The organism is Lacticaseibacillus brantae DSM 23927, from assembly GCF_001436115.1.
GTDB lineage: Bacteria > Bacillota > Bacilli > Lactobacillales > Lactobacillaceae > Lacticaseibacillus > Lacticaseibacillus brantae.
Window position 1 is genome coordinate 575,355 of record NZ_AYZQ01000001.1, and the last position, 115,343, is coordinate 690,697.

123 protein-coding genes, 1 tRNA gene and 1 pseudogene (2 of these 125 cut by a window edge) are annotated in these 115,343 nt (G+C 47.4%); 24 read left to right on the top strand and 101 right to left on the bottom strand.

Annotation, left to right across the window (positions count from 1 at the left end; translation table 11 throughout):
* The 6 genes from mltG to FC34_RS02835 all read right to left on the bottom strand — a co-directional run.
* On the bottom strand, positions 1–917 hold the 5' portion of the coding sequence (gene mltG / locus FC34_RS02810; protein ID WP_057893861.1) for an endolytic transglycosylase MltG. 241 nt of this gene lie to the left of the window's left edge; 917 of the gene's 1,158 nt are visible here — the first part of the coding sequence; the start codon lies at positions 915–917; its stop codon lies beyond the left edge, outside the window.
* Positions 918–999: 82 nt separating this feature from the next.
* Complete coding sequence (gene pheT / locus FC34_RS02815; protein ID WP_057893862.1) at positions 1,000–3,411, bottom strand: phenylalanine--tRNA ligase subunit beta; 2,412 nt, start codon at positions 3,409–3,411, stop codon at positions 1,000–1,002.
* Between the two features lie 6 nt (positions 3,412–3,417).
* Positions 3,418–4,464 (bottom strand): phenylalanine--tRNA ligase subunit alpha, encoded by a 1,047-nt coding sequence (pheS, locus tag FC34_RS02820; protein ID WP_057893863.1) that lies wholly within the window; start codon positions 4,462–4,464, stop codon positions 3,418–3,420.
* Positions 4,465–4,804: 340 nt separating this feature from the next.
* Positions 4,805–5,164, bottom strand: coding sequence for a winged helix-turn-helix transcriptional regulator (locus tag FC34_RS02825; RefSeq protein ID WP_057893864.1), 360 nt, complete (start codon positions 5,162–5,164; stop codon positions 4,805–4,807).
* A 179-nt stretch (positions 5,165–5,343) separates the two neighbouring features.
* A complete protein-coding gene (locus FC34_RS02830; protein WP_057893865.1) occupies positions 5,344–5,841 on the bottom strand; it encodes an HD domain-containing protein in 498 nt (165 codons plus the stop codon).
* Between the two features lie 85 nt (positions 5,842–5,926).
* On the bottom strand, positions 5,927–6,688 hold the full coding sequence (locus FC34_RS02835; RefSeq protein ID WP_057893866.1) for a TrmH family RNA methyltransferase: 762 nt from the start codon (positions 6,686–6,688) through the stop codon (positions 5,927–5,929).
* 108 nt (positions 6,689–6,796) lie between these two features.
* Between FC34_RS02835 and FC34_RS02840 the strand changes: the two genes are divergently transcribed.
* Positions 6,797–7,078 (top strand): acylphosphatase, encoded by a 282-nt coding sequence (locus FC34_RS02840; protein ID WP_083479210.1) that lies wholly within the window; start codon positions 6,797–6,799, stop codon positions 7,076–7,078.
* 86 nt (positions 7,079–7,164) lie between these two features.
* Positions 7,165–8,145 carry a membrane protein insertase YidC gene (gene yidC, locus FC34_RS02845; RefSeq protein ID WP_057893868.1) on the top strand — a complete coding sequence of 327 codons (981 nt, stop codon included), beginning with the start codon at positions 7,165–7,167 and terminating at the stop codon, positions 8,143–8,145.
* 74 nt (positions 8,146–8,219) lie between these two features.
* Here yidC and FC34_RS02850 read toward each other — a convergent pair whose 3' ends face one another.
* From FC34_RS02850 to FC34_RS02905, 12 genes are all read right to left on the bottom strand, one after another.
* The gene (locus tag FC34_RS02850) at positions 8,220–9,782 is read right to left on the bottom strand and encodes a sensor histidine kinase (protein WP_057893869.1); all 1,563 of its coding nucleotides are present in this window, start codon (positions 9,780–9,782) and stop codon (positions 8,220–8,222) included.
* A complete protein-coding gene (locus tag FC34_RS02855; RefSeq protein WP_057893870.1) occupies positions 9,782–10,468 on the bottom strand; it encodes a response regulator transcription factor in 687 nt (228 codons plus the stop codon). Before FC34_RS02855 ends, FC34_RS02850 begins: the two co-directional genes overlap by 1 nt.
* Positions 10,469–10,755: 287 nt before the next feature.
* The gene (gene gndA / locus FC34_RS02860; protein WP_057893871.1) at positions 10,756–12,174 is read right to left on the bottom strand and encodes an NADP-dependent phosphogluconate dehydrogenase; all 1,419 of its coding nucleotides are present in this window, start codon (positions 12,172–12,174) and stop codon (positions 10,756–10,758) included.
* A gap of 160 nt (positions 12,175–12,334) precedes the next feature.
* Positions 12,335–12,886, bottom strand: coding sequence for a YceD family protein (locus FC34_RS02865; protein ID WP_057893872.1), 552 nt, complete (start codon positions 12,884–12,886; stop codon positions 12,335–12,337).
* 2 nt (positions 12,887–12,888) lie between these two features.
* Positions 12,889–14,040: a nucleotidyltransferase gene (locus FC34_RS02870; protein ID WP_057893873.1), complete on the bottom strand. Its 1,152-nt coding sequence runs from the start codon at positions 14,038–14,040 to the stop codon at positions 12,889–12,891.
* Between the two features lies 1 nt (position 14,041).
* Positions 14,042–14,779, bottom strand: coding sequence for a class I SAM-dependent DNA methyltransferase (locus FC34_RS02875; protein WP_057893874.1), 738 nt, complete (start codon positions 14,777–14,779; stop codon positions 14,042–14,044).
* Positions 14,776–15,135 carry a ribosome silencing factor gene (gene rsfS, locus FC34_RS02880; RefSeq protein WP_057893875.1) on the bottom strand — a complete coding sequence of 120 codons (360 nt, stop codon included), beginning with the start codon at positions 15,133–15,135 and terminating at the stop codon, positions 14,776–14,778. Before rsfS ends, FC34_RS02875 begins: the two co-directional genes overlap by 4 nt.
* Before the next feature lie 4 nt (positions 15,136–15,139).
* Complete coding sequence (yqeK, locus tag FC34_RS02885; RefSeq protein ID WP_057893876.1) at positions 15,140–15,733, bottom strand: bis(5'-nucleosyl)-tetraphosphatase (symmetrical) YqeK; 594 nt, start codon at positions 15,731–15,733, stop codon at positions 15,140–15,142.
* Positions 15,726–16,325: a nicotinate-nucleotide adenylyltransferase gene (locus tag FC34_RS02890; protein WP_057894139.1), complete on the bottom strand. Its 600-nt coding sequence runs from the start codon at positions 16,323–16,325 to the stop codon at positions 15,726–15,728. The genes yqeK and FC34_RS02890 overlap by 8 nt, the downstream gene beginning before the upstream one ends.
* Before the next feature lie 57 nt (positions 16,326–16,382).
* Positions 16,383–16,694: a YhbY family RNA-binding protein gene (locus FC34_RS02895; protein ID WP_057893877.1), complete on the bottom strand. Its 312-nt coding sequence runs from the start codon at positions 16,692–16,694 to the stop codon at positions 16,383–16,385.
* A gap of 15 nt (positions 16,695–16,709) precedes the next feature.
* Positions 16,710–17,828, bottom strand: a complete 1,119-nt coding sequence (yqeH, locus tag FC34_RS02900) for a ribosome biogenesis GTPase YqeH (RefSeq protein ID WP_057893878.1) — start codon at positions 17,826–17,828, stop codon at positions 16,710–16,712.
* A complete protein-coding gene (locus tag FC34_RS02905; protein WP_057893879.1) occupies positions 17,809–18,345 on the bottom strand; it encodes a YqeG family HAD IIIA-type phosphatase in 537 nt (178 codons plus the stop codon). Before FC34_RS02905 ends, yqeH begins: the two co-directional genes overlap by 20 nt.
* A gap of 308 nt (positions 18,346–18,653) precedes the next feature.
* Here FC34_RS02905 and FC34_RS02910 point away from each other — a divergent pair, with 308 nt between their 5' ends.
* The 5 genes from FC34_RS02910 to FC34_RS02930 all read left to right on the top strand — a co-directional run bounded on the left by FC34_RS02910 (position 18,654) and on the right by FC34_RS02930 (position 22,835).
* Positions 18,654–19,547, top strand: a complete 894-nt coding sequence (locus FC34_RS02910; protein WP_057893880.1) for a VOC family protein — start codon at positions 18,654–18,656, stop codon at positions 19,545–19,547.
* Positions 19,540–20,523 carry a ring-cleaving dioxygenase gene (locus FC34_RS02915; protein ID WP_057893881.1) on the top strand — a complete coding sequence of 328 codons (984 nt, stop codon included), beginning with the start codon at positions 19,540–19,542 and terminating at the stop codon, positions 20,521–20,523. Before FC34_RS02910 ends, FC34_RS02915 begins: the two co-directional genes overlap by 8 nt.
* A gap of 8 nt (positions 20,524–20,531) precedes the next feature.
* Positions 20,532–21,173 carry an alpha/beta hydrolase gene (locus FC34_RS02920; RefSeq protein WP_057893882.1) on the top strand — a complete coding sequence of 214 codons (642 nt, stop codon included), beginning with the start codon at positions 20,532–20,534 and terminating at the stop codon, positions 21,171–21,173.
* Entirely contained in the window at positions 21,170–22,150 is a 981-nt protein-coding gene (locus FC34_RS02925) for an NADP-dependent oxidoreductase (protein ID WP_057893883.1), read from the top strand. The genes FC34_RS02920 and FC34_RS02925 overlap by 4 nt, the downstream gene beginning before the upstream one ends.
* Positions 22,151–22,256: 106 nt before the next feature.
* Positions 22,257–22,835 (top strand): TMEM175 family protein, encoded by a 579-nt coding sequence (locus FC34_RS02930; protein ID WP_057893884.1) that lies wholly within the window; start codon positions 22,257–22,259, stop codon positions 22,833–22,835.
* 82 nt (positions 22,836–22,917) lie between these two features.
* On the opposite strand, the gene FC34_RS02935 is transcribed toward FC34_RS02930, so the two are convergent.
* The 19 genes from FC34_RS02935 to FC34_RS03025 form a co-directional block, all read right to left on the bottom strand.
* On the bottom strand, positions 22,918–24,021 hold the full coding sequence (locus FC34_RS02935) for an alpha-hydroxy-acid oxidizing protein (RefSeq protein WP_057893885.1): 1,104 nt from the start codon (positions 24,019–24,021) through the stop codon (positions 22,918–22,920).
* Between the two features lie 110 nt (positions 24,022–24,131).
* A complete protein-coding gene (locus FC34_RS02940; RefSeq protein WP_057893886.1) occupies positions 24,132–25,019 on the bottom strand; it encodes an SDR family oxidoreductase in 888 nt (295 codons plus the stop codon).
* Positions 25,020–25,115: 96 nt separating this feature from the next.
* A complete protein-coding gene (gene rplT, locus FC34_RS02945; RefSeq protein ID WP_057893887.1) occupies positions 25,116–25,472 on the bottom strand; it encodes a 50S ribosomal protein L20 in 357 nt (118 codons plus the stop codon).
* Between the two features lie 30 nt (positions 25,473–25,502).
* The gene (gene rpmI / locus FC34_RS02950) at positions 25,503–25,703 is read right to left on the bottom strand and encodes a 50S ribosomal protein L35 (RefSeq protein ID WP_057893888.1); all 201 of its coding nucleotides are present in this window, start codon (positions 25,701–25,703) and stop codon (positions 25,503–25,505) included.
* A 24-nt stretch (positions 25,704–25,727) separates the two neighbouring features.
* A complete protein-coding gene (gene infC / locus FC34_RS02955; RefSeq protein WP_057894140.1) occupies positions 25,728–26,234 on the bottom strand; it encodes a translation initiation factor IF-3 in 507 nt (168 codons plus the stop codon).
* 214 nt (positions 26,235–26,448) lie between these two features.
* On the bottom strand, positions 26,449–26,790 hold the full coding sequence (locus tag FC34_RS02960; protein ID WP_057893889.1) for a hypothetical protein: 342 nt from the start codon (positions 26,788–26,790) through the stop codon (positions 26,449–26,451).
* Between the two features lie 96 nt (positions 26,791–26,886).
* Complete coding sequence (locus tag FC34_RS02965; RefSeq protein WP_057893890.1) at positions 26,887–27,600, bottom strand: sortase domain-containing protein; 714 nt, start codon at positions 27,598–27,600, stop codon at positions 26,887–26,889.
* A gap of 271 nt (positions 27,601–27,871) precedes the next feature.
* The gene (thrS, locus tag FC34_RS02970; protein WP_057893891.1) at positions 27,872–29,848 is read right to left on the bottom strand and encodes a threonine--tRNA ligase; all 1,977 of its coding nucleotides are present in this window, start codon (positions 29,846–29,848) and stop codon (positions 27,872–27,874) included.
* A 298-nt stretch (positions 29,849–30,146) separates the two neighbouring features.
* A complete protein-coding gene (dnaI, locus tag FC34_RS02975; protein ID WP_057893892.1) occupies positions 30,147–31,073 on the bottom strand; it encodes a primosomal protein DnaI in 927 nt (308 codons plus the stop codon).
* A complete protein-coding gene (locus FC34_RS02980) occupies positions 31,057–32,409 on the bottom strand; it encodes a replication initiation and membrane attachment family protein (protein WP_057893893.1) in 1,353 nt (450 codons plus the stop codon). Before FC34_RS02980 ends, dnaI begins: the two co-directional genes overlap by 17 nt.
* 72 nt (positions 32,410–32,481) lie before the next feature.
* Entirely contained in the window at positions 32,482–32,949 is a 468-nt protein-coding gene (gene nrdR / locus FC34_RS02985; protein WP_057893894.1) for a transcriptional regulator NrdR, read from the bottom strand.
* A gap of 31 nt (positions 32,950–32,980) precedes the next feature.
* Positions 32,981–33,580, bottom strand: coding sequence for a dephospho-CoA kinase (gene coaE / locus FC34_RS02990; protein WP_057893895.1), 600 nt, complete (start codon positions 33,578–33,580; stop codon positions 32,981–32,983).
* On the bottom strand, positions 33,577–34,413 hold the full coding sequence (mutM, locus tag FC34_RS02995; protein ID WP_057893896.1) for a bifunctional DNA-formamidopyrimidine glycosylase/DNA-(apurinic or apyrimidinic site) lyase: 837 nt from the start codon (positions 34,411–34,413) through the stop codon (positions 33,577–33,579). Before mutM ends, coaE begins: the two co-directional genes overlap by 4 nt.
* 9 nt (positions 34,414–34,422) lie before the next feature.
* Complete coding sequence (gene polA / locus FC34_RS03000) at positions 34,423–37,065, bottom strand: DNA polymerase I (protein WP_057893897.1); 2,643 nt, start codon at positions 37,063–37,065, stop codon at positions 34,423–34,425.
* A 93-nt stretch (positions 37,066–37,158) separates the two neighbouring features.
* Entirely contained in the window at positions 37,159–37,866 is a 708-nt protein-coding gene (locus tag FC34_RS03005; protein ID WP_057893898.1) for a Bax inhibitor-1/YccA family protein, read from the bottom strand.
* A 57-nt stretch (positions 37,867–37,923) separates the two neighbouring features.
* Complete coding sequence (gene murC / locus FC34_RS03010; protein WP_057893899.1) at positions 37,924–39,252, bottom strand: UDP-N-acetylmuramate--L-alanine ligase; 1,329 nt, start codon at positions 39,250–39,252, stop codon at positions 37,924–37,926.
* Complete coding sequence (locus FC34_RS03015; protein ID WP_057893900.1) at positions 39,249–41,375, bottom strand: DNA translocase FtsK; 2,127 nt, start codon at positions 41,373–41,375, stop codon at positions 39,249–39,251. The genes murC and FC34_RS03015 overlap by 4 nt, the downstream gene beginning before the upstream one ends.
* 132 nt (positions 41,376–41,507) lie before the next feature.
* Positions 41,508–42,152, bottom strand: coding sequence for a YtpR family tRNA-binding protein (ytpR, locus tag FC34_RS03020; protein ID WP_057893901.1), 645 nt, complete (start codon positions 42,150–42,152; stop codon positions 41,508–41,510).
* A gap of 21 nt (positions 42,153–42,173) precedes the next feature.
* Entirely contained in the window at positions 42,174–42,494 is a 321-nt protein-coding gene (locus FC34_RS03025; protein WP_057893902.1) for a thioredoxin family protein, read from the bottom strand.
* 107 nt (positions 42,495–42,601) lie between these two features.
* On the opposite strand from FC34_RS03025, the gene FC34_RS03030 reads away from it, so the two are divergent.
* The gene (locus FC34_RS03030) at positions 42,602–42,910 is read left to right on the top strand and encodes a hypothetical protein (RefSeq protein WP_057893903.1); all 309 of its coding nucleotides are present in this window, start codon (positions 42,602–42,604) and stop codon (positions 42,908–42,910) included.
* Here the strand turns inward: FC34_RS03030 and trmB are convergent.
* The 4 genes from trmB to FC34_RS03050 form a co-directional block, all read right to left on the bottom strand.
* Positions 42,891–43,544, bottom strand: coding sequence for a tRNA (guanosine(46)-N7)-methyltransferase TrmB (trmB, locus tag FC34_RS03035; protein ID WP_057893904.1), 654 nt, complete (start codon positions 43,542–43,544; stop codon positions 42,891–42,893). The two genes, FC34_RS03030 and trmB, sit on opposite strands and share 20 nt — an antisense overlap.
* Positions 43,545–43,618: 74 nt before the next feature.
* A complete protein-coding gene (locus tag FC34_RS03040) occupies positions 43,619–44,374 on the bottom strand; it encodes a phosphotransferase family protein (protein ID WP_057893905.1) in 756 nt (251 codons plus the stop codon).
* A gap of 127 nt (positions 44,375–44,501) precedes the next feature.
* Positions 44,502–45,710: an ABC transporter permease gene (locus tag FC34_RS03045; RefSeq protein ID WP_057893906.1), complete on the bottom strand. Its 1,209-nt coding sequence runs from the start codon at positions 45,708–45,710 to the stop codon at positions 44,502–44,504.
* Between the two features lie 3 nt (positions 45,711–45,713).
* Positions 45,714–46,442 carry an ABC transporter ATP-binding protein gene (locus FC34_RS03050; RefSeq protein ID WP_057893907.1) on the bottom strand — a complete coding sequence of 243 codons (729 nt, stop codon included), beginning with the start codon at positions 46,440–46,442 and terminating at the stop codon, positions 45,714–45,716.
* Positions 46,443–46,528: 86 nt separating this feature from the next.
* Here FC34_RS03050 and FC34_RS03055 point away from each other — a divergent pair, with 86 nt between their 5' ends.
* The 3 genes from FC34_RS03055 to FC34_RS03065 all read left to right on the top strand — a co-directional run bounded on the left by FC34_RS03055 (position 46,529) and on the right by FC34_RS03065 (position 48,300).
* On the top strand, positions 46,529–46,960 hold the full coding sequence (locus tag FC34_RS03055) for an HIT family protein (RefSeq protein ID WP_057893908.1): 432 nt from the start codon (positions 46,529–46,531) through the stop codon (positions 46,958–46,960).
* Positions 46,960–47,295 carry a YtxH domain-containing protein gene (locus tag FC34_RS03060; protein ID WP_235803385.1) on the top strand — a complete coding sequence of 112 codons (336 nt, stop codon included), beginning with the start codon at positions 46,960–46,962 and terminating at the stop codon, positions 47,293–47,295. The genes FC34_RS03055 and FC34_RS03060 overlap by 1 nt, the downstream gene beginning before the upstream one ends.
* A 111-nt stretch (positions 47,296–47,406) precedes the next feature.
* Complete coding sequence (locus FC34_RS03065; RefSeq protein WP_057893910.1) at positions 47,407–48,300, top strand: peptidylprolyl isomerase PrsA; 894 nt, start codon at positions 47,407–47,409, stop codon at positions 48,298–48,300.
* 56 nt (positions 48,301–48,356) lie between these two features.
* Here the strand turns inward: FC34_RS03065 and thiI are convergent, their stop codons facing one another.
* The 3 genes from thiI to ezrA form a co-directional block, all read right to left on the bottom strand.
* A complete protein-coding gene (gene thiI / locus FC34_RS03070; RefSeq protein WP_057893911.1) occupies positions 48,357–49,574 on the bottom strand; it encodes a tRNA uracil 4-sulfurtransferase ThiI in 1,218 nt (405 codons plus the stop codon).
* Entirely contained in the window at positions 49,564–50,742 is a 1,179-nt protein-coding gene (locus FC34_RS03075; protein ID WP_057893912.1) for a cysteine desulfurase family protein, read from the bottom strand. The genes thiI and FC34_RS03075 overlap by 11 nt, the downstream gene beginning before the upstream one ends.
* A gap of 122 nt (positions 50,743–50,864) precedes the next feature.
* A complete protein-coding gene (ezrA, locus tag FC34_RS03080; protein ID WP_057893913.1) occupies positions 50,865–52,571 on the bottom strand; it encodes a septation ring formation regulator EzrA in 1,707 nt (568 codons plus the stop codon).
* Between the two features lie 164 nt (positions 52,572–52,735).
* On the opposite strand from ezrA, the gene FC34_RS03085 reads away from it, so the two are divergent.
* The 3 genes from FC34_RS03085 (at position 52,736) to FC34_RS03095 (ending at position 55,087) form a co-directional block, all read left to right on the top strand.
* Positions 52,736–53,218 (top strand): GAF domain-containing protein, encoded by a 483-nt coding sequence (locus FC34_RS03085; RefSeq protein ID WP_057893914.1) that lies wholly within the window; start codon positions 52,736–52,738, stop codon positions 53,216–53,218.
* A gap of 173 nt (positions 53,219–53,391) precedes the next feature.
* Positions 53,392–54,003: a 30S ribosomal protein S4 gene (gene rpsD, locus FC34_RS03090; RefSeq protein ID WP_057893915.1), complete on the top strand. Its 612-nt coding sequence runs from the start codon at positions 53,392–53,394 to the stop codon at positions 54,001–54,003.
* Positions 54,004–54,199: 196 nt separating this feature from the next.
* The gene (locus FC34_RS03095) at positions 54,200–55,087 is read left to right on the top strand and encodes a TMEM175 family protein (protein ID WP_083479212.1); all 888 of its coding nucleotides are present in this window, start codon (positions 54,200–54,202) and stop codon (positions 55,085–55,087) included.
* A 323-nt stretch (positions 55,088–55,410) separates the two neighbouring features.
* Here the strand turns inward: FC34_RS03095 and FC34_RS09785 are convergent.
* The 7 genes and pseudogenes from FC34_RS09785 to FC34_RS03125 all read right to left on the bottom strand — a co-directional run.
* Positions 55,411–55,500 (bottom strand): annotated as a pseudogene (locus FC34_RS09785) (LysR family transcriptional regulator); the annotation flags it as partial.
* Between the two features lie 94 nt (positions 55,501–55,594).
* The gene (locus tag FC34_RS03100; protein ID WP_057893916.1) at positions 55,595–56,254 is read right to left on the bottom strand and encodes a Crp/Fnr family transcriptional regulator; all 660 of its coding nucleotides are present in this window, start codon (positions 56,252–56,254) and stop codon (positions 55,595–55,597) included.
* 15 nt (positions 56,255–56,269) lie between these two features.
* Positions 56,270–56,812 (bottom strand): ferritin family protein, encoded by a 543-nt coding sequence (locus FC34_RS03105; RefSeq protein ID WP_057893917.1) that lies wholly within the window; start codon positions 56,810–56,812, stop codon positions 56,270–56,272.
* Positions 56,813–56,822: 10 nt separating this feature from the next.
* The gene (locus FC34_RS03110) at positions 56,823–57,050 is read right to left on the bottom strand and encodes a heavy-metal-associated domain-containing protein (protein ID WP_057893918.1); all 228 of its coding nucleotides are present in this window, start codon (positions 57,048–57,050) and stop codon (positions 56,823–56,825) included.
* A 26-nt stretch (positions 57,051–57,076) separates the two neighbouring features.
* Positions 57,077–58,966, bottom strand: coding sequence for a heavy metal translocating P-type ATPase (locus FC34_RS03115; RefSeq protein WP_057893919.1), 1,890 nt, complete (start codon positions 58,964–58,966; stop codon positions 57,077–57,079).
* A gap of 108 nt (positions 58,967–59,074) precedes the next feature.
* Positions 59,075–61,249, bottom strand: a complete 2,175-nt coding sequence (locus FC34_RS03120; protein ID WP_057893920.1) for a Tex family protein — start codon at positions 61,247–61,249, stop codon at positions 59,075–59,077.
* A 28-nt stretch (positions 61,250–61,277) separates the two neighbouring features.
* A complete protein-coding gene (locus tag FC34_RS03125; RefSeq protein ID WP_057893921.1) occupies positions 61,278–61,877 on the bottom strand; it encodes a DUF1054 family protein in 600 nt (199 codons plus the stop codon).
* 43 nt (positions 61,878–61,920) lie between these two features.
* Between FC34_RS03125 and FC34_RS03130 the strand changes: the two genes are divergently transcribed.
* Positions 61,921–62,376: a YueI family protein gene (locus FC34_RS03130; protein WP_057893922.1), complete on the top strand. Its 456-nt coding sequence runs from the start codon at positions 61,921–61,923 to the stop codon at positions 62,374–62,376.
* Positions 62,377–62,415: 39 nt separating this feature from the next.
* Here the strand turns inward: FC34_RS03130 and FC34_RS03135 are convergent, their stop codons facing one another.
* Both FC34_RS03135 and gshAB read right to left on the bottom strand, forming a co-directional pair.
* Positions 62,416–62,772, bottom strand: a complete 357-nt coding sequence (locus tag FC34_RS03135; RefSeq protein ID WP_057893923.1) for a hypothetical protein — start codon at positions 62,770–62,772, stop codon at positions 62,416–62,418.
* Between the two features lie 88 nt (positions 62,773–62,860).
* Entirely contained in the window at positions 62,861–65,146 is a 2,286-nt protein-coding gene (gene gshAB, locus FC34_RS03140) for a bifunctional glutamate--cysteine ligase GshA/glutathione synthetase GshB (RefSeq protein WP_057893924.1), read from the bottom strand.
* A gap of 118 nt (positions 65,147–65,264) precedes the next feature.
* On the opposite strand from gshAB, the gene FC34_RS03145 reads away from it, so the two are divergent.
* The 3 genes from FC34_RS03145 to FC34_RS03155 all read left to right on the top strand — a co-directional run bounded on the left by FC34_RS03145 (position 65,265) and on the right by FC34_RS03155 (position 67,679).
* Entirely contained in the window at positions 65,265–66,539 is a 1,275-nt protein-coding gene (locus FC34_RS03145; protein WP_057893925.1) for a replication-associated recombination protein A, read from the top strand.
* Positions 66,540–66,852: 313 nt separating this feature from the next.
* Positions 66,853–67,125 carry a hypothetical protein gene (locus tag FC34_RS03150; RefSeq protein ID WP_057893926.1) on the top strand — a complete coding sequence of 91 codons (273 nt, stop codon included), beginning with the start codon at positions 66,853–66,855 and terminating at the stop codon, positions 67,123–67,125.
* 62 nt (positions 67,126–67,187) lie between these two features.
* Entirely contained in the window at positions 67,188–67,679 is a 492-nt protein-coding gene (locus FC34_RS03155; protein WP_057894141.1) for a universal stress protein, read from the top strand.
* 105 nt (positions 67,680–67,784) lie between these two features.
* Here the strand turns inward: FC34_RS03155 and FC34_RS03160 are convergent, their stop codons facing one another.
* The 9 genes from FC34_RS03160 to sufC all read right to left on the bottom strand — a co-directional run bounded on the left by FC34_RS03160 (position 67,785) and on the right by sufC (position 75,817).
* Positions 67,785–68,672, bottom strand: a complete 888-nt coding sequence (locus tag FC34_RS03160; RefSeq protein ID WP_057893927.1) for a helix-turn-helix domain-containing protein — start codon at positions 68,670–68,672, stop codon at positions 67,785–67,787.
* Between the two features lie 245 nt (positions 68,673–68,917).
* Entirely contained in the window at positions 68,918–69,574 is a 657-nt protein-coding gene (locus tag FC34_RS03165; RefSeq protein ID WP_057893928.1) for an HAD family hydrolase, read from the bottom strand.
* A complete protein-coding gene (locus tag FC34_RS03170) occupies positions 69,575–70,537 on the bottom strand; it encodes a DUF2785 domain-containing protein (protein ID WP_057893929.1) in 963 nt (320 codons plus the stop codon).
* A 10-nt stretch (positions 70,538–70,547) separates the two neighbouring features.
* Complete coding sequence (locus tag FC34_RS03175) at positions 70,548–70,925, bottom strand: DUF1694 domain-containing protein (protein WP_057893930.1); 378 nt, start codon at positions 70,923–70,925, stop codon at positions 70,548–70,550.
* 133 nt (positions 70,926–71,058) lie between these two features.
* Entirely contained in the window at positions 71,059–72,495 is a 1,437-nt protein-coding gene (sufB, locus tag FC34_RS03180) for a Fe-S cluster assembly protein SufB (protein WP_057893931.1), read from the bottom strand.
* Positions 72,473–72,928, bottom strand: coding sequence for a Fe-S cluster assembly sulfur transfer protein SufU (sufU, locus tag FC34_RS03185; RefSeq protein ID WP_057893932.1), 456 nt, complete (start codon positions 72,926–72,928; stop codon positions 72,473–72,475). The genes sufB and sufU overlap by 23 nt, the downstream gene beginning before the upstream one ends.
* Positions 72,921–74,111 carry an aminotransferase class V-fold PLP-dependent enzyme gene (locus FC34_RS03190; protein WP_057893933.1) on the bottom strand — a complete coding sequence of 397 codons (1,191 nt, stop codon included), beginning with the start codon at positions 74,109–74,111 and terminating at the stop codon, positions 72,921–72,923. Before FC34_RS03190 ends, sufU begins: the two co-directional genes overlap by 8 nt.
* Positions 74,095–75,060 carry a SufD family Fe-S cluster assembly protein gene (locus tag FC34_RS03195; protein ID WP_057893934.1) on the bottom strand — a complete coding sequence of 322 codons (966 nt, stop codon included), beginning with the start codon at positions 75,058–75,060 and terminating at the stop codon, positions 74,095–74,097. Before FC34_RS03195 ends, FC34_RS03190 begins: the two co-directional genes overlap by 17 nt.
* Position 75,061: 1 nt before the next feature.
* On the bottom strand, positions 75,062–75,817 hold the full coding sequence (gene sufC, locus FC34_RS03200; protein ID WP_057893935.1) for a Fe-S cluster assembly ATPase SufC: 756 nt from the start codon (positions 75,815–75,817) through the stop codon (positions 75,062–75,064).
* Positions 75,818–75,974: 157 nt separating this feature from the next.
* Between sufC and FC34_RS03205 the strand changes: the two genes are divergently transcribed.
* On the top strand, positions 75,975–76,679 hold the full coding sequence (locus FC34_RS03205) for a gamma-glutamyl-gamma-aminobutyrate hydrolase family protein (RefSeq protein ID WP_057893936.1): 705 nt from the start codon (positions 75,975–75,977) through the stop codon (positions 76,677–76,679).
* 52 nt (positions 76,680–76,731) lie between these two features.
* Here the strand turns inward: FC34_RS03205 and FC34_RS03210 are convergent, their stop codons facing one another.
* The 24 genes from FC34_RS03210 to FC34_RS03325 all read right to left on the bottom strand — a co-directional run bounded on the left by FC34_RS03210 (position 76,732) and on the right by FC34_RS03325 (position 95,604).
* Entirely contained in the window at positions 76,732–77,418 is a 687-nt protein-coding gene (locus tag FC34_RS03210) for a methionine ABC transporter permease (protein WP_057893937.1), read from the bottom strand.
* Positions 77,415–78,476, bottom strand: coding sequence for a methionine ABC transporter ATP-binding protein (locus tag FC34_RS03215; protein ID WP_057893938.1), 1,062 nt, complete (start codon positions 78,474–78,476; stop codon positions 77,415–77,417). The genes FC34_RS03210 and FC34_RS03215 overlap by 4 nt, the downstream gene beginning before the upstream one ends.
* A 19-nt stretch (positions 78,477–78,495) precedes the next feature.
* Positions 78,496–79,338 (bottom strand): MetQ/NlpA family ABC transporter substrate-binding protein, encoded by an 843-nt coding sequence (locus FC34_RS03220; RefSeq protein WP_057893939.1) that lies wholly within the window; start codon positions 79,336–79,338, stop codon positions 78,496–78,498.
* Between the two features lie 364 nt (positions 79,339–79,702).
* A complete protein-coding gene (locus FC34_RS03225; protein WP_057893940.1) occupies positions 79,703–79,993 on the bottom strand; it encodes a glycine cleavage system H family protein in 291 nt (96 codons plus the stop codon).
* 12 nt (positions 79,994–80,005) lie between these two features.
* Positions 80,006–81,187, bottom strand: a complete 1,182-nt coding sequence (locus FC34_RS03230) for an FtsW/RodA/SpoVE family cell cycle protein (protein WP_057894142.1) — start codon at positions 81,185–81,187, stop codon at positions 80,006–80,008.
* An 85-nt stretch (positions 81,188–81,272) separates the two neighbouring features.
* A complete protein-coding gene (locus tag FC34_RS03235) occupies positions 81,273–81,494 on the bottom strand; it encodes a DUF2969 domain-containing protein (protein ID WP_057893941.1) in 222 nt (73 codons plus the stop codon).
* Positions 81,495–81,503: 9 nt separating this feature from the next.
* Complete coding sequence (gene yidD, locus FC34_RS03240; protein WP_057893942.1) at positions 81,504–81,758, bottom strand: membrane protein insertion efficiency factor YidD; 255 nt, start codon at positions 81,756–81,758, stop codon at positions 81,504–81,506.
* A gap of 12 nt (positions 81,759–81,770) precedes the next feature.
* Complete coding sequence (locus tag FC34_RS03245) at positions 81,771–81,905, bottom strand: DNA-directed RNA polymerase subunit beta (RefSeq protein WP_420805038.1); 135 nt, start codon at positions 81,903–81,905, stop codon at positions 81,771–81,773.
* 47 nt (positions 81,906–81,952) lie between these two features.
* Positions 81,953–82,942 carry a rod shape-determining protein gene (gene mreB / locus FC34_RS03250; RefSeq protein ID WP_057893944.1) on the bottom strand — a complete coding sequence of 330 codons (990 nt, stop codon included), beginning with the start codon at positions 82,940–82,942 and terminating at the stop codon, positions 81,953–81,955.
* A gap of 64 nt (positions 82,943–83,006) precedes the next feature.
* Positions 83,007–83,246 carry a DUF1146 family protein gene (locus FC34_RS03255; protein ID WP_057893945.1) on the bottom strand — a complete coding sequence of 80 codons (240 nt, stop codon included), beginning with the start codon at positions 83,244–83,246 and terminating at the stop codon, positions 83,007–83,009.
* 149 nt (positions 83,247–83,395) lie between these two features.
* Positions 83,396–83,827 carry a F0F1 ATP synthase subunit epsilon gene (locus FC34_RS03260; RefSeq protein ID WP_057893946.1) on the bottom strand — a complete coding sequence of 144 codons (432 nt, stop codon included), beginning with the start codon at positions 83,825–83,827 and terminating at the stop codon, positions 83,396–83,398.
* A gap of 13 nt (positions 83,828–83,840) precedes the next feature.
* The gene (gene atpD / locus FC34_RS03265; protein WP_057893947.1) at positions 83,841–85,313 is read right to left on the bottom strand and encodes a F0F1 ATP synthase subunit beta; all 1,473 of its coding nucleotides are present in this window, start codon (positions 85,311–85,313) and stop codon (positions 83,841–83,843) included.
* 29 nt (positions 85,314–85,342) lie between these two features.
* The gene (locus FC34_RS03270) at positions 85,343–86,263 is read right to left on the bottom strand and encodes a F0F1 ATP synthase subunit gamma (protein ID WP_057893948.1); all 921 of its coding nucleotides are present in this window, start codon (positions 86,261–86,263) and stop codon (positions 85,343–85,345) included.
* An 11-nt stretch (positions 86,264–86,274) separates the two neighbouring features.
* On the bottom strand, positions 86,275–87,813 hold the full coding sequence (atpA, locus tag FC34_RS03275; protein WP_057893949.1) for a F0F1 ATP synthase subunit alpha: 1,539 nt from the start codon (positions 87,811–87,813) through the stop codon (positions 86,275–86,277).
* A 22-nt stretch (positions 87,814–87,835) separates the two neighbouring features.
* On the bottom strand, positions 87,836–88,381 hold the full coding sequence (gene atpH / locus FC34_RS03280; protein ID WP_057893950.1) for an ATP synthase F1 subunit delta: 546 nt from the start codon (positions 88,379–88,381) through the stop codon (positions 87,836–87,838).
* Positions 88,368–88,859: a F0F1 ATP synthase subunit B gene (gene atpF / locus FC34_RS03285; protein WP_057893951.1), complete on the bottom strand. Its 492-nt coding sequence runs from the start codon at positions 88,857–88,859 to the stop codon at positions 88,368–88,370. Before atpF ends, atpH begins: the two co-directional genes overlap by 14 nt.
* A gap of 35 nt (positions 88,860–88,894) precedes the next feature.
* A complete protein-coding gene (gene atpE / locus FC34_RS03290) occupies positions 88,895–89,107 on the bottom strand; it encodes a F0F1 ATP synthase subunit C (RefSeq protein ID WP_057893952.1) in 213 nt (70 codons plus the stop codon).
* 15 nt (positions 89,108–89,122) lie between these two features.
* Positions 89,123–89,842, bottom strand: a complete 720-nt coding sequence (atpB, locus tag FC34_RS03295; RefSeq protein ID WP_057893953.1) for a F0F1 ATP synthase subunit A — start codon at positions 89,840–89,842, stop codon at positions 89,123–89,125.
* A gap of 292 nt (positions 89,843–90,134) precedes the next feature.
* Positions 90,135–90,764: a uracil phosphoribosyltransferase gene (upp, locus tag FC34_RS03300; RefSeq protein ID WP_057893954.1), complete on the bottom strand. Its 630-nt coding sequence runs from the start codon at positions 90,762–90,764 to the stop codon at positions 90,135–90,137.
* Between the two features lie 45 nt (positions 90,765–90,809).
* Positions 90,810–92,045, bottom strand: a complete 1,236-nt coding sequence (glyA, locus tag FC34_RS03305) for a serine hydroxymethyltransferase (protein ID WP_057893955.1) — start codon at positions 92,043–92,045, stop codon at positions 90,810–90,812.
* Between the two features lie 43 nt (positions 92,046–92,088).
* A complete protein-coding gene (locus FC34_RS03310) occupies positions 92,089–93,102 on the bottom strand; it encodes an L-threonylcarbamoyladenylate synthase (protein ID WP_057893956.1) in 1,014 nt (337 codons plus the stop codon).
* The gene (prmC, locus tag FC34_RS03315) at positions 93,102–93,950 is read right to left on the bottom strand and encodes a peptide chain release factor N(5)-glutamine methyltransferase (protein WP_057893957.1); all 849 of its coding nucleotides are present in this window, start codon (positions 93,948–93,950) and stop codon (positions 93,102–93,104) included. The genes FC34_RS03310 and prmC overlap by 1 nt, the downstream gene beginning before the upstream one ends.
* Positions 93,943–95,022 (bottom strand): peptide chain release factor 1, encoded by a 1,080-nt coding sequence (gene prfA / locus FC34_RS03320; protein WP_057893958.1) that lies wholly within the window; start codon positions 95,020–95,022, stop codon positions 93,943–93,945. The genes prmC and prfA overlap by 8 nt, the downstream gene beginning before the upstream one ends.
* Positions 95,023–95,031: 9 nt before the next feature.
* A complete protein-coding gene (locus FC34_RS03325) occupies positions 95,032–95,604 on the bottom strand; it encodes a thymidine kinase (RefSeq protein WP_057893959.1) in 573 nt (190 codons plus the stop codon).
* Positions 95,605–95,781: 177 nt separating this feature from the next.
* Between FC34_RS03325 and FC34_RS03330 the strand changes: the two genes are divergently transcribed.
* Positions 95,782–97,158 (top strand): Mur ligase family protein, encoded by a 1,377-nt coding sequence (locus tag FC34_RS03330; protein ID WP_420805032.1) that lies wholly within the window; start codon positions 95,782–95,784, stop codon positions 97,156–97,158.
* Between the two features lie 37 nt (positions 97,159–97,195).
* On the opposite strand, the gene manA is transcribed toward FC34_RS03330, so the two are convergent.
* The 3 genes from manA to FC34_RS03345 are packed head-to-tail and all read right to left on the bottom strand — an operon-like array spanning position 97,196 to position 100,112.
* On the bottom strand, positions 97,196–98,167 hold the full coding sequence (manA, locus tag FC34_RS03335; protein ID WP_057893961.1) for a mannose-6-phosphate isomerase, class I: 972 nt from the start codon (positions 98,165–98,167) through the stop codon (positions 97,196–97,198).
* A 37-nt stretch (positions 98,168–98,204) separates the two neighbouring features.
* A complete protein-coding gene (locus FC34_RS03340) occupies positions 98,205–99,185 on the bottom strand; it encodes a serine hydrolase domain-containing protein (protein ID WP_057893962.1) in 981 nt (326 codons plus the stop codon).
* A gap of 60 nt (positions 99,186–99,245) precedes the next feature.
* A complete protein-coding gene (locus FC34_RS03345; RefSeq protein ID WP_057893963.1) occupies positions 99,246–100,112 on the bottom strand; it encodes a VOC family protein in 867 nt (288 codons plus the stop codon).
* 120 nt (positions 100,113–100,232) lie between these two features.
* Between FC34_RS03345 and FC34_RS03350 the strand changes: the two genes are divergently transcribed.
* Positions 100,233–100,979 carry a flavodoxin family protein gene (locus FC34_RS03350; protein ID WP_057893964.1) on the top strand — a complete coding sequence of 249 codons (747 nt, stop codon included), beginning with the start codon at positions 100,233–100,235 and terminating at the stop codon, positions 100,977–100,979.
* Positions 100,980–101,015: 36 nt separating this feature from the next.
* Here the strand turns inward: FC34_RS03350 and FC34_RS03355 are convergent, their stop codons facing one another.
* The 9 genes from FC34_RS03355 to FC34_RS03395 all read right to left on the bottom strand — a co-directional run bounded on the left by FC34_RS03355 (position 101,016) and on the right by FC34_RS03395 (position 111,290).
* On the bottom strand, positions 101,016–101,333 hold the full coding sequence (locus FC34_RS03355; protein ID WP_057893965.1) for a hypothetical protein: 318 nt from the start codon (positions 101,331–101,333) through the stop codon (positions 101,016–101,018).
* Complete coding sequence (locus tag FC34_RS03360; RefSeq protein WP_057893966.1) at positions 101,330–101,911, bottom strand: WxL domain-containing protein; 582 nt, start codon at positions 101,909–101,911, stop codon at positions 101,330–101,332. The genes FC34_RS03355 and FC34_RS03360 overlap by 4 nt, the downstream gene beginning before the upstream one ends.
* Before the next feature lie 14 nt (positions 101,912–101,925).
* The gene (locus tag FC34_RS03365; protein ID WP_057893967.1) at positions 101,926–102,921 is read right to left on the bottom strand and encodes a WxLIP family cell surface protein; all 996 of its coding nucleotides are present in this window, start codon (positions 102,919–102,921) and stop codon (positions 101,926–101,928) included.
* 30 nt (positions 102,922–102,951) lie between these two features.
* Complete coding sequence (locus FC34_RS03370) at positions 102,952–103,593, bottom strand: hypothetical protein (RefSeq protein ID WP_057893968.1); 642 nt, start codon at positions 103,591–103,593, stop codon at positions 102,952–102,954.
* A 47-nt stretch (positions 103,594–103,640) separates the two neighbouring features.
* Positions 103,641–105,854, bottom strand: coding sequence for a hypothetical protein (locus FC34_RS03375; RefSeq protein WP_157052210.1), 2,214 nt, complete (start codon positions 105,852–105,854; stop codon positions 103,641–103,643).
* A 307-nt stretch (positions 105,855–106,161) separates the two neighbouring features.
* A complete protein-coding gene (locus FC34_RS03380) occupies positions 106,162–108,075 on the bottom strand; it encodes an ABC transporter ATP-binding protein (protein ID WP_083479216.1) in 1,914 nt (637 codons plus the stop codon).
* Positions 108,075–109,805, bottom strand: coding sequence for an ABC transporter ATP-binding protein (locus FC34_RS03385; RefSeq protein WP_057893970.1), 1,731 nt, complete (start codon positions 109,803–109,805; stop codon positions 108,075–108,077). The genes FC34_RS03380 and FC34_RS03385 overlap by 1 nt, the downstream gene beginning before the upstream one ends.
* Positions 109,798–110,457, bottom strand: coding sequence for a TetR/AcrR family transcriptional regulator (locus FC34_RS03390; RefSeq protein WP_057893971.1), 660 nt, complete (start codon positions 110,455–110,457; stop codon positions 109,798–109,800). Before FC34_RS03390 ends, FC34_RS03385 begins: the two co-directional genes overlap by 8 nt.
* A gap of 167 nt (positions 110,458–110,624) precedes the next feature.
* On the bottom strand, positions 110,625–111,290 hold the full coding sequence (locus FC34_RS03395) for a histidine phosphatase family protein (protein ID WP_057893972.1): 666 nt from the start codon (positions 111,288–111,290) through the stop codon (positions 110,625–110,627).
* Between the two features lie 108 nt (positions 111,291–111,398).
* Here FC34_RS03395 and FC34_RS03400 point away from each other — a divergent pair, with 108 nt between their 5' ends.
* Positions 111,399–111,725, top strand: a complete 327-nt coding sequence (locus FC34_RS03400; RefSeq protein ID WP_057893973.1) for a hypothetical protein — start codon at positions 111,399–111,401, stop codon at positions 111,723–111,725.
* The gene (locus FC34_RS09605) at positions 111,718–111,894 is read left to right on the top strand and encodes a hypothetical protein (protein WP_157052211.1); all 177 of its coding nucleotides are present in this window, start codon (positions 111,718–111,720) and stop codon (positions 111,892–111,894) included. Before FC34_RS03400 ends, FC34_RS09605 begins: the two co-directional genes overlap by 8 nt.
* Positions 111,895–111,929: 35 nt before the next feature.
* Here FC34_RS09605 and FC34_RS03405 read toward each other — a convergent pair whose 3' ends face one another.
* A complete protein-coding gene (locus tag FC34_RS03405) occupies positions 111,930–113,360 on the bottom strand; it encodes a C69 family dipeptidase (protein WP_057893974.1) in 1,431 nt (476 codons plus the stop codon).
* Positions 113,361–113,489: 129 nt separating this feature from the next.
* On the opposite strand from FC34_RS03405, the gene FC34_RS03410 reads away from it, so the two are divergent.
* Positions 113,490–113,560, top strand: a tRNA-Gln gene (locus FC34_RS03410).
* Positions 113,561–113,827: 267 nt separating this feature from the next.
* On the opposite strand, the gene FC34_RS03415 is transcribed toward FC34_RS03410, so the two are convergent.
* Both FC34_RS03415 and FC34_RS03420 read right to left on the bottom strand, forming a co-directional pair.
* Complete coding sequence (locus FC34_RS03415; protein WP_057893975.1) at positions 113,828–114,721, bottom strand: LysR family transcriptional regulator; 894 nt, start codon at positions 114,719–114,721, stop codon at positions 113,828–113,830.
* A 76-nt stretch (positions 114,722–114,797) separates the two neighbouring features.
* Positions 114,798–115,343: the final stretch of a CocE/NonD family hydrolase gene (locus tag FC34_RS03420; RefSeq protein WP_057893976.1), read on the bottom strand. 1,242 nt of this gene lie beyond the right edge of the window; only the last 546 of its 1,788 coding nucleotides appear in the window; the start codon falls outside the window, past its right edge — the gene reads right to left on this strand; the stop codon is at positions 114,798–114,800.

The window sequence follows — 115,343 nt, forward strand, 5'->3', positions numbered from 1 at the left end:
GTCAGATGCGTCTTATGTGTATTCAAAGCGTACATTACGGTAATATCCGATTGAATAGGCATATTGATGGCCAATCGATTGAGAAAGACACCGGCGATGGTTCGCCGTGATTGTTCGGTCACGCCTTCGCGTTCAACCAAGCTGGCCAATGTCATAACTTCCTGAACCGAGTAACCTTGCTTTTTAATACTGCCATAATATGATTGCATCACACTGTCAGTCTTCTCGACCATTGTATCGACAAGTGATTCAAGACTCTCATTCGCAGAAACACCATACGTCGCTGGGAATAAGTAGCCTTCCAGATGGTAGCGCACATCTTTAGCTGCTAGGTCTGAGCTCAGTAACTTAGGGTACTTCTTCTCTAGCTTCTCAAAGTAATCCTTGTCCTTCATCAAAGCCAAGAACTTGGCGCCGGAAATCTTAGGATTCTTCTTGGTCACTTTGTCCAGTGACTTCGCAATATCTGAGATAGTAACCCCTTCTTTAACCAGAACCTGCGTCACAGCGTTGACGCTTCCGGCATCGCCACCTTGGCGCAATTCATTAATGATGTCATCCAAGGTATCTGCCTGGGTAAATTCATAGGTACCGGCTTGGAAGTCGGTGAAGTTGTGGAACTTCACGTAGTAATTAAAAACGGTCGCACTCTTAATCACATGTTTCTTCTCTAAAGCACTGGCAATATCCTTGCTAGTTGAACCAATGGGAATTTTGACACTAATGGAATCTGTCGCTTTTGAATCGACCGGTTGCAGGGCTGAATCCACGTAGCGATAACCCATAAACCCAATGATGACCAACAGCGCCACCATGATGCCCACAATCCAGAGAACAATCTTGTTGACCACTTTCTTCTCACTGGTTCGGCGTGATTTTTTATCATGATCCAAGGAACTTTGCTTTTGACTTGCCAAGACGGCAACCTCCTACTTCATCAAGGAATTCTGTCAACATTATACAAGACCCGGCGTGAAAAAGCGACGTCGGGTCCTGATTTTAACGAATTGTTACATTCAATTCTTCGATAAGATGGGCCAAAACTTGATCAAAAGCAGCGTTCACTTCATCCTCGGTTAAGGTCTGGTCGTCCCGCCGATAGGTTAAGGTGTAGGCCAAACTCTTCTGGTGGTCAGCAATCCCCTTCCCAGCATACACATCAAACAATGTGACAGCCTTCAAGAAAGCACCACCATGGGCTGCAATGACAACTTCAATCTGTGCGTTCGTCACCTGCTTATCAACCAACAAGGCCATATCCCGAGTCACTGATGGGAACTTTGGTGCTGGCTGCGCAATGATTTCGGTTTTATCAGCTGCCATCAATGGTTCCAAGTCCAACTCAAAGATGAAAGTGGCTGGTAACCCCTGGGCTTTCTCAAATGCAGGGTGAAGTCGCCCAACCATCCCAATTTTATCTGTGCCTAGGAAGATGGCTGCTGTTTGACCGGGATGCATATTATCATCACTTGCATCAGCTTCAAAATTAATTGGGCTAACCAAGGAGAAATCAGCCAGTAAGCTCTCGACAATGCCTTTAACCGTGAAGAAATCAACGGCTTGAGCAGGTTGTTGCCAGTCTTTTAATTGCACATTGCCAGTCACTGCCCCGGCAATATATTCCCGTTCATCTGGCCGAACTTGGTCCCCGGTCTTCACAAAGACGCGGCCCTGTTCGTACAGTGCGAGATCAGTTTCTTTGCGGGCTACATTGTACGCGATGGTATCTAAGAGACCAGAAACCAGATTCATCCGCAGCGTCTGGTGGTCAGTGGTCATTGGGAAACTGACCTGTGTCACCAAACTATCATGTAGCATGAATCGGCTGGCCTTCTCAGGACTAGTTAACCCATAGGTAATCGCTTGGGTGAGGCCGGCACCTTCGAGCAATTGGCGACTGCGTTTCAATCGAGCTTGCACCGGTGTTAACGCCCCAAGGGTCAGCGTGGTCGTTGGTAAAGTACTTGGCAGGTCGTCATACCCGTATATGCGAGCAACTTCTTCAACCAAATCGGCTTCAATTGCAATATCCCACCGACGGGATGGAATCGAGACGGTAAACAGTCCATCTTCTTGGCGAGTACCAAAGCCCAGTTGATTGAAAATCTTCTCAACCACTTCCGCGGATAATTCAGTCCCTAGAACATGGTTAATCCGGTCCAGCGTGATATTAATGATGGTATCTTCAGCTTTAATGTTGGTCGGCGCAACCACACCTTGCGCAATATCGCCCGTCCCTAGTTCAGCCACTAATCGAGCCGCTTCATCGAGCGCCTGATTAATACTGCCGACATCGATGCCTTTCTCAAAACGAGAAGAAGCTTGGGAGCGCAAATTGTACTTAAGGGCGGTCTTACGAATATTCACTGGCGCAAAATCTGCGGCTTCTAAAACCACTGTTTGCGAGGACTCAGTAATTTCCGTACTTAACCCACCCATAACGCCGGCCAGGGCGACGGGAATTTTCCCGTTAGTAATGACGATGTCTTGATCATTCAATTCATGGTCGTTGCCATCTAAGGTCGTCAAACTTTCTTTATCAGTGGCGCGACGGACGGTGATTTTGCCTGTGCCCAATTTATCGTAATCAAAGGCATGCATCGGTTGGCCGTAAGCTAACATGATGTAGTTAGTGATATCCACAATATTGTTTGTTGGCCGAATCCCGGCATTCCATAATCGCCGTTGCAACCACAAGGGACTTTCTTTGACCTGCACATTTTGGACCACGCGCAGTTGATAGCTTGGGGCATCCTTTGCATCGGCCACTTCAGCGGTCAATAAATCCGTGATTGGTTGGCCAGATTCTTGAATGGATTCATCGGTGAAATGTGGCACATTCCCATAAGTGGCACCGACTTCCCAGGCTACCCCGCGCATCCCTAAGGCGTCAGCGCGATTCGGCGTGATTTCAAAATCCAAGATGGTATCGTTCATGCCTAAGACTTCTAGCGCATCACTGCCTGGCTTGATAGCTTCATTAAAGACATAAATGCCGTTGGCGTACGCCTTTGGAACGACATTTTCTGGATAACCAATTTCTTGTAAGGCACAAATCATTCCCAGGCTTTCCACGCCGCGGATTTTGCCTTTTTTAATTTTGACGTTATCCGCAATCCGCGCTCCTGGAAGCGCCACGATCACATATTGATCTTTGCCCACGTTGGGCGCGCCACAGATAATCTGACGAGGTTCGTCCTCGCCAACATCAACTTGAGCGATTTGTAAGTGGTCTGAATCCGGATGTGGTTCAAGACTCAACACGTGTCCAACGACGATTTTCTTTAAACCGTCGGCATAACGTTTAATACTTTCAACTTCAATCCCCGTGCGGCTGACCTTGTCAGCTAATTCTGTTGGCGCAACGGGCACGTCGACTAATTCTTGTAACCAAGCATATGAGACATCCATGTGTGTTTAACCCTCCCGTTGAAATTGTGATAAGAAGCGCAAGTCGTTTTGGTAGAAGCTGCGGATATCGTCAATCCCATACTTCAACATCGCGAACCGATCAGGACCTAAACCAAAAGCAAAGCCGCCATAAACATCGGCATCAACGCCCGCAGCCCGTAGCACGTTAGGATGAACCATCCCGGCGCCAAGAACTTCAATCCAGCCAGTATACTTGCAGACTGGGCAGCCGACCCCACCACAACGGAAACAGGTGACATCCACTTCGACGGAAGGCTCTGTAAATGGGAAATAACTGGGGCGTAACCGAATCTCACGGTCGGCACCAAAGACATGGCGCACCATGGCCAATAAAGTGCCCTTCAAGTCGGCCAGGGTAATATGTTTATCTACGACCAAGCCTTCTAACTGGTGAAACTGGTGACTGTGAGTGGCGTCATCAGTATCGCGACGGTAAACCCGGCCGGGACTAATCATCTTCAGAGGACCTTTGCTGAAATCATGCTTTTCAAGCGTCCGCGCCTGCACCGGACTGGTGTGCGTCCGCATCAACAATTCATCATTGATATAGAAGGTATCTTGCATGTCGCGAGCAGGATGATTGGCGGGAATATTCATCATTTCAAAGTTATAATGATCTTCTTCGACTTCTGGCCCAGACACCACTTGATAACCCATCCCCATGAAGAATTCTTCCAAGTCATCCATGATTTGGGTAATGACATGGCTCGTTCCCCGCTGAATAGGCCGACCCGGTAAGGTCACATCAATCGTTTCAGCAGCCAGTTGTTGCTGAATTTGAGCCTGTTCCAATTGTTCCTTACGGCTTTGAATCGCTTCAGTCAAATCATCCCGAATCTTATTGGCAAAGGCCCCAACTTGGGGGCGTTCCTGGGCATCCAAGTCCTTCATGCCCCGTAAGACTTCTGTAATTGGACCTTTTTTACCGAGCAAATTGATGCGCACGTCATTTAATTCGGCCAACGTGCCAATCTGTTGAATGCGATCATGGTTTTGCTTAGCTAACGCTTCTAACTTGGCTTTTAAATCCATCATAATCCTCCTTTTTTTGCATAAAAAAACTCCGTCCCTAAAAAGGGACGAAGTATCGCGGTACCACCCTTGTTCACATCCACTGGTGGACATGCACTCAACAACATAACGGTCGAAACCGGAACCCCCTCAGTGAGACCACCTCAAGAGTCAACTCCGAAAGTGAAAACAAGTCGGTCCACAATGAGCATTTTTCAGTCTAGGAATGCTCTTCCCTGCCTTGCCTAGTGACTTGTGCTTTCATCAACGTTTTTACTTGATTTAATTGTTTCTAGCATAGCAAATTCAGCGCAATAGTCAAGCCAACAAAAAAACGACCCTAAAGTCGTTTTCGTCAAACTTAGTTGCATTCTGCATCAGAAATCCACGCGTCGCCCCAAACGTGAGCGGCATCCATCACTGGACGCAAGCCCTCACCCTTGTCAGTCAAGGCGTATTCGATCAAAGCGGAATCGGTATGTGTTTGGCGGGAAATCAAGCCGCTAGCTTCCAGTTCCTTCAAACGTTCAACCAACACCCGATCAGAGCACTTGGCTACTGACTGGGCAATGTCCTTGAATCGAGAAGCACCATTTTGGAGTAACACTTCAAGAATCAGACCATTCCACTTCTTACCAAGAATCGTAAATGTTTGCTGAAACTTGGGGCATAAATCCAGAGTGGATTCCTGCGTACAATCAGCTGTCACTGCTTCGGCCATTGCTATCACCTCATTGAATTTTAAAAAGCACTTACCTTTTGATAGTGATAAGTATAACTGTTTAACTTAAAAAAACAACCCCTATCCAAATCACACGTTTTCAAACAAAAAAATAGCCGGCACCAGTTATCGTTTCAACTGGTCCAACTATTTTAAATAACGTGATTGCTAATATCAGCTTAGTTTGAGAAATTTAAGTGGAGGCGTTGACGCAACTTATGCCACCAAGGGACGACGACCTCGTCCATTGCGGCATAATCATCAACCAAAGAGACAATGTAACTTTCAGGATACTTTGGTAACCCGATAGTCGCACCCCACATATGTTTAATGATGATGTCCCTCTCCCGTGGGCTTAAGTCAGTGAGCCGCTCCGCATTACGCAATGCAACCCGGGGATGCACATAGGCGTGCGTCCCCAAACTGAATTTGGTTTCCCGCCAATCATAATAGAACAAATCGTGAAGCAAACCCGCCCTTGCTGTGGCACGATAATCCAGGTGCCATTTCTTCGCTAGTTTATAGCTTTGATACGACACACTAATCGAGTGCTCAAGGCGATTTGAGTAGTGATGCTGTGTGTAATTCGCTAATTGTTGGACTTCGGGTTGGTCAAGTAAGTCTTGAACCAGTTGGAGATACTCGGAATCGTTCATCCAATTATTCTTCTCGGACATTCAATAGCTCCTTTTGTGCATTTCAACTCAACACAACAAAAGTATATCAGCATTTTATGAATTCGTATACACCCTTAATAAAAACTTAGGCACCGACCAAATGAAACATGACTACCGCGGCCGCAATGGCAACATTCAGTGATTCAGCTTCACCCTTGATGGGAATGTACAAGTTGGCATCGGTTGCTTCAAGCAAGGCTTGCTGCATCCCGTTACCCTCATTACCAACGATGAGTCCAAATTGAGTTTGGGCATCAACAGATTGATAAGGCACTGCGTCAGGATTTAATTCAGTCCCAAAGACTGGAATATCAGCGGCCTGAAGTCCCTTCACGACATCGGCGAGCTTTGCGGTGACGATATTCAGGTGAAATTGACTGCCCTGCATTGCCCGCAGGACCTTAGGACCGAAAGCGTCAGCAGTACCGTTACCAAAAACCACAGTTTGGACACCCGCAGCATCAGCAGTCCGGACCAAAGTCCCAACATTACCGGGGTCTTGAATCCCATCTAACAGCAAGAATTGTCCTGATAATTTGTTAGGTAGTTTCTGTGCACGTAATGGCATAATGGCAAAAATACCTTGTGGGGTTGGGGTGTCGCTAAGAGATTTGGCTACTTCCGGCGAAATTTCTGTGACTTGATCATAAAAAGGTTTCAAATCGCGCTCATTAATAAACTTCTCGGTCGCATAAATGCGTTTAGGCGTTTGACCTGAGGCCAAGGCTTCTTGCACCAGATGCCAGCCATCCAACAGGTATTCCCCTGTCTGTTTTTGATATTTCTTGGTAGTCAGTTTTTTAGCTTGCTTGATGTGATCGTTCTTTGGTGATTCAATATATTCCATAATTTTCCCCTCTCGTAAACGTCATTTGACGTTTAGCCTGCCCGTAAGTATACCATAGTTCCTGTGTCATTATGCTAAACTAGAGGAAAAGGGTAAGGAGTGATGACTTTGGCAAGAATTGGCACCCGCATAACCGTCAGCGGCCGCGTTCAGGGGGTCGGCTTTCGTTGGATGACGAAGATGGTTGCAGATAAACTCCATATTGCTGGGACGGTTGAGAACTTGGACAATGGTGACGTTTATATAGAAGCGATTGGCGAATCAGACATGTTGGCTCGATTCACCGCTGCGATTAAGGCTAGCCCCACGCCTAGTGGCCGCGTGGACAATTTCACCACCGAACCGCTATCACCACTGCCGAACTGGCATGACTTCCGCGTTGTGGGCTGAGAAATTCAGTCGCAAGACCGGTTGAAACCGGTTAAGCCTTACAGTATAGTTAGAGGCGATACTGATGAGAGGAACTTGTCTACATAATGAAAAAACTCAAAAAGTGGCTCACACTTGCTAGTGTGTCTAGCCTCGCACTCTTTCTAGCGGCCTGTGCCCAAGGGGCCGTTGATAAATCCGGCCATCCTAAGCCGCCAACAGGCTTCTTGTATGGCTCAATGTACAAATACATTGCCCAGCCAATGCAACAATTAATGGAATGGATTTCCTCCTTCTTTGGTGGGACCAATGGTTACGGGTTCGCTATTTTAATCATCACCTTCGTGGTTCGCATGATTCTTTTACCATTGATGCTGAACCAACAACGCAAAATGACCATCTCACAAGAGAAGGCAAAGGTTCTCAAACCACAGTTGGACATTGTCCAAGCCCAGATGAAAAAGGCGGCGACACCAGAAGATCAGATTCAGGTCAACCAGTACATGCAGCGAATCTATAAGGAAAATGGCACCAGTATGATTCCTTCCATGGGTTGCTTAACCCTATTGATTCAGCTCCCAATTTTCTCTGGTCTTTATCAATCGATTGCGTACTCCCCTGACATTTCTGGCAGTAATTTCTTCGGCGTTCACCTTGGGACACCAAATATGATTGTGACGATCATCGCTACCCTCTTGTATGTGGTCCAAAGTTTCATCATGCTCCAAGGGGTCTCGGACGACCAAAAGAAAGCTATGCGAACAACCATGTGGCTGTCCCCTGGGATGACATTTGTGTTCTGTCTGATGTCCCCGGCTGGTCTTGGTTTATACTTCTTGGCTGGTGGTGTGATTGTCTTGATTCAACAAGTCATCGTCACTTACATCATTACGCCAAGTATCCGCAAGCAATTGGATGAAGATATGGTCAAGAATCCGCCAGTAATCGTCGTGGATGAACACACCTTCGATCATATGGGTCAAGCGGCCACTGCCACAACTGACGGTACCGCACCCGCAGCAAACTCAAGTTCACTTGACTCGATCGCTGAAATGAATCGCAAACGCAAAGCAAAACACGATAATTAAATCAAAAAAGCCTGATGACAAATGATTCGTCATCAGGCTTTTTCTATAGTTAGAAACAATTACATGACACTTGGCTAAAGATTGCTGCGGTCCGCGAGTGGTTTCTTCTCCGGCTCGACTTCACTCATTTGACGCAATTGCGTCGCTTGAGCCTGACTAATAGTTGGTAAATCAATGCGGAACACTGAGCCCGAACCAACAGCGGAATCGACCTGGATCGTTCCCTTGTAGCTCTCAACCAATTGTTGCGCAATGGCCAAACCTAATCCGTTGCCACCTTTTTCACGACTACGGGCTTTGTCAACGCGATAAAACCGGTTAAACACCCGCTTGCGATCTTGCGGACTAATCCCCTCGCCAAAATCTTGAACGGCCAGAGCCACGCTATTCATTTCGAGTGAAGCCGTGACATGAATTTCTTTGCGGGTTGTTGAATACTTAACGGCATTGTCCAATAAGATGATCAGAACTTGTTCGAGATGGTTTCGATACATCCGAACATATGTCGGGCCAGTTAATTCATCGTCGATGGTGAACGTGAAATCTGGATGAATCATGATAAAATCATTGGTCACCTGATTAACCGTCTGGTGGACGTCAGAGACAGCATTAGGAAACTGCACATCTACCTGATCCGCCCGCGTTAAATCAAGCATTTCTTGGATTAAACTCTTCATACGGGTTATCTCTTGAAGCGACGCCCGCAATGATTCATCGAGGACCTCCGGATCATCCTTGCCCCAACGATTCAGTAATTGCAGGTGCCCTTCAAGAATTGCGACGGGTGTCCGCAACTCATGCGAAACGTCTTGAACAAAATCACTTTGTTGGTCGATATAATGCTGCATGCGATCTAACATGCCATTAAACTCCACCACTAAGTTAGACAATTCGTCATTGGTCTTCGGGACAGTTATTCGGGCAGAAGATTGCGGCTCTTCATTAACGATATCAATCGTGTCAGTAATGCGCCGAATCGGCTTAAGAAAACGCGATGCCAGGAAATACCCAAGAACCATCGAAATCAACAATGCCATCACTGCAGCGGCATAAATCACAGTGGTGACTTGGCGCATAGTGGCATGAAACGCATTCATCGCATCGGTGACTTGCACATAGCCCACTACACGATCGCTCGTTGTTGAGCGGACGGGTGAACGACCAACAATCCCGTCAAAATCTCCATTAACTTCATCCGTCAACTCCAGGCGAGCTGCTTTTTGGAAGCCAACTGGCAAACTATGCGAAGAGAAGACCACTTCGCCAGCACGATTAAAAACAGTTACCGTGATATCCTGGCGCGCGAGTTTTTGCAGAACAGAATCCGAAAACAGTGAATTGTCTTCGGACTCTTCCGCGGCCGGATTCTGATTGGCGGGTGTCGGATCAAGCCGAGGGACGACCGTAGATACCTGCAAGTCACTTGGAATCGGAGACATTCGCGTGACCACTGCATTGACCGTATCCTTAACGGTGTTGCGCTCTTGCTGAACCAACGTATTACGAGTTGCCCCATAAACCACCCAAGCAAAAATGGCAAAGGTGACAAAAATTCCCACCCCAACCGTTAAAGCCCATTTGATTTTTAAGGAAATTCGGACCCGCCGTTTATCAGTCTTTGTTTGCGCTGTTTGCATTACGAACGCATAACATAACCGGTACCCCGAACAGTTTGGATATAGCTCGGTTCTCCTGGCCGGTCAATCTTATTACGGATATAACGGACATAGACATCAACCACATTTGTCTCGACGTCGGAGTTATAGCCCCACACCTTACTCAGTAAGACATCACGGGCTAAGACAACATTAATATTCTCCATCAAAGTCAACAGTAATTCATATTCCCGCTTGGTTAATTCAATGATGTCATCACCACGACGCACAACCCGATTCTCTTTTTCAATGATGAGATCACGATAAGTAATGGTGGTTTGCTTAGCGGCATTGTGTTCGCCTTCAATATTGATTCGACGCAACAAAGCGCGGAGACGAGCTAACAATTCCTCAATAGCGAACGGCTTAACAATGTAATCATCGGCACCGTGGTCTAAACCGGAGACGCGGTCAATCACAGAATCCCGAGCCGTCATCATGATAATTGGCGTATTCTTAACCTGGCGGACACGCCGACAAACCTCTAAGCCATTCAATTCTGGCAACATTAAGTCTAGCAAAATAGCGTCCCAATCTTCAGCTAAAGCGGCCTCAAGGCCAGTTCGGCCGTTAAAATGCACCGCAGTCTCGTAGCCTTCGTGCTTTAATTCTAATTCCACGAAGCGCGCGAGGTTTTTCTCATCTTCAATAATTAAAATTTTACTCATCTGAGTACCCCTTTTTTCAATTGTCGCCGCCAACTAATTCTCATTATCGGCGGAATCTCAAAGATATTTTCTCATAAATATTCTTGCTTTGTGATTATAGCATAGTTTACCGGCACTGGCTATCTCAGCCAAAGTTAATCTAAGCCACGATTGAATTTTACTATTTAGGTATAGTCCAATTTCAATTTTGCGTCCGAATGACATGCTCGATTCGTATTTGGTCTAGTCCACATGTCATAAAAAAAACTCCGGCCAGCAGTTGCCAGTCGGAGTCATTATTAATTATTTTATTGTTCAGCGTACCATGTGTAATGGAACGTGCCTTCGCGGTCATTGCGTTGATAGGTGTGAGCACCGAAGTAGTCACGTTGTGCTTGAATCAAGTTTGCTGGTAAAGTCTCAGAACGATATGAGTCGTAGTAAGAGATGGCAGCCGCAAAGCCAGGCACTGGAATACCGGCCTTAACAGCCAACCCAACTAAGTCACGAACTGATTCTTGGTAGTTCTTCGCGATATTTTCGAAGTAGTCATCAAGTAATAAGTTCTGCAAGTTTGCATCCTTGTTGTAAGCATCAGTGATGTTTTGCAAGAAGCGGGCCCGGATAATGCAGCCGGCGCGCCAAATCTTAGCCATGTCGCCATACTTGATATCCCAGTTATAGTTGTCTGAAGCAAAGCGCAACTGTTCAAAGCCTTGCGCGTAGCTCATTAACTTACTGAAGTACAACGCCTTCCGAATCATTTCGATGGCGGTCTTTTGATCAACATCAACGGAGCCAACTGGCTTTGGCAAGACTTTGCTTGCGTTAACCCGTTCATCCTTCATCGCACTAATGTAACGTTGATAAACAGATTCGGTAATAACACCTTGTGGCACGCCGAGTTCCAACGCAGATTGAGAACTCCACTTACCAGTACCTTTGTTACCAGCGGCATCAAGAATCAAGTCAACGATTGGCTTGTCGCTACCCAAATCGTCTTTGCGGGTCAAGATGTCAGCCGTAATTTCGATCAAGTATGAATCAAGTTCGCCCTTGTTCCAGTCGGCGAAGATGTCAGCAATTTGGCTAACGTCCAAGCCAAGCATGTTGCGTAACAAGTTGTAACTTTCAGCAATTAATTCCATATCGCCGTATTCAATCCCGTTATGTACCATCTTGACATAATGTCCTGCACCGTTAGGGCCGATATATGTCACACATGGTACGCCATCTTCAGCCTTGGCTGCGATTTGTTCAAGGATTGGTGCGACCAAATCATAAGCTTCCTTTTGGCCACCTGGCATCAATGAAGGACCTTGAAGTGCACCAAGTTCACCACCAGAAACACCCATGCCGATAAAGTTAATCCCAGATTGATCCAAGCGTTCATTACGACGCATGGTATCTTCAAAGAAGGTATTCCCACCATCAATCAAAACATCGCCCTTGTCCAACAAAGGAATCAGTTCTTCAATAACAGCATCTGTACCAGCACCAGCTTGAACCATCATCAGAATCCGACGTGGCTTTTCAAGTGAGTTAACGAAATCTTCAATCGTATATGAAGGGACCAGTTTCTTGTCACCGTGTTCTTTCATAACGTCTTGTGTGCGGCTAGCGGTCCGGTTGAAAATAGCAACGGTGTAACCGCGACTTTCAATGTTAAGGGCAAGATTCTTACCCATGACTGCCATACCAATAACCCCAATTTGTGGTGTATCCATGACATTGCCTCCTAATCGGCTAAGTTTTAACTGCTCAAGCATAGCAGAAACTGGCCATAAAATAAAGCAATTAAACCGCTTTAATAAGGTGTTTTCAGCAAACTTAAGGCATTTTAATGCATGAAAAAAGACCGCCACTTTAAGGCAGTCTTAACCGGGACTATTCAGTGTCATCATCTTTGAATAAATCCTTTAATTTCTCAAATTCAGCATTTGGACGTTCATCAGCTTCATCATGCGTTTGCGCATACTCGTCCTCTGAAATAACGTTCCAGTCTTCACCCGCCGGCATGGTCCCAGTCTGGGCCTCCTCGGGGGTCAGAATCTGCATAGGAATGCTAAGCAGAATGTGGTCTTCAATCGCTGGCACCAAGTCCAAGCGATCGCCTTCTAATTCGATGAGCAGTTCGCCATCTTCGTATTGGTCGGCGTGGGCAGGATCGCCTAAATAGATTTCACTGAAGCTTAAATTAGTCGGTAACGTCACCGGCGTCAAGCTTCGCGTTGAAGGCACAATCATACTTCCATTGAGCGTTGCACTGACAACAAAGTCACCCTTGTCATAAGCAATGTAACCATCAACTTTAATTGGGGTCACATCCATGATTTCTGGATCGCGGGTCATAAGATCCTTCTTTAAATCTAAGGTCTCGTTGAAATGCAACGGTGTGTCCTTGTATTTCATCAGTTCTAGAACTGGCCAATTTAACATTGCTAGTCCTCCTTTCGGTTTGATTCTATCATGATTGGTGGGTGACCGAAATTCTGCGGACCCGATAAAGCCAAAATTTGATCACTGCGGTGTACTAAGGCAAGGCGCCTGGTTGGGGCCACCATCGCTTGGCTCACCCGTGTAACCAACGGCAAAGAAATTGATTTTTTGACTTGGTGTAGATATTCCCGCCCAGTTGACGTAAAGCCTAATACGTGCAAGAACCGGTGAGTTTGAGCCCATTTGACTTCAGTCGTGGTCAGATTCAAAAGCGTATACAACGCCAATCGCCTTAATCGGGCAAAAGTGTAACGCTTTGATTTGACCGCCGTTAAGAAGTCTTCAAACCCAAACGCGGACGCAACTTGTTGAGTGAGGCGATATTCTAAGCCCTCACTCATCGTATAGATGGCCTGCAATTCCTCAATCCGACTCGTCTGCAGCCGATACTTCAGCAATGGATAAAGCCGATTCCACTGCATTTGATTCCGTTGCTTTAGGGCCAGGGCTGTATCGGTTGGCACCCCAACCGCTTCATCGCCATTCCAAACGGCTTGGCGAATGGCAGAAGCGCTCATATAGCCGTCTACAGAATATTCGGCATCATGTGCGACTCCTTGGCGGGCAATTGGAATCAACGTCAACGGTTGGCGCAATCGCGCATTAGCCCGTGCATAGGTCAAGCCTAAAATTGTATTCGAAGCCGTCAGATCGTGATCCGTAATCGTTTGAAAGTACCGATTGACTTGACTGGCATAGGTCTGCGTAAAATCGCGAAATAAATCTGTCTGCGGTGCTTGGGTATCAATCGCTTGGGCTAGCGCCATATAATCCAGCGTTGGATTTTCAGTGCCAAACACCAGCTGGTCAACGCCCAACGCTTCAAGGTGTGCAAAAGCACCCTGAGCAAATTCATCAGCTGCTTGGACTGCATCTGTCACGGGTAATTCGACGACCAAATCAGCCCCGTGGGCCAATGCTAGCTTAGCTCGGTGCCATTTATCTAAGATGGCAGGCTCACCTCGCTGAACGAAATTGCCTGACATCACAACGACCACAACATCCGCCCCAGTCCGTTGCCGGGCTTGTTCGAGGGCATAGACATGCCCGAAATGCAGCGGATTAAATTCCGCAATCAATCCTACCGCCCGCATCCTAAGCCTTCTTTGCATGGAAGAACCATCGGGTACTGTCAGGTGTCACGTCGGTCGTGCCGAAGTTTGCGGTTACCTCAATCGAGGTGAAGCCAGCCGCGGTCAATGCATTCACATATTCCGCCACAGGATAAGTGCGCTCCTTGTGGGTTTCAATTAACGGCTTGTATGCATCTAATTTCTCATCGTAAATAAAGAAGGTGAGATCGTGTTCTGCGCTATGAGGCAGTTCGCCTGCATAACTCGTCCACAAAAAAGCATAGTCTTCGGTTTGATAGTTATACATATAGCCGGGAAAAAGATCATCCATTTGATGCAAGGAATGCGCATCAAACATAAAATCGCCACCTGGGGTTAGCACGGTATTCACCTGTTCAAAGACTGTTTGAACTTCGTCAATGTCGCCCATATAACAAATAGAGTCGTCAAAGCAAGTGACCACGTCGTAGGTTGGCATTTCGGATAAATCACGCATGTCACCCAAAATCATTGGGATGTCTAATTGGGCCGCCTCGAACTTAGGCTCAGCCAAAGCCAGCATGTCCCCGGATAAGTCAAAATCCGTGACCTTGAACCCGGATTGGGCCAATAACACGGCTAAACTACCCGATCCGCCAGCAAGCTCCAACAACGCTTGGTGACTTGGCTTAATGCGCGCAGTCACATAATCACGCCATTGCGCATATAAATCGGCGTCCATTAACGTATCATAGACCTGCGCAAAGGTTTGATAAATCATGCCTCAATCCAACCTTCAACATCAACGAGTGGTGCATCTGACCACAATTTCTCTAAGTTGTAGAATTCGCGGGCTTCTGGCAGGAAGACGTGGACAACGATATCACCATAGTCCATCAGCCACCACTGGGAATTCTTCTCCCCTTCGATCCGGCGAACAGTCACACCAGCTTCATCTAACTTATCTTCAATTTCATCAACAATCGCTTTGGCTTGCCGTTCAGAATTAGCGCTCATCACGACAAAGTAATCAGCCAATAAACTGACTTCGCGCATATCTAACGCCACAATATCTTCAGCCCGCTTATCATCCGCGGCCTTAACGGCAGTTTCTAACATTAATTCACTACTAATCATGGATTCACCTCTTAATTAAAGCATTATATGTGGCCAATGTTTTCGGATAGACCACTTTCCGATTATCAATTAAATACGTGAGTGTGTTGGTTAATTCAATCAGGGTTGCTTCCAGTAAATCATGCTCGGCGGCCTCTCTTGCAGCAATTTCTCCGGGCAAATCCCGCGCCGGTTCAATGAAATCAGCCACAAAGATGATTTGATCTAAGGCCGTCATTGCAGGGTCGCCAGTTGTATGGCGGACAATGGCTTGCAACACTTCTGGATCAGACACACCCAGTTCTCGCTGAATGAACCAAACGCCGACTAATCCGTGCCAAATGCCGCGACCGTAATTCAACAACTCAGGATCAAGGCCCTGAGTTTGAATCAGATTTTGGTAATCTTTCACCGAAATTTGTTTGGCATAGTCGTGCAGTAAACCGGCTAAACCGGCCCGATCGATGTCCACGCCAAAACGCCCAGCTAAAACTCGAGCCGTCGTCTCAACGCGTACGCAATGATTAAATCGCTCATCGTCAAGGCGGTGGTGCATTTTCTCCAAAATTTCAGCGCGCGATAACGGGCTTAACGTTTGTGGATATGCGATTTCAGTCACGATACAACCCCTCCTTGTCGATGTAATCAATCACAGGATCAGGAACGAGATATTTTAAGCTTTGATTTGTCGCCACGCGGTGACGAATATCAGTCGAACTGATTTCAATCAATGGTGAATCAACCCAGAGAATGGGATAAGGCGACGCTGGTTCATACCCGCGGCGCTTGACGCCAACAAAAGTCACCAAATCAATTAACTCATCAATCCGAGACCATTTTGGCAAATAATTCACCATGTCCGCCCCAATAATAAAGAAGTAATCCGTGTCAGGATGCTTGCGCTTGAGTTCTACCATGGTGTCGTAAGTGTAACTCACACCGCCACGTTTAACTTCGAGCAATTCTAAGCCAAACAATGGATTACCCTGAATTGCCGCCTGAATCATCGTGATACGATGTTCGGGCGCAATGGCCCGTTTCAAATCGCGGTGCGGCGGTTTATTATCCGGCATGAAGAGAACTTTTTCAAGCCCAAGTTGGGAACCAACTTGTTCAGCCATAATCAGGTGGCCGTTGTGGATGGGATTAAACGTCCCCCCAAATAAGCCAACCTGTTTACGATGATCTATGCCTAAAATTTGTTCCTTCATTTCGACTGATATCACTGGTCGTGTCAATGTCGCCACTTGGCTCACAAAGCTCACCTCTTACAATTTTGCAATCTCATTAGAAATTCGACGATTATCTCGGTCGTTGGCCTGCTTATAGACCAGAACGGTCCGGCCAATTGTCTGAGCTACTTCTAAGCCGGGAATCTCTTGACTGAGATAAGCCCCGACGGTCTTCGGTGTTTCTTCAGAAGCTTGGAGTAAGCTGATTTTAATCAGTTCGCGACTTTCAATCGCATCGGCCACACCACTGACAAAAGTGGGGGTTAACCCATTCTTGCCTAAATTAATTAAAGGTTTCATGGTCATCCCAAGACTTCTTAAATAGCGTTTTTGTTTTCCAGTTAACATATTTATCCTTTCAACTTAAACCAGCGCTGGTCGAATCAAGACATCGACACCCTTAGGCGCATAACCAGCGACAGTTTGGCCTGCTGGAACTGTAATCCAACCCAGACCGGCAAAAACCAAATCAGACTTCTGTTTAGGCGTGAATTCAAAGCGCGCCAGGTCTGGGAAATCAGCTACTTCTTCAGGCCGAGGTGGATTCAAAATATCACCGCGGTGCTTCGCATAGAAAGCATCTGCATTCTCAAGCTTGGTCCGATGAATTAAGAGTTGATTGTCCGCGTATACAGTAAACCCACTCTTTTGGCCTTGAATAAAGTCAAAGCGCGCCAACCCGGCCAAGAACAAGGTCTGTCCAGGATTGAGTTGATACACCTTAGGCCGAATCACCTTCGTTGGTGAAACAAGTTGTAAGTCCTTGGCCCCTAAGAAATGTGCCATTTGGTGGCGATGAATGATCCCTGGTGTGTCAATCAAGGATTGCCCGTCATCCAAGGGAATCTCAATTCGATCCAACGTGGTTCCGGGGAAGCGGGAGGTCGTGATTAAATCACTTACCCCAGTCAACTGTTTAATCACTCGGTTAATCAGCGTCGACTTCCCAGTATTTGTCACACCAACGACAAAGACATCGCGGTGTTCCCGATACTTCTCAATTGTGGCTAACAAGTCATCCACAGCGGTACCCTTCTTGGCACTAGTCAAGATTGTTTCAACCGGACGCAACCCCTGGGCGTGAGCTTGTTGCGTCAACCAGCTAGTGAGCTTTTTGCGGTTGAGAGATGACGGCAATACATCAGCCTTGTTCCCGACTAGGATGACAGGGTTATTGCCCACAAAGCGATGCAACCCTGGGATAACGCTACCGTTGAAATCGAAAATATCAACCACGTTTACAATCAACGCATTGCTTTCGCCGATAGCATTGAGTAACCGCAAGAAATCATCATCGGTCAATTCGACATCGGCAATTTCGTTGTAATGCCGCAACCGGAAACAACGTTGGCAATAAATCTCACCCTCCGGATCAGCTTTGGCCAGTGTCGCAGCAGGGAGATATCCCGCCGCGGTTGGATCGGTCGTCTGCAGCTTGGCCCCACAACCGATACAGTAAATCTCATTGGTGATTGTTTCCATTTAAATCCTCCCGATAAATAAGTGGTTGTTTCTTTTCAAGTTGCTTAAAGACAAATCGTTCAATTAAACGATTAAATTGGGTATTCCAGGCATCCGTCTGAATCAACGGTTTGACAAGAATGGTGCGCACACCAGCGACATTCCCAGCCCAAACATCAGTCATCAATTGATCCCCTACCATGACCACCGCGGACTTGGGCACGCCAAGTTCTTTAATCGCATGATTAATGCCAACAGGCAGTGGTTTCAAAGCCCGAGATACGAAAGGCAGATCTAATTGTTTGAGGGCCCGAGCAATGCGGGCAGACTTGTTATTTGACACCACCATCACAATGATGCCCACGGCTTGCATTTTGGCTAACCAATCATGTAATTCCTTTGTGCCGTCAGGATTGTTCCAGGCCACTAAGGTATTATCCAGGTCGGTGAGAATCACGCGAATCCCCTGATGTTTTAGGTCGCTGGGTGAGATGTTATAAATTGCGGACACTAGCCACGTCGGTTCAAATACTTTCACGGATTACGCCACCTTCTCCAAAAATTTACATCACTACATTATAACGGATAATCACACTGATTGCACGATTCTTCATTAAGCGCTCATGAAGCCTTTTGCACACTGCCACTCTCCCTCGAAATTTTGGTGCTAGCAACGACGCTAAAGACGTTTGGCAAACAAATCCCGAAGCGACGGCATTTTCTTGGCTTTTTGAGGCCAAATGCGGTAGGCTTTTTGTAAGCGAGAACAATAGTTATGCGTTTGCATATTGTGTTCCCGTGAGGATTGTGTATACTTTACTTATTAAAAGTAAGGAGATGGCGTGGATGACCAAATTGCACCACGTGTCCCTGCTCACCCAGTCGGCTGCAGAGACAGACGCTTTTTATCGAAATGTTCTGGGTCTGCGACGCGTTAAGAACACGGTCAATCAAGAAAACGTCCATATGCGCCACTTATTTTATGGCGATAATCTGGGCACACCTGGCACGGTCGTCACTTTCTTTGCGATTGACCACCTTGGTTCCCGATATGACGGGGCGAACTTCTTGACTGACGTGCATCTGTGGATTCCCACTGGCTCACTTACGGCATGGCACTCTCGGATTAGCGCTATCTGTCCAGTCAGTGCGACTAGCGATAGTTTACGTTTCGACGATCCCAGTGGTGTCCACCTTGTCCTAACAGAGCACCCTGAAACGCTCTCGCCAGAAGCCGTCGTCGATAATCAAATTCCTGCCGCCGAACAGATTCTCGGCTTAGCGACCACAGATTTGGTCGTGCAGAATCCGCAGGCAAGTTTAGACTTTTTTTCGACAATGCTAAACGTCGATGTAATCAACGACAGTGTGCCATTAGCCAACGGTAAGATTCAAGTCCTCCCTTCTCACTCTGATGCTATCCATCGTTTTGGTCGAGGGAGTATGGATCATGTGGCGGTATCAGTGACTGATGACGAGCAACTGCTCAACTTAGCCACCCGCGCCAAGCAGCACGGTTATGAGGTTGAGGAACTGGCTGATCGGGGTTGGTTCAAGAGCCTCTATGTGCGTGAGCCAAATGGTAATCGGATTGAGTTTGCCACGACCACACCAGGATTCAGTCTTGATGAGCCGCTGGAAACCATGGGCCAATCGTTAGGGCTACCACCGCGATTTGAATCACAGCGTCAAGCAATTCTCACTTATTTTAACGACAAAGGAGTCGATTTCAATGATTGAACATCCATTATTAGGCATGAACCACGTCACCGCTATGGCGAGTGATCCGCAACAAATTTTTGACTTGATGAGCAAGGTTCTAGGCTTGCACCTCATTAAAAAGACCGTCAACCAGGATGCCCTAGACACCTATCACCTCTATTTCACTGATGACATGGGCACAGCAGGCACGGATATGACGTTCTTCACTTTCCCAAATCAGGCCAAGGGTAAAAAAGGCACGAACATGATTAGCCGGGCCAGCTTTCGGGTGCCTAATGATGCCGCAATAGACTACTGGTTGGATCGGTTGAATCAGCACAACGTGGCCAATGAAGGCATCACAACTCAATTCGGAGATAAGATTATTAACTTCCACGATCAAGACGATCAACAATTCCAACTGATTTCTGATGAACACAACATTGGGGTTGCCGGCGGTACACCATGGCAGCATAATGACGTCCCTGACGAGTTTGCCATCACAGGCTTGGGCCCTGTCACGGTGACCGTCTTCAACGTGGCGCATATGGATTTCGTCCTAACTGAAATCATGGGATATACCAAACAAGCAGATGAAGGTAATTTTGGTTTGTACGAAGTTGGTCACGGCGAACCTAATCTCGGTGGTCACGGCGCCCAAGTGATTGTTGAACACCGTGAAGACTTGCCAGTCGCTGAAGAAGGCTACGGGAATATCCATCATGCGGCCTTTAATACGGAGGACCGCGAGACGCTGGGCACCTGGATTGATCGAATTCGTGACTACCGACTGCCACAATCCGGCTACATCGATCGCTTCTACTTCAAATCCGATTATTTCCGCGCCGCACCGCAAATTCTGTTTGAGCTGGCCACAGCAGGTCCTGGATTCCTCCAAGACGAAACTTATGATGAAGCGGGCATTCATTTGGAATTGCCACCATTCTTGGAAAGTCAACGGGCCAAAATTGAAGCTGGCTTGAAACCAGTTGAAACTGATTGGCGGGGCCGTTAGGAGGTCACATGGCAGTTAATTACGAATATATTGAAGGTAATCCAGATGCCAGCCCGCTTTTGCTGTTGCATGGTACTGGCGGATCTGAGAAGGATCTCCTGCCCATTGGACGGTTCTTAGCGCCAGAAAGTCCACTCCTGTCCATTCGTGGTCGCGTCGTCGAAGATGGTCAGAATCGTTATTTCAAGCACACTGCTGATGGCGGTTTTGATCTTGATAACCTCCAGCAGGAAACGGATTGGTTATTCGAAACTTTGAATGAGCTTTGCCAGAAGTTTGATATCGACTACCAGCGTTTTGTCGTGGTCGGCTACAGCAACGGCGCCAACGTTGCAGCCCGAGCCCTATTAACCCGACCAGACACATTTCACACGGGCGTCTTGTTCCACCCGATGGCCTTGGCGACTGGTGATGCCAATCAGGATCTCAGTGACGTCAGATTATGGTTATCGCATGGAGATACGGATCCCATCGTGTCAGAACAGAATTTTGAAATCCTGACTGATGATTTGCAACAACAACACGCAGACTTAACTATTTTCCGACATGAACAATCTCATAATTTAAATGAAGCAGAGCTCAGCAGTGCCCGGACCTGGCTACAATCAAGTGGTCGCCTGGGACGCTGGCGTGAGGAGGAACACAAATGAATCGTTTTGGTTTTGAAGAATTTGGCGGCCCTGAAGTTTTCGAGGTCATTGAAGCAGAACAACCCGCACCAAAGCCTGGCCAAGTCCTCATTCAAGTCTTGGGCTTTGGGATGAACCCTTATGATCGCACCCTACGGACCGGGGCCGCAGCAAAGAGCCGGCCACTGCCCTTCCCGATTGTTCCTGGGACCGACGTCATGGGTCGGATTGTGGCGCTCGGTGACGAAGTGCACGATTTTGAACTGGGCGATATTGTCATGAACTACCGGCCAATCGGCGGGTATAGTGAATACGTGGTCGCTTCAACTAGCAAGATTGTCAAGAAGCCAACGGCCCTCAGTTACTTGGACGCGACCGCCTTGCCACAGGTCGGGGTTGCGGCCTACAACATTTTGCATTACCTCTTGCAAGCTGTGCCTGGTAAAACCATTGCGATCGAAGGCGCATCAGGTGGCGTTGGGGCTGTTTTAATTCAGTTGGCAAAGTTCTTGAAACTGAATGTTATCGCGACCGCCTCTAGCAAAAACGAAACCTATTTGCGCCAGATGGGGGCTGATGAAATTGGTCTCTATGATCAAGAAGACGTTGGCGCAAAGTTTGCTGACCGCGCGGACTATGTTGTTAACGCGATTAATGGCGGTCACGACAACGGTGCTGGTGTCCAAATGATTAAGGCTGATGGCCACTATGTAACAGTCGCCTACGCTGATGTTGATCTCTCTAGCAAACCAAACGTGACCCACAGTCAGTTAGGCCCCGACAAGTCATACTCGACCAAAGATGCGCTTAATTTCTTGGTCGATGTCGCTATCAAGTGGGGTCTCACCGTCCGCGTGGCTGCTAGTGAACCCTTCACCTTAGCGGGTGTTCAAGCCGGCCAAGCGCTGCTGGATACACATCATGAAGCTGGCAAAATTGTCGTTATGCAAGATCACAAAGTGATAAAACCTGTGCGAAAAGACATTAATCACCTATAATTTAAGTGACGAAAGCTGTGACGACCACTCTGGTTTTGTCACAGCTTTTTATTTGGGGCATGCAATCACAACAGTCCCGACTTTTGCAAAAACTGGGGGCATCAAGATGTCAAAAAGCCGTTTGGAATCATTCAGTGATGATCTATTCTCCATCATTATTACTATCATGGTCTTGCAACTGACCATCCCCGCCACCAAGGATTGGTCCGCGATCTTTAATAGTCAGTGGCTGTCAGCACTTTTTGCCTATACAGTCAGTTTCGTTCTCATTACGAGTTTCTGGGTTAGCCATCAAAACATTGTCGCCAACCTAGATACCATCACCCCAAGCATTCTGTGGGCGAATTCAGTCTTTTTGTTTCTCACCTCGCTGGTACCTATTTTTACCGCCTGGTTCGGGCAATTTCCCGATTCGTCCGCCGCGGCTATTGCGTATGGAACGGACTATACGTTATCCATCCTGGCGCTGTACTTTGTTGCTGGCGCGACCGTCAACAAAATCAATGATCCTAAACAACGCGAGCGCCTCCACCATGTCAATCGCGGCCGCTTAACCTTGGTCGGTTTTGGTGCAGCAACCACTGCCTTGGGTGCAATTTGGCCGCCGATTGCTGGCATCGCTGTTTTCACAATTTCCAGTGTTTGGATTGCCCGCACGATTGTGATTTCAAAACGCCGCCGATAGCCGCCAATGAATTCCCTGTTTCATTTGGCCACACAAAAAGGATGCGACAAGACTACTTGGTTTTGTCGCATCCTTTTTTTAATTAATCTGCAAAGCGATTGTCAATCAGGTTTGTCGCTTTGACTTCTTCAATATTGTGGCTGCCTGTCAATTGCATGGCGATCAAGAGCTCATTTTCGAGTTCCTTGAAGACCGCCTCAACACCTTGGCTACCGCCCAAAGCTAAGCCATAGATGACTGGCCGGCCAATCGCAACTAAATCAGCACCAGAAGCCAGAGCTTTGAAGACGTGCATCCCGCGACGGACCCCTGAATCAAAGACGATTGGCACGCGCTTGCGGTTGGCCTTGGCCACAACCTGCAAAGCATCAAATGATGCGACACCGCCGTCGAGTTGGCGGCCGCCATGGTTAGAAACCCAAATCCCGTCAGCGCCAGCGGCAATTGCTAATTCGGTATCTTCAGCGGTTTGAACCCCTTTGACAAAAACAGGTAGGCCAGAATAGTCCTTAATGAAGGCCACATCACGTGGGCTTAAAGCTTGCTTCGCTGACTTGTAGACGTTGTCCATGGTTTGATCCACGCCATCTTGATATGGCACAATTGGTAAACCAACTGGGAAAGTAAAGCCGTTGCGCTTATCAGCTTCACGGTAGCCGCCAACAGTTGCATCAGCAGTCAGGACAATGGCTTTAGCGCCATTCTTCTTGGCAACATCCAACATTTGCCTGGTGACGTTATCGTCCTTACTTTGATACAACTGGAACCACTGAGGTTGACCATTAGCTTGGGCAGCTTGAGCCTCATAGGTTTCTGAAGCAAAAGAGCTGATTGTGAAGATTGTCCCGTAACGACTGACACCCTTCGCGGTAGCCGCTTCACCTTGTGTATTGGCAAGCTTGTGGGCCGCAACTGGCGCCATGATAATTGGGGAGGTCAACTTGTCACCCCAGAAAGTCGTTGAAACGTCAGGTGGAAAAGCAATGTCTTGCAGAACCCGAGGCGCGACCAACTTATGGTTGAAAGCTTTAATATTCTCTTGAATGGTATACAGGTCGGCAGCACCGCTACTAATATAACCGTAGCCGCCTGCTGGAATGACATTAGCCGCTTCCTTCTCCAAATCATAAACATTAATAACATTCAAAGGATTCTCTGCGGAACTGGTCTTGTATTCTTCTGCCATGCTTATTACCACCTTTTTTAACATTTTAATTGCGAACAATTAAGTATTGTCCACTTGATTACAAGCTCATGTTATCACGTGATGAAACCGGTTGCAAATTTTAAATATGCTTAAATCAGTTTTTGTTCGAATCGCTTGGCAAAGTTGCCGGCAAAGTGGCTAAATTTGGTGGGCAGCAGTGCCGAATGACTCGCCCAGAAGCTTTGATTGATTCTCCCCGCGCGATGATAGGCCCACATTGCGACTTGTTGGCGGGCAAAATCTGGCGTAGCACCGTTTTGAATCAACCACTGTCTGAAAGCCGCGTCAGTTAACATTTGCCAATTCAATTGTGGCATGGACAGCACCTGTTTCAAGCCGGCGACAATTTGGGCCCCTGTAACCACATCGCTAACGCCATAAACAGTCTGCTCGCCAGTCGGTGCTATCAGATTATGGCCGATGACTGGTGCCACATCCTCTGGGGCAGCGAATAAGATTTGCTCCTGATCGGAGAAATTGGCCGCTAATTGCTGCGCCCGTAATTTCGGCGCGAATTCAAAAAAGTCATTATAAAAGTAGCCTGGGCGCACAAATGTGACTGCGGCATGTGTTTGGTTTAAGGCCGCTTCAATCAGGCGATGGACATAGAAGCCGCTCTGGTCATCGTTTAATTCAGCGCCCAAACTGCTGAGATAGACGACCCGGGCCACACGATTAGCATTAATCGCCTGCGCAAATATCTTCCCCTGCGAGTGACCAAATGCGACTGGATTGAGTGCGACTTCATCAGGACTGTGGCCTGCTAACATCAAAAATACCGCATCAGCGCCAACCAATGCGCGGTTCAAAAACTCCGGATCGGTCAGATTTCCCAATAATGGGGTGACCCCAAGGGCCTGTATTTGTTGCCTATGATTCGGATTGGTCGTAATCATCACCACATCATGATCCTGGGCCAGCTGCCGCATCAAATGTGGGCCAATATGCCCGAGTCCGCCAGTCAGAACTATTTTCATGCGCCTCATCTCCTTGGCTCAATCTTACCCAAAGACCAAAAAATTGCACAAAAAAAGCTTAGACACAACCCAAAGGTCATGACTAAGCTTATTTTTTTATGCTAAAGCCTTCTTGGCAGTTTCGGTCAAAGCTGTGAAGCTTTCAGGATCGGAAATAGCAAGATCAGCGAGCATCTTACGGTTCATGTCAACATTAGCTAACTTCAAACCGTGCATCAACTTGCTGTATGACATATCGTTCATACGAGCCGCAGCGTTAATCCGAGCAATCCAAAGGCGACGGAAATCACGCTTCTTAGCGCGACGGTCGCGGAATGCGTACCGGTATGACACCATGACTTGGGAGTTAGCAGACTTGAACAGTAAATGCTTTGCTCCACGATAGCCCTTAGCGAGCTTTAAAACCTTTTTACGACGTTTACGAGTGACAGTTCCACCTTTTACACGTGGCATTAGAAATTCCTCCTCAAATTAAATCTAAAATTACTTCATGTAGGTAAGCATTTGACGAATCCGCTTCATATCTGAGTGGGATACCAATGCTGATTTGCGTAATTGGCGACGTTGCTTCTTCGTCTTACCGTGGAAACGGTGAGATGTGTACGCGTGACCGCGCTTCAAAGCACCAGAACCGGTACGCTTGAACCGTTTTGCAGATGCACGGTGAGTCTTAAATTTTGGCATGATTTTCCTCCTAGAGCTTACGAATTAATTTTCTTTTTCAGCCTTTGGCGCCAACATCAAGAACATGCTCCGACCGTCCATCTTCGGACGAGATTCAACGGTGGCAATATCCTTTGTGGCTTCGGCCAGCTGTTCAAGAACTTTTTGACCGATTTCTTTATGCGTAATCGCACGACCCTTAAAGCGAACAGATGCTTTGACCTTATCCCCTTTACCCAGGAACTTGATTGCATTGTTCAACTTCGTTTGGAAGTCGTTTTGTTCAATGGTTGGACTTAACCGCACTTCTTTGATACTGATTGTCTTTTGCTTCTTGCGCGCATCGCGTTGTTTCTTTTGCAATTCAAAACGATACTTCCCGTAATCCATGATCCGGGCAACTGGTGGTTTGGCTGTTGGGGCAACTAAGACCACATCCAAATTAGCAGCGTCAGCAAGGGCAAGTGCGTCTTGGGTACTCTTCACACCGAGTTGTTCGCCGTCTTGCGCGATCAACCGTACTTCACGGGCGCGAATCCCATCGTTTACCATCATATCTTTTGCTATGGTTGTTCACCTCCAGGTTTAGTCCGAGAAAATGCAGAAAGCGGCCGGACACATTGCCCCGCCGCTTGTTATATACCGTACGTTATAAGCCTAGCGGTCTAATGACTTAGGCGAGAAGCGGGAACTTCTGCTTGTTTTCTCAATGTCTAATACTATACACGCTCAAAGCGCGTCCGTCAAGGCTGTTTGGCAACTCAGCTTACTTAGGTAACTTTTTGCGCAATGTGGCCAATTGCTCGCGGTTCTTCCGATACCGATCCCACAGGGATAAAGCCAGAAGGCCTAGGCTCCCGACCACCCCAATCCAGACTGGTTGAAATTCAATGAAACTGAACCAAACATCGGCTAAAAACCAGGTCAGTGCAGCTGAAACCACGATTGACCCATAGACCAAGGCCTGGATTTTTCGTTTTGTCATGGGCAAGGTGCGCCGGCCGTTGGCTAACAAAATGATTAGCGCAGACATGCCAAAGCCTGTCAGAAACCGTGTCGCGATATAGATAACCAACCACGACCCCCACAGGTTAATGATTAATCCCAAATCAAATCCCTCCAGCTGCTTTCAATCTGGCCCTTATTATAACAAAAAAAGAGTCCTTCGTCAGAAAGACCCTCGTAGCTGCTGAATACTGACATATTAATGTGCCCAGACAATGCGATTGATTGTATCACTGATGCATGTTTGTAGCACAATCTGCTCACCTTGGTTCGCGTCAACAATTGCTGACCACAGGTTCTGTCCAGTTGCCTGGTCATTACCGTAATCATCAACATCGGCAACGCGGTAAACGCGATAGGTTTTCTCCTGCGACTGACTATCCAGGACAGTCACCGCATCGCCAACCTTCAAACGTTTGACTGAATCAAAATTTGATGCGCCATCGTGCGCCACCAAGTGGGTTGATAAACCATCGTTGACGGCCAAGTGCGTGGCCCCACCCCAGGTTTGAGCAATATTGGCAGGCGGTGCATCCACAATGGATCGATCGCCCTCAATGATTGGCGTGGTCAAGCCTAAGAAATTCACGGCTGCGCCACCGGTGCCGCCATTAACGACACCGAGCTTCAAATACTTACCATCAATCCATTGGTTCCCACCAAGATTGTACCAATAACGACCGTTGACGTAGGTGGACGCAAAAACGCGCCACCGTGTGCCATCGGCTAAATACTTACCAGTTAACTGCTGACCAGGACGCTGCCAAACTGCAATACCATAACCCGGTACGTAGTTGACAGTCGCGACGCTGGAAACTGCGGGAATTGATGCCGCAGCGACTGGCTTTCCCCCCAGAAAGCCAATAAATAAAAATGCTGCTGCAGCAATCAAGCTCATAAGACCTCGCTTCATTACTTACACTCCTTACTTACACATTCAGCAGCTAATTTAAGTATATGGGGTTGAGGAATGTTTTTCCAGCGTTATTAAGGACAACCTAAAGTTATAATTTTTAAATTTATTAATAGTGTAAAGTTGGCGTCATAACGGTCATTTCGCGCGCTCGATTTTCTCAGTTAAATTAAAAAGAACGACGTCATGCGCGTCCATTTTCATGGATACGATAACGTCGTTCTTTTACTCAAAATTAGAAAAATAATTGAAGTTATTTGAGGCAGTGAGCTTACTTATTTTCGAGTTCAGCTTCCATATCGCCGGACTTGGACTCCCCGTTGCGGCTATAGTTCTTCACGTCAGCCACTACAGAATCAATAAACATGTTCGCTGCTTCTTCTTCGGCGTTGGCTTCACCATATTTGCGGACAGAAACCGCAGCATCAGCCATTTCCTTATCCCCAACCACGACGGTGTATGGCACCTTCTGCGTTTGGGCTTCCCGAATCTTGTAACCCATCTTTTCGTTGCGATCATCGACGCGGACCCGCAAGCCTGCGTCAATCATCTTTTGTTGAATATCTTTAACGTAATCCATGTGCAAGTCCAAGTTAACCGGAATCAGCACAGCTTGAGTTGGTGCCAACCAGGTTGGGAAAGCACCCTTGTACATTTCAATCAGGTAAGAGATGAAACGTTCCATCGTCCCAACAATCCCACGGTGAATCATGACAGGCCGGTGTTCTTGACCGTCGTTACCCACATAACTGAGTTCAAACCGTTCTGGCAGCATGAAGTCTAATTGGATGGTAGACATGGTTTCTTCGTTCCCAAGGGCGGTCTTGGTTTGAATGTCCAACTTAGGACCATAGAAAGCGGCTTCGCCTTCTGCTTCGTAATAGTCCAAGCCCATATCGTCCATAGCGCCTTTCAACATGGTTTGGCTGCGTTCCCACATTTCATCATCGGCAAAGTACTTGTCGGTGTTGGCTGGGTCACGATAGCTCAAACGGAAGGTGTAGTCATTGATATTGAAGTCTTTGTAGACATCCATAATCAAAGCAAGAATTTTCTTGAATTCTTCTTGCACTTGATCCAGTGCCACAAAGGTATGGCCATCGTTTAAGGTCATTTCCCGTACCCGTTGCAAGCCTGAGAGGGCCCCAGACTTTTCATAACGGTGCATCATCCCTAATTCGGCAATCCGCAATGGCAATTCACGATACGAGCGAATGTGGTGCTTGTAAATTTGGATATGACTTGGACAGTTCATTGGCCGTAGTTCAAGCATTTCGCCATCGCCCATGTCCATTGGTGGGAACATGTCTTCACGATAGTGATCCCAGTGGCCAGAAGTTTTGTAAAGATCAAGGTTCGCCAAAACTGGTGTATAGACGTGTTGATAACCATCAGCCACTTCTTTGTCGACGATGTAGCGTTCGATTGTCCGCCGTACAGTCGCACCATTTGGCATCCAGTAAGGCAAGCCGGCGCCGACTTCAGGGTCAACAAAGAATAAATCTAAATCGCGGCCGATATTCCGATGATCACGGTCACGGGCTTCTTGGCGACGAATTTCATCCGCCTGTAAGTCAGCTTCCTTGTAGTAAGCCGTCGCGTAAATCCGTTGTAACATTGGATTTGATGACTTACCTTGCCAATATGCCCCCGCAACTGACAAAAGGCTGAAGTGGTTAAGCACGCTGATACTTGGTGCCAAGACACCAGATTCAAAATCAACGAAATCACCCAACTGGTAGCCTTGGATTGGATCGCCAGCGGCTTCAACTAATTGTTTCTTGTAAGGATCGTTTTTAAACATTTCAAAAGCTTCGGCCCGACTCAATGTGACTGGCTTCAAGGCAGCGTTCGCCTTAACTAACTTCTGCATCCGTTGCGCAATAGTTTCTAAATCGTCTTCAGAAACTTGACCATCTTCACGGTCAGTATCGTAGTAGAAACCATCCTCAATTGCTGCCCCTTGCCCGAAATGAATGTTTGGGTACAGCTCTTTTAACGCAGCCGCTAAAACAAAGGCGCCAGTTTGCCATAAGACACGCAAGCCATCATCAGAGTCTTTGGTGACAATCTCAACCGCACCAGATTCGGTAATTGGCAAGTTCAAGTCAATCAGTGCACCGTCAAGTTTCCCGGCAACAGCTTTCTTACTTAAACTATTACTAATACTGTCAGCAACAGCTTTCACTGTTGTCCCTTCAGGGAATGAATGTGCGGAGCCATCTGGAAAAATTAATTCTAATGCCATATGTAGTTACTCCCTTTCTTTTTTGAAAACAAAAAATCCCTGACGTCAAAAAATTGACATCAGGGACGAATTTCTTCGCGGTTCCACCCAGCTTGAAGGCTAATGCCTTCCACTCTTTCCTCGTAACCTGAGGGCTTGGGCCTTGCGGCATATCTCGGAAAGTGGTGCGGATTAACATGTCTAGCTTTCAGCACTGCTAAACTCTCTGGGTGGTTATCCTTTTTTGCTTTCGTCTTCGATAACCTGATTAAACCACAATCAAAAAATTGGTGCAAGCCTGCCCAACCAATTTCACCGATTATTGGTTGCCTAACCGGCGATTCTCACCGCCAACGACCACTTCTTGGCTCAAGAAGCGAATTCGCTGCATGATGCGCTGAGCCTTGACCGCTTCATCATCGCCGCGATCATTCCCCGCAAGAAAACCTGCCAACTCATCCATTGTCTTATTGGACGAGAAAAATGTTGGCAATTCTTCTTGCATCCGATATTGCAAGATCACACCCAAGACGTCGTCGCGAATCCACGGACTAATTGATTCAGCCCCGATATCGTCCAGCATCAAAATTGGTGCATTCTTGACGCGATTGAGCATCGGTGTCACTTGATTCTGACCAATAGCATTCTTCATATCCACCGTGAATGTGGGATAGTGCAGCAGTGTGGTGGCCTGGCCTTGCTTAGCCAGATCATTGGCAATGGCGCCAAGCAGATAGGTCTTCCCCACCCCAAATGGACCAGTGAGGAACAGGCCTTGATGAAAGGCTTTGGGATCACTGATTTGAGCCAAATAGAAATCATTTGCCATCAGCAAGGCTTGGGTACGATTGGTGAAATCATACGTGCGCAGGCTGGCATTTGCAATCGATTTAGGCATATTAATCGCCGTGACTAAATTTGCTTCTTCACGGGCCTCATCTGCGGCTACCTTTGCTTCCGTTGGGACGTAGGTAATATCAATGAGTCGATTTGACACGAGCAACTGAGGGCGATAACCGGGGGCAAACGGCTGTTGGCCGGCCGCAATCTTATCCCGTTCTGAGACAAATTCATAAATCTTGGCTGCGCCCTTTTCAATGGCATCAGACGCCAAGGCATCAGCGTTCTCGTTCAAAAACGTTTGCACCTGCGGATCCTTTAATGCCTGCTGCATCATCTGATTATAGTTGCTGCGCATTTGCCGTTGATCCATCAACTTTTGCAGATACTCATGCATGTCTTCCATCGTCGTTCCCTCCCTTTTCCAGTGCATTCAAGGCAGCCTGTTGCTCTCTAAGCTTCGCTGCCATTTCAGGACTTACTTCTTCAGTTTGTGGCACGTAGCCGTCGGTCAGCCATTTTGGCTTGGCTTCTTGCCGCTGGCCGGCGCGTGCCCGCGTGCGTTTTGACTTAGCGGGTTGCGTGTTATTGCGATACTGATGAATTTGCGCCAACGCTTGTTCCGGAGACGCCACGTCTTCTTTAAGCCAACTATTGGCCACCGCGTCAAGCAGCGCCTGATTGATATTGTCATGATCACTCAGCAGATGATCAACAAGGATATTAATCGTCGCATCGTCGAAAACATTGCGGTGTTGTAACCCCATCAACGCACTGATTTCGTTGCGACTTGGAAACATCCGACTATTCTTAGCTTGTTTCGTCGCCGTGATAAATTCACGAATGGGTAGACTTTTGGCTCGCTGAAGTAAATCCTGATCAGCATCTTCAACGGCTACCTTGGTGGCCACAGGCTTCGGTGCCAACTGCTTCTGACCGGCAAAGGCTTGTTCCACTTGGCGCCGCAAATCACTCAAAGAAAGTTCCCCGGTAACAACGCTCGTAGCTGCTTCAATGTAACGGGCAAAATCAACTGGGGCGAGCCCGTAAAAGCTTGCCAATTGGTAGAGTGCCCGCTGATGTTTCGCCAATTCTCCCGCTTTGAGGTTAGACTTACTTAACAAGCTACCCAACAAATCCCAGTCATAACCACTGGATTGGCCTAGTGACACTGTAGGCACCGGCTTTTGGTTCACTTGTTCTTTCCCCTCGGCCACGAGTGGTGGTTGCGCAATCGGATTCTTGACTGAGAAGACATCCAAGAAGCTAGCCGAGACATCCTGCCAATCGCGCCGGCGAACATTCTGTAATGCAAAGGCATCGAGTAATTCCCCATAGCGCGTTTCGCCAACCGTATCAAACAACACGAGGCCAAGCAAATCGTCGGCAAAGAAACGGTCGGGACTCACTGGGGCGTAGAGTTCATAAGCGTAAAACCGACTCAAGGCATCAGTCTGGGTATAAGTCTTGAGCAACCCCACTGCTTCCAAACGACTCCGCGCTTCAAAGAGCTCATCAATATTGATATGCAATAAATCAAGCAACCGGGTTTGCGGTGTTCGATCGGTCAACACGGGATGCGGCGTCACTTCTTGCCATAAGGTTAGGTACAGCGCCAAGGCAACTGGCCCAACGAGCGGTTGATATAACTGAAGCGCTACTTTCTGATCAAAATCACTCAAATACGTTGCTTGAGTGATGAGGTAATCATCTTGGGCCATAAAGGTCTGTGGTCGTTGCATGGCAAGCATCCTTTCTCATAAGAATAGGGCTGAAGCGCACAAAAGTGGCGTCCAGCCCTGCATGGTCAAACGTCATTTGGCGTTTGGTTTCTTGTCCATCATGTCTTGTAATTCTTTCATGAAGACTGACATATCTTTAAATTGCCGGTAAACACTGGCGAAACGAATGTAAGCCACATCATCCACATCAGCGAGCTTGTTCATCACATACTCACCAATTGCTTGACTAGAGACTTCATTTTCACCAATGGCGCGCAAGCGATTCTCAACGGTGTCGACAATGCCTTGCATTTGTTCCATTGTCACTGGCCGCTTCTCCGCAGCACGGATAAGCCCTTTGAGGATCTTCTCGCGATTAAATTCTTCACGGGTACCATCTTTTTTAATGACTAATAACGGTGTTTGTTCAACGCGTTCAAACGTTGTGAAGCGAAAACCACAATTCTCGCATTCTCGGCGACGGCGAATGGCCCGGCCGCCATCAGTAGGCCTGGAATCGACCACTCGCGAACTATTGTGATGACAATGTGGGCACTGCACACATCCACCCTCTATCTATTTTGATAATTCATTATAGCACAGTCAGCTGTGCGATTAACGCTAAAACTTGCGCTCGAGTGGCTTCAAGGCCATCCCCATTATCTATCACGAAATCTGCAAGTTTAACTTTGTCGGTCAACGCCATTTGGGCAGCGATTCGGGCCTTGGCTTCTGTTTCATCCAACTGGTTGCGGTGCATTAATCGCGTCAGTTGCGTGGCAGCGTCAGTCACAACGACCGCCACCCCATCAAAGACTTCAGTGTAATTAGCCTCGAAAAGCAGCTGAATTTCGCCCACCACAAGTGGCGCGCCGGTCGCGGTTGCCTCGGTCAAAGCGTGCGTGATTGCTTGGCGTAAATACGGCCGGTTAATGGCATTAAGTGCTGCTAAGGCCTGAGGATCGTGGAAAACGATCTGACCTAACACTTGGCGATTTAGGTGGCCGTCTGCTTGCAGAATTTGTGGGCCAAAGTGAGCCACAGCTTCGTTGAGCGCTGGCATCCCGGGTTCGACAATTTGACGCGCAATTTGGTCGGCGTCAATCACTGGTATCCCTGCTTGGGCAAACATCTGTCCAACCGTCGATTTACCTGTGGCAATGCCGCCGGTTAAGCCTAAGACATAGGTCATTGGTGCACCTTCTGACAAAATGGACAGAAGTGAGTGCCGCGTTGTCCAACTTTAATTTTTTCAATGATAGTTCCACAACGATCACAAGGCGTCCCTTCCCGATCGTAGACATGTAGATGGTCTTGGAAACTGCCGCGATTGCCTTGCGCATCGACATAAGTATGGGCACTCGTTCCCCCGGCAGCAATTGCGGCGGCAAGTTCGGTAATAATGGCGTCGTGTAACGCTGTCACTTCAGTCAATGTCAACCGATTCGCCGGAGTTTCCGGGTGAATTTTGGCCAACCAGAGCGTTTCATCGGCATAGATATTGCCCACACCAGCGACCACACTTTGATCCAAAATCACCGACTTAATCGGCTTGTGATGCCGCCTCAGTCGCTGCTGAAAGTCAGCCACGGTAAAGGTAGCGGCGGTCGGTTCAGGACCGATTTTGGCTAAGCCAGGGACGACTTGGTTCTCGGTACCTGTCGCCACTAACTGCATCCGCCCAAATTTACGCATATCCCGGTACCGCAACTGAGTCCCATCTGTGAAGGTAAACCAAACATGAACGAACTTGTCTTTAGGCTGCCGGCTATTGGCCACTAGCTCATATTTACCTTCCATCCGTAAATGGCTGACAACAGTTCGCTCGTCGCTGAAGCGCAATAAGAGGTACTTCCCACGCCGATCAATATTAATTACTGTGGTCCCAATCAAAGCCTTATGGAAAGCAGGCAAACCATTGATCAGAATCTTGGGCCAATCCGTGCCGACCTGTTTAATCTGCTTGCCGATAATTAAGGGGGCCAAACTCTTCCGGACGGTTTCAACTTCTGGTAATTCTGGCATTCTTCTCTCCTATTTGGCGTCAAACCAAGTGGGGCCAAAGTGGCTCTCCACTTTTAATGGGATCGCTAAATCAACCGCTGAGTCCATGATTTTCGGAACTAAGCTTGATAAAGTCTCCAACTCACTCGTCGGCGCTTCAAAAATCAATTCATCGTGCACCTGTAATAACATTTTTGCCTGCAAACCAGCATCAGCTAACGCCTTATCCATTCGAATCATAGCCACTTTAATGATGTCTGCCGCACTCCCTTGAATTGGCGTGTTCATCGCCGTTCGTTCGGCAAATTGGCGCAGATTGAAATTCCGGGAATGGATTTGTGGCAAGTAGCGGCGCCGATGGAACAGGGTCTCAACATAGCCGTTCTCCCGGGCTTGCTTGACCATATTATCCATATACGTTTTAACCAATGGATATTGGGCAAAATAGCCATCAATGAAGGCCTTGGCTTGGGCCCGGGTAATGCCGATATTCTGCGACAATCCATAGTCACTGATGCCATAGACAATCCCAAAGTTCGTTGCCTTGGCTTGGCGCCGCATATCAGGCGTCACCTGATCAGGTGAGTCCAAGTTAAAGATATTCATGGCCGTATTGGCATGGATATCCCGATCTTCACGAAAGGCTTCTTGCATGTTTGGATCCCCAGAGATGTGAGCTAACACTCGCAATTCAATCTGGGAATAGTCTGACGAGAAAATCTGCCAGTCAGGATGTGAGGGTACAAAGGCGTACCGCACTTGTTTACCCTCATCGCGGGCAGGAATATTCTGCATGTTTGGATCAACCGATGACAGCCGACCGGTTTGCGTTAACGTTTGGAGATACCGGGTATGAATCTTACCGTCTGGCAGCACGGCTTTGAGCAAGCCAGTGACGTAAGTCGATTGAATTTTTGAAATCGTCCGATAATCAAGAATATCCTGGATAATTGGACTGGCGGACTTCAATTGCTCCAACACATCGACGCTGGTTGAATAGCCGGTCTTTGTCTTTTTGATGACTGGCAAATTCAACTTCTCAAAGAGAATCTCGCCGAGTTGTTTAGGTGAATTCAGATTGAACTTCACCCCCGCCTCAGCAAAAATTTTCTCTTCCAGAACCTTCATTGTCTGTTCAAATTCACCGCCCATTTTCTTGAGGGTGGGTTGATCTAGGGTAATCCCAGCAATTTCCATCTTAGCCAACACCCGCGCCAGTGGCATTTCCATATTGGTAAAAAGATCTGCCTGGTCTTGCGACTTGAGGTCTTCAAGTAAGTGTGGTTGCAAAGCCAACATTGCCGCAGACTTACGAGCAAAATGTGAGAAAAGAACATCATCTTCTGGGACGGAACGCTTGGCTCCTTTACCATAAACATCTTCGTCCATTGGCAAATCAAAGTAATCATGTTCAGAGGCGATTTTCCCTAAATCATTGCTGTTGTCATCAGGGTTCAACAAATAAGAGGCTAACAAGACATCAAAGTCGATGTTGGTGAGGGTAAGCCCAAGATGCGTTGCCGCAACATAATTGCGTTTGCTATCAAAGACACACAGCGCCTGAGCTTCCAGCCAATCTTTCACAGCTGGTAGCGTCAGTAGACTCACATCCGTGCTGACATACGTCACGTTTGCATTACCAATAAAGAACCCAAATGCTTCAGACGTATGGTAATTGTCACCCAACATTTCCAGCTCAAAGGTGACTGGCCCGGTTAGCTTGACTACATCGGCAATACTTTGGTCATCGACCACTGTGTATTCGACCGGCGTTTGTGGTTTATCAGCGGCTGAACTACCACCTAATTTGGCCAAGAAGGACCGCATTTCAAGTTCTGTATATAAGGCGCGGAGGGCATCAATCTGGTCTCCCATATAATCGAGTTCATCTAATTGAACCGTGACAGGCGCATCGCGAAGAATCCGCGCTAATTCGCGGCTCATCAGGGCATTGGCCTTGTCATTGATGAGGTTTTCTTTCATCTTGCTGGCTTTGAGATCATCAAGATTGGCGTACAGATTGTCAATCGTGCCAAATTGTTGCAAGAGTTTAAGTGCCGTCTTCTCTCCGATCTTGGTCACCCCAGGATAATTATCTGAGGTGTCTCCCATCAGTCCCTTGAGATCCACGATTTGATCGGGTGTGATGCCAAGCTTTTCCTTCACATGTGCAGGCGTATAGGCTTCGAGTTCGTTGACGCCTTTGACTGTCACTTGCACTGTGGTCGAATCAGTCGTCAGTTGGGTTAAATCACGATCGCCCGTCACAATCGTTGTCGTCCAGCCAGCTGCATCGGCCCGTGCGGCTGTGGTGCCAATTATGTCGTCGGCTTCATAATCTGGTAGTTCATAGTGCTTGATGCCTCGTGCTTCAAGGAGCTGTTTAATATACGGAATCTGTTCCAACAATTCTGATGGAGTCTTGGCCCGGCCATCTTTATAGTCGGCGTATTCTTTGGTCCGGAAAGTTTTGCTGCCGGCGTCAAACGCGACAAGCACGGCATCGGGTTGTTCGTTTTTTAAGAGCACATCAAGCATGTTGTTAAAGCCATAAATAGCATTCGTATGTAAGCCCGCCCCGTTCGTGAAGCGATCGAGTTGGGAATATAGGGCAAAAAAGGCGCGGAACGTCACTGAGTTCCCGTCAATAAGTAATAATTTGGTTGCAGCCATGCAATTTCCCCCTTGTCTTTGCCTTTATTGTACCAGAATTAAGGGCACAAAAAAGCCGTGGCCCATTTGAGCCACAGCGAGTTTGTTTGCGCATTAATCCTTGTTACTGCCGCCAAAAATTTGCAAGATGGACATGAACAAATTAATGAAGTCCAAGTACAACATCAAAGCGCCTTGAACGGCAATAGAATTCATATTCAGCGCACCTGAATCCCCAACTTGGTAATAAAGTTTCTTCAAGTTCTGGGTGTCCCAAGCGGTCAAAATGATGAACACAATCAAAATCCCATAAGAAATCAACATTTGAATGGGACCCGAATGCATAAAAATGTTCACGATGCTCATAATGATGATCCCAATTAACGCCGCACTGGCAATCGAGCCTGCTTTACTCAAGTCCCGTTTGCCAAATCGGCCGACCATGGACATCACGATAAAGACCACCGCAGTTGTCGCGAAGGCAACCGCAATATTGGCTGCAGAGTAAAATTGCAAAATCAGCGAGAATGTCAGCCCGTACGCCGCCGATAACGCGTAAAACATGGTTGCGGCAAAGGCCGAGCTTCGTTGCGCCCGCCGACCACTAATGCCGAGGACCATGGCAAATGGTAACAACAGAAAGACCCATTGTGCCCAGCGGTTCTGGCCCAAAAAATTCAGATATTGCGTCTTAAACACAAAGCCTAGTAAGTAACTGACCAGCGCAGTCAGTCCTAAACCAAGGCCCATGTGGGTATAGACCCGGCCAAAGAAACTGATTAAGCCAGCGTCTTCATTCACAACACGTGGTTGTTCTTGCATAGAAATCATCCTTTCACTGGTTGATTGTCCTCATTATATCGACTTTCGACCTGTTTGTCAGTTGGTCTTAGGACTGAGATTGCTGAGTAACTCTTCATAAGCATTCTCATATTTTTGGACATCGCCCGCACCCATAAAGACCACTACGGCATCATGATAGTCTAACAATGGTGACATGTCATCCAATTGGACTACGCGCCCGCCGTGGGTAATTTTGGCACCGAGATCTTCAGCGCTCACCTTGCCAGATTTTTCGCGCGCGGAACTGAAGATATTCGTTAAGAACACTTCATCAGCTTGATCTAACGTTTTGGCAAAATCATCCATATAAGCAATGGTCCGGGAGAAGGTGTGGGGTTGGAAAACGGCCACTAATTCCTTGTCCGGATATTTCTGACGAGCAGCATCCAATGTTGCCTTAATTTCACTTGGATGGTGGGCATAGTCATCAATAATCACCATATCAGCGACTTTCTTCTCAGAGAACCGCCGCTTAACCCCTTCGAAACTTGCCAATTCATTGGCGATCAATTCGGAATCAAGCTTCTCCATATGGCTCACTGCAACAACGGCCAGGGCGTTCAAGACGCTGTGCTCGCCAAACAATGGCACTGAGAAATGGCCAATGAGTTCATTGTGGAAGAACGCATCGAAACTGCTCCCATTGGTCGTTCGGCTGACATTTTTAGCCACGAAATCATCTTTATCACTCACCCCATAATAGTACACGGGAACGTTGACTTTGAGTTGACGCAACCAAGGGTCGTCCCCCCAGGCGAAAATGGCCTTTTTGACTTGTTTAGCCTCGGTTTCAAAGGCATCATAGACGTCTTCAATCCCAGTGTAGTAGTCTGGGTGGTCAAAATCGATATTCGTCATAATCAAGTAATCAGGATGGTAAGCCAAGAAGTGACGCCGATACTCATCTGCCTCAAAAACGAAGAATTGTGAGCCGGGAATACCCTTCCCGCTTCCATCCCCAATCAGATAACTCGTTTTTGCCACGCCACCAAGGGTGTGAGCCAACAAGCCCGTGGTGCTGGTTTTCCCATGGGCCCCAGCGACACCGATACTGGTGTACTCCTCCAGCAATTTGCCCAAGAAGTCATGATAGCGATAGATTGTCAGGCCCATTTCGCGCGCCTTAGCAATTTCGGGATGATCATCAGTGAAACTATTACCGGCAATGACAGTGTAGCCAGCTTTCAAATTTGCTGGATCAAATGGCAGGATTTGAATGCCAGCCTGTTCCAGCCCACGTTGGGTAAAGGTGTACTGGGTGATATCACTCCCCAAAACGGTATTACCCAAGTCGTGAACGACCAGTGCCAAAGCACTCATCCCTGAACCTTTAATCCCGATAAAATAATATGTTGAGTCTGTCATTGCGTCTCGTTCCCCTTTTCTTCATTTGCATCGTGATTTAAATCAGCCGGCGTCAGATAGACATCTCTGGGTTTAGCCCCATTAGCCGGTGAAATGAGGTGCTTGGCTTCTAGTTCATCAATCATATTGGCGGCGCGGTTGTAGCCAATTGAAAATGCGCGCTGCAACTTGGAGGTCGACATGGTGTCTTCCGTTGCGAGATAGTTCAAAACGTCTGGAAACAGTTCATCTTGCGATTCGGCTTCATTGGCCGCTTGGACCAATTTGTCCGGTTGAAATAAATAACTGACTCGTTGCTGGCGCTTTACAAAGTCCACCACTGCAGTCACTTCTTCATCCACAAATGTCCCTTGTAATCGAATAGGCTGGCTGGCACCACTGCCTAAGAACAGCATGTCGCCTCGGCCAAGTAGGCGCTCGGCACCATTTTGGTCGATGATAGTGCGTGAATCAACCTGACTGGCAACCATGAAAGCCAGCCGAGTCGGAATATTATTCTTAATCGTCCCCGTGATGACATCAACACTTGGCCGTTGGGTGGCAACAATCAAGTGGATACCAGCGGCGCGGGCCTTTTGGGTGATCCGGGCAATGTGATCTTGCACTTCGCTGGCCGCAATCATCATCAAGTCCGCCAATTCATCAATGATAATGACAATATACGGCAATACCAGGCCAAAATCGCCACGTTCCCGCGCTTTGTCGTTGTATTGTTCGAGATTACGAACGCCAGCTGCAGCCAAGCGTTCATATCGATTCTCCATTTCATCCACGGCCCATTTCAAGGCCGCAGCTGCGGCCTTAGCATCGGAAATAACGGGTGAAACCAAGTGTGGCAAGCCGTTATACGGAGCCAATTCGACAGCTTTAGGATCAATCAACAGTAAACGCACTTCTTGGGGTGTGGCTTTATAAAGCAGTGACGTTAACAAGCTGTTGATGAAGACTGACTTCCCTGAGCCAGTCGCGCCCGCAATCAGGCCATGGGGCATTTTGCCGATGTTGGCGATGACGGGTTGGCCGAACAAATTCACACCCAATGCAATTGTTAATGGCGATTTAGCCTCTCGAAAAGCATCCGAGGCGAGGACTTCTTTGAGCATAACTGGCCGTGGCTTGAGATTAGGAATTTCAATGCCTACTGTCCGCTTGCCCGGGATAGGCGCTTCAATCCGAATATCCCGAGCTGCCAAGGCTAGTTTTAAATCATCATTCAAATTTGTGATTTTATTAACCTTCACACCGCTTGCCAGAGCCACTTGAAATTGCGTCACAGTGGGGCCAACAGTGTAATCAACAACATGTCCATCCACGTTAAAAGCCTGAAGTGTGTCGTCCAATCGGGCCTGTTGTTGTTCAACCCACGCTTCTTGGGTGGCTGCATCAGGTTTAACTGGACTAGATAACAAATCCATAGATGGAAATTCGTAACCACGTGACGCGGTCTGAGTATCAGGCTCTGGCACAATGTCTTGCACTGCTGGGGCCTCGGGTTTAGTCGGCGGTGCCACGGGCTGATCAATCGGTGGCTCCGAATCAGCTGGTTGCGTCTCTCGAGCTGGTGGCAATTGTTTACTCTTTTGCGCACGAAAAGCGCGAAATGCTTGGCTAATAGTCCTTGCGCTTGGCGGCGCAGCTGGCGTCACATCAGCGACAATTGTCGTCGTCGGGGGCTCAATGACAGCTTGCGAGGATTCTGTCGTGGCCGCTTCCACTGGCGCTGCGGGTGTAATCGGTTCAGGCTCGACCAGCGAGCTGGCAGGAGCGCTGGCTTCAGTTTGCACAGGACTGATTGGATCCGCAGCAGGCTTCAAGGGCGCACTGTGTGAAGTGACAGGCGCATCCTCGGTCGCCGGTTCATCCGTAAAAAGATAGACCATCGTGTCGTCGCGTCTAAGTGCCGCCTTAATCGCTGTATAATCAATGGTTTGGTGTTTGCGACCATATCGATTTTGAACACTTCTTGGAGTGCTGAATTGCTTCAGTGGATCGACTGAACGGTAATTGCCGTTGGTTGGATCCGACTTAGTTTCTGGCTGTGGGTGAGGCTTCTGGGGCTTTGAAGGCGAAACAGGTTCCTCCGGGTGCCGTCGCAGAAATGCCGGGCCATCGTAATGATCCATGACGATCTTCCTTTCAAAAAAACTACTGTTTTCATTTTAGCATATTCCTGGCGGGCTTTGAGGCCCAGCAGAAAATTCAGCCCGCAAAAAAAGCCGTAATCACAAACTAGGATTACGACTTTGTCATCGAGTTTACGCTTGATTCTGAGCAGCGACGACTTTCGCTGCTTTGTCGAAGTCAAACGGGGTCCCTGCAGCGAGTTGCTCGGGCATTAACAAAATGCCGCGCTTTTGAGGCGCACCAGGGATGGCTAATTCGCGCGCACTAGACAACATGCCACTTGAAGCCACACCTCGCAGAGCTCCAGGCCAGATAATTTTACCGCTAGGCATCATTGCACCGGGCAATGCGACCACCACAGTTTCACCCAATTCAGCATTAGGCGCACCAACAACTATTTGCAGCGTTTGACTACCCACATCAACTTGAGCAATGTGCAAATGATCTGAATCTGGATGATCTTCAAAAGCAGTAATTTTACCAATGACAAACTTTGGTTGGTCATCAACTGTTAATTCACCTGGCAACCCGGCAGCTTTAATGGCCCCATTTAACTTCTCGACTTGTTCTGCTGTCAACGTAATCTGCCCATTGCCATTCAATTGGCCAAGATATTGGCTGACATTAAAAAAATTATAGCCGACTGGTTGGCCGTCAGCGCCAACAATCGCGACAATATCGCCGACTTGTTGACTGGTTTGACTTGCTTGATCAGGCCCAACAATGGCCACAAGGGTATCACCTAAAGCGTCTGGGTTATAACTTGTAATTAACAATTAACTTCCTCCATTATCTTACTAAGCATTTAAGCCATTCATGAAACTTTCAACTTGTTGTTTAGTTTTGCGGTCTTTATTAACAAACCGGCCAATTTCTTTTCCATTGTCAAAAGCAATGAAGCTTGGAATACCAAAGACTGCCATGTCTTGGGCCACTTCAATATTCTCATCTCGATCGACTGCAATGAATTCATAGTCTGGATATTCTGCTTCAATGTCTGGCATCGCTGGTTTAATAAACGCGCAATCAGAGCACCATCCTGCCGAGAAGAAGAGAACTTTCTTCCCCGGCGTCTTGGTTTCAGCCATGATTTCCGCATCTGACTTAAATTGTTTCAAGACGACACTTCCTTTCACTATCTAAAAGTAAGTATAAGCATTTCTTAGGGCTTTGACAATGGTCATTAAGTCCTAGGCGAGTATACTAAACGCAAGGAGGCTTACCCATGAAAAAACCGATTATTATAACAACTGTTGCCGCCATTGGTGCGGCCATCGCGATTCAAGCCCATCATCGTTATGTGCATTACACACGCCCTAAAGCATTGCTGAACCAAATCAAACAAGACTTTCTCGTTGACGGGCCCATCGCAGGCGCCTGGATTGATCACGACCCCAAGCCATTTGAGGTGCACCACCACGACATTCCAGCTTACTACGCCGGTGTGACACGCGAAACTGAAACCGGCTTGCAGCAGTATAGCATCATTATTTCTGCCAAAGGCACGATCTTAGCTAGTCAACGGTTGGCTTAAAGTGAGCAACTAATTCGTAAATGCGACCACCTTTGGCACTGAATTTCTGTTCATATTCAGTCTCAATGTTGTCGCTCACCCGCGCATCGTTATGCAAATCAAGCGCCACAAAGTCAAAAACCATGCCATAGTTATTCATGCTGACGAGTGAGTATTCAAACAGACCTTGGTTGTCAGTTTTGAACTGTAAGCTCGCCTCTTGTGTCATGATTGCTTGATACTGGGCCAAGAAATCTTTGTAAGTCAAACGCCGCTTCTCATGGCGTGTCTTTGGCCAAGGATCTGAGAAGTTCAAGAAGACCCCGGAAATTTCGCCGGGGGCAAAATATTCCGTCAAATTGGCTCCATCGCCAAGAATCAATTGCAAATTGGGCAATTCAAGCTCAATTTGCTTTTTTAGTATCATGCCGACAGCGGCTTCTTGCAATTCCAATGCAATAAAATTCTGTTCCGGGTGGGCTTTGGCCATTTCAATAATGAATTGCCCCTTACCAGAGCCTACTTCTAAGAATAAAGGCTGATGGTTGGCAAAACGATCCTGCCATTGACCTTGCATGCCCTCTGGGGTCACCATAATCATTGCTTCATGAGCCTTAATCAATGGCTTTGCCCATGGCTTGTTTCGTAAACGCATATTTCCTCCAGTAAACAACGGGGCGGTGACCGCAGTCGCTACCCCGTTGATTTTTCATGTGTGATTAACAATCTCTAAAGATGATTCAGTTCGTCCAATCGCTGCAGTGCAGCAGTTTCTTGGCACTGTGGCGTGCCAAACGTCCGTAAAAGATGGAGTTGCCCATACCAAATCAAACGCTGGCGTAATGATTGGGTCAATGGCAGCCCATAATGGTCCAGCCAAGCCCCCCATTGATTAACAGGAATGTAATCCACCAAGATTTCACTTAGGTCGTAAGCAACATCCGCTAAAATGGCTTGATCCCAGTCGACCAGGTACAAAATGTCATTATCAGACAGCAACCAGTTCTTGTGACTCAAGTCCCCATGCGTCGCCCGAAACTCAGGCACACTTGGGGCCACTTGTGTTTGCGCTAAAGCGGCCACGACTACCGGTTGCTGCTTGACGGATTCAGGCAGCGCGTGCATGACCTGATCACGAAAATGCCTCGGGTCGAGTGGCTGACCACCAACCTTGGCTAACATTCGCTCCAACAGTTTTGAGTGGTGAACTTTCGCCAATAGTCCTGGCACGCGTGGCATCCCCATCTCTTCTCGCGTTAACGTTCGCCCATTCAGCCATTCTTGAGCTGTCAGGACGTCCCCAGTCACAATGCGTTTGGTCCAAATAAGCTTTGGGGTAATCCCCTCCACTGATAATGCCGCCAAGAAAGGCGACGCATTGCGTTTTAAAAAGAATTTCTCGTGGGCATAAATCCCGAGGTATGCACTACCAGTTGTCCCGCCCGCAGGTTCGATGGACCATCCAGCATTCAAATCAAAATCCATAGGCGAAACTCCCTTACTTAGGTGCTCGGGACTGGCCGATTGGCGCAGTACGCGCAGAACTATACATAAATACTACTGGTGTCCTGACCCAGCGTCAAGTACAGATATACAAAGTTAGCCCACCGGTCTATTTGCGTAGTGTGTTAAATCGCAATGGTAAGTACCACCAAGTAAATGCGGCAACAAAAACCAGCCCGGCCAAACCGATTGCACCTGCTGTCAGCCATTGGCCAACAATCAGCGCAGCGGCGGCAAAAATCACGGTCTCTAAGCCTAATAAAACAGCGACAAGCCGTTGAAAACTTCGTTGCTTCTGGGCTTGGCCCACTGGGAATAGGTGCGTAAAAATAATTTCATCGTATTGGTAATAGAAAGGTAACAGTTGAAACCCGACCAAATAGATGAAGACAATGCCGAGTAACAACGCCAACCACCATTGTTGGATCAGCGCTAAAATGACGGCACCAATCACAGTCAACCGGATGTAGAGACCACTGTATTCAGTCCCTCGCAGAAAACCACGTAGATAAATGAACCGCCAGGTATTGGCCGGTTTCTTGCTGACAAACGCCGTTAGCCAATCCAAGTACTTTCGGCGTTTCACTTGCCCATTTAACCCGGGCACATCGGTAAACAGGTTGTAGAAGCGATAGATTCGACCCATGCGATCACTTTCACTTTGAATCATCCCGTCATAATCCAATGGCGCCGTGGCAAACCAGTCTGCCAGCCGCCACCGCATCACACCGTCCAATCCCAACGCCAGAATCATGGTTAGAGCCGGGTGCAGGTATAAACCAAGAAGAACGGCGATGAAAACAATCGCAAACAACGTCAGCCGATTAAATCCCCGCGCGACTTTGACGCGATAGAGCATGAGCAGTTGCATCCATAAATCGGCGTCCTTAAACACCAGCAGGCCAATGGCTAACGTCAACAACGCCGGCCAGCCTTGATGAAGTTTAGCCAGAAGCGGCCAACTGGCACCCGATAACAAGAGTAAGACCACTGTCGGCAAGCCCATACTGTATCGCCGCGCCTTAAATAAGTACTTTAGAAAGTTCTTCGCTTGCGGCAGTAAGAACACTTGGTCAGCCGCTTCGACTAAGGTGGCTAACCGCCCGAAGGTTGCAGCAATGGTTAAAATTAATGCCAATCCAGGTATCAACCACCAAGGCACTACGGACATTTGGCGGATAAACTGGCTATAGGCATACAGCCCCGCCCCAAACAAAATGATTAAAACTAAGACGAAATGGTCATTAAACACCAATCGCAGATACTTAGCCTGTTGCTGCTGGTGGGTCCTGACGCGAGATTTCCAGAGTTCAAGCATGGGCTAGTCCTCCTTCGTCATCGTCAAATAAATCTCATCCAAGTCCGCACTCGGCAGATTAAATTGGGCTTTTAAATCAGCCAACGTGCCGTCCGCTCGAATCACACCATTATTTAATAAAAGGAAGCGGTCCGCGTATTGTTGGGCTGTGGCCAAAATGTGTGTTGACATTAGAATGCTAGCACCAGCATCTCGCTTTTGTTCCACAATCTCAATTAGATCATGGACCCCAAGCGGGTCAAGTCCGGTGAACGGTTCGTCAATAATGAATAGCTTCGCATTGGTCATGAAGGCCGTCACAATCATGACCTTCTGTTTCATCCCCTTAGAGAAGTTATCTGGGAACCAATCGAGCTTGTTATCTAGCCGGAAGGTCTTGAGCATTTGGTTGGCCCGCTCCCACGCCGCTTTGGCATCAAGGTTATACGCCATAATCGTCAAGTCAATATGCTCGCGCAAAGTGAGCTCTGGATACAAGACTGGGGTTTCAGGGACATAGGCCATTTGTTGGTGATAAGCATCAGTATCGGCGGCTAAATCAACATCATTGAGATTAATAGTGCCGGCTTGCGGTTTGAGTAAACCGATTAAATGTTTAATGGTTGTTGACTTCCCCGCCCCATTGAGCCCGATTAACCCAACAATGCTGCCGTCGGGAACCGTGAATGTGAGATCTTTAATTACAGGGACTTGGCCGTAGCCACCCGTGAGATGTTCGACTTTTAAGCTCATTGAACTCTTCCTATCATTCTGTTTTTTCTTACCCCGTTATGATAGCATATTAAGCAAATGACTGATTAGGAAAGAGGAAGAAACCTATGCATGAAGATTGTGTATTCTGCCAGATTGTCGCCGGTAAAATTCCCAGCGTCACCGTGTATGAAGATGACGTTGTCAAAGCCTTCTTAGATATTACCCAGGTGACCCCTGGCCACACTTTGCTGGTGCCAAAGCAGCACGTTGATGATATATTCGCTTATGATGCTGATTTAGCGGCGGCCGTGTTCAGTCGTGTGCCCTTGGTCGCCAAAGCAATCAAAGCCAGTGATAATCGGATTCAAGGCATGAACATCATGAATAACAATGGCCGTGTTGCCTATCAAAGTGTCTTTCACTCTCACATTCATTTACTTCCTCGTTACAGCGACCAAGATGACTTCTCAATTCATTTTGGCGATCATGCTGCTGATTATTCCCACGACGACCTAGAAGCTATCGCTGCAAATATTCGCGCTCACGTGGAGGTGTAATGATGAAATTTCGAACCGGATTTCTACTTGGCGGTTTAGCCGGTGTTGCTTATGGATTGCTGACGGCCAAACGTACTGGTGTGGATCAGCAACAGGCCATCGCCCAATATTTCACAGATGTCAGTCAAGCCACCGGTAATGTTCAACGGTCAGTCAGTGGTTTAGGCGATGCCATTTCCCGCCTTAAGCAAGAAATCGACGAGACGCTTGTGCCTGCTGTCAAGGATATTACCGAGACCGTCGATGTGTTCGAATTTGAAACAGAACCACGGGTCCAAAGCATTGAAAACCACGTTGAAACCATTAATTCTGCGGTCGAAGACCTTTCTAAATAAAAGCTTTAAAAGTTTGAAAGTTCTGTGAAGGTCACGGCAAAAGAAAAACAAGTGTGTTATATTTGTCTTTGTGCTATTTACCATCAAATTTTAATTAGGAGTTGTGTATACATGAAGAAATGGCTTGTCGCTTTGACAGGTATGTTTTTGGCATTAACTTTAGCTGGCTGTGCAGGCAGTACAACCATCGCTAACATGAAGGGTGCCAAGATTACCCAGGATGAATACTATAAGGAACTCAAGCAAAGCAGCGCTGGTCAATCCACCTTGCGTAACATGATTGTTACCAAGGCATTGGAAGAACAGTATGGCAGCAAGGTCAAGAGTTCTGAAGTCACCAAGAAGTTCAACGAAGTCAAGAAACAATATGGCTCAAGCTGGTCTGCAACTCTTGAACAAAACGGTTTGACTGAGTCTTCATTCAAGGATCAAATTAAGAGTTCCCTGCTTTTGGCCGCAGCCATCAAGGACCAAAAGAAAGTTACTAATGCTGATTTGAAGAAGCAATTCAAGACATATGAACCAAAGATTACTGTTCAACATATCTTGGTTAAAACCGAAGCCGAAGCTAAAACAATTATTGCTGATTTAGCTAAAGACAACAGTGAAAAGAACTTTGCTGCTTTAGCAAAGAAGAATTCCACTGATTCCGGTACCAAGGACGATGGCGGTAAGTTACCAGCATTTGACAATACCGACACCCAATTGGATTCAACCTTCAAGACAGCCGCATTTAAGTTAAAGCAAGGTCAATACACCACAACCCCTGTTAAGACACAATATGGTTACCACGTCATTCGTTCTATCAAGAACCCTGGTAAGGGCACAATGGCAGAACACAAGAAGGAATTGACCGATCAAATTTACGCCGCTTGGGAAGCTGACACAACCGTGCAGAACCAAGTCATTACGAAGGTCTTGAAGAAGGCTGGCGTTTCCATCAAGGACAACGATTTGAAGAACGTCCTTTCTGGTTACCTCTCATCCTCATCATCATCTAAGTAATACCACAATAAAAAACCTCTAACTGAAAAGTTAGAGGTTTTTTTGTGCGCTGCGACTTACAGGAGTTCAGCGATTAAATCAGTGGCTTGATTCATGAACTGATCAGAGGCTTTAATTTCGGTAATCTTGATCCCCTCTAAGGCCCGTGCCATCAGACCATCAACGTCAATCTTGGTTTCATAGTAACGCGCGCGGTCGGTCTTTGGCCGCGTTTTTGGTGCTGGTGGTGCAAAGATCGTACAGCAATCTTCAAATGGCATAATTGATAAGTCATACGTGTCGATGTCTTCGGCCACGGCAATGATTTCATTCTTATCCATAGTCGCTACCGGACGGATAATTGGCATAGTCGTCACATCGTTGATGGCCGCCATACTTTCCAGGGTTTGTGAGGCCACCTGCCCCACAGATTCCCCATTGAAAATTGCCAGGCCATCGCGTTGTTGTGCGATGGCTTCAGTTAACCGCAACATCATCCGCCGTTGCACTGTCATCAAGTAGCCTTCAGGCACTTTGGCCTTCACTTCTTCTTGAACCTCGGTGAATGGCACTTGGATGAACTTGATGCCACCGACATATGGGGCCAGTTTGGCGGTGAGTTCCTTAGCTTTAGCCAACGCGTTATCACTCGTATAGGGTGGACTGAAGAAATGGACCATTTCAATCTCAACCCCGCGCTTTAAGGCATAGTAGCCAGCTACAGGTGAATCAATCCCACCCGAGAGCATCAGCATGGCCTTACCGGCAGTGCCCACAGGCAGCCCGCCAGCGCCCTTGATGGTCGTGGTGGACAAGAAGATTGCTTCTCGGCGGACTTCAACTCGGAGAATGAAGTCAGGGTCTTTCATTTTAACCACTAAATCTGGCCGGGCATCACTCAAGAAATCTCCCACATCTAGATTCATTGCATTGGTATCCAATTCAAATTCGTGGTCAGAACGACGAGTATTCACTTTATAGGAACTACCCTCAGGCACTGTTTCGTTCATCAGTGCTAAGACTTGTTCGTGAACTTTGGTCATGTCTTTTTCAACGGCCAAACTTGGAGAGAAGCTTTGAATCCCAAAGACTTGGCTTAATCGTGCCATGACTGCGTCAGCATCTTCGCCATTCAGTTCAATATGCAGCCGGTCACGCTTAGGCCGAATCGTTAAGCCTGGGAATTCGTGGAGCGCCTTAGCAACGTTGCCGTTGAGGCGGCCAATGAAGCTCTGGCGGTTCTTACCTTTGGTCGAGAGTTCGCCGTAACGAACCATAATTTCACTATATTGCACGGACAGTTTCCTTTCTGTTCACAGGGTTCAATTTCTGGAAGTCAGCATAAATGGCATCAAAGGCAGCATTAAATGCGTCTGCCTCAGCCACAGTGTTATGTTCATCAAGACTGACCCGAATGGCACTAGTCGCAATACTCTGGCGGACATGCATTGCCGCTAATGTACTGCTTTCAGTCCCCTTCTTGCTACTGCAAGCGCTAGTCGTCGAGATATAAATATCGTGGGTTTCAAAGGCATGAACGGTTGTTTCGCCTCGGACGCCTTCGATGGCAAAACAGAGTACGTGTGGGGCAAAATCATCACTGAGTTGACTAAACATCGTCACGTTATCAAATTGACTGACGTGTTGATAAATCCGTTCCCGGACCGCTTGTTGTTGGGCGACCTTCTTGTCCTCGTCGCTTAATAATAAACGCAGGGCCTTGGCCATAGCCGCAATCGCTGGCGTGTTCTCAGTGCCACTACGCCAATCGTGTTCTTGACCACCACCGGTCAGCAAGGGATCGATCAATCGGCCTTCTTTGGCATAAATAAAACCCGTTCCCCGTGGTGCATGGAACTTATGACCAGAGAAGGTAATGAAATCGACTCGAGGATGACGCAAGGCTTTCATTAAGCCTTTGCCGATGGCTTGAACCGCATCCACATGGAAGTGAATATTAGGGTAGGCTTCAAGTAAATCGCCAATTTCAGCGATTGGCTGCTTGCTGCCAATTTCATTATTCACGCCCATCACGGAGACCAGAATCGTATCTTTACGAATCGCCGCTTTGAGGTCCTCCACGTGAATGAAACCGCGACTATCGACGGGCAAATAGGTCACGTCAAAGCCGAGTTTCTCTAATTGTTTCATTGAATTAATCACTGCTGGATGCTCAATGCTGGTGGTAATTAAGTGTTTGCCGAATTGGCGTTTAGCCATTGCGGTGCCTTTAATAATCCAGTTGTCGCCCTCTGTGCCCCCGCTGGTGAAAAAAATTTCACTTGGCTTGGCCGCAATGAGATCAGCAATCTGATGGCGCGCACTTTGCAACATCTCATCGGCCTTGCCACCCAAGGCATGCAGACTCGAGGGATTAGCAAAGAAATCTTCACTGACTTTACGATAGGTATCGAGCACTTCAGGCAGTGCTTTAGTGGTCGCACTGTTGTCAAAATAAATCATAAGCCGATCCTTTCTTGGTTAAACTACTGAAAAATATTATAACAGAGCTAGCTTCATGTTCAAGGCCAAAATAAAACGCCACCGCTTGCAGGTTTCGCAATCGAGGCGTTCACACTCGTTGTTTAAAATAACGATTCTTGCTTTTGAGACTGATAAATTTCGTCTACTTTTTGGAAACTACCGGGTTCAACTTTTTCAAGCACCGTACCTAAGGTATCAGCAGCTTCTTGATATTGATAGTTGGCAAAAGCCTTTTGAGCTGTCTGAACCGCGGCACTCACTTCAGGTTTCGACAGCTTATAACGATTGGCATATTGTAACAGGGCTTCAGTCATCCCGGCCGCATCAATCTCAACCTGGGTCTTACCAGCTAACTCATCTAAGTCAGCTTGAATCTTGATTAGATTGCGGTTGATCTCGTCCATGTTGATTTTGACTTGATTCAAGTCGTGATCAAGCGCCTGCATCTCATCTGAGACCAACTTATAAAAGTCAAGATAGTCACGATTCAGACCAGGCAGCTGCTGGGCTTCAACCTTGCGTTTCAATTCGCGCAGACTTTGTTCGAATTGATCCAGTTGATGATTGGCTTCTTCTTCGCCTCGCCGTAAACTGGCAACCTGCTCATTGATTGCGACTTGCTTCGTCTCAATTTCTTTCAACTGGGCCTGCCAGACCAGAAAGTCTGCATGGACCTGTGAGAACACAGCCGTTTGACTGGCCAGATGTTCGGCATCTTGATTGAAACCTGTCTCAATTTCACTCAGTTCGTTAGCTAATTCTTGAGCTTGTGTCAGCTCATCATGGGTCAGGGTATAACTTTGGTTCAAGTGGTCTAAATCCAGCAACAATTTGCGGCTTTGTTGTTGCGCATGACCGATAAACTGCCGCAAGGAATCTTGTAATTGCTTAATCTGTTGCTTGGCGGCCATTTCTTGTTCCATCGTTGCATATAACCCATCAATCGCTTCGGCAATATCGGCATTATTAGCTTTAATAGCAGGAACATCGACCTGTTTCAAGAGCAATAAGTTGCCATCGATTTGGCCCTGAATGTCAGCTAATTCCTCGGGAATGTTACGTTCGCCAAATTGATAATGGTCGGCCACCAACGTTTGATAGCCCCGGTCCAACTCACTGACTTGGGCAGGAAACTCATTGACCAATTCGTTCACGCAAGTGGGTAATTCTTTGACGGCGGCTGATAATACGCCAACATCTTGGGTCAAATCCTTCAAAACGTTTTGTGCCGCCAGGTAATCACCCGCTGCGGAGTCGGTTTGCACTTCCGTGATGGCTGAGTCAACAGTTTCTAGCTGGTTCTCAAGCGCTGGTAACGCATCGCCAAAGACAAAACCTTTAGCCAGGATGGTCTTACGGGCACTTTGAAAATCTTCATTAATCTTTTCAAGTTGCTTTTGGTTATCAGCCTCAATCACCCGTAACTGTTGAAATCGTGCGGCAAAACTTGCTCGAGTGGTCTCAGCTTCTGGTAGTGTCTCATTCACAGTCGCTAGCGCCGCACGCGCACTAGGAAATCGATTACCACTGATTGCCGCTTGGGCCTCGACTAACGATTGAGCGACCTGATTTAAGGTGGCTTCAACGAACTGCTGGTACTCGCGCTGTAATTTCGTAAAGGCCTTCAGGCTCTCACCACTTAATTGCAACTGTGTGAGTGCTTGAGTTGTCTGGTCAATATCCGGCGCTTCTAACGCCGCATAACGATCTTGTGCCGCTGTCAATTGTCCGACAAGTCGTTGCCGCATCCAAAAGTAGCCACCAACGATTGCCAGCAGTACGATTAGTCCAATTACTATCCAAATCATTTCTACACCTCTACCTGACGCCACTATTATTTCAGATTGCTTTTTAAAGGTTACTCGCCTAAAATGCCAATAAGTTCTCTTTTCGTTGGCACACTTCTATAGTATCTCAAAAAGCGTCCCAACTTGAAACCATTTTCCGCAAATTAATCCTAGGAGGAACCTGTATGGAACACCTTTCATCCATTATTGTCGACCAGATTGACGCCTTACTCCAAGATGAACACAATTCTGTCACGAACTTGAGCAACGCGGCGGCTTTAATCAATGATACCTTTGATCAGATTAACTGGGCTGGTTTTTACCTATTTAATGGTAGTACCAATGAATTAGACTTAGGGCCTTTCCAAGGCAAGGTTGCCTGCATGCACATTCAGCCAGGTTCCGGCGTTGTGGGAACAAGCTATCAACAGAATAAGCCGATCATCGTGCCTGATGTTCACGCGTTTGCGGGTCATATTGCTTGCGATGCAGCCAGCAATTCTGAAATCGTCGTCCCTGTCACCGTGGATGGCCAGACCGTTGCCATCTTGGACATTGATTCGCCCGCGTTGGATCGCTTTAATGATGAAGATCGGGCCATCTTGGTTGACTTCACCGCCCAATTGGCAAAACACCTTGACGTTAAAGCCTTAACTACGCTATACTAGTCTGCGTGTAAAATAATGCAGCAGTGAACGGTATGTTCGGCTCCAGTTATCCACCCTTTCGAGGGAAAAGTAGTAACCGCGGCTGCAAAGGTGAACCTGCAGGCTAACTGCCCGAGTACTAAATTCACAATTTCGTTATTTTACTCCAATAAAATATTTGGAGGAAACTCAATATGTCACGTTATACTGGCCCACGTTGGAAGCAATCCCGGCGTTTAGGTTTATCACTTTCAGGTACTGGTAAGGAATTAGCTCGTCGTCCTTACGCTCCAGGCCCTCATGGTCCTAACAGCCGTCGTAAGCTTTCTGAATACGGCATGCAATTACGCGAAAAGCAAAAGTTACGTTGGATGTACGGCTTAAACGAACGCCAATTCCAAAACCTTTTCTTACGTGCTGGTAAGATTCAAGAAGGTACCCACGGGGAAAACTTCATGATCTTGCTTGAAACTCGTTTGGACAACTTGGTATACCGTCTCGGTTTAGCAAGCTCACGTCCACAAGCACGCCAATTGGTTAACCATGGTCACATCTTAGTTGATGGCAAGCGCGTTGATATCCCTTCATACGAAGTATCAATTGGCCAAGTAATCAGTTTACGTGAACGTTCACAAAACTTAGTTGTCGTTAACGCTGCGATTGAAGGCACAGTTTCACGCCCTGCATACGTCACCTTCGACGATACTAAGAAGGAAGGTTCATTAGTTCGTTTACCTCAACGTGAAGAACTCGAACCAGAAATCGATGAAGCCTTAGTTGTTGAATACTACAACCAAAAGCTTTAATCATTTCACCTATTTCGTCTTTGGCGAAATCAAAAACACCCTCACCTTTTTGGCGGGGGTGTTTTTGTGTGCTCAAGATTCAAAAATTCTTATGATAGTGGCTGGATTTAACGTCGACTCATTGCAGCACCCGCGACTTGCAGTATACTTAAAAAGTTCAATGAACAACATATAATAATTATTGGAGCGATTCAACATGATCTCTAAAGAATTGAAGGTTCGCCTTGATACTTTCGTCGACGCCATCCTCGCTATCATTATTACGATTATGGCGTTGGAGTTACCCGCCGCCAGTTGGGCGAATCACGGTAACATTCTCACCTTTCTTCTCGCGGTCGCCGTCTATGCGGTTAGTTTCTGTTTCGTTGCAAATATCTGGTACCAACAAGCCACACTCTTCAGCACAGTGAATGTGATTCCTCGAAGGGTCGTGCTGCTTGAATTTCTACTGACCTTTCTACTCTCACTGGTACCACCACTCACCCGGCTCATGTCTGGTGATGTCGAGAACCTCAGTGTGATGTTGTACGGCGCATTGTATTTGCTGATTACATTGGTCTTTCGTTATATCGCCGAGACTGTCGTCCATCAACAAACTGACGACAAAGACCGCATGCATGAAATCTATACCAGTATTTACGGGCAGCATAATCTAGAAAATAGTATTCTACTAGCTGGCCTCATCGGCTTAGCGTTCTTTTGGCCCTGGGTCGCCTATATACTTTACTTGATTATTCCGATTCGATCTTTTTTAACGATTGATGACGACCAGCGCGAGTTAACAGCCATCACCGATATGGAACCTTCCGGGCAGAAATCCTATTTGGATATGACCCACACACAGCAAACCCAGTTTCGTCATCTAATCGGCCGCTATGTGCGCGATACTCGCCGAGCAAAAGATCAAACTTCTAGAGAGGCCGCATGGCGGACTTTCTCTGATACGGCTCAAAAGCAGTTTGACATCAGTGCGTCCCAACTCGCTCAGTGGTTTCGAGCAACTTCACAAGAGGCGATGCGCCCAGAAGGCAATCAAGCGGATAATGGGCGCCGAACACGTACACGTCCCGCATCCAAATCTTAACCGGACCGTCCATATAGCAAAAGCACCCTCACAAAATTTGTGGGGGTGCTTTTGCTATTTAAGGCTAGGAGAACTAAATTTTCACCAATGCGCTAACCAAAGACTAGGATATTTCACACACTTATACACTGAAATTCACTGACTTTAGGTTATTTATTTCGAATCTGGAATGAACAATCACTTTATGGATAATAACCCAATTAATGCTGAGGGCGAAAACAACTGTCAGCGTTAAAAAGAATCAGAAGATTTTGAGCCTTTACTGTCTTTTAACTGTTTAATTGGGCCGACACAACCGCCCTATCGGCGCAATCAGGCCTGTTTGGTTGGATAATATGCAGGACTTGTGCGGCCTTTGAAATTGTCCCCTCTTCTGCAATGGTCCAAAAATATCGTAGCGTGTGCAACTCCATTAACACGCCCCCTTTTGTCCATTTAAGCGTATTGTTTTTAACGGCCTCTGTCACACAAAAAAAGTATCGCAACCCACGGGCTACGACACTTCGATTAGATTTCTTCTAAGGCATCAGCATCCAGAATTGTGACGCTTTGGCGCTCGCGCCGAATCAGGCCGCTAATCTGAAATTGTTTGAGCTTTCGGGATAACGTTTCAGGCGTCGTCCCCAGATGGGTAGCTAATTCTCGCATTTTCATCGGGATGACCACGTTGTCGGCGTTACTGGCTTTGCGTAAATCCAACAAGTAACTTGCCAGCCGCTCTTCCACCCGTGCCATGGAAAGAAATTGAGCCTGTTGTTCAACGCCCAACATTTTATTGGCATTGATCGCCAACAACTTCAAACTGATTTCCGGATATTGACGTAATAGCTGTTGAAAATCAGCTTGTCTAAGCACACAAATTTCTGTGGGCTGCAGGGCCTCGCTAAACAAGCTGTCATTACTGGCGCCAAACAAGACGTTTTCGCCTTCATAACCACCAGGCTCGACAACTCGCAGCAATTGTTCGTGACCGGAGGCTGACAACTGATAAACTTTCATACTCCCCCGGGCCACAATGACTAAACGCGGATCAGTGTCGGGCGCGAGAATCTGACTGCCTTGTTGCACCTGTTGATGAGAGACCAGCTGATTAACCTTGTCTTGGTCAGCTTCCGGTAAATGGTTGAATAGTGGCACCAAAGTCACACAGTGATGTTGTTCGGTCATTAGTCTCTCTCCTAATCAGTCGTCTTCATCTTCATCATCCAGGCCTTCGCGGACGTCGTGGCCCAGAAACAATTGGATTTGTTGCCGCTGATGTTTCAACCAGCCCTCCAGTTGGCGCAAAAAGACCGCAAGCGCAAACTTGTTCTCCTTATCGGCCAACGCAATGCCGCGCGTGACGAACATCAGCTGATCATCGATAGCCTTGGCGAGGTCAAATAAGACTGTCTCAGCGTCTGCATACTTCAAAGCACCATCTTCATGGAGAAAAGTATAGGCTAAGAATTCGGTCGTTGTCGTCGGAATGGCTTCACCTTCATCTAACATCAATTGATTCAGTTCGTCAAATTGGTCTTGGGTCTCGTGATACATCGAGCTCAAAGCCTGATTAGCGAAGAGTTGCGCGTTGCCACTGAGTGTCAGCCGGGCCTGATTAAGTTTCAATTGTTGCAGCAATAAGTTACTCAGAATATGGCCAATCATTGCCCCAGCGGTTGGGGTATGGTGGTCGACTTCGACTTGGGCTTGTTCAATGGCATAAAGTTCATCTGCAGTCCTCATGATTTTCCTCCTAGATGGCTTTGACTTTAACATTTTGGACGTCGTACCCTAGTTGCTCGATGGCCGTTTTTAGCGTGTCTGCCGAGGTCAACTGATCGTCGTACTCTGTTTTGACTTTACTAGCATTGAATAAGACTTTGACAGAATTGACACCGGCCTGATTCGCCACAGCGTGCTCGATTTTTTGCATGCAGCTGGGGCATGTCAAGGCACCTAACTGTAAAATTGCTTTTTCCATAGGATAACCTGCTTTCATTTTTTTCTTTAGTCTAACTGGCGATCGGCAACCTGTAATTGACGGTCGTCAAGTTTTTGTTTTGGGGCTAATAATCTCAGCGCGTTGACTGTAACCAGCAAAATCGAGACTTCATGAACAAACATGCCGCTTCCCATATTGACTTGTCCTAAAACCAAGCCGACAAATAAAAGCGCCACGGTGGCTAGGGCCAAGCCAATATTTTCCTGCATATTAGCCACGGTTTTCTTGGTCAGGCCAAAGGCGACCACTAGTTGACGGAAGTTTGATTGAATGAGGACAACATCGGAAGTTTCCACTGCCACATCGGTCCCGCTGCCCATGGCAATACCAATATCAGCCCGGGCAATTGACGGACTATCATTAATCCCATCGCCCACAAACGCGACCACGTGCCCCTGGGCTTGCAACTGGCGCACATAGTCCGCTTTAGCCTCAGGCAATAAATCACCTTGGACCGTGTCTAAACCAGCCGCAAGTCCAATCTGATCAGCAGTCACTTGATTGTCTCCCGTGAGCATAATCAGTTGTTGGGCTCCCATTTGACGCAATTGCCGCAAACTCTCAGGGACTTCCGGGCGCAATTGATCTTTGATGCCAATTATCAACTGTAATTGCGCGCCGGTTGCAACGAGGACAACTGAATGACCCGTGTCTTGTAAGGCCTTTAAATCATATTGTTGACTTTGATTCAAAGCTACACCAAATTGCCTCATCAAAGCTGAATTGCCGACCAAATATGGCACAGCGTCAACGTTTGCGACGACCCCTTTCCCCTGGATCACCTGGGTATCGGTCACGGTTTGTTTCACAGCTGGTGCGTAAGCAATAATGGCCTGGCCTAGCGGATGATCACTTTCACGTTCAATATTCGCCACGGCCGCCAGCATTGTAGCTTCATCTTGACCGTACGTCTTAACGCTGGCGACTTTGGGCCGGCCATAGGTCAACGTCCCTGTTTTATCGAAGACAAACGTATCAACGTGTTTAAACGTCGCCATTACCTCACCGCCTTTAAGCAAGATTCCTTGCTTGGCGCCCTGACCAACCCCAGCCACATTAGCAACCGGCACACCAATAACCAGTGCCCCTGGGCAACCCAACACTAAGATTGTGATTGCCAGCCGGACATCACGACTCATGAGTCCCACAATCAAGGCAATCACCAACACAATTGGCGTATAGTAAGTCGCAAACTTGTCAATGAGGCGTTCGACACTGGATTTGGCATCCTGGGCTTCTTCAACCAGTTCAATAATTTTACCAAAAGTGGTATCCTCACCGACTTTTTCTGCGGCGACTTCAAGTGTCCCATTATCTAGGATTGCGCCAGCAAAAACCTGCTCACCAACACCCTTGTGCATCGGTTTGGCCTCACCGGTAATACTGGCCTCGTTTACATAGCCACTTCCTTTGACAATGTGACCATCGACTGGGACCTGCCCCCCTGTCTTCACAAGCATCACGTCGCCAGGATCAACATCGTCAATATCGATTGTTTGATGTCCTGATTCGGTGATTAAAATGGCTTGTGCGGGTGCCATTTGCGTCAAAGTGCCAATCGCCGACCGCGTTTTTTCCATGGTTTTTTGTTCTAAAAACGCCCCGAGCAAGAATAAAAACGTGACGATGGCCGACTCATTGTTTTCACCAATCATCACAGCGCCAATCACAGCGACGCTAACCAGTAAATCGATACTAATCACCTTGACTCGCAGTGCCGACCACGCTTGTAACCCAATCGGTAAAAAGCCAATGAGTGACGCAACTAACATTAAGATTTGATACCCGGCTTGCCACCGCAAACCATACTGACCGATTGTTGCTAGTACAATCAAGCTACCCACCACGACAATCAGTGTTTGTCGATGCTTTTGTAACTGGGGTAATAATTTCATCTGCCCGACCTCCTGTATAAACCCTACATTAATCGAGAACAGCCCGAATGAAATTGACGCGGATCAAGACCACAAAAAAAGAACGTCCTGAGGCGTTCTTTTTGGAGGTTAAGCGGTGGGATCAATCATCGTTAATTGAATCCGTTCGCGGTTGAGGTCGACTGAATCAATCCAGACATCCACAATGTCGCCAACGGCAACGACTGTTTTGGGATCACGAATAAAACGATTGGTCATCTTGGACACGTGGACCAACCCGTCATGTTTCACACCAATATCGACAAAAGCACCAAAGTCGACCACATTACGCACGGTCCCTTCAAGCTTCATACCAGGTTTCAAGTCTTCCATGGTTAAGACGTCCTTACGTAACAGCGGGCGGGCTAAACTGTCTCGCAAATCGCGACCGGGCGTTTGTAAGCTGGTCATAATATCATTGACAGTTTCACGTCCAACCCCCGATTCAAGGATTGGCGTTAAATCGACGGTCTTCAATTCAGCAACCGCCTTCGCATCCCCTAAATCACTTGGCTTGACGCCAGCGGCAGCCAAGACCTGCTTAGCCACGGGATAACTTTCCGGATGAATATCGGTATTGTCCAACGGATTCTTACCGCCAATGATTCGCAAGAACCCAACTGATTGTTCGAACGCTTTAGGTCCCAAACGGGGCACCTTCTTAAGTTCACTGCGACTATTATAACGACCATTCTCATCACGATAATGGACAATGTTTGCAGCAATGGTCTTAGACAACCCCGAAATCCGGGCAAGCAATTGATAGCTAGCCGTATTCAGATTAACGCCGACGCGATTAACGGCCCGTTCAACAACGACATCAACCTCACCTGACAAGTCTTTTTTGGGCAGATCATGCTGATACTGGCCGACGCCAACTGACTCTGGATCGATTTTAACGAGTTCAGCCAGCGGATCTTGCAATCGGCGGGCAATACTAATCGCGCTGCGCTGCTCGACTTGCAAATCTGGAAATTCATCCCGAGCTTCTTGACTGGCTGAGTACACAGAAGCGCCAGCCTCATTAACAATCACAAAGTAAACTTCACGCTTAACCTGCTTCAGGGTTTCGGCAACAAATTCTTCAGACTCCCGGCTAGCTGTCCCATTACCGATGGCAATCATGGTGACGTGGTATTGCTCCAGCAGCTTAATCAACTCACCAGCAGCTGCTTTGCGTTTGCCTTCAGGAGCAGGCTTATGTGGATAAATCACTGCCTTAGTCAAAAACTTACCATTTTCATCGACGACGGCCAATTTACAGCCGGTCCGATACGCCGGATCAAAACCTAAGACCACCTGGCCTTTCATGGGGGCCTGCATCAAAAGATTATACAAATTTTGACCAAACACCTTGATGGACTGGGTTTCAGCCTGGCTAGTCAGAGTATTGCGCACTTCCCGCTCAATCGCAGGCCCGATGAAACGTTTATACGCATCTTCATAGGCGGATTGAATAAAAGCCGTCGCCGCTGAATCAGGATGTTGGCCAATGAGGCGGAAATGCAGATAATTCATGATGGGATCAAGGTCAACCGCGACCTTCACTGACAAGATTTTGTCCTTTTCGCCCCGATTAATCGCCAATGTGCGGGTAGCTGACATTTTCTCAACGGTTTCTTCAAAATCATAGAACTGTTGGTACACACCCTTTTCATCCAGGGGTTTACCCTTTGGTTTCACAGTGGTCACAATCTTGCCTGTGCGTAGTGTAGTATTTCGCACCCAATTGCGAATAGTGGCAACTTCACTGAAGGTTTCGGCCAGAATTTCATGCGTGCCCGACACAACGGCTTCCACATCTGGCAATTCTTGATTTGGATTGATAAACGTCTGCGCTTTATCCGTCAGGTTACCGGCTGGAAAAGTCAAAATCCATTGGGCAAACGGCTCCAGACCGCGAGCTTTAGCAATCATCGCTTTGGTTTGGCGTTTTTGCTTATATGGCAGATAAATATCTTCAACATCCTGTAGCGTGGTACTAGCCTTAATCTGAGCTTCTAATTTAGGCGTCAACTCGCCTTGGTCAGTGATACTTTTAATGACTGCGGCTTGCCGTTCTTGCAAGGCGGTCGCTTGTTTAAAGGCGACTTCAATTGCTTGAATCTGAACTTCATCCAGACTACCGGTCATTTCTTTCCGGTACCGCGCGATAAACGGCACGGTGTTACCGTCTTGCATCAAATCCAGGACGGCCTTAATTTGTTTGGGGGCAATATCAGCCACCCGATCATGGACTAAATTTAGCGTTTTTTGTTCAACCACACATTTTCCCTCACAATATTCTTTATCGTTAAACTTGCATTGCCGCGTATAGCGGTGCTATGGCCGCAACGCGATTTTGAATCTCAGTCCACAGCACTGCTGGCGTTTCAAACAGGGCATCAGACTTCAAGTAGGTCTGACCAATTAGCCATTCACCGCTGTTAGTGGTTTGATAATGCTGGCTGATAGACTGATAACTAGCCTCAGTCAATGGCTCAGCAGCCTTCTTCATATGATTACCTGAAACCTGCCAATCCGGACCCAACGCTTGAACAAGTGGCCACCACGCATCAAATTGTGGGTGATACTGAGGTTTGGTCTCAACTAGTAGAGCCGCCCAGATGAACAGACGGTCATCCCAGAAACCCACCTCGATATGCGGACCCATTTTGTAGCCACGTCGATTCGCTGAAATGGCTAGCCATGTGTCCGTTGGTGGATTCTTGTGGCGGCGCAGGTGCTTGGCCATGTGAAAATACTGCTCTGGCATGGTGTTCTCGGCGGTTAATCGCGGTATCAACAGGGCGCCAAGTGTCTCGAACTTTGGATCCAGTATCGTTTGGATTTTACCCAGGCGACCGGCGAGTGTTTGGTCGTTAAAAATATCGAAATCTGTTACACTGAACACGAGAGCTCATCCTTTCTCAAATACTGTCCTGGAGGGATTTTTTATGGCTGATGATGATTTACAAGCACATTTAAATAAAAGTATTTATGGGACTCCCCAAACGAACCCCGATGAACGCCGGCGTTATCTGGGCTCACTGCGAGAACGCGTTGTGTTGGAAATTTCGAACACGGATATTGTTAAACCTGACGTCCTAACCGCTTTTCAAACGGCGCTACCGCAATATGTTCAACCTACTTACCAAGCATTAATCAATGGTAAGCAGGGACCAGATGTGACCGCACCTTTCATCAAGGCCGTTAATGATGCCGGTCTCAAGTTCACCCTCGTCAATGACGACACCGCCAGTCTTGACCCCTCTTATCCAGGACTGCTAATTGTGGCACCAGATGCCATCAATCATGATGACATCAGCTTGCCAGCCACTGACACACCGAGTGAGTCCACGGCCAAAGATAGTCATCCTCTTGATATTTTCCACCTTTTTGATAAGAAATAACAGACAAAATCCCAACTCAGTATTCTGAGTTGGGATTTTCTAGTTTTTATTGGCGGCTTGCCGGACCTTTTCGCCTAAGGTATTGAGCCAATCGGCATCAGCTTGACTGATACCGCTATCCGATTCAGCAAAAATCTTAGGATTAGTTGCTTCATCGGCGTACCACAGATGATCATCGCCTTGACTGAAATTCACCATGGCATCTGCTAGGTCCCACAACAACTCATAAGGCCTTGCCCCGGCCACAGTATCCGTAGTGGCGACAAATTTCTGCTGCTGGCCACTTGGGAGTACCACCTCAAAATCAAGATAATCCGGTTGCATGTCAATGCTGGCCTTAAAATCTATATCTCTAGCGACACTAGTTAACGTTTCTTGTGCTTGTTTCAACGTCATTTGACTTCCTCCTCAACATGGATTCATTTTTATCAACATACCATTTTTGAGAAGAAATCGCTCAAGATTGGTCTCGTTGGCCAATGGCTCATGCTTCAAAGGACGCGCCCGACTCGGGCAATTCTGGGAACAACGTCGTAATGACATCTAAGGTCACGCGCCGTGGTTCACCCATATACGGGAACAGGTGCATGAACATGGCTGGGTTGTAGTTCGATTCTACGATAGTTGCCATCCCTTTGTCTGGTTCATATGGCACGTACAGATTCGGGATGATGATATCTACACCACTAATGGTTTGCTGGAGGGCTTGTGAAGCCTGGACAGCCAGCTTCTTGTAGGACGCATCCATCTCATCGGTCACATCATAAGAATCGCCGCCGGTCGAAATATTGCTGTTGGTCAATAAGAATGCCTGATGTCCTCGCAGCGGCACACTATCCGGCGTCAGACCTTGACTAGCCAATACCTGCAACTGTCGATCTTCAAGCCGCAGGGTTTGAAGGGGTTTACGATGAGCATCCCCGCGCCGTGGGTCTTGGTTCTTTTTGTCGACCAGTTCCGCAATGGTGTGCTGCCCGTCCCCAACCACATTGGCAGGAATCCGTTCAAGGATGGCCCGCACTTGATCGCCGACCACGAAGAAACGATATTCAGTCCCTTTGATGAATAATTCCACCAGCACATCCCCATATTCATGGGCAAAGTCAAAGGCCCGCTTAAAGTCTGCCTCTGCTGGTGGCACAGCAAAAATCGTTACCCCAGCACCAACGTTACTGGACTTGGGTTTCACGACGATACTCTTGTTTAGAAAACTTCCGACAAAGTCAGCCCGAGCGCTCGCCCAATCGTGATACACTGCGGCTCGGGCCACTGGGAGTTTAGCCGCACCCAGGACAGCCTTTGTTGCAAGCTTGTCATCAACTAAGCGACTGACCACCAAACTATCTAACCGAGTTTCGTTTCCAGCTCGTACCCATTCTTGATGGTCCTGGAGCGTCAGTTGCACCAATTGGTCATCGCGGTCAAGCAAGTCAACCTTGAGACCTAAGCGATAACTGTCTTCAATCAACATTTGCGTTGACTGTTCCATGTCAGTGTAACCAGGTAATAAATACGGTTCTGCGGTTAGTGATTGCGTCAGTTCATCGGCTAATTGCAAACCGGCATGTTGGTACTCGCTGGCTTGAATTAAAGTGGTTAATCGGGCTGCTGGGGTTTGTTCTGGATGCAAGATTCGGTCTTGCATCGCGGTAAAAGCAGCCACCCGCGGCGCACTGGGTTGCTGAGCATTCAGCCATTCAGCCATCTCATCAAAGAAAGGCACGAGGTTTTGTGCTGGCGAGAATGGATCCGCCATCGCCATGCGCTCGTTATCAGTTGCTGCCTGCGTCAACTTTTTTGTCACTTCGTTAGCTTCAAGCATCGGTTGGCTGAATAAGAACCAGACATAATCAACCACAAACTGCAATTCTTCTGGACTCAAACTGGTGACGACGAAGGGATTAAGATCAAAATCGCGAAATTCGAGATATTCAATCCCGGTTTGCGTCAGATTTTCACCGCGCAACCGCACGCCCCCGTAATAATTCGCAGCACTAATCAGTGACCCAGACTGGACCGCGGCAGCTATATCATTCGCATAAGCTTCAGCAGAACTATACCGCACCTGAACATCATCAGGATTGTGATACCCAAACTGGCGACTGCTGTGCAATGACCGCACTGGTTGTTTGGGGGCATCGGGATAATCGGCTGAATTAGCAAGCGGACTCGCCCCAAATAAGTACGTGATCACTGATCGGTGTAGCAGCCATTGTTGGCTGAGATGCACGTAAATTTGATTGCGATAGGTCACGTAATCTGGGGCCTGGCCACCAAAATCTTCCGCTTCATAGAGCCGTTCAAATAAGGTTTCGGGCAAACTCAAATTGAGGTGAACACTACTCATCATTTGTTGCCGCACATCGCCGGTTGCACCGATTAGTTTTTGACGATAAGCGAGGCGCTCGGGACTAGGATGCGCCACTGGCACGGTCGCTAAATCACCCGGCAGCACCGGCGGCATGGTCTGCAACCACAGCCGTTCATCTTTCGGCAGTGCTCGAGCTAAAGTCGCCGTCAGCCCTTGGAGCTGTTCCATGACAGCGGTGACGCCGACGTGGGTATCAGTGATTGTTTCGGTCTGGCTTTCGGCAAAGTCCGTTTGCAGATACGGATGGAAAGCCCGGTCACCCAAACTGGCCGGATGATCGCTGAGCGCCAAGTGTCCTTGGGTGTCCACCCGCTGGGCTTCGCGTTCAATGCCAATGGTTGTCAGGCTTTCTAGGCCCTCTAAATGATTTGCTTTAATTTTGTCCCAAAATGTTTGCATAATTGCCTCCAGAACATCCACATGTATTGATACTCTAGATTACCATGGTCACTCAAAAGATAACAGGCCTCCTGCCCGTAGAATGATTGGGTTATACTAGAGGAAAGGATGTGAGAAGATGCAACAACCACTTGCGTTTCGCATGCGACCACAGAATCTCGATGAAGTGGTTGGCCAACAGCATCTTGTTGGTCCTAATCAAATCATTCGCCGAATGGTCGCGGCCAAGCGTCTGACGTCGATGATTCTTTACGGCCCACCCGGCACAGGGAAAACTAGTATCGCCAGCGCGATTGCCGGCACAACTAAATATGCCCTGAGAACGCTCAATGCGGCCACCGACACCAAAAAAGACTTACAGATTGTCGTCGATGAAGCCAAGTTTAGTGGGACCGTTGTGTTGCTGCTGGATGAAATTCATCGCCTCGATAAAACCAAACAAGACTTTCTGCTTCCCCACCTAGAATCAGGGCGTATTATTCTTGTTGGGGCCACAACAGAGAATCCCTATTTAAATATTTCACCGGCGATTCGCAGTCGGACACAGATTTTCCAGGTCTTTCCATTGACCCCAGAAGAAATTGATGCCGCCATTGATCGTGCACTCGCCGACAAGGACCGCGGGTTAGGCAACTACCCCGTGCAGTTGGATGACAAAGCTCGGCATTATTTGACGACCACAACCAATGGGGATTTACGCAGTGCGCTCAATGCCCTCGAATTAGCCGTATTATCTACTGAAGAAAAGGCTGGCAAAATTCATATTACAAATACCGTCATGCACGAGTCGCTGCAGCAAGCCAATCTCGAAGGCGATCAGAATGGAGATGCTCACTACGATCTTCTGTCAGCTTTTCAGAAGTCCATTCGGGGTTCCGATGTTGATGCCGGGCTGCACTACCTGGCGCGATTAATCAGCATTGGGGATTTGACCAGTATTCTTCGACGGTTACTTGTTATTGCTTATGAAGATATTGGCCTGGCCAATCCACAAACCGCCAATCGAACACTCACAGCCATCACGGCCGCTGAACGCTTGGGCTTACCTGAAGCACGCATTCCCTTGGCCAGTGCAGTCATTGATCTCTGCTTGGCGCCAAAAAGTAACAGTGCAATGGCGGCCATCGACCAGGCCTTGGCTGATATTGCCGCGGGTAACGCCGGCTCTGTCCCTGACCATCTGAAAGATGCACATTACAAGGGGGCAGCAGCTTTGGGCCATGGTACGGACTACTTATATCCCCATGATTATCCAGACGATTGGGTTGACCAAGACTATCTGCCAGAGAACCTCCGAGGCAAGCACTACTATGCACCTAAAGCTAATGGCAAGTATGAGCAAGCCTTGGGCCAGCAACTCGAGAACTTACGCAAAAAGCGCCACCAAGATTAGTTGGTAGCGGATACAAAACACTTGCGTCAATGAAACCTATCTGCTAATATAATGGTTGAAAGTTCTAAGGTGTTCGCGCTTCCCAACTATCAGTTGACCGAACAGTATCGAGACCTTGGGATCGGAAGTGGTTATGCCCGTGCTGCTATTTCACTTAGCGGCTAACGGCATAGTCGTCTGAACCCACTTGCTAATCAGCGGGTTTCAACGATTCGGGAAGATAGTCGGCACCGGTAGCCTTTCACAAAAAGTTAACGCTTTTGGCCAGCCTTGTGCTGGTTTTTTTTATTGATGAAACCTAAAGGAGTTCTCTATGCTTATTGCTCTGATGTTATTGTATGCTTTGATTTTGTTGGCGAGTGCCGCTTACCTGTGGCGCCATCGCCAAGGCCCGTTTCTCACTGTGGCAGCCCCACTTCCCAGTGGCTTACGGCAGACGCTTTCGACTCTGGCCATCCTATTGACCTTGACTGCTATTGCCGGAATTGTCGCGGCCTTCTTGACCAGCACAACGCCTGCCTTAGTGGTCCTGGCTGTTGGTGCGTTATTGATGGGCTACTTAGGGATTCGAATCACTCGCTTCTAGGGCTGGGTTTTTCGTTTAATTTTACGGTCCAATCAAGTACAATAAAGGAAAGGGGTGATATGATGTTACAACAATATGAACACATTCTCGTCGCCATTGATGGTTCCTATGAATCTGAGTTGGCCTTTAAGAAAGCGATTGCGGTTGCAAAACGGAATTCGGCTGAATTATATCTCATCCATATCGTGGATACTCGGGCCTTCCAGAACGTCTCGAGTTTTGATTCAGCAATGGTTGAGCAAGTCACTGCCACAGCCAAGAAGACCATGGATGACTACGTCGCACAAGCCAAAGCGGCTGGGTTGGACAATGTCAATTACAGTATCGAATATGGGGCACCAAAGACCATCATTGCGCGCGATGTGCCTAAAGCGCACAATATTGATCTCATCATGATCGGGGCCACTGGGTTGAATGCGGTTGAACGTCTGCTCATTGGTTCGGTGACAGAATATGTGACTCGCAATGCGCTATGCGATGTTTTGGTTGTCCGGACGGATCTGAATAATCAACCTGCCCTCGCTACCACGAAAGCACCCACTAAAGAAAAGTAGCAAATTTCACAAACAACCCTTTTCTCAATAACATTTCTTATAATTAAAAAAATCACTTGACCGAAGATAATAACAATTATCTTCAGAAGTCAGGTGATTTTTTCGTTATGCTGTCTCAGACGAACCGGCTAAATCATGCATTTCTGATACTAATGTGGTCGCCAATTGGTGGGAGGCCCGAACCTTGGCTAAGGCGAGCGCAATTCCAAGCTGCTCTTGTGCTTTTGTCTTATCGAGCTGAATCAAAGCCCGGCCACTGATAGCGTAAAGCTCATCAAGCAAGAACAGGCTTTGATGTGCGACCGCAATGGCGATGCCTTTTTGAGCAAAGTCGGTGACTGCTTCGTAGTTCCCCAACTGGTAGTAAATGCGGCTAATATTCCAGTAAATGTTGAGCTCAACAGTCAAATATTTCGTTTCCGCCAACGGAATATGAGTGAGCATTTTAAGGGCTTGGTCGATGTAGACCTTTGCCCGAGAAAACGATTGTTTCTCAGCATAGGCCAGTCCCAGCCCTAAAGTCGCTAAGATACCGTACAAATCTTCCTCGGAATTAACAAACGGATTGAGGGTCCGACCGAAAAAGTAAATCGCTTCATCAGGCGCGTGGTTCAAGAATAGTTCAACCATGCCTTGGTTGTAGTAATACCGTTTCTGATCGTCAGCTTGCACCAATCGATTCGGTTGGACTTTAGCCAACAGTGTTTGAGCCTTCGTGTAATCGCCATGCTGAATCACATCGTCGATCAAATTGAGATCCTGTTGCATACTATCGTGGTGCTCCACGACAACATCTTCCAGTTGGATACCCAACCGAGCAATCAGTCGCATCAGAATATTCATGCTTGGGACCTTGTTACGTTTCTCAATGAGACTAATCGTGGCTTGCGTGCAGATGCCCTGGGCCAACTCGGCTTGCGAGAAGCCTTTTAGTCGGCGATAATAACGCATCTTATCCCCCAAAATTTGCAAGACCTGTGGTTGTTTACTCATTAACTTCACTCCTTGTCTTTCTGCCATCCCCACATGGCAAACGGTAATGGTTTATCCCCTTACCCAAATACAATTATAAAGGGTGAAGTTGTCCAAGACCACTTTTCCTCAAAAATTTATTGCCTGTTTTATAATAAAATTTATCATTAGTACATCAGTCTTTTGTGATTAGAATCACATATTAACAACACGATACAAAAATAGTCGCAAACAAAATCAAAAAAGATTTGTTTGCGACTTTTATTTTACGCTTCGGCCGGTCGATTGAGATAACTGCAGACCCCAGCAACAGTTGTAATTCTTGCATCCGCAGCCGACTGATCAGCTGTGAATCGTGTGTCCCGAATGGGTACTGCAAAGGTGTACAACCCAGCCGCCTTGGCTGCCTGAATTCCGATGGTCGAGTCCTCGACCGCGACCGCATCACTTGCGGGTAGATGCAAAGCAGATAAAGCTGCCAAATAAACCGCTGGATCTGGCTTGCTGGCTGTAAAATCAGTCCCACTGGTGACAACATCAACGTATGGCCGTAACTTGGTTTGATCAAGCATCTGATCGATGAAGTCGTGATCAGAAGCAGAAGCAATCGCCACTTGGTAGCCATGCTCGTGCAACCAAACGAAAGTCGAGCGCACATCAGGCAACATGATTTCTCCATAATTAAACGGGTGCGCATGCTTGTAGGCCACATATCCCGTTTGTAACCGGGCATATTCACTTTCAGTTCGCCCGGGTAGAATTGTAGGCCAGATGTCAGCTAAGTTACCACCGAGCATCGCTGTTTGAGTGGCCTGATTGATCTTAATGCCCAGAGAAGCGAAATAACCATCACGTTGCTTTAGCGTCTCTGGTTCTGATTCAACTAAAACACCATCCATATCAAAAATGACTGCTTGTTTCACTTAAACCTCCGTAATATCTTCAATAAAGTCGTGAATTGGATCCGGTAAATCCGGTTGTAACAGCAACGCCGACAGCAGTCGGCTGCGGTTATACCACTGGTTCCAGAAGGTAATTGATTCTTGGGGACGCAATTGCAACAAGGATTGCTGCCAATTTTGCAACGACATCATCAAAGAACGACCATAGAATTGATTCATGGCAGCATAATGGGTCAAGAAGCTGGCAATGCGTTCCGGTTCCCCGTAAATAAGCGGCGTATCCATCCGGCGCCAGGCTTCAATCAAAACGACCTGTAAGAAGAATTTGTGTGCCCGCTTCAGGCTCTTAACATTAACCAGCTCATCGAGTAAATTCCCAACGTGGGTGTATGTGTGGGCCCAGCCTGACTGATCAACATACCCGCGGCCATCTTTTTCGAGCATCATGTACACGGCCAGACTCAATGCAAGCGCCTCGTAATCTTTCGTGGTGAGCACGTCATCGTCCAGACCATAGAGCATGCTGGAGATAATCATCACAGAGAAACTACGAATAAAAATCGCTTCGTTCTCAGTCTCGGTGATGTGAGAAAACATCGTATCAGGAGCCTGCAGACGCTTAAACAACCATTGTGACTGGCCAGCGGTGAGCGCATGCATCTGGAATAAATCGCTTAAAAGAAAGAATGCGCCTTTATCGCGGACAGCTGGCTTGGTGCTAGCCAGTTGTTGCACGAGAAAATCCAGTTCATCATCTGTAATTTGCGGATGAGGACTGCGCTTCACCCGGCGCTCGATATCGCGAATCCGGCCCACGGCCGTGACTGCATCAGTGGGGAGACTGACTGGTGTCGCAGGCTGTAACTTGACATCACTAATTAATTGGCCAATCTTTTGCGGTAAGGTGCCGAAGACCTCCCCCGCCAAGACCTGTTGCCGTAAGCGGTCGACTGTCTGAGTTAAATCGGAAACAATGTCTGCCATTTTGGGCCTCCTAAATTAAGATTGGACGTTCAATTTTGTCGGTAGGATGGGCCAACACCCAACCAAAATCATTGCTAGCTAAATCATGTTGAACGCGCATCCCGGTTTGCGCCATCACCGTAAAGGGATAATTGAGTACTTGGGCTTGTTTGAGGTAGGTCATAATTAAGTGATTACTCATCCGACCATTGAGATAGACCCGATACTGTGGGTAGCGTTCCAAGACCGATTGCAATAGCTGATAAATTTGTGGATCCTGCAACTGACGAACTGTCACCGCCATGGCCACTCGCTCGCGGAAGTTGCCGAGAAAGGCGCGCTTCTCATCAGGTTTGATTTGTGGAATACCGTACGCATGTAACTGAATAAAACTATTAAGATCATCCATTTGAAGTTCCCCCAATCACAAAAAAGGTTGTTCACTCCAACGCACGTTTATTATACCATTCATCCGCGGCATCCTGCGTTCCGGGCATTTGGGGACACAAAAAGAAGCACTGACGCCAATCAGTGCTTCTGGTTTAACCGACGCTACCTTCCATTTCGAGGCCAATCAAACGATTCAGTTCGACCGCATATTCCATCGGGAGTTCTTTGGTAAAGGGTTCAACAAACCCCATGATAATCATTTCAGTGGCCTTAGCTTCAGAAATTCCGCGGCTCATCAAATAATACAGTTGGTCTTCTGAGACTTTGGACACCTTGGCTTCATGCTCCATGGAAACTTCGGCGTTATGAATTTCGTTGTAAGGAATGGTATCGGATTTACTCAGTTCATCCATCAGAATCGTATCACACTCCACATGGGCAAACGCACCGCGCGCATTTTTCCCAAAGCGGACCGTCCCGCGATAATCCACGCGGCCGCCGTCTTTAGCGATTGACTTAGAAACAATGGAGCTGCTGGTATCTGGCGCATTATGAATCATCCGCGCGCCATTGTCTTGATCGACGCCACTACCGGCGACAGCAATGGACAACATTGTTCCATGCGCCCCCCGGCCATCTAAATAGACGCTTGGATATTTCATCGTCGTCTTACTCCCCAAGTTCCCATCCACCCACTCCATGGTGGCATTTTCGAGGGCCTGAGCGCGTTTGGTTTCTAAACTGAACACATTCTTCGACCAGTTTTGAATCGTTGTGTAGCGGCAATAAGCGTCCTTTTTGACGAAGACTTCCACCACAGCGGCATGAAGGCTGTCGCTAGAATATGATGGCGCGGTACAGCCTTCAACATAATTCACCTTAGCCCCGGGTTCGACGATAATCAGCGTCCGTTCGAACTGGCCAGTGTTTTCAGCATTGATCCGGAAATATGCCTGAATGGGCACCTCTGTTTGCACGCCTTTAGGCACGTAGATGAAACTGCCACCGGACCAGACGGCCCCATTGAGGGCGGCAAACTTGTTGTCACTCGGTTTGACCAATTGACCGAAGTATTCTTTAACGATGTCAGGATATTCTTTCAGTGCGGTATCCATATCAGTGAAAATAATCCCGAGCTTCTCAAATTCTTCGCGCATGTTATGATAGACCACTTCAGATTCATATTGCGCACTGGCACCGGCCAGATATTTCCGTTCAGCTTGTGGCACCCCTAAGCGTTCAAAAGTGTTCTTAATGGTTTCTGGGACGTCATCCCAGTTGCGATACTGCTTGTCAGTCGCCTTTTGGTAATACAACATGTCATCCAAATCGAGGTCTGATAAGTCTGGCCCGAAATCTGGCATCGCTAACTTCTGATAGGTAGCAAAAGCCTGCAACCGATAGTTGAGCATCCATTCGGGCTCACCTTTTTCCGCTGATATTGCGCGGACGGTGGCCTCAGTTAACCCACGGCCCGTCGAATAGACTGGCGTCACATTGTCTTTAAAGTCCCCTGGTGCAACTTCATCAAGGAAATCGACGCTTGCAGCTACTGTTTCATTATTTTTAGTATTCTTCGTCTCGGTCATGAGGTTCTCCTTTCGCGAGTGCCTGACTCGCAGCTTTCCAAGCCAAGGTGGCACATTTAATCCGGGCTGGGAATTGGTGGACACCCGCAAAAATGGCGGCGTCACCTAACTGTGAGTGGGCACGGGCGTCACCATCAAGCATCAGGTCTGAAAACGCCTGAACGAGCTGTTCAACCTGAGTAACAGACCGGTGAAGAATTTGATCCGTCATCAAGCTGGCGCTCGCTTTTGAAATGGTACAACCTTCACCATGGTAGGCGACCCCAGTCACGGTCCCGTTCTCAACCGCTAATTGTAGGGTGAGTACGTCGCCGCAGCTCGGATTTTTAAGTGTGATTTCATTGGTGGCATCAACCAAGTGACCCTCATTATGCGGTTTATTCGCCGCTTCAAGAATGACCTGTCGATACAATTGATCTAGACGTTCACTCATTGAAGAACCTCCTTGCGGCTTCGACACCAGCGACTAGGCGGTCGATATCCGCTTCATCTGTGTACAGACCTACACTGGCGCGCACGGTTGCTGGAATCTTCAGTTGCAGCATCAGCGGCTGGGCACAATGGTGGCCGGCGCGGACAGCAATATTCTGTTCATCTAAGAATGTTGCTAAATCGTGCGGATGAACGCCTGCTAAATTAAAACTGACAGCACCCACCGAATCGTCGTCACCATACAGTGTTACGCCAATGATGGCTGCCAATCCCCGGCGCAATCGCAAGAGCATTTGCTGTTCCTGCTGCTGGCGGGTGTCCCAATCTATGCTTGTCACATAGGTCAAGGCTGCCCCAAGACCAATCACCCCGGCAATATTGGGCGTGCCAGCTTCAAATTTCAAAGGTACTGGCGCCCAGGTACTCTCATCGATGCTCACTTGGTCAATCATTTCACCACCGAATTGAAGCGGTAGCATCTGCTCTAATAGCTGCGTTCGCCCGACTAACACGCCAATGCCCGTTGGCCCGTAGACTTTATGCCCCGAAAAAGCATAGAAGTCAGCCTTTAAATCCGCAATCTTCACAGGCAAATGTGGCACCGCTTGGGCCCCATCAACCACGAGATAGCCACCGACTGCGTGCACTGCATCAGCAATTGTGCGAATGTCGCGCAGTGCGCCTGTGACATTGGTCACATGCGCTAAAGCCACCAGCTTCGTTTTGGGTGTAATCGTCGCTAAAACATCGGCCAGGGCCACATCGCCATTCTCTCGCGCACGGATGACCTTAAACGTCGCACCAGTGCGCTGGGCCAACTGTTGCCACGGAATGAAATTACTATGGTGTTCAGCAACAGTCGTCACAATCTCACCGTCACCAACCACCAACGGGCCAAAAGAAGTCGCAACTAAATTTAAGCTTTCAGTCGTGCCGCGGGTAAAGACCACATTGTGGGCCGCAACGCCAACAAAATCAGCGACTTGCTGGCGCACCGTTTCAAATTTTTCTGTGGTTGCATAGGCCAGCTGATAAAGGCCCCGGTGAACATTGGCATTGTCATTCACATAATAGGCCGTCAACCGATCAATCACCGCTTGCGGTTTTTGGGCCGTGGCCGCGGAATCGAGATAAGTTAATTCAGGATGGGCAGCAAAGAACGGAAAATCACTTTTCCAGGCCATTTAATAACGTCCTTTCAATTTGGGCAAACAGGTCTTGACGTAACTCGCCGTCAATGCCAACTAAACCAGCATCAAGGAACCCGCGAATGACCATGCGCTGAGCTTGCGCTTTTGGTAACCCCCGGCTCATCAAGTAATACAACTGGTTGGCATCGACGCGAGCGACTGAAGCCGCGTGGCCGGCTGTCACATCGTTTTCATCAATCAGTAACAAGGGGTTGGCATCGCCACGGGCACCGTCTGATAACATCAAAACCCGATTCTCTTGCTGGTTATCACTACCGCGCGCGCCTTGAACAATATGGCCAATCCCATTGAAAATCAAATGAGCGCTATCGGTGATGACCCCCCGCTGATTAATGTGTCCGACTGTCTTCTGGCCGATATTTTCGATTTGAGTTGTGTAGCCAAAATGCTGTTTGCCGGCTGCAAGTGCCCCGACATTCACCGTAGCTTTCGCAAACCGGCCTAACAAATTGGTTTGCAGCAAACCAAAACCAGCGCTCTGATTAAATCCAGCAACTGTCCAATCCAGCGTCGCGTGTTCACCAACGTTGGCCACGCGGTCAATGACCGCCACTTGTGAATGAAATTGATCATCATTGATATAGGTCACCTGGGCATTGGCCCCAACATTCAAAATTACTAACAGACCGAGACTCTCACCTTGACTATGCCAGTGCTCCATAATAGTGACAACCGCATTATCGGCGACATCAACGACTAAAGCCCCGCCGCCATTACCACTAATCGACACCATTTCAAGATTTGCCGGCACAGCAATTCTGCTAATCGGTTGGTCTACCAGCAACCAGTTTTCCAATTCATTCTGGCCGGCGTATTGCCCAGATTGAAGTGGCAAAGTCGCCGGTGTAACGGTAATTGCGCCGCCAACTGTTTTGGTTTTTGTATAACGTTGATAGGGAATTTTGGGTAAATTAGGCCACATACTATGCTTCCCCCAGATGTTCGTAGCCCGTCTTTTCCAATTCTAAGGCTAATTCAGGGCCACCAGTTTCAATAATGTGGCCACCCTTCATCACATGGACCACATCAGGAACGATGTAATCGAGTAAACGCTGATAGTGGGTAATAATCAGGCTCGCAAAATTCTCCCCGCGCATCAAATTAACGCCTTTGGCCACAATCCGCAGGGCATCAATATCTAGGCCGGAGTCGATTTCATCGAGTAAGGCAAAACTTGGTTGAATCATCATCAGTTGAAGAATTTCATTGCGCTTTTTCTCCCCACCGGAAAAGCCTTGATTCAAATAGCGGTCAGCCATATCTGTCGGCATTTCCAAGGTCGCCATTGTCTCATCGAGGGCGTTGAGAAAACTCATGATTGGCATCGGATCATCTTCTGGCCGCCGGGCGTTGATGGCTGCGCGAATAAATTCTGCGTTGGTCACCCCAGCAATCTCAGACGGATATTGCATCCCTAAGAACAAGCCAGCGCGGGCCCGTTCATCCACTGGCAAATTGAGAATACTTTGGCCATCGATTTGAATATCCCCTTGGGTCACCTCGTAGGCAGGATTGCCCATGATTGTTTCCTCAAGTGTCGACTTCCCAGTTCCATTGGGGCCCATGATGGCGTGCACTTCACCGGTGTTAATCGTGAGGTTCACCCCATTGAGAATTTCTGGATGTTTTGGTTCGGCTTTGATTTTAACGTGAAGATCTTCGATTGTTAGGGTCTGCATTTTATGGCCTCACTTTGTGTTTTAAATAACAAATTATACGTTCATTGTACGGCAGAAGTACACGGCAAGCAACGACCACTCAACCCAACAGCCACGCTGACTTTGGCAATCTAGCTGCGAGTGCTACAATAAGACCACATCAATCAAAGGAGCCAAAATGATGAAAACAATTGGATTGGCCGGCAATCAACTGACAACCGGCGCAGACGTTTTTCATGGCAACCCTGTGAGTTACATTTTTCAGAATTATTTGGACAGTTTGACTAATACCAGCGCGATGCCCATCATTCTCCCCATCCAAAGCCCGGCCTATGCCGAAGCCGCTATTGAGAAAGTCGATAGTTTGATTCTCGTCGGCGGCCAAGACGTCTCACCTCAACTTTATGAGCAAGCACCTGATCAGCATCTTGGTCTCACCTATTTACCACGCGATCAATGGGAAATCGCCCTCATCAACGCCGCAATCGCTCAAAATAAGCCGGTGCTTGGTATCTGCCGTGGCCTACAGATCATCAATGTGGCCTTGGGAGGTAGTTTGTATCAAGATTTGAGTTTAATTCCAACAACTTTGAAACATTCACAAGATCCCACCCCTGAATGGATTGCGACTCACCAAGTGACCGTCGCCGAAAGTTTTCTCCGGCCGTTGCTGGGTGAGAACGTTTGGGTCAATTCTTACCATCATCAAGCCGTTGACCGTTTAGCTGATGGCTTAAAGCCTGCCGCAGTGGCCACTGATGGTGTACTGGAAGCCTTTGAAAGTGCAATTCACCCCGTTTATGCGGTCCAATGGCATCCCGAGATGATGGCCGCGCACTCCCCCAATATGCAAGCGCTCATCAACTGGTTTGCTGAACAATAACGAAAAAAACTCACGACATGATGTCGTGAGTTTTTTTGTGTGTTTGGCAGCATTAGTGTTCGACTTTTTTCGCCCACCAGTCGCCGATGAATTGCACGATGAACACCATCAACAAAATGAAAACCAATGACACGAAGATGACATCGTATTGTGAACTATTGTACCCAACAGCGATGGCTAAGTTCCCAAGACCACCAGCCCCGATTGCACCAGCCATAGCCGTTAAGCCGATCACCGAGATGATTGTCAGAACAGAGACACGGATTAATTCGGGCAAACCTTCCCGCAAATACACGCGGAAGATAATCGCTAATGGCGAGCTGCCCATCGCTTGAGCTGCTTCGACAACCCCAGGATCAACTGTCAGAATCGCATTTTGGACCTGCCGGGCAAAGAATGGCGCTGTCCCGGCAACCAGTGGCACTAAGGCAGCCGTCGTTCCAATCCCGGTCCCAACCACAAGCCGCGTAAAGGGCTGAATGACAGCCAGCAAGATGATAAACGGAATCGCCCGAAAGATGTTAACCAACTTGTCCGTAATCCAATAAACCACGCGATTCGGCAACAACCCATGTTCATCCGTCAATACCAGGAGCACACCGATGATGATTCCCAAAATGCCTGCGATTACCGTCGTCCAAAACGTCATGTACAACGTTTGAATGACGGCGTTGACGACACCGTTGTCCCCATTCCAGATGGGACCAACGTTTGGGAAAAATTTTGCTAACCAACTCATTCGCCCACCTCCTCAGGATGAATCGCAGTAATCGTTACTTTTTCGCGTTTGAGATAGTCAAACGCGGCATCGAGTTGTTGTTCTTCACCACTCAGCACGACAATCAGATTTCCAAATGGGGTGCCTTGCAGAATTTGAATATCCCCAAAGAGGATATTGGCTTCCACTTGATAGTCGCGATACAAGGCGGCAATCAACGGATCATCGGTACTTTCACCCAGATAAGTCAGCCGCACCAGGCGTTGGTCTGGCCGCAGGTTCTGGACAGTTGGCTGTTTAACCACAGCGGCCAACGCGCTATCGAGTTGCAAGGTGGTCTCAATGAAATCTTTCGTCAGCTGTTCTTTTGGATCAGCGAAGATGGTCACCAAATCCCCACGTTCGATGATTCGCCCCGCATCCATCACAGCCACGTGCTGACAAATTTGCTTGACGGCTTCCATTTCGTGGGTAATTAGCACAATGGTCAAACCTAGTTTCTCGTTCAATGATTTTAATAAATCAAGAATGGAGGCTGTCGTCTTTGGGTCCAAGGCACTAGTGGCTTCATCTGAAATCAAAATTTCAGGGTCACTCGCCAACGCGCGGGCAATCCCTACCCGCTGTTTTTGCCCCCCGGACAGTTGAGCCGGATACGCATTCGCGCGGTCACTCAAGCCGACCAAATCCAGCAATTCATCGACTTTGGCTTGAATCTCAGCCTTAGACTTGCCAGTCCCCAGGAGCGGAAACGCCACGTTTTGGGCAATCGTGCGACTGGCCATCAAATTGAAATGTTGAAAAATCATCCCGATGCGCTTGCGTTGATTGCGCAATTCTTTGGCGCCCAAGGACAGCATGTCTTGTCCCAACACGGTCACAGCACCGCTGGTAGGCCGCTGCAATAAGTTAATCGTCCGCACCAGGGTCGATTTCCCGGCCCCGGAGTACCCGACAATCCCGTAAATGTCGCCCCGTTCAACGGTTAAATCAACATGATCAACGGCATGGACTTGGCGGCCGGCCTCATTAAACTCAACATCAACTTGTTTTAACGTTACTACTGGTTCTGCGGTCATGAGCAACACCTTTCAGCGACTAAAATTTGTAGTTCCATGCGGGTAATGTTGAGCCCTTATAAACTTTTTCGATTAACTTAGCTGTGGCATCAGTTTGATAAGCTTTGACAATCTTTTCGTAAGTCTTGTTCGACTTGTCAGCCGCTGTCTTAGCCGCAATGAAGTTCACCCAAGGCTTGGACTTGGCATCAATCTTTTCAACGGCAATCGCTTTGTCTGGGGTCAAACCGGCGCTGGCAGCGATATCGTTGTTAACGACGGAAGCAGCCACGTCATCCAAACTCTTCGCCGTTTGGGTCGCATCAAGTTCAGTGATTTGCAAGTCTAACTTGTTTTCCGTGATGTCGCGTGTGGTTGGTGAAGCAACCTTCTTGAGCTTAATCAGGCCGTTTTCTTCCAGCAATTGCAATGCGCGGCCTTCGTTGGATGGATCGTTAGGCACAGAAACCTTGTCGCCCTTCTTCAAATCCTTCAGGGACTTAATCTTGTTGGAATAAGCACGCATTGGGCCGATGTAGGTGTCGCCAATCGCGGCAATCTTGGTGTCATGCTTCTTGTTCCAATTGTCCAAGAAATTGTGGTGTTGGAAGGCGTTCAATTGCAATTCGCCATTCTCAAGCGCTGTGTTTGGTTGGTTGTAGTCAGTGAATTCGACCAACTTGATGGTGACATTGTCTTTGGCCAACCGCTTTTGAACGTCGGTCCAAATTGGCTTGTCAGTGGTCATAATCCCCACTTTGATTGGATTGCTTTCAGTGCCAGCCTTACTGCTGGAGCTGGATTTCCCTGCGCCACATGCAACTAAAACAATCGCAGCTGCTGCCACAGCAGCTGATGCTAACAAACGCTTAAAACTCTTCATAAATCATCCCTCCAAAATTTTTTCGACAAAAAAACTCGCTCCTAACTGTGTTAGAAGCGAGTTGACTCGCGGTACCATTCTAAATTCGTGGCTACTTACATAGCACACGCTTTGTAGCGGGAAAATCCCGCGTGCAAGATAATGGATGCCAGCCATCGCAACCTGACGTTCCCGCTCAGTTGCACCACTTGATGAGCCATGTTCATCGCCGCTTACCACCCCGTTCTCAACATTCCGGGTTCTCTGTACGGTCACACGTCGATTACTCTCTCATCCTGTTTCTTTGTCGAATTGAATTGTTTTGATAATAACCACTTTAGAAAATGATGTCAAGCAAAAAAATTTACGATTAGAAAATTCGCTCCTAGGCCGATTTGACAGTGACAACCCAATTATCACTTTGCTGAGCGGAATTTAATAAAGCTGGCGCCTCACTGGCGGCCGTGTTTACCGCGATAACCTCGCCAGTCACAGGACTTTCAAGATCGAGCACTGCTTTCTCTGCTTCAACTGCCATGAAAGTTTCCCCAACGGTCAAAGTTGTCCCTACCACTGGCAGGTCGACGAATTTGATAGCACCAAATTTTTCTTGTGCGTCAGCACTGAGGCCCAAAGTCACTTCTTTATCATCATTACGTTGCCAAAAGTCAGCCATCTGCGAAACCTCCTAGAAACTTTCTTGTTCTTGACTAAACATGTAACTGGTGTGGTGATAGCGCATCGAAAGCACCATGCCGACTGACAACATGTTGGCTAACAGAAATGATCCCCCCTGTGAAATAAACGGCAACGGAATCCCGGTCAACGGAAGGAGACCAATATTCATCCCAATGTTTTCAAACACGTGGAAGACAATCATCATCACCACACCTGAAGTGATGTAGGCATAGAATTCATTTTTTGTGTCGAAAATGACCCGAATCATTTGGTAAATCAACAAGAAATATAACAAAATGACAGCGGCCGAACCAATAAATCCAAAAGCTTCACCAATGACTGAAAAAATCATATCTGATTCTTGAACGGGCACAACCACTTCCAAGTGATTGAAGCCTTTCCCAGTCATTTGACCAGAACCGATGGCCTTCATCGATTGCCACAATTGGAAACTGTCACCGCTTGTTGCCCCTGAGGGATTCAGCCAGGAATCAATCCGGGCAAATTGATAGGCTTTAAAGCCGATCTTAGCGAGGATAGTGCGGCCCCAGGTTTGGGTGACCAGCAGAATTGCCATGCCGCCAATTGCGGCCCCCACGCCGGCAATCGGGACTAAAATTTTCCAAGTGATGCCTGATACCAAGATAACGCCGACAAAGATCGCCAGAAAGACCAAAGTGGTCCCAAAGTCGTTTTGAAGCATCATCAGCGCGGCAACGGGTAAGGTCCACAGAAGCATCCGGCCAATCAACACCCAATCATTATGCGTGGTATGTTTGAACTTCGTATTATGTTGGGTGACAACCCGGCCAAGCATCAATATGTAAGCCGGTTTCATCACTTCTGAAGGTTGAAACGTAATTGGACCTAGTCGGAACCAACTCTTCGCCCCGGTACTGGCTGCCACTTGCCGATCATACAACACTAAGACGGCCAAGAGCAGGAAAATACCGATACCATAGAGGATGGGTGCTAGTCGCCACAATTGTTCAGCATCAAACTGCAAAACAATGAAGATGCCGACCCCACCAATGACATACCACATCACTTGCATGATGACAGCCCGCACCGGCGAAGTCGAACCGTCATGCACGGTTGCCATATAAATGGCGCCCAAACCAATCAAAGCTAGCAGCATGACCGACAGGATAATCCCGTAGTCGAGGCGATTCTGCGATGAATCATTAGTCATTTCTTTTGCCAATTGGGACTCCTTTCATAAATCCGCCTGTTGATGACACAAAAACACCTCAGGAAACCTGAAGTGTTCGAGGTCATTATCCGCGGTGGAGATGATACTCTGAGATGAGGAAATTCACGGCATCATCAAATGCCTTGAACCGATTGGGATCAGTACTACCAGCCACGAAAGCGGTAAACCGGTCATCACTTGGTTCAATGAAACCAAGCTCTTGTTTCCCTAAGGTCAACACAGAGACAGTGTGACCGTTGCGTTGGACTTCTTCAAGGTTCACTTTAATATTTTGTTCTTTTGCCATAATAACTCCTTATTTCGCTGATTGCGTTTGGCGGTTGCGCTTTAACGTGAAATAATCCGGAACCGGATCATATCCCCCAGGGACGAATGGATTACAGCGTAAAATCCGCGCCGTTCCCATCAGCAAGCCCTTGATGGCCCCGTGCTTTTGCAGGGCAGTGACCATATAACTTGAACATGTGGGGTAATAGCGACAACTCGGTGGAAAAAGGGGCGAAATCACACGTTGATAGCCTCGGACAAACCAGACTAAAACCCGTTTCATAACGCTAGCTCCTTATTTGAGAAAATCAAAAATGTGCTGCCAAGTACTTGGCAGAAAAACCCGAAACGGATTGCCCCCACCAACGCCATAACCAATCATCAAGCCCAAAATCAGCAGAATCAAGGCACTCAGCAGACCAATTCCAATTTTTTTAAGAATACGACGCGCATAAGTAGGACTCAAAACCAGCCCTCCTAGTATTGCTTCTTGTGGGCAATATTATCCAGTAAGACGCCAGTCCCAAGCGCAACGGCATCCAGTGGGGACTCAGCCAGCAAGACTGGCACCTTCAGCTCGGCCGCAAACAACTGGGAAATGCCCTTCAATAAGGCACCCCCACCCGTCAGCATGATCCCACGATCAATAATATCTGCTGACAATTCAGGTGGTGTCTGTTCTAAGACTTCTTTGGCCGCATTAATAATCGCCAGCATGGTTTCATGCAGCGCTTCTTCAACTTCGGTCGCAGTCACTTCCACTTCCCGCGGCAACCCGGTTGCAATATCACGGCCCCGCACTTCAATCGTTTCACTTGGGTCAGCTTCATAAACTGTGCCGATTTCAATCTTAATCTTCTCGGCAGTATGTTCACCGATCAGTAACTTGTGTTTATTCTTCACATATGTGGCAATGGCGGCGTCCATTTTATCGCCCGCCAGCCGCAGACTCCGACTAGTGACAATCTCGCCCATGGAGAGCACAGCAACGTCGGCAGTCCCACCACCGATATCAATGACCATGTTACCTTGTGGTTGGAAGATATCCAGACCAGCACCAACAGCGGCTACTTTTGGTTCAAATTCTAAATAAACCTTGCGACCGCCTGACTTTTCAGCGGCCTCAATGATGGCTTTTTGTTCAATTGACGTAATATTTGTTGGCGCGCAAATGAGAATATTAGGTTTAGACATAAACCCTTTCACATTCAACTTGTTAATAAAGTATTCCAGCATGGCTTCAGTAATATCGAAGTCAGCAATGACGCCATCTTTCAGTGGCCGAATGGACCGAATATTGCCGGGAGTCCGACCAACCATTTTGTATGCTTCCGTCCCAACGGCCAGGACTTTCCCAGTCTGGGTATCAATCGCAACAACGGAGGGTTCATTGAGAACGATTCCCTTGCCTTTGACATTAATCAGAACGTTGGCCGTCCCTAAATCAATCCCAATATCTTTTGCCATGATGTGTTTCTCTCCTCATTCATCAACTAATACTGCATTATACCATAATTATTAGCGCGCACTCTTAGCGGATTAAGTAGATTAAATTCCGCGCGCCACTCAAGACCGAAAGGAAAAACGAACTGACAGTAAAGCCGATTGCAATCGCCAAAAAGACTAATAAAACTTGGCTTTCACGGACATGGTTTGGTTTCAAAAACTGTTCAAACCGCAAAGCACGCACGGCCCGAAAAGCGATGGCAATAAAGACAAAGTGAGACACAATTGTCATTAAACCATCAATCCCTAATCCCTGTGATAACATCTGTCAATCTCCTTTTTGCAGTCTTGTTTTAGTGTACCGCATGATGCAAGAAGAAACCACTGACATTCGTGCTTTTAACGAAGTCATAACCAATCAAAAAAGGATTGATGAACTGCCCGAAGGTAGTCATCAATCCTTTTTTTGGTCGATTACCGACCGTTCTTAACGTTAATCCGGTTAATTGCCCGTTGTAAGGCAATCTGTGCCCGTTGCAATTCGTCACTATCGTGTTGTGATTGTGCCGCTTGAATTTCCTTTTCAGCACGATCGCGCGCTGCTTGTGCTCGTGATAAATCAATATCACGTTCACGTTCAGCTGAATCAGCGACGATTGAGGCCACGTTGTCGGAGACTTCCATGAAGCCACCATTGACAGCAATGAGGTCCTCATGACCAGGATTGTCAATCCGACGCACGTGGACTTCACCAATCTGCAATGGTGTCACAATAGGTTCATGGTTAGCCATGATACCCAAGTCACCATCGACAGAGCGCACAATCACCATGGTTGCATGGTGATCATACACAAGCCCATCCGGCGTCACAATATTGACTGTGAGCGTGTTGCTGTTGTCAGCCATAAACGCTCACCTCCTAGTTTGCAGCTGCGGCAGGCGCTGCGTCACTAGCAGGCGCTGTCGTTGAAGCAGCACTGTCAGCGGGCGCAAAGCCCATCTTTTTCGCCTTAGCAACGACTTCTTCAATCCGACCGACAGAGCGGAAAGCATCTTCTGGATAATCATCATATTGACCATCCAAGATTGCCCGGAAGCCCTTAACCGTTTCTTCAACTGGCACATAAGAGCCTGGTTGACCGGTAAACCGTTCAGCCACGTTGAAGTTTTGTGATAAGAAGAATTGAATCCGCCGTGCACGCGCAACGGTCACTTTTTCGTCATCGGACAATTCATCCATCCCTAAGATCGAGATGATGTCTTGTAATTCACGGTACCGTTGAAGGACCTGTTGTACTTCGGTGGCAACTGCGTAGTGATCTTTACCCACAATTTCGGGATCCAATGCACTAGAAGAGGATTCCAGCGGATCAACAGCAGGGTAAATCCCTTGCTGCGTCAAACGCCGTTCCAAGTTAGTGGTAGCATCCAAATGGGCGAAAGTCGTCGCAGGTGCAGGGTCAGTGTAGTCATCGGCAGGCACATAAATCGCCTGGATCGATGTCACTGAACCCTTCTTGGTTGAGGTAATCCGTTCCTGCAACTGACCCATTTCTGTAGCCAGCGTTGGTTGATAACCAACGGCGGAAGGAATCCGACCAAGTAAGGCGGAAACTTCAGAACCAGCTTGGGTAAACCGGAAAATGTTGTCAATAAAGAGCAACACATCCTGACCTTGAACATCACGGAAGTATTCAGCGATGGTTAAACCAGTCAAGGCCACCCGCATCCGGGCACCAGGCGGCTCGTTCATCTGACCGAACACCATGGCCGTGTTCTCTAACACGCCACTTTCCTTCATTTCAAAGTATAAATCGTTACCTTCACGAGTCCGTTCACCAACACCGGTAAACACAGAAATACCACCGTGTTCTTCAGCAATGTTGTGAATCAGTTCCTGGATTAAAACGGTTTTACCAACACCGGCACCACCGAATAACCCAACTTTCCCTCCACGCAGGTAAGGTTCGAGCAAGTCGATAACCTTAATCCCGGTTTCAAGAATTTCAGAACTTGTATTAAGATCTTCAAACTTAGGTGCATCCTTATGAATGCTATTGCGTTCGTGATCGGGTCCAAAAACTGCCCCGTCATCGATTGTGTCCCCTAAGACGTTGAACACCCGACCCAATGTATCTTTACCAACAGGCACAGAGATTGGCGCACCAGTATCGGTGACTTCCATTCCCCGTTGCAATCCGTCGGTACTTTCCATTGAGATTGTCCGCATAACGCCGTCACCAAGTTCAACAGCAACTTCCAAAACTAAGATCTGGTCATTCTTTTGGACTTGTAAGGCGTTATTGATTTCAGGTAGGTTCTGGTCAATAGGGAACGCAACGTCAACGACAGGTCCGATTACTTGTACAATTTTACCAATAGATTGGCTCAAAGAAATCGTCCTTCCTGTTGTGTTCTACCCTATTCAAGGGCGGCAGCACCACCGACAATTTCGGTGATTTCTGTCGTGATTGCTGCTTGCCGCGCGCGATTATATTGCGTGGACAATGTCGAAATCAAATCATTGGCATTGTCGGTCGCACTCTTCATCGCTGTGGTTGAGGCCGCATGTTCAGCAGTCTTGGCATCCATGATGGCGCCGAAGATCAAGCTTTCCGCATACTGAGGCAAAACGCGATCCAAAACCGCTTCGTTGCTTGGTTCAACCAAGTACTCCACATTTTGATCGGCAATTTCACCAACATCGAGGTCTGTAATTGGCAGCATCTTCTCAGCCCGAAATGCTGAGGTCAACGTATTGACATGATGGTTGTAGCAAACGTACAACTCATCAAAAACGCCGCTATCATACATGGTTACGGCGGTCTGAATGATTTCCCGTACTTCATTGAAGCTTGGAATATCACTCACACCACGATACTCGTAGGCCAAATTCATGCCGCGGGCCTTGAAGAAGTCCGCACCAACACCACCAATAGCCATCATAACGTATTCGTCTGGGGACTGGTGATCTTGATTGATCATCTGCATCATCGCTTTAAGAATTGTGCTATTGTAACCGCCAACTAGGCCGCGATCAGAAGTGATGACTAAATAACCACTTTTCTTAACCGGACGCTGTTCAAGCAAACTGGACAAACTGATGCCCAAGTCGTTGCTACTGCTGCTGTCATTGTTATTGTCTTGAATCTGCAATAACTGGCTGGCAGCTAAATGGGTCACAATGTCACGAATCTTATTGGAATAGATTTGATAATCAGTCGTGCGTTTTTCAATCTGTGACAGCTTAGCACCAGAAACCATTTGCATGGCTTGGGTAATCTGTCCAGTCTTCTTCGTTGAGGCGATTTGGCGTTGGATATCCATTAATGATTGAGCCATGCCGCACCTCCTTAATTCGTGGCTGCGGTGGTATTGCTTGTCGCAGATGGTGCTTGGAAACCGGCAGCAAATGCTTTCATTGCAGCATCGAGTTTGTCGGTATCTGGCAAGTCACCAGTTGTGGCAATAGTCTTCTCTAAATCGGCTGCATTACTATCGAAGTAATCAAACAAGCCGCTTTCAAAGCTAGCAATATCGTCGACAGGCACTGGATCTAAGAAGCCATGGGTCAAAGCATAAAGAATCAACACTTGCTTCTCAACCGGAAGTGGTTGGTGCAATGGCTGCTTCAAGACTTCAACGGTCCGGCGACCACGATTCAGTTTAGCTTGCGTTGCCGCGTCCAAATCAGAACCGAATTGCGTAAATGCTTCAAGTTCACGGAAAGAAGCTAAGTCAAGACGTAACGTCCCGGCAACCTTCTTCATCGCTTTAATCTGAGCGTCCCCACCAACACGAGAAACGGAAGACCCAGCATCAATCGCTGGCCGAGTCCCGGCGTAGAACAGGTCGGATTGTAAGAAAATTTGACCGTCAGTAATTGAAATAACGTTGGTTGGAATATAGGCGGACAGATCACCTGCTTGCGTTTCAATCACAGGGAGTGCCGTCATTGACCCACCACCAAGGGCATCACTTAACTTCGCAGACCGTTCCAATAAACGACTGTGCGTATAGAAGATATCCCCAGGGTAGGCTTCACGACCAGGCGGACGACGGAGCAGCAAGGATATTTCACGGTATGAAGTTGCTTGCTTACTCAGATCATCAAAGATAATCAAGACATGCTTACCGTTATACATGAATTCCTCACCCATGGCACTGCCAGCGTAAGGTGCAATGTATAACATTGGTGCTGGTTCACTAGGACCAGCGGTTAAAACGATGGTATAGTCCATCGCACCATATTTACGTAAGGTTTCAACCTGTGTCCGGACGGTTGATTCCTTTTGGCCAATAGCCACGTAAATACAGATCATGTTTTGACCCTTTTGATTCAAGATTGTATCAATTGCAATTGAGGTTTTACCGGTTTTCCGGTCCCCAATAATTAATTCGCGCTGACCACGCCCGATTGGCACAAGTGAGTCAATCGCCTTAAGGCCTGTTTGAAGTGGTTCAAAAACAGATTGACGTTGCATGACACCAGGTGCTGGTGATTCAATAGGCCGCGTTTTATCTGAAGCGATTGGGCCCATACCATCAACTGGTTGGCCTAATGCGTTGACAACCCGACCGATCATGCCGTCCCCAACAGGAACTTCCATAATCCGGCCGGTCCGCTTAACCTGATCGCCTTCACGAATGTTATCAAATTCCCCCAAAATAATGATCCCGACATCATCGGTTTCGAGGTTCTGCGCCATCCCGTATGAACCGTTACTGAATTGCAGTAATTCATTTGCCATTGCGTTCTCAAGCCCTTGGGCCCGCGCAATCCCGTCACCAACGTAGGTGACAGTGCCGACTTCATCGACTGACAAATCATCTTGGTAATTTGCAAGTTGTTGCTTGATAAGAGCACTGAGTTCTTCAGTCTTCATGCTCATCCGGTTCACCTCTTTACTTTCGCTATTCGGCTAACAAGGCGGCACTCAATTTCTTGAGCTTCGTTGAGACCGTCCCATCAATAATTTGATTTTGGCTCATGATTTTAACCCCACCCAACACGGTTGGATCAACAATCTGTTGGAGTTGGGCCGTCTTGCCGCCAAATCGAGTTGCGATTGCTTGGCCGAGTGATTCGACCTGTGCGTCGCTTAACGTCACAGCAGTTGTGACGGTTGCATCAATGATTCCTTGTGCCGCTTTGAATCGGGCATTGTAGTCAGTGATTACTAATGGCAATGCACCGATACGGCCGTAATCAAACAGCATTTGAATTAAATTGCTGACAAGAGGACTCAAGGCTTGCTTCACATTGTCGAGCAGTTTCTGCTTGTCTTCTGGACTCACGTTCGCTGCTTCTAACACTTGAAGTAATTGCGGATTGTCCGCTAAAACAGATTGTACTTGGGCAAGTTCGTCAAAGGTTTGTTGTTCACCTTGTTGCGATTGGGCCACTTCAAAAGTGGAACGACCGTAACGTGGGGCGACATCGCGATTAGTGAGCGCCATTGGTATCACCCAACCCCTTGATGTAATCATCAATCAATTGTTGCTGATCACTTGCGTTTAATTCCTTGCCAATAATCTTCGTTGCAATTGCAACAGACAAATCAGCCACATCATTCTTAGCAGCATTCAATGCATCTTGCTTGGACTGTTCAATATCAGTCTGCGCATTCTGCTTTAAGGTCGCTACTTCCTGCTGGGCTTGGTCTAAAAGGGCTTGACGTTGCTTGTCCCCGTTAGCTTTGGCTGTATTAACAATTTGCACTGCTTCGGCTTGAGAATTTTGAAGTTCAGCCTGCCGTTGTGCAGCAAGATCTGCTGCTTGCTTTTTAGCGTTGTCAGCGTAATCCAAATCATTGGTAATCTTATCCTGCCGATCGGTCATCATCTTTGTTACCGGCTTAAATGCAAACTTCCCGACCAATACCATCAAAATGGCAAAGGTTATGATTAAGAAAAGCATATCACCAAGTGAAGCCATGGATTTCCACTTCCTTCCCTATAAGCTGTTGCGAATTAACGGTTCATTAAGATGAAAGCAACAACGATAGACAAGATTGGCACGGCTTCAATCAAACCAACACCGATAAACATGGTTGAGCGTAATTGACCAGAGAGTTCAGGTTGGCGAGCCATACCTTCAAGAGTCTTAGAGATAACGTGACCGTTACCATATGAAGCGGCAAGCGCGGCAAGACCGGCTGCGATAGATGCTGCGATGTATTGCATATTGTTTTCCTCCTATTATTCAGGTACTACCTTATGTGAAATGTAAACCATGCCAAGCGTGACGAAAACGTACGCCTGGATACTACCAATGAACACTGAGAACCCTTGCCATACCATTTCCATTAGGAAGCCAGCAATAAATGAAAGCCAGCCCATTGATCCTCCGGAAAAAGCTAAGCTACGGATTAGCAACAGTAATACTTCACCAGCAAAAATATTCCCGTATAAACGCATGGCCAAGGTCACAAAGTTTGTGAACTCTTCCAAAATGTTAATCGGGGCAAGAAAAGCCAGCGGCGACACAAATCCCTTCATGTATCCTTTGAAGCCGGTAAACACAACCGCAAAGTAATGCGAAAGCAATAAGACGGTCATGGCTAAGGTCATCGTGATAATCGGATCAGCAGTTGGCGAGCGGAACCAGGTTTTACCACCAGCATCAATTTGCAGGAACAAACCAATTTGGTTGTTAACGAAAACAAATAAGAACAAGACAAATGCTAACAAACCGAAACGGTTACCCTCTGGCCCAGGCATCGCCCCTTTAACAATCCCATTTGTAAAATCAATCATATACTCAAGGACGTTTTGCTTCTTACCAGGACGAATGGCTGGTTTTCTGGAAAGCCAGAAAACTAAGGCAAAGATGAGGATGGCAGAGACTAAAATCGCAATACAGTTTGCGAGATTAAACCGCAAGCCAAATAGTACAAGATAGGGATAACTTTCGTTCACAGAATTCACCTCCTTACCACAATTGGGTGCAAGGAAGTTGACAGCCACTGCTAAGTGCCCATCAACCTCGGCGCGCCTGCAATGCAAAGTTACGGATTGTCGGGAAAAACTCCTTCAAACACAATCAACACTCTACCACCATTCACGTAAAAAAACAAAGTTATTTGCAAGAATTCCAAGCGTTTACATGACTGTTTTCAAAATCATTTTCCCAAACAAATGTTATCTTTTTCCGACCTGAATCTGGCACAAAAAAAACGACGCCCGCCAATGGCAGTCGTCGTTACATAAATTATTTTGTACCAAAAAGGCGATCGCCCGCGTCACCGAGACCAGGAACGATGTACCCATCTTCATTTAAACGGTCGTCCAAAGCGGCAGAATAGATATCAACATCAGGATGAGCTTCTTGCACCGCCTTCACCCCTTCAGGTGCTGCAACCAAGACAACAAGACGCATTGATTGAGCGCCCCGCTTCTTCAAGGCATCAATGGCCATAATGGCAGAGCCACCAGTGGCAAGCATTGGGTCGACGATGAAAAGGTCACGCTGATCGATATCTGCTGGCATCTTGACGAAATATTCATGTGGCTTCAATGTCGTTTCGTCCCGATACATTCCAATGTGGCCAACCTTAGCGGCTGGAATTAATTCCAACACGCCATCAACCATGCCCAGACCAGCACGCAGAATCGGTACAACAGCCAACTTCTTACCGGCCAATTCCTTTTGGATAGTTTTTCCCATTGGGGTTTCGACTTCAACATCCTTCAAAGGCAGGTCACGAGTGATTTCATAAACCATTAATTCTGCGATTTCATTAGCGACTTCGCGGAACTCTTTTGTGCCTGCATTTTTGTCCCTAATTAAAGTTAACTTGTGCTGGATGAGCGGGTGATTCAAGACAGTAAATTTGCCCAATGTTATTTTCCTCCTAATTGCTTGGCTACCGAATTTTAATCTTATCTATGATAAGGGATGACGGGCGGTTAAAGCAAGCACTTCTTGCCTAATCTCATCAAGTTTGGCCTGATCATCGCGGTTCTGCAGGGTCAATGTAATCAGCTCGGCTACGCGCTTACTTTCAGTTTCGTCAAACCCTCGTGTCGTAATGGCTGCAGTCCCCACACGAATACCGCTGGTCTTAAATGGGCCATTCGTTTCACCCGGAATCTGATTCTTGTTGGTCGTAATCATGACCGTATCGAGCAGGTCCTGAACATCCCTGCCATTCAAGCCATATTGTGTCACGTCTAACAAGGCTAAATGATTATCTGAGCCTCCGGCGATCAACCGCAATTTAGGATCTTCCTTGAAGCCTTCAACCATGGCTTGCATATTCTTGACAATTTGGGCCGCGTAATCCTTGAAATCGGGCCGCAGTGCTTCACCAAAAGCCACCGCTTTAGCCGCAATCACGTGATCCAGTGGTCCGCCTTGGATACCTGGGAACAAAGCGGAGTTAATCGCTTTGCCGTATTCGTCCTTAGCCAGGATCAACCCGCCGCGGGGCCCGCGCAATGTTTTGTGCGTTGTTGACGTGACTACATCCGCATATGGCACGGGATTCTGGTGCACGCCACCGGCAACAAGTCCGGCAATATGAGCCATGTCGACCATCAGATAGGCGCCGACACTATCCGCAATTTCGCGGAAGCGGGCAAAGTCGATCAAGCGACTGTAAGCCGAAGCGCCGGCGACAATCATACGGGGCTTCACTTCTTGAGCAATCTCAGCAATCTTGTCATAGTCTAACTGCTCAGTCTTTGGATCAACCCCATAGTGATAGAAATGATATTCTTGGCCGGAGAAATTAACCGTGCTCCCGTGAGTCAAATGGCCACCATCGGTCAAATCCATTGCCAAGACCTTATCGCCATCATCCAAAAACGCACGATAAACAGCCATGTTGGCTTGTGAACCTGAATGCGGTTGAACGTTAGCAAATTCGGCCCCAAATAACTTTTTAGCGCGGTCAATGGCGAGGTTTTCAGAGATATCAATAAACTCATTCCCACCATAATAACGGTGCCCTGGATAACCCTCAGAATATTTATTCGTCAAAACAGACCCCTGCGCAGCGCGAACTGCTGGGCTGACAATATTTTCTGACGCAATCAATTCAATATTGTGCTGTTGTCGTTCTTCTTCGTGTTGAATCGCTAAGAATAATTCTGGATCCTGATCCATGAAATCATTCATGCCAATCCCTCCTTTGTCATTATCCCCAGTATAGCAAAACCGGTTACACACGCCCAGAATCAAAGCGAGCGCCACCGGCAGCTTTTAACAATCGATTCATATACGCGCTGCCCAGACCCACAGTCGGAAATACTTGGGCCAAGACGAATTGAACGTTTGGATGATTGTCAAAATAGCGCAGACCTGCGAATAGCGCTTGCGCCGCTGTCCTGACATCATGTCCCAGCGAGAATGTCGCCAACTCAGGCGGCAGCTGCGCTAAGATCTCATCCGTAGCTAATATCCCCACATGTTCGGTGCGCGATTGGTAGTCGCGTAATGCCGCAACGAAATCTGTCGGTGCCACCACGATGACCTGGGCATTGGGCGCATAATGCTTATACTTCATCCCTGGGGCTTTTGGCACTTCACTCGCGGCGACATGATGAGCTTCCGTTTGCACTGGTCCAATGATGGGTTCCAGCATCGCCGCGTCAATTGCCCCGGGCCGCAAAATCGCTGGCGGATTCACCGTCATATCAATGACTGTTGACTCAACCCCCACAGTAGTTGGCCCATCGTCTAACACACCAGCAATCTTGTCATTCAAATCATGTAAAACATGATCGGCCGTTGTTGGACTCGGCTTACCTGAAGTATTGGCAGATGGGCCGACCAATGGCACCCCTGCCGTTTCAATTAACCGGCGCGTTGCCGAATTATCTGGCAAACGAAAGGCCGCCGTCTGGAGACCACCGGTCACTTCAGGCGCGAGGGCGTGCGGTTTAATCGGCAAGATAATTGTCAGCGGCCCAGGCCAAAAAGCCTTCATCAATGTCGCCGCCTCTGGCGAGACTTCAGCATATTGAGCCACCATTTCCGGGTGCGCGACATGCACAATGAGCGGATTATCAGAAGGTCGGCCTTTAGCGGCATAGACCTTTTTCACGGCGTCTACATTTGTGGCATCCGCGCCTAAGCCATAGACAGTTTCAGTCGGAAAAGCCACCAGCTGCCCGCCTCGAATCGCGGCCGCGGCGGCGTCAATGTCTTGAATACTAAAACGCTTCGTCTCCATTAAACATTTCCTTTCTGTACCTGCAAACGCAGCATGCGCTGATGACCAGCCAGATCGCGGCGAAATGTCTGTGTGAATCCAGGCATTTGATCATCAAACAACGCGGCTAATGCCGGCCGTTGATGATAGCCGAACTCAAGGTAAATAGCGCCGTCCGGATTCAAATGAGCCATCGCCATCTGTGCGAAGTGCTCAAACACTGCTAGGCCATGATGGTCAGCAAAGAGGGCCATCTCAGGCTCAAACTTTTTAGTGCTTCGATCCATCACGTCTTCTTCAGCATGATCAATATATGGTAAGTTGGCGACAATAAAGTCGAACTTTGCATCACCCAGATTAGTAAAGAGATCACTTTGTACGAAGGTTGGCGCTAGGTTTAAAGCAGCCGCATTCGTTTTGGCAACCTCTAACGCTGCTGGCGACAAGTCCACTAACGTCATGGCCAAGTCAGGTAAATGCTGCATCAAGGTCAATCCAATGATGCCACTACCAGTTCCCATGTCTAAACCCGTTTTGGCGGCGGCTTGATCAGTCATCACCCAATCAACCAGTTCTTCAGTTTCAAACCGAGGAATCAAAACGTCAGGCGTCACAGTGAACCACTCCCCCAAAAAAGGCGCTTTACCCACAATATATTGGGCTGGTTCATCATTCAGCAGGCGTTGCACCGCCGCTGAAAAAGCCTGCCACTCCGCTTCAGTGATTGGATCGTCTTGATGCAGCCTACGTTGACTGGGCGTCCAATCTTTCTGCACCTCAAGGATGAAATTTGCATTGTCTACCTCTTGGCCAGCTGGCGACAATAATAAAGACGCCCAATTGAGCGCCTCTGCGTAAGTATTAGGCATTGAGTTGTTCTAACTTGGCGGTCTGATCGTGCAAAATCAGTGCGTCAATGACATCATCGAGTTCACCATTCATGATCCGGTCGAGCTTATTCAAGCTCAAACCAATCCGGTGATCCGTTACCCGGTTTTGCGGATAGTTGTAAGTCCGAATCCGTTCTGAGCGATCCCCAGTCCCAACGGCGGTCTTACGACTCTCAGCATATTCTTCGGCATTTTGACTTTCATAGAAGTCGTAAACCCGACTTTTCAGAATTTGCATCGCCTTTTCACGGTTCTGTTGTTGTGATCGTTGGTCTTGCATGGTCACCACAATCCCAGTTGGTAAGTGCGTCATCCGCACAGCTGAACTAGTCTTGTTAATATGCTGCCCACCAGCACCAGATGAGCGGTAAACATCGGTCCGAATGTCCTTGGCGTCAAGATCAATATCAACCTCATCATATTCAGGCATGACCACAACGGTCGCCGTTGAGGTATGCACTCGACCTTGGCTTTCCGTGGACGGAATCCGTTGCACCCGGTGAGCCCCAGATTCATATTTCAACTTAGAGAAGACGCTTTCCCCAGTAATCATGATGGCAACTTCTTTGTAACCACCAACTTCTGTTGGCGTTTCATCAACGATTTCAGTTGTCCACCCCTGGCGTTCAGCGTAGCGCATGTACATGTTCAACAAATCAGCGGCAAATAAACTCGCTTCATCCCCGCCTGCGGCCCCACGAATTTCCATGATGATATTCTTGTCATCGTTGGGATCTTTGGGCAGCATCAAGATCTTGATTTGTTCTTCGAGTTCATCCTTTTGTGGCCGTAGAGCATCTAAGTCTTCTTTAGCCAAGGCTTCCATTTCGGGATCATGGCTTTCACGTAAGACTTCATCGCTTTCTTGAATATCAGAAAGGACCTGCTTGTATTTGCGGTAAGCTGCAACCACTTCACGCAAGCTACCCTCTTCTTTTGATAATTCCATATAGCGCTTAGTATCGTTAATTACTTCAGGATCAGACATCAATTCTTGAAGTTCATCATAGCGATCCAACACGCTGTCTAATTGTCCAAATATTTTATCCACAGTACCCTCCTAGGCATTCAATGGGGGATTAAAGTAATGATTCCGACAAACAGGGTAATAAGATTCATTCCCGCCAATCAGAATTTGGTCCCCAGTGTAGACTGCATGGCCATCATTGACCCGCAGATTCATAATCGCTTTTTTGGCGCAGAACCAGCAAATCGTCTTCATTTCTTCGATTTTGTCTGCGTATAGTAACAAGTATTTCGAGCCTTCAAATAGCTCATTGCGAAAATCATTTTTTAAGCCAAAAGTCATGACAGGAATCTTGAGTTCGTCAACCACTTTGGCAGCTTCAATCACGTGATGTTGTTGTAAGAATTGCGCTTCATCGATGAGCACACAAGCCAAATCTGATTCAGCCGCAATAATGTCATACAAATTCGTGTCATCATGAATCGGAGTGGCATCGCGTTCTAAGCCAATACGACTGGCCACGCGGCCCAATCCGGAGCGACTATCGACAGCGCTGGTCATGATGAGCACTTTTTTATTTTGTTCTTCGTAATTATGGGCTACCTTGAGAATTTCAATGGTTTTACCACTGTTCATGGCGCCGTAACGAAAGAAAAGTTGTGCCATTGCTGAACCTCCCGTGATTTCACTGGTACTAGTATACCCAAAAAAGAGCCAAAATCATAGATTGACCCAGCAATCAAAGTTTAAAAAATCGCAATGCCTAATCGAACCCGTTCGCCAACAGCGTCGAATATGCTATGATGTTGCTATCTGACATTAACTTAGTTGATGCAACTACGCGTGAGAGGAAGATTAATTACGGCAACTAAACATTCCGCCAAAGCAGAAACTGCCGCGCTTGCAGGGCGCGGTGCTTATTGGTTCTTACATACTTTTCTCAAGGGTGGCTCTTCACTACCCGGCAAAATTGCCAGTCGCATCGATCCCGATGTCTTGAGTCAACTTGGTCAAGATTATGATGTCATCGTTGTGACCGGGACGAACGGGAAAACCCTCACGACAAATTTGGTCGTGAAAGTCTTACGGCAAAAGTACGACGAAATCCTCACCAATCCAACCGGGTCAAATATGATGCAAGGGATCATCACGGCCTTCTTGGCGCAACCTAAGAAAGGCCACGGCCGCGGTATTGCCGTTCTTGAAGTCGATGAAGCTAATGTGGCTCCGGTTGCGAAATACCTACATCCTAAGGCATTTGTTCTCACCAACATTTTCCGTGATCAAATGGATCGCTACGGTGAATTCTATACAACTTACCAGAAAATTCTCGATGGCATTGCATTAGCCCCTGACGCTTTAGTCATTGCCAACGGAGATGCCCCAATTTTTTCATCTCGAGAGTTAGTCAATCCAAAGGCATATTTTGGGTTTCAAAGCGAAGGTACTGACGATTTAGTGGCCCCACCCAATACTGATGGGGTGCTCTGTCCCGTCTGCAATCACATCTTGCACTATCATTTGATTACCTATAGTAATCTCGGCGACTTCTTCTGCCCGAATTGTGGTTTCTCGCGTCCTGAGCTCACTAATACTGTGACGAACGTTGAAGAAATGCTCCCCACTAGTTCCAAGTTCACTATTGATGGTCAAGCGTTCAGCCTTCAAATTGGGGGCTTGTACAACATCTATAACGCCTTAGCTGCTTATGCTGTCGGCGCAGCTTTTGATGTCAGCCCGACACAAATGGCTGAAGCCCTCACCTATGATGAGAAAGTCTTTGGACGCCAAGAGGTTGTTCAAGTCGGCGACAAAGCTGTCACCTTGATTCTGGTGAAGAATCCCGTCGGCCTCAATCAAGTACTCGATATGATTCAAAATGAAACCGAGCCTTTTGCTTTTGGCACCTTACTAAATGCGAACTACGCCGACGGTATCGATACCAGTTGGATTTGGGATGGCAACTTTGAAGAGTTGGTTCAAAGCCATAAAGCCAGCAGTTACCTCGTTGGTGGCGAGCGCTATCAAGACATTGCTTATCGTTTGAAGGTTGCGGGTGTCCCTGACGATCAATTGCAAGTTCAGCCTGATTTGGGCAAAGTCATTGACGCCCTGCCACAATTTAAAGAGAAGAAAGTCTACCTTCTTGCCACCTATACGGCAATTTTGCAGTTACGCAAAAAACTCGCTGAAGGCGGGTATCTCAAAGCTGGATTTTAAAAAAACTGTGACCATCTCAACGATGGTCACAGTTTTTTTATGCCTCATTACCGGGTGTTGACACAATCATTTCAAGATTGCCACTAAATTTCCATTCCGTGATCTGATTAGGAATGATGAAGTCCATGCCGCGCTTGATGGGGGAACTTCCCCCATCAGCAACGAAGGTACCTTCACCATTCAAGACTGACACCAGGGTGTACGGTGCTTGGGCAGTTTGGTTCAAGTTACCAGCTAACACAATCCGATAGACTGCAAAAAATGGTGACATCGGCGGCTGCACGAAAGTCGTAATCGTCGCATCTTGAACCTTGGCTGTTTGAATATTGAGCTTTGGATCAACATGCGGGACCGTGGTCACATCAATTGATTGTTGCAAATGCAATTCTCGCTTATGCCCGGCTTTGTCAGTGCGGTCGTAGTCATACAATCGATAAGTGGTGTCTGAACTTTGTTGCGTTTCTAGAACCATAATGCCCTTATTCAACGCATGGATGGTGCCACTTGGAACATAGAAGAAGTCCCCAGTCTTTACCGGGACCTTGCGCAGTAAGTCATCCCACTGACCAGCTTTAATCATCGCTTCAAGTTCAGCGCGCGTTTTGGCGTGATGCCCATAAATCAAATAAGCGCCAGGTTCAGCGGAAATGACATACCAACTTTCAGTTTTGCCAAGCTCACCTGGAGCCTCATGAGCTGCCGCATAAGTATCATCAGGATGAACTTGCACTGACAAACTATCCTCGGCGTCTAGAATCTTCGTTAACAACGGGAAGACCTTGCCCGGTTGATGGCCAAAATAGTCTTGATCATCGCGCCAGGCTTGGGCCAACGTTTTGCCGGCGAGTGGCCCATTTTCGATGGTGCTTGGCCCATGAGGATGCGCAGAAATAGCCCACAATTCCCCAATGTCGCCATCGGGCAAGTCATAGCCAAACTCTGTTTCGAGTTTGCGGCCACCCCAAATCTTTGGTTGGAATACTGGTTTCAAAAATAATGGTTCTGTCATACTTTGCCCCCTAGACCTTTTTCTTTAGTCTAGCACATTAGTGAGCGTTTTCTAAGACCGTTTTCACAATCTCATCTCGTCGGGGTAAGAAGTCGGCATTAACAGTTGGATGAACCCGATTGGTTAACACAATGAGTGCCTGTTGCGTCTGGGGCTGAATGAGCCAGAACGTCCCCGTGTAACCCGTATGGTAGAACCAATTGCGGTTGTGTGCATCGCCTCGTAAGTCCCAGCCTAGTGCTCGGCCTAATCCAGCCGTCGCGTCCGTGGGCGATTGCCGATAAAAGCTTGGCCAAACCGAATTTTGCCGTTGCCCAAAGATATATTGCGTGAAGATTATCAAATCATTTAGTGAAGCAAAAAGTCCCGCCGCCCCACTGTGGACACCCAGAATGGCACTTTTAGGGTCATGCACTCGGCCTTTGAGTAAGCCTCGTTCTTGTGAAAAAGTCGTGGGCACACTGTGATCAGGCTGTGGTGTGAAGGTGGCCGTGGGCAGTCCCAAAGGCCGCAACACTTGGTCGGTAATCAATGTCTGAATTGGCGACCCAACAATACGTTCCAATGCCCAACCCACTAGTAATAGGTTCACATCCCGATAAACAACCTGGTGATTGGCTGCAGTGGTTGGATGCAATTGCGTCAGCAGTGCTTGCCGTAAATCGGGGGCTGATAGTTGATCACGATGAGGGATGTATCCTTCAAGACCAGACGTGTGTGTCAGGGCTTGTCTAAAGGTCGTTGGCGCATCAAATCCTGGCAGGTATTGGCGGATTTCATCATCGACCGCCACGCTACCAACATCTACTTGTTGCAAGAAAACAGTCAAGGTTCCTAAGACTTTCGTCAAAGACGCGATATCATAGAGCATCCCCGGCCGCAATGGCGCCGGTTGGGGCAACCATTGTGCTTCACCGAGGACCTCTTCGTAGACAGATTGGCCAGAGAGCCAAGCATAGCTAATACCAGGCACGATGCGATCAGCCAGGAGCGCAGCCATAAGTTTCTTCACTTGCATTAAATTCACCTCATTACCATTGTCGCACAAAAAAAGCGCTCACTTGAGCGCTTTTTAAGGTTATGCCACACTAAACCACAGTGTGAGATTGCTTGGACCTGCAATCCGTAAATAGTGATGATCTGGATTGTAATCATAATCCGTCGTCTCTGTCGCCTTCAGATTAGCCATCAAATCTTCCAGTGGCTTCTCACTTGGCAGCAACAAGTTCACGTAATCTAAACCCAACGTTTGTTCGCCAGCTTGACCACTTGTCGTTGACGCCACGAGTTCAATCCCAATATGATGATGTGAGTCACCAGTGGTCAAGAAGGCCTCTTTTTCAGTAGAGCTGGCCTTTTCAGCAAAACCAAGAACTTTCACCAAATAATCGGCCGATGCATTGATGTCATTGACCTTTAAAGCAATATGGCCGATGGTCGTACCAGACGGCAATCCAGCATAATCATCGTCGTGTTGTTGACTCAATTGCGCGTCCGTTGCTGGCTGCTTGGTATCATCTTCCCAGTCAAAGTCACTAACAGATTGATATTGTTCAATTGCTTTATCAATAATCAGTTCAATTGCATTTCCTTCAGGGTCAGCCACAGTAAATCCCTCAGTATAGCCAGTGATGAAACGGTCCGTGATATCTGTGCTGCTCTTGGCTTGCTGGTAGGCACTCCCTAAAGAAGCTGAGTTAGGCAGTAACAGTGCAAAGTGATCAAGCCCACTCAACCCAGTAGATGATTCACCGCTATTCAATTGGGTAAGCAGCACCAAAACTCGCTGATTCAAACGCGTCCCAAGGAACACTTGCTTGCTTGTCTCTTCAAGGACCACCAGGCCTAATGTTTCTTGATACCACCTGGTCATTTCATGTAAATTATTGACTTTTAACGCAACGAAACCGATTTGGGTCTCTTCAGCTAACTGGAATTCTGCCATGTTATTCTGTCCCCTCAATTTATGTTCTACTTATAATTTAGCGATTTTATCCACAAAAAGCCAGTCTCAAGCTTGCGAGCTGGCTTCACTTTGTATAACCTTGAACAAGGAGGCGATACAATGCACATACTTGGCATTTTCGGCGGTCAAGCGGCTGACGGGGCAACAATGACCCTGATGAAGACTGTTTTGGCAGCCGTCCCAGAACCAAATACCACCGAAATCATTGATCTCAACGACTGGCAATTACGCCCACAGGGTCGAGAATTAGACGCACTTGAGGCCAAATTGGCCGCAGCGGATGTGTGGGTATTGGCCAGCCCGACTTACTTCTCGACAATTGCTGGCCAAATGAAGCAGTTTTTGGATGTTATGCGCCCGCGATTGGTCCGAATGACTCAGGCTGGTGATACCTTACCAGGTCAATACAAAGACAAGCATTACTTGAGTATTTCGAGCTGTTTTGCCAGCGGACTTGAGAATACATTCACCCATCAGACTGATCAAACCTTTCGTACCCTCGACAAGGCCATGACTGCAGCTGGGTTACATAAAATCACCGAACTTGTGCTGCCAAACACTTGGGCTAACCACACAGACATCCCCACAACCAAATTAGCTCAGGCCCAGCGAATTGGGGGCAAGCTTGGCACAAAAACCCGAAAGGATGACGAAACCTTGAAACGTTACCTGCTCTTATTCATGATGATTGCTGTGATGGCGCTAGCCACCATGGGCATCCAACTTGTCTTACCCGTTCTGACTAGCAACTTCTGGTGGCGATACATCAGCTTTGTCTTGATTTTCTTTGTTCTACTGGCTTGCCTGTTGCACTATTTCACTTTTGTTCGGCATAAACGGCGCTAAAAAGAAGGTTCAACCTGTGTAGGTTGAACCTTCTTTTTAGTTTTGGCGCTTTCGATGCCTCAAGGCATGAGCGGATAGGCCCACCACCAGTAAGGTTTCCAGGCCAATAACCAACAGCCAGAAACTTTGGCTATCTCCTAGACCAGGAATCAAGCCCACGTGTTTGCTGTTGTTTCCGCCAGCAGAATTCGTGGGCCCACCAGGATTAGTCCCCGGTCCGCTTCCAGTTGACTCGTCTTCATCGTCGACCAGTCGCACCCGGCCATTTGAAGTCTCAGCCGACACAGAAGTAACCGTCGCCCCGACAGTGAAGATGACCACTAACAACAGCGCAAGCTTTTTGATGAGGGTCAACCTATCACCTCCTGGGCGATTTCACCGACTGGCGCGTCATACAAAGTCCAGTTCAGGGTCGCGATGTACGTGCCCTCGTGAATTTCCTCGTTTTGTTGCGGAATAATAATCGAATTACTATGATCACGCGAGTCAAGGCTTATCATTCCGGCTCCGCCTTCGTTGGCAGCATATACCTTGTTCCAAACTGTTGCTGGAGTATCGCTGATCATCAGGGGGTCCGAACCGTCAGTAAAATCGACCCATAATTCAACGTCTTGTAGTGGCACACCGTGAATTGTACATTTGAAATTTCTGAGTGAGACGTTTACATGAAAACCTTGCGCCTCCGTTGAGCGATTGTCCTGCACTGTAAGTTGACCTTCGGAGCCCCCTGCCCGTGAGGCTGAAGAAACTGGGATTGGATCAAGGGCCCGGTCAAGCGAGACATCTTCAAATTCTAAATCAGGCACTTCCAGTAATCGGAGTCCGCCGGTATTATCAATGTTGATTTCGCCTAAAGTACTGACGGCGGACACAGTTGGTGAGCCCAAGCTCGCAATCAAAAGAACTGCCATGATTTTTGCAAAGTGCTTCATGTCTTGTCCTCCCTTCATCGCCGCTTACGACGACCGAGATAGAAGGCCAGCCCAGCAATTACTGCCAACAACACGACCGCACCGCCGATATACAGCCAGGTATAGTCGGTCGTCTCAATTCCGGCCTTTTTGTTTAACTCACGGGCGGTTTCTGCTTTGATCGTGAAACCCTTAGTCAGTGTCCAGGTTTTCTTGCCAGACTTAGCCACCAGATTTAACGTGTAATCGCCAGCCTGATACGCCTTATCCTTCATCAGGATGCTGTAGTCAAAATTTGAATTTGGCGCCATTTCTAAATTTTTACGCGTTGACTGATACAACACATCGCTGCTGCCCGACTTGGTCACCTTAGCCGTGATTGTCATCTGTCCAAAGTGTACTGGGACAACATTGCGGACATTAGCTTTAATCGCTGTCTGTGAGTTATGTAACGCAGCTTCAACAGTTCCCAACTTGAGTTCAGGTGATTGCGTGGTTGTGTTTTCTCTGAGCTGAATCCCAATCACCATGGCAAACTGATTTTGAATCGACATGCCACTTTTAGCCGTGCTCTCTTCTTCTTCAGGCGTGACATAGAAGCCACCCAAGACCGAGCCGTCAATCCCAGATTTAGGGACGGTCAGCGTGAAAGTGACTGTCTTGCTCTCGCCCGCTGCCACAGACACGGTCTGGGCTTTGGACATCAGTTTACTCAAGGTTGTTTTAGCCGATCGATCGGGGATGTAATTCTCGCGACTATATTCAATAACGCCGTTGTCGTTCGTAAATGCGGTATTGGGTGCGACCCGAAACTTACGCGTCTTGTTACCGGCGTTCTCCACCACAACACTCAGTTTCTGAGTCGTCCCTGGCTTCACCAGCAAGTCGTAATAGGAAGCCTTTTTGTCAATTTGATTCTCAGGAATCTGCGATTTAATCGTGAAATCAGCGCCCGCGGCTGCCAAATGTTGTGGTTGGCCCACCCAGATACCGACGATTAAAACGAGAAACCACCACCATTTTTTATACACGTTAGCGCCTACCTTTCAGGATGTGGGAGATTATTGGGCTGGCTCACCTGCAGGTGCATCTTTCAAATTCCACGTAATCCGAGCTTGAAATGGCTTGTCAGTATCTTTTACGTTAATCTTCAAATTGTCTGCGTTATTTCCGGAAATAGTAGCATTCGAAGTGGTCGGCTTAATCTTGATTGTTTTCTTTTCGCGGCCACCGGTTACGATATTTTTCGCGCTACCGCCTGGTATTAATTTCAAAGGGGCATCACCTTGGTCAGTGTACAGATTAAGACTTTCCACTTTAAGTGTTGTACTGTCATTGATAAAATCTGTCATTTCGACGGACAAGGACCAGTTCTGAACTTCGGTATTATTTTTTATAACAATCTCATCAGCCACATCAGAATTACCTTCAACATCGGTGTGGTATCCCTCATTGTTAACTGTGAAGCTTTCTAGTGCTAATGTTTGATCTTCACCATCCTGCAGTTTATCCAAGTTAGCCGAGGCGAACTTTAGATAAGGGGCTTTTTGGACAGTAAAGCTATTACTTTCCACGATTCCAATTTCTCCAAGCGTGTTCAATGTGTCTGACCGCTCTGCGTTGACAACAGGTGCAGCAAATGCAGCAGTACTCCATAAAATTCCAGCTAAAACGGTAAGACGGCTAAATTTTGGGTTAAACATATTTGTTCCTCCTAATCGTTTGGTCGTTTTTTTGTCACAATGAGGGATTACGCTGCGTTTTTGCTGCCATCACCCCCTATATTCAAGAGCGTCCATCTGATTCCCGTCTGATATGTACCGGATTCAATGCCTTCGGGCACGTCAATTTTGAAATTCAAAGAAATTGTGTATTCCTCGTTGTTGTTTTCCGGTTTCACATGGTCCATTTGTACTTCGCGACAGGTTTTATTATCCATGTAGTACTGCGTCGTCTGGCCTTTCACAAAGCGGAAATTCTTGTCAATTGTGAAGATCGGATCTGGTTGCGAATCATTTGAATTATCAGTACCGGTCAAGGTGGAGGTGAGACTGAAGTTGACCCCCAAACTATTGCCGACCTTGAGTTTGACGTTTTCTGCTAAAATATTCTGCTCACCCGCGTCCCGAAGACCAAAGTTCACATCTGGAACACCCACTTTCAGAGTTCCTGGGCTAAGCGTTAACCACGCTGTGGTAAGTGCCTTATCTGGTTTTATCGGTTCGGACTCGCCAAGAGCGAATCGAATCTTCTGATTGGGCAGTGAGTATGTGAATTGTTTCGAGCTAGTCGCCACTGTGCCTACTTCATTGGCCGGTTGTCGAATCTTAATAGGTAAAACTTCTTGATCTGTCAAACCGGTGGAATTCGCGCCTTCAACTACTGTCCACCGGGCATTCTCGTCACCGAGCTGGTACCAAAGTTTGCGGCCCTTTTTATCCTTCCATTGGAGATCAAATGACACCTTCTGCCCATATTTGATTTCGTCTATTCCGCTTGCTGTTGTCGTAAAATCAACAGGAGATGCGTTTTGTTGCTCAATCTCAGCAGTTGCCACCAGAAAATCATTTTCTTCCTCTGGTTTGGGAACTTCTGGCTGTTCAGGATTTGGATCCGCAGTGTAATCAAAGCTTCCCGAGTTTATGTAAATATTCTTAGCCGCAATTTTAGGAAAATACTGACCATTATCGACCCTAACGTCTGCCCTGGGTGCGATAGTTTGACCAATAGCAGACCCATTGTTGTACCCGACACTGCCAGTGAAATCGTGATAATTTAAAACAAAGCGACTAGCTATCTCTTGGTTTTTACCATTTTCACCCGGAAGAAGATGGCTTTCTCTATCATTCACTCTAATTTGAATTCTATTGAGGTACGACGTATTGGCGTTTATAAAATTCACAATGACTCGTGGTAAATTTTTAAAATCGTCCCAAGAAGAAACATTCGTAAATGTCAAATCAAACGTTCGATTATTCGCCGCTGCAATGCCACTAAGATCCATATCTAGATATAAGATGGTATTCTCGGTCAACTTTCTATTAGCCAAGTCTATATTGACATGACCACTTTCTGGAGAAACTTCTTTCACATATTCCACTCGATAGTTTGCGGCTATCGCCTGATGATCCGCATAATATGCTGATACTATAGCCAACTTATCTTCAAGCCCAATTTCTGAATAATTATCTGTCGGTTGCACTCCGAATGCTGCAAAATTGGGTGTAACTGCGAGATTGTCGATTCGTGTGTATTCATTGGAATCTTTTGGGTTTGCAACCTCAGCTGTGGTCACTCCAGGACTTGTTATCAATTTAGCTCCCTGGGCTAGGGTGTACTGTGCCTCGTATTCTCCGGTGCCCTGTTGATATTGACTACCAAGCACCAGGGCCTTAGAAAAATTTATTCCCGTCCACATTCGGGCTGTAAAGCGGTCTGCGGCCACCTGCGGGATGTTAAAGTGCTGATGCATATCAATCTGCCCTGCCGCCATCCACTGAAATCCTGTCGCAATCCCAAATGGATACTGTGTCCCTAACCCAATTGCGGGCGCAGCAGTTGGTGCCACGGCATCGGCTTCAGGTGTTGTGCCTTCAATACCCGCTGACAGATCAGCGGCCTTCAAGGTCACGAAGTCACTGACCATTTCTAGTTGACCATCAAACTTTGCCGTCAAGCCCAAGGTATAGTTTGCCTGTGCGGCTAAAATTGCTGAGTTGATTTTGATGGCATACTGCCCAGCCGCTTCAGGCAAGCTGAAATCAAAGGCCGTCTCAGAATCACTGGCTTGTGTTGTCTTCTCTGGGACAATGTCTGAATCGGCAGCCACGGTTGGCTGGGCCAAGTTAGGGTCGGCATTCTGGAGTGTCAGCGTCATGGCCTGCTTGCCTTCCGTTTCTGGTTTGGTCACGACGAACTGCCAGGCAATGTTTTCACCGCTGGTCAGTTGATAGTCACTACTCACCCGATAGTCGTCTTGATTAAAAATTGTCTGCGCGCGCCCGGTTGCGCCTCCAGCCGCATGGACGGGTAGAATTCCTGGTAGTACCAACAAAATAATGAGGAAAAATCGTTTCATCGCTGTCGCAATCATTGGGTTCCTCCTGCCTTTATTTATTTCATTTTTTATAATATCAAAACGAAAAACGTATAGGAATCATAACAATTATTATTAAATTAAATTAATCACAAACTCTTGTGGCGCTTAGGTTTCGGAAGTTTATGCAAAAAAAATCCACCATCTCAAATCGAGATGGTGGATTTTTCGGTTATTAGCTAGTTGGTTCAAGCTTGACGTTGCCGCTAAACTGACTGTTATATAGATCAGCATAGAAGCCGTTCTTAGCCATCAATTCTTTATGCGTCCCGGTTTCAACAATGCCGCCATGGTTCATCACGATGATATTGTCAGCATTTTGAATCGTAGATAACCGGTGAGCCACTACGAAACTGGTCCGGTCGGTTAATAACCGTTCCATCGCATGTTGGATATGAACTTCAGTCCGCGTATCAACAGAACTTGTCGCTTCATCCAAAATCAAAATTTCAGGATCAGCCACAAAGGCCCGGGCAATCGTCAGCAATTGACGCTGGCCTTGAGAAATATTGGAAGCTTCTTCGTTCAATACAGTGTCATAACCTTTTGGCAACTGCCGAACGAAGTTATCCACGTGAGCAGCCTTGGAAGCGGCTAAGATTTCATCATCCGTGGCATCTTCTTTACCATATTTCAGGTTATCCCAAATGGTTCCAGTGAACAGCCATGTCTCTTGGAGCACCATCGCAAAGTGAGACCGCAGATCTTCACGCTTCATGTCGCGCGTATCTGTCCCTTCAAGACGAATCGAGCCACCGCGCACATCGTAGAACCGTTCCAACAAGTTAATAACAGTCGATTTACCAGCACCGGTTGGTCCGACAATAGCAACCATCTGACCAGGCTTAACTTGCAAGTTGTAATCGGTCATCAATAGGTCTTTGTCATAACCAAACTGCACATGTTGCAATTCCAACTTGTTGGGATCGTTTGGGATTGGGTCCAAACCTGATGGTGTGTCTTGCATATCTGGCTCGTCCAAAACGGCGAAAATCCGTTCAGCACTGGCAATGGTTGATTGAATGGTATTAGCCAAGTTGGCCAATTGTGAAATTGGTTGACTAAATTGTTGCATATATTGCAAGAATGCTTGAATATCCCCTAAAGGAATGGCGCCGTTAGACACCTGAATCCCCCCAATAATAGCAACGAATACATAGCCAATGTTATTCATGAAGGTCATCAGTGGCATGATAATCCCAGAGATGAACTGGGCTTTCCATGCGGAATCATAATAAGCTTTGTTCTGGGTCTCAAAATCCTTGACCAAGTCAGCTTCACGATTGAAACTCTTGACCACATTTTGACCGGCGTAAGTTTCTTCAACCTGGTTGTTCAATAACCCGAGCGCGGCCTGTTGACCAGCGAAGAACCGTTGTGATTTTGGTGCCACAATCCCGACAACCACAAGGCTCAACGGAATTGTCACTAAAGCAATCAGGGTTAATTCCCAGCTGATGGTGAACATCATCCACAAAGTCCCCACAAATGTCACTGTACTCGTGACTAATTGCGTCAAACTTTGTTGCAAGGTAGACGCGATATTATCCATATCGTTAATCGCCCGTGACATGATATCCCCATTGCTGTGGGTATCATAATAATTAATTGGGACAGTGCGCATTTTTTCTTTGAGCGCTTTGCGCAGATCGTAGACGGTTTGCTGAGAAATCCGCGTCATGATGAACTGTTGCAAGAAACTAAAGACGGCACTGGCCAAATACAAGACCAGAACGAACAGGATAATTTGTTGAATTTTATCAAAATTAATCGGTAATTCAGCCACCTTCATGCCGGCTTTTTGTTCAGCCATCCCCTTCATGACACCTTTAAAGATTTCTGTGGTTGCTTCCCCCAGAATCTTTGGTGTCTGAATTTGGAATAATGACGACCCGATAGCCAGCAGCAAGACCACAATCACACCAACTAAGCGTGAACGCATGTAGCCCATCAGCCGAAATGTCGTGCCCCAGAAATTCTTGGGTTTTTCGACGACGCCGCGGAAACCACCGCCGCCACCGCCACCAGGACGCATCGCAGGCGCTGGAGTTGGGGCTGTATTGTTAGAAGTATTCTTTTGATCTGCCATTATGCGTCCGCTCCTTCCTTCAATTGTGATTGAACGATTTCTTGATAGGTCGCATTTGTCTTCATCAGCTCATCGTGTGTGCCTTTGCCAACCATCTTGCCGTCTTCAAGCACAAGAATAGTATCCGCATCAGCAACGGTTGAAACCCGTTGACCCACGATTACAACAATCCGATTTTTAATCCGATCGTCAGCTTTCAATGCAGCCCGTAAGTTCGCGTCGGTCTTAAAGTCCAGCGCAGAGAATGAATCATCAAAAACATAAACAGAGGAATCCTTGACCAAAGCACGCGCAATCGCCAACCGCTGTTTTTGACCGCCTGAGAAGTTATCCCCGCCTTGTTCAACGTGGAGATCAAGGCCAGCAGGATCAGCCGAGATGAAATCTTTGGCCTGGGCAATTTCAAGGGCCTTCCAGAGCTCATCATCTGTGGCTTTCTGGTTCCCATAGAGTAAATTGTCACGGACAGTCCCGGTGAATAAGTCGGCAGTCTGAGGAACAAAGGCAACCTCATCGCGTAACGCATGCACATCGACGTCCCGAACATCCAATCCGTTCACGGAAACATTCCCCTTTTCCACATCATAGAACCGTGGAATCAGGTTAACTAAGGTACTCTTACCAGACCCCGTCCCACCAATGATGGCAACGGTTTGTCCGGCGGTCATTGAGAAGTCAACGCCTGACAGAGCTGGATTTTCAGCATTCTGATATCGGAAGTCAACGTTGTTAAACGCCAAGGCTGGTGTCGTATTGGTAAAAGTTTTTGGGGAGGCTGGGTCAACAAGTGAAGTCTTCTGGTTCAAGACCTGGCTGATCCGGACAGCGGAAGCTTGGGCCCGTGGAATGAAGACAAAGATCATTGAGAGCATCATGAAGCTCATGAGAATTTGCATGGCGTAAGTCATGAAAGCAATCAAGTTACCTGTTTCCAAGTTGCCTGAGGCAATCAGGTGACCGCCCCACCAAGTAATCCCAACATTCGTCCCACTCATAATTAAAGTCATGATTGGGAACATCAACGCCATGATGGAGTAAACCTTAATGGCATTGTGGGTGTAATCTTGATTGACCTTCTCAAAACGGTCTTGTTCAAATTGGTCCTGCCGGAAAGCCCGAATGACCCGAACCCCAGTCAAACCTTCACGAAAGACCAAATTAATATTATCGGTTTTTTGTTGCATGGCCTTAAACAATGGCACCGCGAAATACATAATCAACCCAATGAATACAGCCAAGATAGGCAAAGCAATTAAGAATACGCCGGTTAAGGTGTGATTCTTCTGGTAAGCCAGGAAAGCCGCCCCAACGAGCATAATTGGTGCCATGATCATCATCCGCAGAATCATCATCCAGACATTCTGAATCTGCGTGACATCGTTGGTTGTGCGAGTAATCAAACTTGAAGTCCCGATCTGATCCATTTCATCATTAGAATAGTTAATGACCTTGGAATACACATCGGAGCGCAAATTTTGACCTAATTTTTGTGACGCTCGAGACGCCAGAAAGACGTTCAGCGCTGCAGCGACCACGCTCAACAGGGTAAAGCCAATCATCTTAATCCCTGTTTGCCAAATATAATTGATATCCCCTTTGACCACGCCGTTGTTAACAATATCGGCAGTCAAATTAGGTAAGTAAAGATTGCTAATCACTTGGATAATCATGAAGACAACCGCGCCAATGATGGCCCAAGTGGATATACGGTTCTTTGCCAGTTTAAACATGTTTGCCTCCTTCTTTTGTTGCCACTCCGTATTGGAACCAGTTGAGCTGTTGTTCAAGCCGAGACTTGAGTTCAGTCACGGCGATGTGTTCACCATGCGCTTGGTGAGCCAGAAAATGGCCGACAGTTTGGGCGTAAATGCCAACGGTTTGACCCAGCAGCATTTTAAAATCAGCCAAATTCTTCACCCGCAGTGACGCTAAATTCATATGCTCATACAGGTAGGTCAGTTGCTCGGAGCGGGAGTCTGGCTCATGATCCGGCACTGGGCCAGGCGCCAAGCGCGAAACGCCATGGTAACTCATATGCAAGAACATTTGTCGGTACAAGTCAGCATTGGGCCCAGAGACCATGTCATCAATCAATGCGTTAAAGTTTGCTGCCATCGTTTTGAAGTAATCTCCGTCATTCGCCGTCAGAAGCTGCTTCAAGCGGTCATCCTCAGCTTTGCGCTGGGTACTAATTAGGTAGAAGTATAAATCCTCTTTGTCTTCAAAATACTGATAGAAACTACCGCGAGGAATCTCGGCCCGGCGGATAATATTGCTGATTGGGACATCAGCAAACGGCTGTTTTGAAAACTCAATTCGGGCGGCTTCCAGCAGTCGATTCTGCTTCTCAATCGGTAAATTAAAAAATGTGCTTTTAGGCATTTCAACCCTCCCTTCCGTTAAATGACAATCTGTCATGTGACAAGTTGTCATTATAGAATCAACACGCTCAAATAGCAACAAAAAAATTTATCTATTTATAAATCATGATACTGCAAACACAACAAAACCGGCACGCAGATGCTCATGCCGGTTTCCATTGTGTTCACTTATTCACTCAGTGCATTCAAATCCCGTTCACGCGTGAGATTGACACCGAGCAGATGCCACTCACCGTCGTAATCAACTCGGGTCACGCTAGTATTTTTTAAAAGATTCAGCGGCAGCGCCTTAGGATCTAATAGATACACCAGCATGCTCAAGACGACACCATGAGCCACAACTAACACATTCGCGTCACTTGGACTTTGGGCGATCACTTGTTCAAACGCAGCCTCGACCCGGGCTTTAAGCTCTGGAAAAGTCTCAGCCTGGCCTGTCGGATCCATGCGATGAAAATTTCGGATTAGCTTCGGAAAGCGATCTTCACCATGCCATAACTGGGTCATCGTTAAGAAACCGGCTTTGGCCACGGATTGGCGCATCAGTGCCGAACCCGAGGTCCCCTCGAGTCCGCCAAAGTAGTACTCACGCAGCCCTGTCAACTGTGAAATCGGCAGAATTTGTGGAGCGAGAATGCGCTGCGCTGTTTCAACTGCGCGCCGACGATCCGAACTGAAGGCAGCTGAGAAGGTCACAGGCCGTAATAACGCGCTGACTCGATCGGCCGCGGCTTCCCCTTTCGGCGTCAATGGTGCATCAGTAATTCCCTGCAACAAGCCGGCCTTATTCATGGGTGTTTCGCCATGCCGGACAAGATAGAATCGAATAGTCATCATTTTCCCTCCGGTCAATTAGTTTTTGCTACAATTCCATGCTATCATAATCAGGAATAGTCCGCAGACTTGGACAGGTCATTACTGCAACAATGAAAGGACCGACTCATGACAGAATTAACTGTAATCTTGCTTAACTACCTCCAGCAACATCCAGAAGCCTATCAAGTAAATCAAAACGATTATCAAAATGTCATTACCTTTGTGGTCTCAGATACGCTGATTATGCCGAGCCAAAGTGTCATGTTTCCTGACGACCGTCTCAGTGTCGTACGCATGGCAGCGTGGTTTGTCCCAGACAATCCTGATCTCATTGCTTGGCTCGCTGAGCTCATCAATCCAGATGAGCCTCTAGCCACACCTGACGAAGTGTGGCTGACCAGCAGTCACCTGACTCAACAGGGCAAACTTCTTATCGAGGTTTCTTTTGAATAAACTTCGGCAGGAGTTGCTTGTCCGCGCGTTCAAGGCCGTTATCTTTGCCGGCTTGCTCATGCTAGGCCGATTGAGCTTTGGCATTGCTTGGTTTGCCTTCTTGGCCTTAGCGAGCCTTGCGTATGCGCTCATCATTGTCATCTATGCTTTCTGGATCTGGCGCCACTAAAAAATACCCTGACAAATGTCAGGGTATTTTTGGGTTTAGAGATTCTTATCCATGTTAAAGGTCAGGTGTGATAACTGCAGGCCTTGCATAATCATTTGATTAATTTGGTCCTTAGTTGCTGACTTCGTGTGATCAACAATCTTGTAATTAGCTTCAGTCAGGAACTTGGTCAAAGCTTTACCCGTCAAACCTTCTGCCCCTTCATCGGTATCATGAATATGAGCACGGTAAACGCGATTCAACTCGGTTAAGTAATCCCGATTTTGTTGGATGAATTTGCTGTAATGACTTTCTACTAAGACACCTAATGTCCGGTGCAGCCAGTAGGCAGAATCAGCGTCAACATCCATTTCTAGCGGTGTTTCAGAATAACTAGGGTCGGTATCAGTCGCATTCGTATAGAATGGCACGTACGGGCTAAATTCAGGAATTCCCAAGGTTAACCACATCACTGCTGATAAGCCTTCGTCCACTTGGTTCCGTAATTGCAAAATGTGCGAATTTTGTGTGCGGTTCAAGCCAATTGGCCGGTAACGCAATCGGTCAGCATCGGAACCATGACCCAATGGATCAAAGCGGGTTTCATTATAGTGACTACCCAAGATGAATTCGATGTCTTCAGGGGTAATCAAATGGTCAGTGTGCATAATGAACGGTAATTCGGCTGATTCGGGTTCTTCAGGCACTTCTGGATTCAAAATATGGTGCGCATACCAAACCCGAGGTGTGTTGTAGTGACGATCCTTTTCATTCATCGTGCCAAAGATATGCCGGAAGTTCCAGCCTTCTTTGTCAGGATTCAAATGATGCATGTCGACGAATTCCCGAATGCCTTCGCTCCAAGCAAAATTGTCGGTATCTGAGAAATCGACCTGTTGAATGGCCACTTGGTTCGCTGCTACCGCGTAGGCATCGTCAGGGATACGTTGCGCAACCCAGTGATGGCCAGTGACGATTTCCATGTACCAAACATTGTCCTTATCGGAGAACAACACTGAGTTACCAGCAGGTGAACCATATTGCTTGATTAATTGGCCCAAGTATTCGACCCCATGGCGAGCTGATTCAATAAATGGCAGCACCATGTTAACAATCAAATCTTCATCCAAACCATCAACAACCAATGGATCCAAAGCTAATGTCCGTTCGTTCCCATAAGTACTCTCAGTTGCGGACATCGCGACATTCTTCTCGTTAATCCCACTTTCTTCGTAATCACCGTAGTGGGCATTATCAACGTTTGGCACCGCGTTATACCGGTAGCCATTTTCTGGCAACGTTGCCGTGAAACCATTAAGTGGGGAAGTAACGGTTAAGTCTTTTTCACCCTTCCATGCGGGATGCATATAGAAGCGTTGTGGCATCAGTGGTAAAAAGGTATCGTCGTTACGGGCAATCATTGTTGACCCGTCAATGCTGGCCTTCTGACCAACCAGGACGGAGGTGCAAGCAGATTCAATTGTCATTGTTAACCCTCTTTCTGAATTTGTTACTACCAGTGTACGCCTTTACCAAATCTTTTGCATTGTGAAAATTTATGTAAAGGCGTTGACATTGGTCGCCGAATTGAATATCATAATATCTGTTCTTGTTATTGGGTAGTAGCGAAGTGGTAACGCAGTGGACTCTGAATCCATAATCGATGGTTCGATCCCATCCTACCCAATCTAGACTAAGCAGTGAGCTGGACTTGAGACAATTTGTCTCAGGTTCAGCTTTTTTTGACGTTCGGCACTTCATTTTGACGGTTTGTTCCTCGCAGTTCTATCACTGCTCATCCAACTCGGACTAAGAAAATTATCCCAATAGCAGAGCAGGACGCAATTGCTGCTGGCTTCACTGAAAGCCTAAAACACGAATAACTGCAAAAATAGGACCACTGACAACACAATTTGTCAGTGGCCCTATTTCATCTTAATCAAAGCGAACACAACTATTCTTGTTGAAACTGTGCAAACAAACGGCGTACTTGCGGATTTGAATTGTCAGTTGTCATCGCGCAAACAATATCTTGATCGTTATCCGTACTCATTAAATCCACGATTTTAATTTGATAGCGCGACTCAAGCGTGCCATCATTCATTCCGGAATACAAGAAAGCTATCCCTTTGCCTAGGGCAGCCATGGTCAGACCTTCATCCAAGTTTTTGACATAGGTGTTGGCTTTGAGGTTAAAACCATTTTTGAGGGCCTGGCTGACAACATAATCAACGATGACGGGCGATTGCTGCCGTTCAAGCAGGATAAAGGTTTCATTCCGCAATTCGTTAAAAGAAACTTCATTGCTCTGCCCCAACTTGTGCCCAATTGGCATGGCTAATTGGAGATGATTGGCCAAAAAATTGGTTTGCACGATATTGTTCAGTGGGGCCAAATAGGTTGCCAAATTAAAAATTAGGTCAAACTCACCACTTTCAAGACCGGCAACAAGATCAGCAGGCGCAACTTGGGTCAATAAATACTGGACCTTTGGATAGTGCCGCTTGAAATCATTCAAACCTTGATACATCTTTGACAAATTGAAACCTGGTAAATAACCAATTTTAATAATCCCAGCCGATTCAACTTCACCGCTGTTGTCAAATAAATGTTCCAGTCGATCCATCTGGTCCAGAACAATTGTCGCTTCAGTTAGGAATTTCGTCCCCGCACTGGTCAATTCTAAATTATGCGGTTGCCGGTTGAAAAGCCTCACCCCGACTTCGGCCTCCAATTCTCCAATGTGCCGGCTCAATGTTGGTTGCGAAAGATAAAGTTTGGCCGCGGCTTTGGTGAAACTCTTCTCAGTGGCGACAGCCACAAAATATTCTAATGTTGAAAATTTCAACCTGATTCCTCCAATAAAAAATGCCCGCAGTGGCTTTATTCAAAGCTACCGCAAGCATCTTTTATGTGCAAGGAAACTATTTAACGAATAACCCGTTTAGAACTGGTAACTGAACGTAAGAAGCATATTCCCCACCAGTGTGAATGATGTGCATCCCATGATTATCAGGCGTTGCTCCTGGTGTTCCAGGCATCACTGACCCAGATTCATTCTTAGAGCTGACAACCAAGCGCAGGCTTTCACCGGCTTTGAAGGATAAACCAACTGGGCTTAGCACGATATCCATCTTCACGATTTCGCCGTCCTTAAGCTTTTCCACCCGATCAAAGCTGTAAGCCGGGATTTCATCTGTCGATTCTTGTTCGTCTAAGTGACGCATTGATGCGCGTAACCGGCCCCAAGCACCCTTGTAACGCAATGCAGATGCGCCTTCTTGTGTGAAGTCCTGCAAAGCTGGGCCATGGTTAGGCACGATGAATTCACTCAAAATGTTACCGCGGACATCAACTTTTTGAACATTCACGAAGATATCCATGTCGTCATATCCCTTTGCTTCCATGAATAAGGTGGCCTTTGGATAACCCAAGAATTCAGTGGTCCGATCGAAAGTCATTTCGAATGA

Bases quoted from the DNA above. Each gene is read 5' to 3' on its own strand.
- murC (WP_057893899.1), bottom strand. From the start codon at position 39,252: ATGACAGACTCAACATATTATTTTATCGGGATTAAAGGTTCAGGGATG.
- FC34_RS02890 (WP_057894139.1), bottom strand. From the start codon at position 16,325: ATGAAGGAACAAATTTTAGGCATAGATCATCGTAAACAGGTTGGCTTA.
- FC34_RS03040 (WP_057893905.1), bottom strand. From the start codon at position 44,374: ATGGATTTTGATTTGAATGCTGGATGGTCCATCGAACCTGCGGGCGGG.
- yqeH (WP_057893878.1), bottom strand. From the start codon at position 17,828: ATGGAAACAATCACCAATGAGATTTACTGTATCGGTTGTGGGGCCAAG.
- sufC (WP_057893935.1), bottom strand. From the start codon at position 75,817: ATGCAGACCCTAACAATCGAAGATCTTCACGTTAAAATCAAAGCCGAA.
- FC34_RS03255 (WP_057893945.1), bottom strand. From the start codon at position 83,246: ATGTTATCACAGGGATTAGGGATTGATGGTTTAATGACAATTGTGTCT.
- FC34_RS02875 (WP_057893874.1), bottom strand. From the start codon at position 14,779: ATGATTTATCAAACCTTTGCGCAGGTCTATGATACGTTAATGGACGCC.
- rpsD (WP_057893915.1), top strand. From the start codon at position 53,392: ATGTCACGTTATACTGGCCCACGTTGGAAGCAATCCCGGCGTTTAGGT.
- FC34_RS02940 (WP_057893886.1), bottom strand. From the start codon at position 25,019: ATGAAAATAGTTCTGACTGGCGGACTCGGGCATATTGGCCCACATTTG.
- FC34_RS02865 (WP_057893872.1), bottom strand. From the start codon at position 12,886: ATGTTAAATTGGCCAGTTCTAGAACTGATGAAATACAAGGACACACCG.
- FC34_RS03400 (WP_057893973.1), top strand. From the start codon at position 111,399: ATGACAGAATTAACTGTAATCTTGCTTAACTACCTCCAGCAACATCCA.
- FC34_RS03360 (WP_057893966.1), bottom strand. From the start codon at position 101,911: ATGAAGCACTTTGCAAAAATCATGGCAGTTCTTTTGATTGCGAGCTTG.
- FC34_RS02835 (WP_057893866.1), bottom strand. From the start codon at position 6,688: ATGGAATATATTGAATCACCAAAGAACGATCACATCAAGCAAGCTAAA.
- FC34_RS03350 (WP_057893964.1), top strand. From the start codon at position 100,233: ATGCACATACTTGGCATTTTCGGCGGTCAAGCGGCTGACGGGGCAACA.
- yidD (WP_057893942.1), bottom strand. From the start codon at position 81,758: ATGAAACGGGTTTTAGTCTGGTTTGTCCGAGGCTATCAACGTGTGATT.
- FC34_RS02825 (WP_057893864.1), bottom strand. From the start codon at position 5,164: ATGGCCGAAGCAGTGACAGCTGATTGTACGCAGGAATCCACTCTGGAT.
- FC34_RS03195 (WP_057893934.1), bottom strand. From the start codon at position 75,060: ATGTGGCCTAATTTACCCAAAATTCCCTATCAACGTTATACAAAAACC.
- mutM (WP_057893896.1), bottom strand. From the start codon at position 34,413: ATGCCAGAATTACCAGAAGTTGAAACCGTCCGGAAGAGTTTGGCCCCC.
- FC34_RS03130 (WP_057893922.1), top strand. From the start codon at position 61,921: ATGGCTGATGATGATTTACAAGCACATTTAAATAAAAGTATTTATGGG.
- prmC (WP_057893957.1), bottom strand. From the start codon at position 93,950: ATGCCTAATACTTACGCAGAGGCGCTCAATTGGGCGTCTTTATTATTG.
- FC34_RS02930 (WP_057893884.1), top strand. From the start codon at position 22,257: ATGTCAAAAAGCCGTTTGGAATCATTCAGTGATGATCTATTCTCCATC.
- FC34_RS03050 (WP_057893907.1), bottom strand. From the start codon at position 46,442: ATGAGCTTAAAAGTCGAACATCTCACGGGTGGCTACGGCCAAGTCCCT.
- FC34_RS03055 (WP_057893908.1), top strand. From the start codon at position 46,529: ATGCATGAAGATTGTGTATTCTGCCAGATTGTCGCCGGTAAAATTCCC.
- FC34_RS03405 (WP_057893974.1), bottom strand. From the start codon at position 113,360: ATGACAATTGAATCTGCTTGCACCTCCGTCCTGGTTGGTCAGAAGGCC.
- atpH (WP_057893950.1), bottom strand. From the start codon at position 88,381: ATGGCGCTCACTAATCGCGATGTCGCCCCACGTTACGGTCGTTCCACT.
- FC34_RS02855 (WP_057893870.1), bottom strand. From the start codon at position 10,468: ATGAGTAAAATTTTAATTATTGAAGATGAGAAAAACCTCGCGCGCTTC.
- FC34_RS03135 (WP_057893923.1), bottom strand. From the start codon at position 62,772: ATGACGTTGAAACAAGCACAAGAAACGTTAACTAGTGTCGCTAGAGAT.
- manA (WP_057893961.1), bottom strand. From the start codon at position 98,167: ATGACAGAACCATTATTTTTGAAACCAGTATTCCAACCAAAGATTTGG.
- FC34_RS02980 (WP_057893893.1), bottom strand. From the start codon at position 32,409: ATGCAACGACCACAGACCTTTATGGCCCAAGATGATTACCTCATCACT.
- FC34_RS02935 (WP_057893885.1), bottom strand. From the start codon at position 24,021: ATGGCAGAAGAATACAAGACCAGTTCCGCAGAGAATCCTTTGAATGTT.
- FC34_RS03225 (WP_057893940.1), bottom strand. From the start codon at position 79,993: ATGGCTGACTTTTGGCAACGTAATGATGATAAAGAAGTGACTTTGGGC.
- thrS (WP_057893891.1), bottom strand. From the start codon at position 29,848: ATGGCATTAGAATTAATTTTTCCAGATGGCTCCGCACATTCATTCCCT.
- FC34_RS03015 (WP_057893900.1), bottom strand. From the start codon at position 41,375: ATGGATCATTACGATGGCCCGGCATTTCTGCGACGGCACCCGGAGGAA.
- FC34_RS02915 (WP_057893881.1), top strand. From the start codon at position 19,540: ATGATTGAACATCCATTATTAGGCATGAACCACGTCACCGCTATGGCG.
- FC34_RS03085 (WP_057893914.1), top strand. From the start codon at position 52,736: ATGGAACACCTTTCATCCATTATTGTCGACCAGATTGACGCCTTACTC.
- FC34_RS03220 (WP_057893939.1), bottom strand. From the start codon at position 79,338: ATGAAGAGTTTTAAGCGTTTGTTAGCATCAGCTGCTGTGGCAGCAGCT.
- dnaI (WP_057893892.1), bottom strand. From the start codon at position 31,073: ATGGAAGACATGCATGAGTATCTGCAAAAGTTGATGGATCAACGGCAA.
- FC34_RS03145 (WP_057893925.1), top strand. From the start codon at position 65,265: ATGCAACAACCACTTGCGTTTCGCATGCGACCACAGAATCTCGATGAA.
- sufU (WP_057893932.1), bottom strand. From the start codon at position 72,928: ATGAGTGAACGTCTAGATCAATTGTATCGACAGGTCATTCTTGAAGCG.
- polA (WP_057893897.1), bottom strand. From the start codon at position 37,065: ATGGCTGCAACCAAATTATTACTTATTGACGGGAACTCAGTGACGTTC.
- FC34_RS03110 (WP_057893918.1), bottom strand. From the start codon at position 57,050: ATGGAAAAAGCAATTTTACAGTTAGGTGCCTTGACATGCCCCAGCTGC.
- FC34_RS03345 (WP_057893963.1), bottom strand. From the start codon at position 100,112: ATGGCAGAATTCCAGTTAGCTGAAGAGACCCAAATCGGTTTCGTTGCG.
- FC34_RS02870 (WP_057893873.1), bottom strand. From the start codon at position 14,040: ATGCGGGCGGTAGGATTGATTGCGGAATTTAATCCGCTGCATTTCGGG.
- rsfS (WP_057893875.1), bottom strand. From the start codon at position 15,135: ATGATTAGTAGTGAATTAATGTTAGAAACTGCCGTTAAGGCCGCGGAT.
- coaE (WP_057893895.1), bottom strand. From the start codon at position 33,580: ATGACCTATGTCTTAGGCTTAACCGGCGGCATTGCCACAGGTAAATCG.
- yidC (WP_057893868.1), top strand. From the start codon at position 7,165: ATGAAAAAACTCAAAAAGTGGCTCACACTTGCTAGTGTGTCTAGCCTC.
- FC34_RS03210 (WP_057893937.1), bottom strand. From the start codon at position 77,418: ATGAGTTGGTTAGCAAAATTTTTCCCAAACGTTGGTCCCATCTGGAAT.
- FC34_RS03060 (WP_235803385.1), top strand. From the start codon at position 46,960: ATGATGAAATTTCGAACCGGATTTCTACTTGGCGGTTTAGCCGGTGTT.
- FC34_RS03390 (WP_057893971.1), bottom strand. From the start codon at position 110,457: ATGCCTAAAAGCACATTTTTTAATTTACCGATTGAGAAGCAGAATCGA.
- gshAB (WP_057893924.1), bottom strand. From the start codon at position 65,146: ATGCAAACATTTTGGGACAAAATTAAAGCAAATCATTTAGAGGGCCTA.
- FC34_RS03325 (WP_057893959.1), bottom strand. From the start codon at position 95,604: ATGGCACAACTTTTCTTTCGTTACGGCGCCATGAACAGTGGTAAAACC.
- rpmI (WP_057893888.1), bottom strand. From the start codon at position 25,703: ATGCCAAAATTTAAGACTCACCGTGCATCTGCAAAACGGTTCAAGCGT.
- glyA (WP_057893955.1), bottom strand. From the start codon at position 92,045: ATGAATGATTTCATGGATCAGGATCCAGAATTATTCTTAGCGATTCAA.
- atpF (WP_057893951.1), bottom strand. From the start codon at position 88,859: ATGGCTTCACTTGGTGATATGCTTTTCTTAATCATAACCTTTGCCATT.
- sufB (WP_057893931.1), bottom strand. From the start codon at position 72,495: ATGACCGAGACGAAGAATACTAAAAATAATGAAACAGTAGCTGCAAGC.
- FC34_RS03380 (WP_083479216.1), bottom strand. From the start codon at position 108,075: ATGGCAGATCAAAAGAATACTTCTAACAATACAGCCCCAACTCCAGCG.
- FC34_RS03370 (WP_057893968.1), bottom strand. From the start codon at position 103,593: ATGTTTAACCCAAAATTTAGCCGTCTTACCGTTTTAGCTGGAATTTTA.
- FC34_RS03065 (WP_057893910.1), top strand. From the start codon at position 47,407: ATGAAGAAATGGCTTGTCGCTTTGACAGGTATGTTTTTGGCATTAACT.
- gndA (WP_057893871.1), bottom strand. From the start codon at position 12,174: ATGGATACACCACAAATTGGGGTTATTGGTATGGCAGTCATGGGTAAG.
- FC34_RS03235 (WP_057893941.1), bottom strand. From the start codon at position 81,494: ATGGCAAAAGAACAAAATATTAAAGTGAACCTTGAAGAAGTCCAACGC.
- FC34_RS02850 (WP_057893869.1), bottom strand. From the start codon at position 9,782: ATGCAAACAGCGCAAACAAAGACTGATAAACGGCGGGTCCGAATTTCC.
- FC34_RS03205 (WP_057893936.1), top strand. From the start codon at position 75,975: ATGATGAAAACAATTGGATTGGCCGGCAATCAACTGACAACCGGCGCA.
- atpE (WP_057893952.1), bottom strand. From the start codon at position 89,107: ATGCAATACATCGCAGCATCTATCGCAGCCGGTCTTGCCGCGCTTGCC.
- FC34_RS02925 (WP_057893883.1), top strand. From the start codon at position 21,170: ATGAATCGTTTTGGTTTTGAAGAATTTGGCGGCCCTGAAGTTTTCGAG.
- infC (WP_057894140.1), bottom strand. From the start codon at position 26,234: ATGGTAAACGATGGGATTCGCGCCCGTGAAGTACGGTTGATCGCGCAA.
- atpA (WP_057893949.1), bottom strand. From the start codon at position 87,813: ATGAGCATGAAGACTGAAGAACTCAGTGCTCTTATCAAGCAACAACTT.
- FC34_RS03395 (WP_057893972.1), bottom strand. From the start codon at position 111,290: ATGACTATTCGATTCTATCTTGTCCGGCATGGCGAAACACCCATGAAT.
- FC34_RS03310 (WP_057893956.1), bottom strand. From the start codon at position 93,102: ATGGAGACGAAGCGTTTTAGTATTCAAGACATTGACGCCGCCGCGGCC.
- FC34_RS03045 (WP_057893906.1), bottom strand. From the start codon at position 45,710: ATGCTTGAACTCTGGAAATCTCGCGTCAGGACCCACCAGCAGCAACAG.
- FC34_RS03150 (WP_057893926.1), top strand. From the start codon at position 66,853: ATGCTTATTGCTCTGATGTTATTGTATGCTTTGATTTTGTTGGCGAGT.
- FC34_RS03190 (WP_057893933.1), bottom strand. From the start codon at position 74,111: ATGGCCTGGAAAAGTGATTTTCCGTTCTTTGCTGCCCATCCTGAATTA.
- FC34_RS02895 (WP_057893877.1), bottom strand. From the start codon at position 16,694: ATGTTAACTGGAAAACAAAAACGCTATTTAAGAAGTCTTGGGATGACC.
- FC34_RS03105 (WP_057893917.1), bottom strand. From the start codon at position 56,812: ATGAGGACTGCAGATGAACTTTATGCCATTGAACAAGCCCAAGTCGAA.
- FC34_RS03005 (WP_057893898.1), bottom strand. From the start codon at position 37,866: ATGCAAGAACAACCACGTGTTGTGAATGAAGACGCTGGCTTAATCAGT.
- FC34_RS03155 (WP_057894141.1), top strand. From the start codon at position 67,188: ATGTTACAACAATATGAACACATTCTCGTCGCCATTGATGGTTCCTAT.
- FC34_RS03095 (WP_083479212.1), top strand. From the start codon at position 54,200: ATGATCTCTAAAGAATTGAAGGTTCGCCTTGATACTTTCGTCGACGCC.
- FC34_RS02910 (WP_057893880.1), top strand. From the start codon at position 18,654: ATGACCAAATTGCACCACGTGTCCCTGCTCACCCAGTCGGCTGCAGAG.
- FC34_RS03075 (WP_057893912.1), bottom strand. From the start codon at position 50,742: ATGATTTATTTTGACAACAGTGCGACCACTAAAGCACTGCCTGAAGTG.
- FC34_RS02965 (WP_057893890.1), bottom strand. From the start codon at position 27,600: ATGAAGCGAGGTCTTATGAGCTTGATTGCTGCAGCAGCATTTTTATTT.
- FC34_RS02920 (WP_057893882.1), top strand. From the start codon at position 20,532: ATGGCAGTTAATTACGAATATATTGAAGGTAATCCAGATGCCAGCCCG.
- FC34_RS03260 (WP_057893946.1), bottom strand. From the start codon at position 83,827: ATGGCTGACAACAGCAACACGCTCACAGTCAATATTGTGACGCCGGAT.
- FC34_RS03175 (WP_057893930.1), bottom strand. From the start codon at position 70,925: ATGGATGATCTTAATAGTTTTATTCAGTTACATGCGTACGGTATTCCA.
- FC34_RS02830 (WP_057893865.1), bottom strand. From the start codon at position 5,841: ATGTCCGAGAAGAATAATTGGATGAACGATTCCGAGTATCTCCAACTG.
- FC34_RS03340 (WP_057893962.1), bottom strand. From the start codon at position 99,185: ATGCAAGTGAAGAAACTTATGGCTGCGCTCCTGGCTGATCGCATCGTG.
- FC34_RS03230 (WP_057894142.1), bottom strand. From the start codon at position 81,187: ATGACTAATGATTCATCGCAGAATCGCCTCGACTACGGGATTATCCTG.
- FC34_RS03115 (WP_057893919.1), bottom strand. From the start codon at position 58,966: ATGAAATTATTACCCCAGTTACAAAAGCATCGACAAACACTGATTGTC.
- FC34_RS03030 (WP_057893903.1), top strand. From the start codon at position 42,602: ATGAAAAAACCGATTATTATAACAACTGTTGCCGCCATTGGTGCGGCC.
- FC34_RS03160 (WP_057893927.1), bottom strand. From the start codon at position 68,672: ATGAGTAAACAACCACAGGTCTTGCAAATTTTGGGGGATAAGATGCGT.
- mreB (WP_057893944.1), bottom strand. From the start codon at position 82,942: ATGGCAAAAGATATTGGGATTGATTTAGGGACGGCCAACGTTCTGATT.
- pheT (WP_057893862.1), bottom strand. From the start codon at position 3,411: ATGGATGTCTCATATGCTTGGTTACAAGAATTAGTCGACGTGCCCGTT.
- FC34_RS03100 (WP_057893916.1), bottom strand. From the start codon at position 56,254: ATGACCGAACAACATCACTGTGTGACTTTGGTGCCACTATTCAACCAT.
- rplT (WP_057893887.1), bottom strand. From the start codon at position 25,472: ATGCCACGTGTAAAAGGTGGAACTGTCACTCGTAAACGTCGTAAAAAG.
- ezrA (WP_057893913.1), bottom strand. From the start codon at position 52,571: ATGATTTGGATAGTAATTGGACTAATCGTACTGCTGGCAATCGTTGGT.
- pheS (WP_057893863.1), bottom strand. From the start codon at position 4,464: ATGGATTTAAAAGCCAAGTTAGAAGCGTTAGCTAAGCAAAACCATGAT.
- FC34_RS03215 (WP_057893938.1), bottom strand. From the start codon at position 78,476: ATGACCGCAGAACCAGTAGTAACGTTAAAACAAGTTGATGTTGAGTTT.
- FC34_RS03385 (WP_057893970.1), bottom strand. From the start codon at position 109,805: ATGTTTAAACTGGCAAAGAACCGTATATCCACTTGGGCCATCATTGGC.
- FC34_RS03270 (WP_057893948.1), bottom strand. From the start codon at position 86,263: ATGGCTCAATCATTAATGGATATCCAACGCCAAATCGCCTCAACGAAG.
- trmB (WP_057893904.1), bottom strand. From the start codon at position 43,544: ATGCGTTTACGAAACAAGCCATGGGCAAAGCCATTGATTAAGGCTCAT.
- FC34_RS03170 (WP_057893929.1), bottom strand. From the start codon at position 70,537: ATGGCAGACATTGTTTCCGATTTAACTCAGACAGTCGACCGCTTACGG.